107 protein-coding genes, 1 tRNA gene and 3 rRNA genes (1 of these 111 running past the window's edge) are annotated in these 115,343 nt (G+C 54.5%); 48 read left to right on the forward strand and 63 right to left on the reverse strand.

Annotated features, from left to right (window positions below):
* Positions 1-32: 32 nt before the first annotated feature.
* From mioC to ravA, 5 genes are all read right to left on the reverse strand, one after another.
* Positions 33-473, reverse strand: coding sequence for an FMN-binding protein MioC (gene mioC / locus EM595_RS00005; protein ID WP_067426475.1), 441 nt, complete (start codon positions 471-473; stop codon positions 33-35).
* A gap of 146 nt (positions 474-619) precedes the next feature.
* A complete protein-coding gene (gene asnC, locus EM595_RS00010; protein ID WP_067426480.1) occupies positions 620-1,081 on the reverse strand; it encodes a transcriptional regulator AsnC in 462 nt (153 codons plus the stop codon).
* Between the two features lie 98 nt (positions 1,082-1,179).
* Positions 1,180-3,324: a 5-histidylcysteine sulfoxide synthase gene (gene ovoA / locus EM595_RS00015; RefSeq protein WP_067426482.1), complete on the reverse strand. Its 2,145-nt coding sequence runs from the start codon at positions 3,322-3,324 to the stop codon at positions 1,180-1,182.
* A gap of 73 nt (positions 3,325-3,397) precedes the next feature.
* Positions 3,398-4,858 (reverse strand): ATPase RavA stimulator ViaA, encoded by a 1,461-nt coding sequence (viaA, locus tag EM595_RS00020; protein WP_067426485.1) that lies wholly within the window; start codon positions 4,856-4,858, stop codon positions 3,398-3,400.
* A complete protein-coding gene (gene ravA, locus EM595_RS00025) occupies positions 4,855-6,351 on the reverse strand; it encodes an ATPase RavA (RefSeq protein ID WP_067435009.1) in 1,497 nt (498 codons plus the stop codon). Before ravA ends, viaA begins: the two co-directional genes overlap by 4 nt.
* Positions 6,352-6,560: 209 nt before the next feature.
* Between ravA and kup the strand changes: the two genes are divergently transcribed.
* Complete coding sequence (kup, locus tag EM595_RS00030; RefSeq protein WP_067426488.1) at positions 6,561-8,429, forward strand: low affinity potassium transporter Kup; 1,869 nt, start codon at positions 6,561-6,563, stop codon at positions 8,427-8,429.
* A 31-nt stretch (positions 8,430-8,460) separates the two neighbouring features.
* Here the strand turns inward: kup and qseC are convergent, their stop codons facing one another.
* The gene (gene qseC / locus EM595_RS00035; RefSeq protein ID WP_272868033.1) at positions 8,461-9,798 is read right to left on the reverse strand and encodes a quorum sensing histidine kinase QseC; all 1,338 of its coding nucleotides are present in this window, start codon (positions 9,796-9,798) and stop codon (positions 8,461-8,463) included.
* Entirely contained in the window at positions 9,795-10,457 is a 663-nt protein-coding gene (gene qseB, locus EM595_RS00040; protein ID WP_067426492.1) for a quorum sensing response regulator transcription factor QseB, read from the reverse strand. The genes qseC and qseB overlap by 4 nt, the downstream gene beginning before the upstream one ends.
* 192 nt (positions 10,458-10,649) lie before the next feature.
* Here qseB and EM595_RS00045 point away from each other — a divergent pair, with 192 nt between their 5' ends.
* From EM595_RS00045 to rbsR, 7 genes are all read left to right on the forward strand, one after another.
* Complete coding sequence (locus tag EM595_RS00045) at positions 10,650-11,045, forward strand: YgiW/YdeI family stress tolerance OB fold protein (RefSeq protein WP_067426495.1); 396 nt, start codon at positions 10,650-10,652, stop codon at positions 11,043-11,045.
* 171 nt (positions 11,046-11,216) lie between these two features.
* A complete protein-coding gene (gene rbsD, locus EM595_RS00050; protein ID WP_067426498.1) occupies positions 11,217-11,636 on the forward strand; it encodes a D-ribose pyranase in 420 nt (139 codons plus the stop codon).
* A 7-nt stretch (positions 11,637-11,643) separates the two neighbouring features.
* Positions 11,644-13,152: a ribose ABC transporter ATP-binding protein RbsA gene (gene rbsA / locus EM595_RS00055; RefSeq protein WP_067435013.1), complete on the forward strand. Its 1,509-nt coding sequence runs from the start codon at positions 11,644-11,646 to the stop codon at positions 13,150-13,152.
* Positions 13,149-14,120, forward strand: a complete 972-nt coding sequence (gene rbsC / locus EM595_RS00060) for a ribose ABC transporter permease (RefSeq protein WP_067426501.1) — start codon at positions 13,149-13,151, stop codon at positions 14,118-14,120. The genes rbsA and rbsC overlap by 4 nt, the downstream gene beginning before the upstream one ends.
* Positions 14,121-14,149: 29 nt before the next feature.
* Positions 14,150-15,025 carry a ribose ABC transporter substrate-binding protein RbsB gene (gene rbsB / locus EM595_RS00065; RefSeq protein ID WP_067426504.1) on the forward strand — a complete coding sequence of 292 codons (876 nt, stop codon included), beginning with the start codon at positions 14,150-14,152 and terminating at the stop codon, positions 15,023-15,025.
* A 65-nt stretch (positions 15,026-15,090) separates the two neighbouring features.
* Positions 15,091-16,020, forward strand: a complete 930-nt coding sequence (rbsK, locus tag EM595_RS00070; RefSeq protein WP_067426507.1) for a ribokinase — start codon at positions 15,091-15,093, stop codon at positions 16,018-16,020.
* A gap of 3 nt (positions 16,021-16,023) precedes the next feature.
* Positions 16,024-17,025: a ribose operon transcriptional repressor RbsR gene (gene rbsR, locus EM595_RS00075; RefSeq protein ID WP_419190140.1), complete on the forward strand. Its 1,002-nt coding sequence runs from the start codon at positions 16,024-16,026 to the stop codon at positions 17,023-17,025.
* Here the strand turns inward: rbsR and mdtD are convergent.
* The gene (gene mdtD, locus EM595_RS00080; protein WP_067426512.1) at positions 17,012-18,427 is read right to left on the reverse strand and encodes a multidrug transporter subunit MdtD; all 1,416 of its coding nucleotides are present in this window, start codon (positions 18,425-18,427) and stop codon (positions 17,012-17,014) included. The genes rbsR and mdtD overlap by 14 nt on opposite strands.
* 519 nt (positions 18,428-18,946) lie before the next feature.
* On the opposite strand from mdtD, the gene EM595_RS00085 reads away from it, so the two are divergent.
* The 4 genes from EM595_RS00085 to rrf all read left to right on the forward strand — a co-directional run bounded on the left by EM595_RS00085 (position 18,947) and on the right by rrf (position 23,971).
* A 16S ribosomal RNA gene (locus tag EM595_RS00085) occupies positions 18,947-20,488 on the forward strand.
* 70 nt (positions 20,489-20,558) lie between these two features.
* Positions 20,559-20,634: transfer RNA gene (locus EM595_RS00090), tRNA-Glu, on the forward strand.
* A gap of 218 nt (positions 20,635-20,852) precedes the next feature.
* Positions 20,853-23,757 (forward strand): 23S ribosomal RNA (locus EM595_RS00095).
* A gap of 98 nt (positions 23,758-23,855) precedes the next feature.
* Positions 23,856-23,971 (forward strand): 5S ribosomal RNA (rrf, locus tag EM595_RS00100).
* Together the 16S, 23S and 5S rRNA genes with 1 tRNA gene alongside form the textbook arrangement of a ribosomal RNA operon.
* 285 nt (positions 23,972-24,256) lie before the next feature.
* Here rrf and mobB read toward each other — a convergent pair.
* Together mobB and mobA are read right to left on the reverse strand one after the other, a co-directional pair.
* A complete protein-coding gene (gene mobB, locus EM595_RS00105; protein ID WP_067426515.1) occupies positions 24,257-24,769 on the reverse strand; it encodes a molybdopterin-guanine dinucleotide biosynthesis protein MobB in 513 nt (170 codons plus the stop codon).
* On the reverse strand, positions 24,769-25,344 hold the full coding sequence (gene mobA / locus EM595_RS00110; RefSeq protein ID WP_067426517.1) for a molybdenum cofactor guanylyltransferase MobA: 576 nt from the start codon (positions 25,342-25,344) through the stop codon (positions 24,769-24,771). Before mobA ends, mobB begins: the two co-directional genes overlap by 1 nt.
* A gap of 70 nt (positions 25,345-25,414) precedes the next feature.
* Here mobA and EM595_RS00115 point away from each other — a divergent pair, with 70 nt between their 5' ends.
* From EM595_RS00115 to spfP, 5 genes are all read left to right on the forward strand, one after another.
* Positions 25,415-25,684, forward strand: coding sequence for a YihD family protein (locus tag EM595_RS00115; RefSeq protein ID WP_067426520.1), 270 nt, complete (start codon positions 25,415-25,417; stop codon positions 25,682-25,684).
* 51 nt (positions 25,685-25,735) lie between these two features.
* Complete coding sequence (locus EM595_RS00120) at positions 25,736-26,722, forward strand: serine/threonine protein kinase (RefSeq protein ID WP_067426522.1); 987 nt, start codon at positions 25,736-25,738, stop codon at positions 26,720-26,722.
* Between the two features lie 25 nt (positions 26,723-26,747).
* Complete coding sequence (gene dsbA / locus EM595_RS00125) at positions 26,748-27,377, forward strand: thiol:disulfide interchange protein DsbA (protein WP_067435017.1); 630 nt, start codon at positions 26,748-26,750, stop codon at positions 27,375-27,377.
* 411 nt (positions 27,378-27,788) lie between these two features.
* Positions 27,789-30,569, forward strand: coding sequence for a DNA polymerase I (gene polA / locus EM595_RS00130; RefSeq protein WP_067426524.1), 2,781 nt, complete (start codon positions 27,789-27,791; stop codon positions 30,567-30,569).
* Between the two features lie 249 nt (positions 30,570-30,818).
* On the forward strand, positions 30,819-30,866 hold the full coding sequence (gene spfP, locus EM595_RS21570) for a small protein SpfP (RefSeq protein WP_071892919.1): 48 nt from the start codon (positions 30,819-30,821) through the stop codon (positions 30,864-30,866).
* A gap of 70 nt (positions 30,867-30,936) precedes the next feature.
* On the opposite strand, the gene yihA is transcribed toward spfP, so the two are convergent.
* Positions 30,937-31,563, reverse strand: a complete 627-nt coding sequence (gene yihA / locus EM595_RS00135) for a ribosome biogenesis GTP-binding protein YihA/YsxC (protein WP_067426527.1) — start codon at positions 31,561-31,563, stop codon at positions 30,937-30,939.
* A gap of 554 nt (positions 31,564-32,117) precedes the next feature.
* Between yihA and yihI the strand changes: the two genes are divergently transcribed.
* On the forward strand, positions 32,118-32,642 hold the full coding sequence (yihI, locus tag EM595_RS00140; protein WP_067426528.1) for a Der GTPase-activating protein YihI: 525 nt from the start codon (positions 32,118-32,120) through the stop codon (positions 32,640-32,642).
* Between the two features lie 242 nt (positions 32,643-32,884).
* Positions 32,885-34,258: an oxygen-independent coproporphyrinogen III oxidase gene (hemN, locus tag EM595_RS00145; protein WP_067435019.1), complete on the forward strand. Its 1,374-nt coding sequence runs from the start codon at positions 32,885-32,887 to the stop codon at positions 34,256-34,258.
* A 38-nt stretch (positions 34,259-34,296) separates the two neighbouring features.
* Here the strand turns inward: hemN and EM595_RS20990 are convergent, their stop codons facing one another.
* From EM595_RS20990 to glnA, 4 genes are all read right to left on the reverse strand, one after another.
* Complete coding sequence (locus EM595_RS20990; protein WP_157883828.1) at positions 34,297-34,407, reverse strand: YshB family small membrane protein; 111 nt, start codon at positions 34,405-34,407, stop codon at positions 34,297-34,299.
* 121 nt (positions 34,408-34,528) lie between these two features.
* Positions 34,529-35,938 carry a nitrogen regulation protein NR(I) gene (gene glnG, locus EM595_RS00150; protein WP_067426529.1) on the reverse strand — a complete coding sequence of 470 codons (1,410 nt, stop codon included), beginning with the start codon at positions 35,936-35,938 and terminating at the stop codon, positions 34,529-34,531.
* Positions 35,939-35,945: 7 nt separating this feature from the next.
* Entirely contained in the window at positions 35,946-36,995 is a 1,050-nt protein-coding gene (glnL, locus tag EM595_RS00155) for a nitrogen regulation protein NR(II) (protein WP_067426532.1), read from the reverse strand.
* Between the two features lie 207 nt (positions 36,996-37,202).
* A complete protein-coding gene (gene glnA, locus EM595_RS00160; protein ID WP_067426535.1) occupies positions 37,203-38,612 on the reverse strand; it encodes a glutamate--ammonia ligase in 1,410 nt (469 codons plus the stop codon).
* Between the two features lie 432 nt (positions 38,613-39,044).
* Between glnA and typA the strand changes: the two genes are divergently transcribed.
* The 5 genes from typA to fabY all read left to right on the forward strand — a co-directional run bounded on the left by typA (position 39,045) and on the right by fabY (position 43,995).
* A complete protein-coding gene (typA, locus tag EM595_RS00165) occupies positions 39,045-40,865 on the forward strand; it encodes a ribosome-dependent GTPase TypA (RefSeq protein ID WP_067426537.1) in 1,821 nt (606 codons plus the stop codon).
* 220 nt (positions 40,866-41,085) lie between these two features.
* Complete coding sequence (gene yihX / locus EM595_RS00170) at positions 41,086-41,682, forward strand: glucose-1-phosphatase (RefSeq protein ID WP_067426539.1); 597 nt, start codon at positions 41,086-41,088, stop codon at positions 41,680-41,682.
* Between the two features lie 4 nt (positions 41,683-41,686).
* Positions 41,687-42,556: a virulence factor BrkB family protein gene (locus EM595_RS00175; protein ID WP_067426542.1), complete on the forward strand. Its 870-nt coding sequence runs from the start codon at positions 41,687-41,689 to the stop codon at positions 42,554-42,556.
* The gene (gene dtd / locus EM595_RS00180) at positions 42,553-42,990 is read left to right on the forward strand and encodes a D-aminoacyl-tRNA deacylase (protein ID WP_067426545.1); all 438 of its coding nucleotides are present in this window, start codon (positions 42,553-42,555) and stop codon (positions 42,988-42,990) included. The genes EM595_RS00175 and dtd overlap by 4 nt, the downstream gene beginning before the upstream one ends.
* A gap of 57 nt (positions 42,991-43,047) precedes the next feature.
* Entirely contained in the window at positions 43,048-43,995 is a 948-nt protein-coding gene (fabY, locus tag EM595_RS00185) for a fatty acid biosynthesis protein FabY (RefSeq protein WP_067426548.1), read from the forward strand.
* Positions 43,996-44,024: 29 nt separating this feature from the next.
* Here fabY and EM595_RS00190 read toward each other — a convergent pair whose 3' ends face one another.
* The 7 genes from EM595_RS00190 to gmk all read right to left on the reverse strand — a co-directional run bounded on the left by EM595_RS00190 (position 44,025) and on the right by gmk (position 53,179).
* On the reverse strand, positions 44,025-45,704 hold the full coding sequence (locus EM595_RS00190; protein WP_067426550.1) for an AsmA family protein: 1,680 nt from the start codon (positions 45,702-45,704) through the stop codon (positions 44,025-44,027).
* A gap of 138 nt (positions 45,705-45,842) precedes the next feature.
* A complete protein-coding gene (locus EM595_RS00195) occupies positions 45,843-47,219 on the reverse strand; it encodes a nucleobase:cation symporter-2 family protein (RefSeq protein WP_067426552.1) in 1,377 nt (458 codons plus the stop codon).
* An 88-nt stretch (positions 47,220-47,307) separates the two neighbouring features.
* Positions 47,308-49,386, reverse strand: coding sequence for an ATP-dependent DNA helicase RecG (gene recG, locus EM595_RS00200; protein WP_067426555.1), 2,079 nt, complete (start codon positions 49,384-49,386; stop codon positions 47,308-47,310).
* Positions 49,383-50,081: a tRNA (guanosine(18)-2'-O)-methyltransferase TrmH gene (gene trmH / locus EM595_RS00205; protein ID WP_067426558.1), complete on the reverse strand. Its 699-nt coding sequence runs from the start codon at positions 50,079-50,081 to the stop codon at positions 49,383-49,385. Before trmH ends, recG begins: the two co-directional genes overlap by 4 nt.
* A 4-nt stretch (positions 50,082-50,085) precedes the next feature.
* Positions 50,086-52,203 (reverse strand): bifunctional GTP diphosphokinase/guanosine-3',5'-bis pyrophosphate 3'-pyrophosphohydrolase, encoded by a 2,118-nt coding sequence (spoT, locus tag EM595_RS00210; RefSeq protein ID WP_067426561.1) that lies wholly within the window; start codon positions 52,201-52,203, stop codon positions 50,086-50,088.
* Positions 52,204-52,225: 22 nt separating this feature from the next.
* Entirely contained in the window at positions 52,226-52,501 is a 276-nt protein-coding gene (gene rpoZ / locus EM595_RS00215; protein ID WP_067426563.1) for a DNA-directed RNA polymerase subunit omega, read from the reverse strand.
* 54 nt (positions 52,502-52,555) lie between these two features.
* Complete coding sequence (gene gmk / locus EM595_RS00220; protein ID WP_067426565.1) at positions 52,556-53,179, reverse strand: guanylate kinase; 624 nt, start codon at positions 53,177-53,179, stop codon at positions 52,556-52,558.
* A 250-nt stretch (positions 53,180-53,429) separates the two neighbouring features.
* Between gmk and ligB the strand changes: the two genes are divergently transcribed.
* Positions 53,430-55,136: an NAD-dependent DNA ligase LigB gene (gene ligB, locus EM595_RS00225; RefSeq protein ID WP_067426567.1), complete on the forward strand. Its 1,707-nt coding sequence runs from the start codon at positions 53,430-53,432 to the stop codon at positions 55,134-55,136.
* Here the strand turns inward: ligB and EM595_RS21325 are convergent.
* From EM595_RS21325 to EM595_RS00255, 6 genes are all read right to left on the reverse strand, one after another.
* Complete coding sequence (locus tag EM595_RS21325; RefSeq protein WP_067426569.1) at positions 55,111-55,728, reverse strand: trimeric intracellular cation channel family protein; 618 nt, start codon at positions 55,726-55,728, stop codon at positions 55,111-55,113. The genes ligB and EM595_RS21325 overlap by 26 nt on opposite strands.
* 198 nt (positions 55,729-55,926) lie before the next feature.
* The gene (locus tag EM595_RS00235; protein ID WP_067426571.1) at positions 55,927-57,267 is read right to left on the reverse strand and encodes an enolase C-terminal domain-like protein; all 1,341 of its coding nucleotides are present in this window, start codon (positions 57,265-57,267) and stop codon (positions 55,927-55,929) included.
* A complete protein-coding gene (locus tag EM595_RS00240; protein ID WP_067426573.1) occupies positions 57,260-58,573 on the reverse strand; it encodes an MFS transporter in 1,314 nt (437 codons plus the stop codon). Before EM595_RS00240 ends, EM595_RS00235 begins: the two co-directional genes overlap by 8 nt.
* A 276-nt stretch (positions 58,574-58,849) precedes the next feature.
* Positions 58,850-59,491 carry an oligosaccharide flippase family protein gene (locus EM595_RS00245; RefSeq protein ID WP_067426575.1) on the reverse strand — a complete coding sequence of 214 codons (642 nt, stop codon included), beginning with the start codon at positions 59,489-59,491 and terminating at the stop codon, positions 58,850-58,852.
* Positions 59,492-60,097: 606 nt separating this feature from the next.
* The gene (locus EM595_RS00250; RefSeq protein WP_067426581.1) at positions 60,098-60,493 is read right to left on the reverse strand and encodes a polyketide cyclase; all 396 of its coding nucleotides are present in this window, start codon (positions 60,491-60,493) and stop codon (positions 60,098-60,100) included.
* An 87-nt stretch (positions 60,494-60,580) separates the two neighbouring features.
* Positions 60,581-61,720: an alanine racemase gene (locus tag EM595_RS00255; protein ID WP_157883901.1), complete on the reverse strand. Its 1,140-nt coding sequence runs from the start codon at positions 61,718-61,720 to the stop codon at positions 60,581-60,583.
* A 243-nt stretch (positions 61,721-61,963) separates the two neighbouring features.
* Here EM595_RS00255 and EM595_RS00260 point away from each other — a divergent pair, with 243 nt between their 5' ends.
* Positions 61,964-62,635 carry a YecA/YgfB family protein gene (locus tag EM595_RS00260; RefSeq protein ID WP_067426585.1) on the forward strand — a complete coding sequence of 224 codons (672 nt, stop codon included), beginning with the start codon at positions 61,964-61,966 and terminating at the stop codon, positions 62,633-62,635.
* Between the two features lie 67 nt (positions 62,636-62,702).
* Here the strand turns inward: EM595_RS00260 and EM595_RS00265 are convergent, their stop codons facing one another.
* The gene (locus tag EM595_RS00265) at positions 62,703-63,566 is read right to left on the reverse strand and encodes a YicC/YloC family endoribonuclease (RefSeq protein WP_067426587.1); all 864 of its coding nucleotides are present in this window, start codon (positions 63,564-63,566) and stop codon (positions 62,703-62,705) included.
* 124 nt (positions 63,567-63,690) lie between these two features.
* Between EM595_RS00265 and EM595_RS00270 the strand changes: the two genes are divergently transcribed.
* The gene (locus EM595_RS00270) at positions 63,691-64,134 is read left to right on the forward strand and encodes a DUF3574 domain-containing protein (RefSeq protein WP_067426590.1); all 444 of its coding nucleotides are present in this window, start codon (positions 63,691-63,693) and stop codon (positions 64,132-64,134) included.
* 21 nt (positions 64,135-64,155) lie between these two features.
* Here the strand turns inward: EM595_RS00270 and EM595_RS00275 are convergent, their stop codons facing one another.
* Positions 64,156-65,340, reverse strand: coding sequence for a NupC/NupG family nucleoside CNT transporter (locus tag EM595_RS00275; RefSeq protein WP_067426593.1), 1,185 nt, complete (start codon positions 65,338-65,340; stop codon positions 64,156-64,158).
* A gap of 156 nt (positions 65,341-65,496) precedes the next feature.
* Between EM595_RS00275 and rph the strand changes: the two genes are divergently transcribed.
* Positions 65,497-66,213 carry a ribonuclease PH gene (gene rph / locus EM595_RS00280; RefSeq protein WP_067426597.1) on the forward strand — a complete coding sequence of 239 codons (717 nt, stop codon included), beginning with the start codon at positions 65,497-65,499 and terminating at the stop codon, positions 66,211-66,213.
* A 54-nt stretch (positions 66,214-66,267) separates the two neighbouring features.
* The gene (gene pyrE, locus EM595_RS00285; RefSeq protein WP_067426602.1) at positions 66,268-66,909 is read left to right on the forward strand and encodes an orotate phosphoribosyltransferase; all 642 of its coding nucleotides are present in this window, start codon (positions 66,268-66,270) and stop codon (positions 66,907-66,909) included.
* A gap of 34 nt (positions 66,910-66,943) precedes the next feature.
* On the opposite strand, the gene slmA is transcribed toward pyrE, so the two are convergent.
* The 3 genes from slmA to coaBC form a co-directional block, all read right to left on the reverse strand.
* Positions 66,944-67,540, reverse strand: a complete 597-nt coding sequence (slmA, locus tag EM595_RS00290) for a nucleoid occlusion factor SlmA (RefSeq protein WP_067426605.1) — start codon at positions 67,538-67,540, stop codon at positions 66,944-66,946.
* 123 nt (positions 67,541-67,663) lie between these two features.
* Positions 67,664-68,122 carry a dUTP diphosphatase gene (dut, locus tag EM595_RS00295; protein WP_067426609.1) on the reverse strand — a complete coding sequence of 153 codons (459 nt, stop codon included), beginning with the start codon at positions 68,120-68,122 and terminating at the stop codon, positions 67,664-67,666.
* Positions 68,100-69,314 carry a bifunctional phosphopantothenoylcysteine decarboxylase/phosphopantothenate--cysteine ligase CoaBC gene (gene coaBC / locus EM595_RS00300; protein WP_067426612.1) on the reverse strand — a complete coding sequence of 405 codons (1,215 nt, stop codon included), beginning with the start codon at positions 69,312-69,314 and terminating at the stop codon, positions 68,100-68,102. Before coaBC ends, dut begins: the two co-directional genes overlap by 23 nt.
* A 188-nt stretch (positions 69,315-69,502) precedes the next feature.
* Here coaBC and radC point away from each other — a divergent pair, with 188 nt between their 5' ends.
* The 4 genes from radC (at position 69,503) to mutM (ending at position 71,717) form a co-directional block, all read left to right on the forward strand.
* Positions 69,503-70,171: a RadC family protein gene (radC, locus tag EM595_RS00305; protein WP_067426615.1), complete on the forward strand. Its 669-nt coding sequence runs from the start codon at positions 69,503-69,505 to the stop codon at positions 70,169-70,171.
* Positions 70,172-70,418: 247 nt separating this feature from the next.
* The gene (gene rpmB, locus EM595_RS00310) at positions 70,419-70,655 is read left to right on the forward strand and encodes a 50S ribosomal protein L28 (protein ID WP_067426617.1); all 237 of its coding nucleotides are present in this window, start codon (positions 70,419-70,421) and stop codon (positions 70,653-70,655) included.
* A gap of 11 nt (positions 70,656-70,666) precedes the next feature.
* Positions 70,667-70,834: a 50S ribosomal protein L33 gene (rpmG, locus tag EM595_RS00315; protein WP_013094893.1), complete on the forward strand. Its 168-nt coding sequence runs from the start codon at positions 70,667-70,669 to the stop codon at positions 70,832-70,834.
* Between the two features lie 73 nt (positions 70,835-70,907).
* Positions 70,908-71,717 carry a bifunctional DNA-formamidopyrimidine glycosylase/DNA-(apurinic or apyrimidinic site) lyase gene (gene mutM / locus EM595_RS00320; protein ID WP_067426621.1) on the forward strand — a complete coding sequence of 270 codons (810 nt, stop codon included), beginning with the start codon at positions 70,908-70,910 and terminating at the stop codon, positions 71,715-71,717.
* Here mutM and coaD read toward each other — a convergent pair.
* The 8 genes from coaD to EM595_RS00360 all read right to left on the reverse strand — a co-directional run bounded on the left by coaD (position 71,714) and on the right by EM595_RS00360 (position 79,876).
* Positions 71,714-72,202, reverse strand: a complete 489-nt coding sequence (coaD, locus tag EM595_RS00325; protein ID WP_067426624.1) for a pantetheine-phosphate adenylyltransferase — start codon at positions 72,200-72,202, stop codon at positions 71,714-71,716. The two genes, mutM and coaD, sit on opposite strands and share 4 nt — an antisense overlap.
* Positions 72,203-72,205: 3 nt before the next feature.
* On the reverse strand, positions 72,206-72,976 hold the full coding sequence (locus tag EM595_RS00330) for a glycosyltransferase family 2 protein (protein WP_067426628.1): 771 nt from the start codon (positions 72,974-72,976) through the stop codon (positions 72,206-72,208).
* A complete protein-coding gene (gene waaA, locus EM595_RS00335; protein ID WP_067426631.1) occupies positions 72,977-74,251 on the reverse strand; it encodes a lipid IV(A) 3-deoxy-D-manno-octulosonic acid transferase in 1,275 nt (424 codons plus the stop codon).
* Positions 74,252-74,340: 89 nt separating this feature from the next.
* Complete coding sequence (locus EM595_RS00340) at positions 74,341-75,477, reverse strand: glycosyltransferase family 4 protein (RefSeq protein ID WP_067426634.1); 1,137 nt, start codon at positions 75,475-75,477, stop codon at positions 74,341-74,343.
* The gene (gene rfaQ / locus EM595_RS00345; protein ID WP_067426638.1) at positions 75,470-76,546 is read right to left on the reverse strand and encodes a putative lipopolysaccharide heptosyltransferase III; all 1,077 of its coding nucleotides are present in this window, start codon (positions 76,544-76,546) and stop codon (positions 75,470-75,472) included. The genes EM595_RS00340 and rfaQ overlap by 8 nt, the downstream gene beginning before the upstream one ends.
* Positions 76,547-76,618: 72 nt before the next feature.
* Complete coding sequence (locus EM595_RS00350) at positions 76,619-77,620, reverse strand: glycosyltransferase (RefSeq protein ID WP_071852463.1); 1,002 nt, start codon at positions 77,618-77,620, stop codon at positions 76,619-76,621.
* Between the two features lie 3 nt (positions 77,621-77,623).
* On the reverse strand, positions 77,624-78,718 hold the full coding sequence (locus EM595_RS00355; RefSeq protein ID WP_067426641.1) for a glycosyltransferase family 9 protein: 1,095 nt from the start codon (positions 78,716-78,718) through the stop codon (positions 77,624-77,626).
* A 57-nt stretch (positions 78,719-78,775) separates the two neighbouring features.
* Entirely contained in the window at positions 78,776-79,876 is a 1,101-nt protein-coding gene (locus tag EM595_RS00360; protein WP_067435025.1) for a glycosyltransferase, read from the reverse strand.
* 321 nt (positions 79,877-80,197) lie between these two features.
* Between EM595_RS00360 and EM595_RS00365 the strand changes: the two genes are divergently transcribed.
* Positions 80,198-81,154 carry a polysaccharide deacetylase family protein gene (locus tag EM595_RS00365; RefSeq protein WP_067426644.1) on the forward strand — a complete coding sequence of 319 codons (957 nt, stop codon included), beginning with the start codon at positions 80,198-80,200 and terminating at the stop codon, positions 81,152-81,154.
* A 45-nt stretch (positions 81,155-81,199) separates the two neighbouring features.
* Entirely contained in the window at positions 81,200-82,435 is a 1,236-nt protein-coding gene (locus EM595_RS00370; protein ID WP_157883829.1) for an O-antigen ligase family protein, read from the forward strand.
* Between the two features lie 15 nt (positions 82,436-82,450).
* Here EM595_RS00370 and EM595_RS00375 read toward each other — a convergent pair whose 3' ends face one another.
* From EM595_RS00375 to envC, 8 genes are all read right to left on the reverse strand, one after another.
* Positions 82,451-83,371, reverse strand: a complete 921-nt coding sequence (locus EM595_RS00375) for a glycosyltransferase family 2 protein (RefSeq protein WP_067426649.1) — start codon at positions 83,369-83,371, stop codon at positions 82,451-82,453.
* A 2-nt stretch (positions 83,372-83,373) separates the two neighbouring features.
* Complete coding sequence (gene rfaC, locus EM595_RS00380) at positions 83,374-84,342, reverse strand: lipopolysaccharide heptosyltransferase RfaC (RefSeq protein WP_067426651.1); 969 nt, start codon at positions 84,340-84,342, stop codon at positions 83,374-83,376.
* Positions 84,339-85,394 carry an ADP-heptose--LPS heptosyltransferase RfaF gene (rfaF, locus tag EM595_RS00385; protein ID WP_067426654.1) on the reverse strand — a complete coding sequence of 352 codons (1,056 nt, stop codon included), beginning with the start codon at positions 85,392-85,394 and terminating at the stop codon, positions 84,339-84,341. The genes rfaC and rfaF overlap by 4 nt, the downstream gene beginning before the upstream one ends.
* Before the next feature lie 16 nt (positions 85,395-85,410).
* On the reverse strand, positions 85,411-86,343 hold the full coding sequence (gene rfaD / locus EM595_RS00390) for an ADP-glyceromanno-heptose 6-epimerase (protein ID WP_067426657.1): 933 nt from the start codon (positions 86,341-86,343) through the stop codon (positions 85,411-85,413).
* 197 nt (positions 86,344-86,540) lie between these two features.
* On the reverse strand, positions 86,541-87,449 hold the full coding sequence (locus EM595_RS00395) for a hypothetical protein (protein ID WP_067426660.1): 909 nt from the start codon (positions 87,447-87,449) through the stop codon (positions 86,541-86,543).
* Entirely contained in the window at positions 87,442-88,671 is a 1,230-nt protein-coding gene (locus EM595_RS00400; RefSeq protein WP_067426664.1) for a glycosyltransferase, read from the reverse strand. The genes EM595_RS00395 and EM595_RS00400 overlap by 8 nt, the downstream gene beginning before the upstream one ends.
* Before the next feature lie 82 nt (positions 88,672-88,753).
* On the reverse strand, positions 88,754-89,659 hold the full coding sequence (locus EM595_RS00405; protein ID WP_067435028.1) for a divergent polysaccharide deacetylase family protein: 906 nt from the start codon (positions 89,657-89,659) through the stop codon (positions 88,754-88,756).
* Positions 89,660-89,665: 6 nt separating this feature from the next.
* Positions 89,666-90,934, reverse strand: a complete 1,269-nt coding sequence (gene envC, locus EM595_RS00410; RefSeq protein WP_231938711.1) for a murein hydrolase activator EnvC — start codon at positions 90,932-90,934, stop codon at positions 89,666-89,668.
* A gap of 387 nt (positions 90,935-91,321) precedes the next feature.
* Between envC and EM595_RS00415 the strand changes: the two genes are divergently transcribed.
* The 5 genes from EM595_RS00415 (at position 91,322) to cysE (ending at position 94,439) form a co-directional block, all read left to right on the forward strand.
* Positions 91,322-91,753 (forward strand): rhodanese-like domain-containing protein, encoded by a 432-nt coding sequence (locus EM595_RS00415; RefSeq protein ID WP_067426670.1) that lies wholly within the window; start codon positions 91,322-91,324, stop codon positions 91,751-91,753.
* Between the two features lie 19 nt (positions 91,754-91,772).
* Positions 91,773-92,024: a glutaredoxin 3 gene (grxC, locus tag EM595_RS00420; protein WP_067426673.1), complete on the forward strand. Its 252-nt coding sequence runs from the start codon at positions 91,773-91,775 to the stop codon at positions 92,022-92,024.
* 40 nt (positions 92,025-92,064) lie between these two features.
* Positions 92,065-92,529, forward strand: coding sequence for a protein-export chaperone SecB (secB, locus tag EM595_RS00425; protein WP_067426676.1), 465 nt, complete (start codon positions 92,065-92,067; stop codon positions 92,527-92,529).
* Entirely contained in the window at positions 92,529-93,548 is a 1,020-nt protein-coding gene (gene gpsA / locus EM595_RS00430; protein WP_067426679.1) for an NAD(P)H-dependent glycerol-3-phosphate dehydrogenase, read from the forward strand. The genes secB and gpsA overlap by 1 nt, the downstream gene beginning before the upstream one ends.
* A gap of 69 nt (positions 93,549-93,617) precedes the next feature.
* A complete protein-coding gene (cysE, locus tag EM595_RS00435) occupies positions 93,618-94,439 on the forward strand; it encodes a serine O-acetyltransferase (RefSeq protein ID WP_067426682.1) in 822 nt (273 codons plus the stop codon).
* 1 nt (position 94,440) lies between these two features.
* Here the strand turns inward: cysE and trmL are convergent, their stop codons facing one another.
* The 3 genes from trmL to cpxR are packed head-to-tail and all read right to left on the reverse strand — an operon-like array spanning position 94,441 to position 97,012.
* Positions 94,441-94,911: a tRNA (uridine(34)/cytosine(34)/5-carboxymethylaminomethyluridine(34)-2'-O)-methyltransferase TrmL gene (gene trmL, locus EM595_RS00440; RefSeq protein WP_067426684.1), complete on the reverse strand. Its 471-nt coding sequence runs from the start codon at positions 94,909-94,911 to the stop codon at positions 94,441-94,443.
* A gap of 35 nt (positions 94,912-94,946) precedes the next feature.
* Positions 94,947-96,320, reverse strand: coding sequence for an envelope stress sensor histidine kinase CpxA (gene cpxA / locus EM595_RS00445; RefSeq protein WP_067426687.1), 1,374 nt, complete (start codon positions 96,318-96,320; stop codon positions 94,947-94,949).
* Positions 96,317-97,012: an envelope stress response regulator transcription factor CpxR gene (gene cpxR, locus EM595_RS00450; protein ID WP_067426689.1), complete on the reverse strand. Its 696-nt coding sequence runs from the start codon at positions 97,010-97,012 to the stop codon at positions 96,317-96,319. The genes cpxA and cpxR overlap by 4 nt, the downstream gene beginning before the upstream one ends.
* A 150-nt stretch (positions 97,013-97,162) precedes the next feature.
* Here cpxR and cpxP point away from each other — a divergent pair, with 150 nt between their 5' ends.
* The 5 genes from cpxP to EM595_RS00475 all read left to right on the forward strand — a co-directional run bounded on the left by cpxP (position 97,163) and on the right by EM595_RS00475 (position 102,169).
* The gene (cpxP, locus tag EM595_RS00455) at positions 97,163-97,672 is read left to right on the forward strand and encodes a cell-envelope stress modulator CpxP (protein ID WP_067426695.1); all 510 of its coding nucleotides are present in this window, start codon (positions 97,163-97,165) and stop codon (positions 97,670-97,672) included.
* 365 nt (positions 97,673-98,037) lie between these two features.
* On the forward strand, positions 98,038-98,940 hold the full coding sequence (fieF, locus tag EM595_RS00460) for a CDF family cation-efflux transporter FieF (RefSeq protein ID WP_067426696.1): 903 nt from the start codon (positions 98,038-98,040) through the stop codon (positions 98,938-98,940).
* A gap of 208 nt (positions 98,941-99,148) precedes the next feature.
* The gene (gene pfkA / locus EM595_RS00465) at positions 99,149-100,111 is read left to right on the forward strand and encodes a 6-phosphofructokinase (RefSeq protein ID WP_067426698.1); all 963 of its coding nucleotides are present in this window, start codon (positions 99,149-99,151) and stop codon (positions 100,109-100,111) included.
* A gap of 147 nt (positions 100,112-100,258) precedes the next feature.
* The gene (locus tag EM595_RS00470; protein ID WP_067426701.1) at positions 100,259-101,248 is read left to right on the forward strand and encodes a sulfate ABC transporter substrate-binding protein; all 990 of its coding nucleotides are present in this window, start codon (positions 100,259-100,261) and stop codon (positions 101,246-101,248) included.
* Between the two features lie 141 nt (positions 101,249-101,389).
* Complete coding sequence (locus EM595_RS00475; RefSeq protein ID WP_067426703.1) at positions 101,390-102,169, forward strand: CDP-diacylglycerol diphosphatase; 780 nt, start codon at positions 101,390-101,392, stop codon at positions 102,167-102,169.
* Here EM595_RS00475 and tpiA read toward each other — a convergent pair whose 3' ends face one another.
* Together tpiA and EM595_RS00485 are read right to left on the reverse strand one after the other, a co-directional pair.
* Complete coding sequence (gene tpiA / locus EM595_RS00480; RefSeq protein WP_067426706.1) at positions 102,170-102,937, reverse strand: triose-phosphate isomerase; 768 nt, start codon at positions 102,935-102,937, stop codon at positions 102,170-102,172.
* Between the two features lie 112 nt (positions 102,938-103,049).
* A complete protein-coding gene (locus tag EM595_RS00485; RefSeq protein WP_067426709.1) occupies positions 103,050-103,640 on the reverse strand; it encodes a YiiQ family protein in 591 nt (196 codons plus the stop codon).
* A gap of 96 nt (positions 103,641-103,736) precedes the next feature.
* Here EM595_RS00485 and EM595_RS00490 point away from each other — a divergent pair, with 96 nt between their 5' ends.
* Positions 103,737-104,177: a DUF805 domain-containing protein gene (locus EM595_RS00490; RefSeq protein ID WP_067426712.1), complete on the forward strand. Its 441-nt coding sequence runs from the start codon at positions 103,737-103,739 to the stop codon at positions 104,175-104,177.
* Here EM595_RS00490 and fpr read toward each other — a convergent pair.
* Positions 104,168-104,914 (reverse strand): ferredoxin--NADP(+) reductase, encoded by a 747-nt coding sequence (fpr, locus tag EM595_RS00495; RefSeq protein ID WP_067426715.1) that lies wholly within the window; start codon positions 104,912-104,914, stop codon positions 104,168-104,170. The two genes, EM595_RS00490 and fpr, sit on opposite strands and share 10 nt — an antisense overlap.
* 301 nt (positions 104,915-105,215) lie before the next feature.
* On the opposite strand from fpr, the gene emrD reads away from it, so the two are divergent.
* On the forward strand, positions 105,216-106,400 hold the full coding sequence (emrD, locus tag EM595_RS00500; protein WP_067426718.1) for a multidrug efflux MFS transporter EmrD: 1,185 nt from the start codon (positions 105,216-105,218) through the stop codon (positions 106,398-106,400).
* On the opposite strand, the gene glpX is transcribed toward emrD, so the two are convergent.
* The 3 genes from glpX to EM595_RS00515 form a co-directional block, all read right to left on the reverse strand.
* Positions 106,397-107,407, reverse strand: a complete 1,011-nt coding sequence (gene glpX, locus EM595_RS00505; protein ID WP_067426721.1) for a class II fructose-bisphosphatase — start codon at positions 107,405-107,407, stop codon at positions 106,397-106,399. The genes emrD and glpX overlap by 4 nt on opposite strands.
* 104 nt (positions 107,408-107,511) lie before the next feature.
* Positions 107,512-109,002: a glycerol kinase GlpK gene (glpK, locus tag EM595_RS00510; protein ID WP_067426723.1), complete on the reverse strand. Its 1,491-nt coding sequence runs from the start codon at positions 109,000-109,002 to the stop codon at positions 107,512-107,514.
* Positions 109,003-109,056: 54 nt separating this feature from the next.
* Entirely contained in the window at positions 109,057-109,917 is an 861-nt protein-coding gene (locus EM595_RS00515; protein ID WP_067426726.1) for an MIP/aquaporin family protein, read from the reverse strand.
* Positions 109,918-110,361: 444 nt separating this feature from the next.
* Between EM595_RS00515 and zapB the strand changes: the two genes are divergently transcribed.
* A complete protein-coding gene (zapB, locus tag EM595_RS00520) occupies positions 110,362-110,601 on the forward strand; it encodes a cell division protein ZapB (protein WP_067426728.1) in 240 nt (79 codons plus the stop codon).
* 51 nt (positions 110,602-110,652) lie between these two features.
* On the opposite strand, the gene rraA is transcribed toward zapB, so the two are convergent.
* From rraA to cytR, 5 genes are all read right to left on the reverse strand, one after another.
* Positions 110,653-111,138, reverse strand: a complete 486-nt coding sequence (gene rraA, locus EM595_RS00525) for a ribonuclease E activity regulator RraA (RefSeq protein ID WP_067426731.1) — start codon at positions 111,136-111,138, stop codon at positions 110,653-110,655.
* A gap of 191 nt (positions 111,139-111,329) precedes the next feature.
* Complete coding sequence (gene hslU, locus EM595_RS00530; RefSeq protein ID WP_067426733.1) at positions 111,330-112,664, reverse strand: ATP-dependent protease ATPase subunit HslU; 1,335 nt, start codon at positions 112,662-112,664, stop codon at positions 111,330-111,332.
* An 11-nt stretch (positions 112,665-112,675) separates the two neighbouring features.
* Positions 112,676-113,206 carry an ATP-dependent protease subunit HslV gene (hslV, locus tag EM595_RS00535; RefSeq protein WP_067426735.1) on the reverse strand — a complete coding sequence of 177 codons (531 nt, stop codon included), beginning with the start codon at positions 113,204-113,206 and terminating at the stop codon, positions 112,676-112,678.
* Positions 113,207-113,297: 91 nt separating this feature from the next.
* On the reverse strand, positions 113,298-114,317 hold the full coding sequence (ftsN, locus tag EM595_RS00540; RefSeq protein WP_067426737.1) for a cell division protein FtsN: 1,020 nt from the start codon (positions 114,315-114,317) through the stop codon (positions 113,298-113,300).
* A gap of 166 nt (positions 114,318-114,483) precedes the next feature.
* Positions 114,484-115,343: the 3' portion of a DNA-binding transcriptional regulator CytR gene (gene cytR, locus EM595_RS00545; protein ID WP_067426739.1), read on the reverse strand. The gene runs 178 nt beyond the window's last position; the window shows 860 of its 1,038 coding nt (coding positions 179-1,038); its start codon lies beyond the right edge, outside the window — the gene reads right to left on this strand; it ends in the stop codon at positions 114,484-114,486.

Raw genomic sequence — 115,343 nt, forward strand, 5'->3', positions numbered from 1 at the left:
AATAACGATCGTTTTGACGCAGGATCGTCTCCTTATAGCTGCTCGATCCAACTTTCCAGCCAGACTTCCGCAGGATCTTCAGGAATCTCATGCTCCAGCATATCGATTTCCAGGCGATCGCCGATGCGTTGCGCACCACGATTTTGCAATAGCGCATCAAACTGCTTAATCGCGCCGCAAAAAAGATCGTATTCACGGTTGCCAATACCAATTGCACCATAGCGTACCGCTGACAGATCGGGTTGCCGCTCGGTGATCTCATCAAACAGCACCTGCAAATTGTCCGGCAGGTCGCCTGCGCCATGCGTCGACGTCACCACCAGCCAAATTCCGGATAACGTCAGTTCATCCAGCGCCGGTCCGTGCAACAGTTCGCTGGACTTGCCCACTTCCTCAAGCTTTTCAGCCAGATGTTCAGCAACGTATTCCGCGCTGCCCAGCGTGCTACCGGTAATAAAGGTAATGTCAGCCATGAAGATCCCCCGTTAAAGAGGCGCATTGTACGCTGTGATTAACGTCTGATCCACCTGTGGAAAACAAGGTTATGGTTGATCGGCGATCCGCTGCTGGCAGTGCTGCCGAGCGGATCCGGGCAGGGATAACTTTGTGCACAACTTGATCAGGGTTTGATGGTTCGCATGATGGGGTTTTGCAGGGAGATCAGCGTTTCAGTGGACTGGATCTCATCGATAGTCTGAATCTTATTGATCAGCACCTGCTGCAGTGCGTCGATTGAGCGGCACATGACCTTAATGAAAATGCTGTAGTGGCCGGTGGTGTACCAGGCTTCCACTACTTCGTCGAGCGCGTTCAGGCGCGCCAGTGCGGCAGGATAGTCTCGGGCGCTTTTCAGGATGATGCCGATGAAGCAGCAGACGTCGAAGCCGAGGCGGCGCGGATCGATCTCAACGCGCGTGCCAAGAATGATACCCGCCTGCTTCATCTTTTCTACCCGTACGTGAATGGTGCCCGGGCTGACATTAAACTGTTTGGCCAGCTCTGCGTACGCTGTGCGGGCGTTCTCCAGCAGCGCATTAAGGATGCCGCGATCAAGATTATCGAGTTGAATATTGTCTGTCATAGAGCGGGTTTCCAGAGGAAAAGGCATGCGGCAGAATGTGCAGGAAAACAGCGGGGATGGCAACAGTCAGGCAGCGGTTTCCCGCTGCCTGATGGGGATTAACGCTTACGCCACAGCGTGACCTGGGCAACGCTGTGCTGGAACTTACGCGCGGTCTCACGAATAACGAATGGCACATCACGCGGCGCCGCCAGCTGTTCAAAATCTTCAGCCAACATTCTTTGTAGCGCCTGCAGCGTGGTCAGCGCTTCGCCGTTCTCGCGGATACCGCCCAGCCAGTTCTCTTTTGGCGTGTAGTCTTCCAGCCAGGTATAAGGCGAGGCGATCACCAGTAGCCCGCCTGAGGCGATCATTGGCGTAACATCCTGCAAAAAGCGCGCGGGCTGGCGCAGGCGATCGATCAGGTTAGCCGCCAGCACCAGATCATAGAGATCCATCTGCGGTTTCAGATTACAGGCGTCGCCCTGTAAAAAGCTGATGCGCCGCGCTTGCTCCACATTCAGATCGAGTGCTTTCAGGCTGACCTGACGGTACTCCACCAAATCGCCCTCTTCCGGCACCACATAACGAAACTCATCGCCGCTGGTTAGCTGCAACGCGACATCAATAAAGCGCGCCGAGTAATCCATGCCGACAACCCGATCGAAATGGCGAGCAAGCTCAAAACTGGCCCGACCGGTGGCGCAGCCAATGTCGAGGGCGCGGCCGCGTTTTTTGCTGTGTTGTAAGGCAATATCTACCAGCGCGGTGGCATAGTTGTCGACGCCGAAGTAGCCCGGACCATACTGAAAATCGAGATACTGCGACACCATGCTGTCGGTTTCATACGGATTAAGCTTTGCCGCTTCTTTATGCTGCGAAACGACGTATCGGAAGCCCGCATGCTGAAAGAAGTGGCGGCGGAATGCGTAGCGCGCGGATTTCAGGGCTTCATTACCGGTGGAAATCCAGCTGCCGCCTTTGATGATGTTGTGCTGACCATCAAAGGTCGGCGTGGAAAAATCATCATAGAGCGGATGAACACGAAAGCCCTCAAAGCCGCTGATGGGCGTTGTGGTCCACTGCCAGACATTTCCGATCACATCGTACAGTTCACCCTGCTGAAAACGGTCAACCGCACAGGATGAAGCCCAGTATTCCAGATTGATATTGCCTGGTGCCCGTGACCAGTTGGTCTGATCGCTGTCGAGGCTGTCGCGAAGAAAAGTCCATTCTGCTTCGCTCGGCAACTGCACCGGCTCACCGGTCACTTCAGCTTTCCAGCGGCAGAAAGCGGCGGCTTCCAGTTGATTTACCTCGGCAGGCCAGTCCCACGGCATTGTGACCTCTTCGGTCAGCAGGCGTAAACGCAGCGCGTCAGGATGGGCGATATCACCGACCCAAAATGTTGGCTTGTCGGCTTTAGCGAACTGACACCAGCGCCAGCCTTCGCCATCCCACCACGTTTCATTTTGATAGCCGCCAGCGGTAACAAACTCAAAAAACTCAGCGTTGCTGACCAGCATTTTACTGGCACTGAAGGGCGCGACGTCGCTGTGCAGTGTGCCGTATTCATTATCCCAGCCGTAGGTGTCATCGGTTTTACCCTGACTTACGCGGCCACCGGCCTGCGCTACCAAACTGTTGTGCGGCACGGCCTCGCGCTGATGGCGCGCTTGCGGGCAGGCGGGCCAGTGTGATTGCGGTTTTACCCAGTCGATGGGCAACTGACGTATTAATACGCTGGAGGTCTCCAGGTGAATACGCTCATGCTCAATGCCCATCAGGATCACCCATGCCGGGCTCTGCCAGTCAATTGGCAACGTTAACGGTAGGGTACGAATCACCTCGCTCACTAACGCAAACACTTTGTTACGATAGTCACGGACTTCGGCCACGCTCGGCCAGCTGTAATGGCTGTCGTTCAAATCATCCCAGCTCATCTCATCCACGCCGATCGCCATAATGGCTTCGATGCGATCGTCAATGCGCTGATCGATATAGCGCCCCGCCATCAGCTTGTTGATATAGAAGGTAGCGGTATGGCCGTAATAGAAGATTAGCGGATGGCGCAGCGAAATCGCCTTGTTGAAATAGGCTTGTTCGTCCGCCAGGCAATCAAACAGGCTCTCGTACAGCGTCCATGTTTGCGTGAAGTAATCGAGCAACTGTTGGCGTTTTTGTTCCGGGTCAGTGCCGCTCAATAAAAGCGTGCGGGTGGGTGCAGGTAAAGCGTTATCAGAATGGTGCTGTAGTGACGTCACGTTATGCTCCTGGTGCCAAATGGCTACAAGCGTAACGTAAGACTGTAGCAAAGAAGCGTTAAGTGCGTATGACTCAACGTTTCCAGCGGCGGAGCAGGCGGCTCTTCAGACCGGTATCAAAGCGCCAGATATGATCGAAAATACGCATAATGCCCGGCTTGCCATGGGCTGACATCGCCACCGCATGAAAGCGCTGCTGCTGCTGTTGCTGACTGGATTTAACCGCGGCGATGACGCTGTCCGGCAGGCGCTGCGCAATAAAATCAGACAGAATGACCGCATCGGCATCGTGCCAGGCAGGTTCGGCCAGCCGGCGGAGAATGGCTTCCAGGCAGGCCGCCAGGTTAGTGCCGCCGCGAAAGCGCTGACTGAGAAAACGGATCGCCTGTTCCATGCCGTTGTCGCCGGTCAGCTCGTAGCCAATCACATCCTGCGCGAACAGCATAATGTAGCAGCGTCGTTTGTCGGCCAGCGCCACCTTGAGCAGCGCCAGACAAAAGGCTTTGGCACAGCGTTCGTTAAAGCCGCCCATGGAGCCTGAAGTATCGACACAAACGATAAAAGGCCCGCGCGGCTGCTCTTCGTGCTGCTGGTGGCTAACTGGGCGCAGGGAAACATGATCGTGCCAGGCATCACCTTGCAAGCGATAGGTGAGCAGGCGTTTCTCCACCAGCCGCCGATAAAACTCCAGCTCAAGATCGCTGATGCCCAGCGTGGCCAGTTCAGGCGGCAACAGCCGCATAACATCAGCGCTTTGATGGATGCCGTTGACCTCTTCTGGCACCGATTCCGGCTCGCGCACCCAAGCATGATGCTCTTCCAGCGGCGCATCCGGCGTCGGCACGGATTTGGCTTCACGGCTGCGACCCAGCTGCTGCGCCAGCTTCATCAGCTCCGGCTGTTGCGCCAGGAAATCGCCATATTGCACGATGAGCTGATAATCGCCGCGTTGTAAGGTTGAGCTGCTCATATCCCACAGCCGGCCCGCAGCGGCTTCGTCATCGTCCGCCAGCACGGGTGACAATTGGCCGCTCATGGCCAGCCGCTGCTGCAGTTCCGCCAGCAGCTTTTCACGCTCTGCTTCCAACAGCTGCTGATTCAGCGTCAGCGTCTGCAACGTCAGGCTCAGTCGCCAGCGCTGCAGAAATAAGGTGTGTTGTGCATGACTCAGCAGCAGTGCATCGCTATGGCCAATCAGCTGTGAGGCCTGATCATAAAAAGGCGACGGCAACGCTGCCAGCTGCTTCAACAGCATGGGCAACTGCTGGCAGAACTGCTCGCTACTCAGCAGCTGAGCATGCTGGAACAGGCTGAACTCCTGCTCCAGCGTAGGCGGCACCGGCGTGCTTTTCAGATGCTCAAGAATTTCGCTTTTCCAACGTGGCACATCGCGCAGCATGGCCTGCTTCATGCGGGGAAACTTTTCAAAAAACAGCGCCAGCTGCGGCGAGGCCAATAACGCAATAATCAACTCTTCGATAAGCTCGCCTTCACCAATTGCCAACAGCGCGCTGAGCGTATCGAGCGAGATCACTGGCGCGCCTTTTTCAGCTGTTCTGCCACGTCCTGCAAGCTGTTTTCAATGCGTGCCAGCCAGTCATCACTGATAAACAAACAACGCTGATGCTGACTGAACTGCGCGCGCTGCATACGTAGCTGACTTTCCAGCTCTTCCAGCGCCGTGACGATCTCTTCCGGCAGATCGCGATTATCGGCCGCGCCGGGGAGCGTCAGCCGTGAAGCCTGCAGGCTGAGATCCCGAATAACCAGATAATCCTGGCTATCGACCTGCATATCCAGCACCTGCGCAAAACCGATGCCGTTAAGCTTGCCGCGAATGTCGCCGTGCTTTTGCAGCCAGTGCGTCAGCGCGTCCTGACTGAGCTGAATATGGCTCACCTGCATATCATGTAGCGTCAACGGCTGTTGCAGCATCAGCGTAATCTGTTCGCCAGCCAGGGCGGCAGGCAGGTCGTAATGCGGTTTACGGCTGAACATGCCGCCATGTTTTTCCAGGCGAATCGCCAGTTCGCTGTTCTTTTGCTGCTGCAGGCTCAGCCGACGCGCGGTGATCTGCTGAATTTTCAGCAGCATCGCCTGCTGCTGCCACGCCTGCTGGCAGATCAACGCATCGATTTCGCGATCCAGCATTTTCATCGAGGCGAGATCGTGCCACAGGCAATCTTTCAACAGGATCAGATCGACCGGCGCAATCGCCTGACGTCCGCTATAAAATGCACAGGCCTGCAGCAGATGGATCGCTTTTTTCCAGCGGCGGTCAGAAATGTAGGGAGCGTCGGGCTGCTTTTCGAGCTGCTGGCGTAGCTGATAAATCAACTCGAAAACGTTATCAGGCAGCGCCACTTTGGCAATGCCCAGCTGCCATTCATGGTATTCCTCATCGCTGATGCAGAGCGAATCGGCCACCGGATTGCTGTTTTCATCCTGCTGATGCGTCAACATACTGCGGAAATTCTGCTTTTCGTGCACGTTATCGAGCCAGAGCCGAATCAGCATGCGATCGTAAAGCGCTTCCAGGCCGCTGTCTGCCTCGGGCAGCTCGTTTGATGCGGTAACCAGCAGGCGCATTGGGATGCGCTCTTCGCAGTCGCCGTTGCGAAAGCGGCGTTCGTTAATGGCGGTCAGCAAGGTGTTAAGAATCGCTGGCCCGGCTTTCCAAATCTCATCCAAAAAGACGATCTCTGCGTCGGGCAAATAGCCTTTGGTCAGCCGCTGATAACGCCCTTCGTCTTTTAACGCCTGAATCGACAGTGGACCAAACACCTCTTCTGGCGTGGAAAAGCGCGTCATTAAATATTCAAACGCCCGCGCATGCTGAAAGGCATATTTTAGGCGGCGCGCGATGAGGCTTTTGGCAATGCCTGGCGGGCCAAGCAGAAAGACGCTTTCGCCACTCAGGGCGGCCAGCAGGCAGAGACGTATCGCATGATGACGCTCATACAATCCTTTCTCTAACGCATTGCTGAGGCGCGAAATTCGTTCAGCCAGTAAATGAGGTTGGGCCATAATCACAAATCATCCTGTAAACCGATTTAAGCTGCTTTTCGCTAGCGCACACACTATCGGCTATCATGCTTGAAAGAGTTGATTGCAGTCAGCTTTTTTATCCTGAAAGGGTGAGCCGACGCGATGCAGCCTCGTTGCAGAGATAGGCTTTTCATGTAAATCGTGCATACTGTGCTCTTTTTGGCGCCGCCCAACACAAGACAAATCCTATGAGCTCGGATAAAAAACAGCCCCTTGCAGCCGTCACTCTGGCTGCCATCGGCGTGGTATATGGTGACATTGGCACCAGCCCGCTTTACACCTTACGTGAATGTCTCTCCGGCCAGTTTGGTTTCGGGGTTGAGCACGATGCCATTCTGGGCTTTCTGTCGCTGATTAGCTGGCTGTTGATCATCGTGGTGTCGCTGAAATACATCAGTTATGTGATGCGTGCCGATAACGCCGGTGAAGGCGGTATTTTGACGCTGATGTCGCTGGCGGGACGCCACACCGGTGCTCGTACCACCGCGCTGCTGGTGATTATGGGACTGATCGGCGGCAGCTTCTTCTATGGTGAAGTGGTGATCACCCCGGCAATTTCGGTGATGTCCGCCATGGAAGGGCTGGAAATTGCTGCGCCTTCGCTGGATGCCTGGATTGTACCGCTCTCGGTAGCCGTACTGACCTTTCTGTTTATGATTCAGAAGCAGGGCACCGGGCTGGTGGGCAAGCTGTTTGCCCCGGTAATGTTGATCTGGTTTCTGGTGCTGGCGGTGTTGGGTATTCGCGGCATTATGGATAACCCAACGGTGCTGCAGGCGCTCAATCCGTGGTGGGCGTTCCATTTCTTTGTCGAATATAAGACCGTCTCCTTCTTTGCGCTGGGCGCGGTGGTGCTGTCGATTACCGGTGTTGAGGCGCTTTATGCCGATATGGGCCACTTCGGCAAATTGCCCATCCGCGTCGCCTGGTTTAGCGTGGTACTGCCTTCGCTGATACTGAATTACTTTGGTCAGGGCGCGCTGCTGCTTACCCATCCTGAAGCGATCAAAAACCCCTTCTTTCTGTTGGCGCCTGACTGGGCGTTGATTCCGATGCTGATTCTTGCCACGCTGGCCACGGTAATCGCCTCGCAGGCGGTGATTTCAGGTGTGTTTTCCCTGACCCGCCAGGCGGTGCGTCTCGGCTATCTGCCGCCGATGCGCATTATTTACACGTCGGAAAAAGAGGCCGGACAGATTTACATCCCGATCATCAATTGGGTGCTCTATTTTGCCGTGCTTATCGTCATTATCAGTTTCGAGCACTCCAGCAACCTGGCTGCCGCTTACGGTATTGCCGTGACCGGTACCATGGTGCTGACCACCATGCTCTCCTGCACGGTGGCGGTGAAAAACTGGCACTGGAATCGGGCGGCCGTGGGGCTGATTCTGGTGGTGCTGCTCTGTATCGATGTGCCGCTGTTCTCCGCTAACCTGGTGAAGATTTTCTCCGGTGGCTGGCTGCCGCTCTGTCTGGGACTGGTGATGTTTATCATTATGACCACCTGGAAAAGCGAGCGTTTCCGCCTGCTGCGCCGTATGCATGAACACGGCAACTCGCTGGATGCGATGATCACCTCACTGGAGAAATCGCCGCCGGTACGCGTGCCCGGCACCGCGGTGTATATGTCGCGTGCGCTAAACGTTATCCCGTTTGCCATGCTGCACAACCTCAAACATAACAAGGTGCTGCACGAGCGCGTGGTGCTGTTGACCCTGCGCACGGAAGATGCGCCTTACGTGCATAATTTACGTCGCGTAGCGATTGAGCAGCTCTCCCCAACGTTCTGGCGGGTGGTGGCAAGTTATGGCTGGCGCGAAACGCCCAATATGGAAGAGATTTTTCATCGCTGCGGGCTGGAAGGATTGAACTGCCGGATGATGGAAACGTCGTTCTTTATGTCGCACGAATCGCTGATCATCGGCAAACGGCCGTGGTATTTACGGCTGCGCGGCAAGCTTTTCATGGCGCTGCAGCGCAATGCCCTGCGCGCGCCGGATCAGTTTGAGATCCCGCCAAATCGCGTGATTGAGCTGGGCACGCAGGTAGAGATTTAAAAACAAGGGCGACGCAATGTCGCCCTTTTTATTACCAGCTCAGCGTGACCACAAAACCGCCGCTGGCCGCATTGGCACACTGCATCCGCATGCCGTGGAGCTGTGCAATATGATGAACGATCGATAACCCCAGCCCACTGCCTGATTTAACCTGACCCGGTGGACGGTAAAACCGCTCGCCCAGACGCGTCAGTGCCTCCGCATCCACGCCCGGTCCATTATCCGCCACCTGAAGATGCCGACTGCCCAAAGTAAGCGTAATACGATCGGCGGGGTGTGCGTAACGAATGGCATTATCGATGAGATTGCGCAGCAGTAATGCCAGCAACAACGGCTGTCCTGACATCGTTACCGCCACCGGAGCTTCAACAGCAAGCGCCATGCCCGCCTGGTAAGCCTTCGCATCGTGATCCATCACCGCCTGTTGCAACAGCAGGCGCAAATCGATCGCTTCGCATTCTGGCAGGCCGCTCTCGTCGTCCAGACGGGAAAGTGTGAGCAGCTGATCCACCAGCCGGGTGGCGCGATCGATACCGCTGGTCAGGTTATGCAGGGCATGTTCACGCATCGCCGGATCGTCATGCGCCAGCTGAACCACTTCCGTCTGCACTTTCAGCGCGGCCAGCGGGCTGCGTAGTTCGTGGGCTGCATCGGCGGTAAAACGGCGTTCGCGGGTTAACAGCGCATTGATACGGGCAAACAGCTGATTGAGTGCGTTGACCATCGGCCTGACTTCGGCTGGCAGCTCTGGTGTTGCCAGCGGCGTACTGTCATCCGGTGCGCGCTGTACCAGCTGAGCGGTAATGCGCTTCAGCGGTGCCAGTTCGCGGGTAATCAGCCACAGCAACAACGCAATTAACACCGGCAACACCACCAGCCACGGCGTAATATTGCTCTGAACCAGATCGCGGCTCATGTCCTGGCGATATTCCCACTCCTGGCCCACGGCGACGACCGTGCGTTTATCGGGCGATGTCAGCCACAGCAGCCGCCAGCGATCGTCATCGCCGCGCAGTTTGCCGTCGGTAAAGCCATCGCGTGAATAATTGAAAATGATATCTTTGCCATTCTCACCGTCATTGAGCACCATCCTGCCGTCGCGGCTGAAGATGGCAAAAGCCAGCGCATCGTCTTCCTGTGCGCCGCGATGATCGTGCAGCAGCGTTTTGGTTTTTGGCAGTCGCGTGGTTTGCGGATCGAGACTATCGGGATTAAGGGCGATCAGCCGTTTGGCGAACAGCATCTGTTGCGTATCAAACAGTTCATTGATGGTATGACGCGTCTGTTGCCAGGCGAGCAGGCTGGCGGCACCCCAGCCCAGTAGCGTAAGCAGAATAAAGCCGGCCATTAAGCGCGTGCGTAAACTCACGGCGCTTCTCCCAGCGTGTAGCCGACGCCATGTACGGTGCGGATAAAGGTGCTGCCAATCTTTTTCCGCAGATGATGGATGTGCACTTCAACGGCATTGCTGGAGAGATCCTGCTCCCAGCTGTAGAGCTTCTCCTCCAGCTGCGCCCGCGTTAACACCCGTCCCGCATTCAGCAGAAACAGCTCCAGGAGGGCGAGTTCCCGACTTTTCAGTGTCAACGGCTCGCCGTTCAGCGTGGCGGTATGGGTGCCGGGTTCGAGCGTCACTGCGCCGTGTGTAAGCGTGGGTTGCAGCTGACCATGACGGCGGCGAATCAGCGCCTGCAAACGCGCAGCCACTTCCGCCAGCGCAAAAGGCTTACAGAGATAGTCATCGGCACCGCGCTGCAGGCCAGTAACCCGATCTTCCAGCGCATCGCGCGCGGTGAGAATCAGCACCGGTACGTCAGCGCCCTGCTGGCGCCAGTGGCGCAAAATATCCAGACCGTCGGTTTCCGGCAGGCTGAGATCCAAAATCACTGCATCATAGGGTGCCGCCGCCAACGCCTGCTGACCCGCTTTGCCGCCGGTAAACCAGTCGATGCTGAAACCCAGCTTTGCCAGCCCTGCCCGTAATCCGTCGCCAATCAGCGGATCATCTTCAATTAATAATATGCGCATGCTTTCCTCCTGCATGGAGCGAGTTATACGCAAGCGCGTCCGCGCTTGTACAGGCAGTTGCGCTAAAAAACGGCATTTTTCGCGTTTTCACAAAAAAATTTACCGCGACTTTAATCCTTAAGAAGCTGTTAAGAACTGCATGCTTTACTTAGCTCTGTAACGCAAACACATTCACGGACAAGAGGTGACACAATGAAAAAGCATGCAGCCCTTCTCGCTATTGTTGCTCTGGCTTCGACGCCAGTATTAGCCGCACAACAGGGCGGTTTTGTTGACCCAAGCCAGCCAGCCGCCAGCGCGCAAAAAGGCGGTTTTAGTGGCCCAAGCGGTAGCGTAGTGACGGTAAAACAGGCACAGGACATGAAGGATGACAGCTGGGTTATCCTGCGCGGTAACATCGTTGAGCGCGTCGGTGAGGATGATTACACCTTCCGCGATGCCACCGGTTCACTGAAAGTCGAGATCGACAACAAGCACTGGAACGGCCAGAACGTGGCGCCCGGCGACAAAGTCGAGATTCAGGGCGAGCTGGATAAAGATTTCAACAACGTTGAGATGGACGTTAAACAGGTCCGTAAAATCCAGTAATCCTTCCCAGCGGGCTGCTGCCAGGCAGCCCGTTTTAACCCCTAAAACAAATTTCCTCCGCCGTGAGCGAAACGTTTCGATAGCGATCACATTTCCATCATCTCCTCGTTGTCTTCCCGTCGCATTTTTTCCACACTGCCGCCAGCGAAACGTTTCGCTTGGGAGTGAAACATGAAAAAAGGCCCGTTACTTAACTCTGTGGTGTCAGCAGTTATCGCACAGCTCGGTCATACCGATACGGTGACCATCGGCGATGCCGGCTTGCCCATTCCACAGGGGCCGCTACGCATCGACTTAGCCCTGACGCACGGTATTCCGTCGTTTATGCAGGTGCTGGAAACGGTCAGCGAAGAGATGCAGGTTGAGCACGCGGTGCTGGCCGAAGAGGTGAAACAGCATAACGCAGCGCTTCATCAGGCTATGCTGGCGCAGCTGGAAAAACTGCAACAGCGCCAGGGCAATATCATCGCCATTGAATACATTCCGCATGATGCGTTTAAGCAACGCACCCGACAGAGCCAGGCGGTCATTCGCAGCGGAGAATGTTCTCCTTATGCCAATGTCATTCTCGGCGCTGGCGTCACCTTTTGAGGCAGCTATGCAACCTTTACTGCAACTGACCGGCATCGAAAAAGCCTTTCCTGGCGTGAAGGCGCTTAACGGCGCCTCGCTTTCCGTCTATGGCGGCCGGGTGATGGCGCTGGTGGGCGAAAACGGCGCCGGCAAATCCACCATGATGAAGGTGCTGACCGGCATTTATAGCCGTGATGCCGGATCGCTGAAGTGGTTGGGTGATGAAGTAAGCTTCAGCGGGCCAAAAGCGTCTCAGGAAGCAGGTATCGGCATTATTCATCAGGAACTGAACCTGATTCCTCAACTGACCATCGCCGAGAATATTTTTCTTGGCCGCGAATTCACCGGGCATTTTGGTCGCATCGACTGGAAAAAAATGTACGCCGAGGCGGATAAGCTGCTGCAACGCCTGAACCTGCGTTTCAACAGCCACCGGCTGGTGGGCGATTTGTCGATTGGCGATCAGCAAATGGTTGAGATTGCCAAGGTGCTCAGCTTCGAGTCGAAAGTGATCATCATGGATGAGCCGACCGATGCGCTGACCGATACCGAAACGGTTTCCCTGTTTCGCGTCATCAATGAACTGAAAGCGCAGGGCTGCGGCATCGTTTATATCTCGCATCGCATGAAAGAAATTTTTGAAATTTGCGATGACGTTACCGTGTTCCGCGACGGTCAGTTTATTGCTGAGCGCGCAGTGAGCGACATGACGGAAGCGTCGCTAATTGAAATGATGGTGGGCCGTAAGCTGGAAGATCAGTATCCACGGCTTAACCAGGCACCGGGCGACGTCCGTCTGCGGGTTAAAAACCTCAGCGGTTCTGGCGTGGAGAACGTCAGCTTCGAGCTACGCAAAGGGGAAATCCTCGGCGTTGCCGGACTGATGGGCGCTGGCCGAACCGAACTGATGAAAGTGCTGTACGGCGCCTTGCCACGCACGCAGGGCGAAGTCACGCTCGACGGCCGCGTTGTGCAGGTGCGCGCGCCGCAGGATGGCCTGGCAAACGGCATCGTTTACATCTCTGAAGATCGTAAACGCGACGGGCTGGTGCTCGGTATGTCAGTCAAAGAGAACATGTCCCTCACCGCGCTGCGCTATTTCAGCCATGGACGCGGATTAAAGCACGCGGCTGAACAGTTGGCAGTGGGCGATTTTATTCGTTTGTTCAACGTTAAAACGCCGTCAATGGATCAGCCCATTGGTCTGTTATCCGGCGGTAATCAGCAGAAAGTTGCCATTGCCCGTGGCTTAATGACCCGGCCAAAAGTGCTGATTCTTGATGAACCGACGCGTGGCGTCGATGTTGGCGCGAAAAAAGAGATCTATCAGCTGATTAACCAGTTCAAGCAGGAAGGACTGAGCATCATTCTGGTCTCATCCGAAATGCCGGAAGTGCTCGGCATGAGCGATCGTATTCTGGTGATGCACGAAGGTCATCTGAGCGGTGAATTCACAATTGAGCAGGCCACGCAGGAAGCCTTGATGGCGGCGGCGGTCGGTAAGCAATCCAGCGAGGAGTTGGCGCATTTATGAGTACTCAAACCTTACCGGCCAGCCGTCGCTGGTTCAGCAAAGCCTGGCTGCTGGAGCAGAAATCGCTGATTGCGCTGCTGATTCTTATTGCCGTGGTCGCCAGTCAGAGCCCGAATTTTTTTACTCTGCCAAACCTGTTCAACATTCTGCAGCAGACGTCGGTAAACGCCATTATGGCGGTCGGCATGACGCTGGTGATCCTGACATCCGGCATCGATCTTTCAGTAGGGTCGCTGCTGGCGCTGACCGGTGCGGTTGCGGCGTCGATTGTGGGTCTTGAAGTGAATGCGCTGGTGGCCGTGGTGGCTTCTCTGGCGCTTGGCGCGGCCATCGGGGCGCTGACCGGCACCATTGTCGCCAAAGGCAAAGTGCAGGCTTTTATCGCTACGCTGGTGATGATGCTGTTGCTGCGCGGTGTGACCATGGTTTACACCGACGGTAGCCCGGTCAATACCGGCTTCAACGACAATGCCGATCTGTTTGGCTGGTTTGGTATCGGTCGTCCACTGGGTATTCCTACACCAGTATGGTTGATGGCGATCGTGTTTTTGCTGGCCTGGTACATGTTGCACCATACGCGCCTTGGCCGTTACATCTATGCTTTAGGCGGCAACGAGGCGGCAACCCGCCTTTCCGGGATTAATGTCAGCCGTATCAAAATTATCGTCTATTCGCTGTCGGGCATGCTGGCGGCGCTGGCAGGCACCATTGAAGTGGCGCGTCTCTCTTCTGCGCAGCCGACCGCGGGAACGGGTTACGAGCTGGATGCAATTGCTGCCGTGGTACTGGGCGGAACCAGCCTCGCGGGTGGTAAAGGTCGCATCATGGGCACGTTGATTGGCGCACTGATTCTGGGCTTCCTGAACAATGGTCTGAATCTGATAGGCGTCTCTTCCTACTACCAGATGATCGTCAAAGCAGCCGTAATTCTGCTGGCGGTGCTGGTGGATAATAAAAGCAGTAAATAACCTCTTACCTTATCTACACAGGACAGAACATGAAAAAGCTGACGGCTCTGGCAGTAATTCTTGGCGCAACCCTGAGCGCGGGTGCGATGGCAAAAGATACCATCGCGCTGGTGGTTTCCACGCTGAACAACCCGTTCTTTGTCTCACTGAAAGATGGCGCACAGAAAGAAGCGGACAAGCTGGGTTATAACCTGGTGGTGCTCGATTCACAGAATAACCCGGCTAAAGAGCTGGCCAACGTGCAGGACCTTACCGTGCGCGGCGCTAAGCTGGTGCTGATCAACCCGACCGACTCCGATGCCGTTGGCAACGCCGTGAAGATGGCTAATCAGGCTAAAATCCCGGTTATCACCCTCGACCGCGTAGCGGCAAAAGGCGAAGTGGTTAGCCACGTAGCTTCCGATAACCGTTTCGGTGGCAAAATGGCTGGCGACTTTATTGCCAAAAAAATTGGCGAAAACGCCAAAATCATTGAGCTGCAGGGCATCGCCGGTACATCAGCAGCCCGTGAGCGTGGCGAAGGCTTCAAACAAGCAGCCGATGCGCACAAATTCCAGATCCTTGCCAGCCAGCCTGCTGACTTCGATCGCACCAAAGGCCTGAACGTCATGCAGAACCTGCTGCAGGCGCATCCTGATGTGCAGGCGGTATTTGCGCAGAATGATGAAATGGCGCTGGGCGCGCTGCGTGCATTGCAAACCGCCGGTAAATCTGATGTCGTGGTGGTCGGTTTTGACGGCACCGCCGATGGCGTGAAAGCGGTTGAAGCAGGCAAGCTGGCAGCAACCGTTGCGCAGATGCCGGAAAAAATTGGCATGATCGGCGTGCAGACCGCTGATAAAGTGCTTAAAGGTGAAAAAGTGCAGGCGATCATTCCGGTCGACCTGAAGCTGGACACCAAATAAAACAAAGAAAAGTATGGCACCGCGCCACCAGTTAATGGTGGCGCACTTTTTTGGAAAACCCTCCCATGATTAAAACCGGTAAACTGGCCGTGCTCGGCAGCATCAATGCAGATCATATTCTCAATCTGGCGCACTTTCCGCGTCCGGGTGAAACGGTGATCGGTAAGCAGTATCAGATCGCTTTTGGCGGTAAAGGGGCGAATCAGGCGGTGGCCGCAGGTCGGGCAGGTGCGGATATCGCGTTTATCGCCTGTGTTGGCGAAGATGATACCGGCGAGCGGGTGCGTCAGCAGCTTGCGGTCGATCGCATTGATGTGGCCCCGGTGGCGGTGGTGCCTGCGATGGCAACCGGCGTGGCGATGATTTTCGTCAATGGCGAGGGTGAAAATGTTATCGGCATTTATGCCGGCGCTAATGCGGCGCTGACCCCGCAGCGCGTGGAGCAACACCAACAGGTGATCGGCGAAGCCTCGGCGCTGTTGATGCAGCTGGAGTCTCCGCTGGAGAGCGTGCTGGCCGCTGCGCAGATCGCTCGTCAGCATGATACGCACGTTATTCTGAATCCGGCGCCCGCCGCCGCGCTCAGCGACGAACTGTTGTCACTGATCGATATCATTACGCCTAATGAAACCGAAGCGGAAATTCTGACCGGCATTCCGGTTAAAAACGATGATGACGCTGCTCGCGCCGCTAGCTGGCTACATAATAAAGGTATTGCGACCGTATTGATTACGCTGGGCAGCCGTGGCGTCTGGCTCAGTGAGCAGGGACAAGGGCAGCGCATTGCGGGCTTCAGGGTGACCGCCGTCGATACTATCGCCGCGGGCGATACCTTTAACGGCGCGCTTATTACCGCCCTGCTTGAAGGCCAGCCGATGACACAGGCGGTGCGTTTTGCTCACGCCGCAGCGGCCATCGCCGTGACCCGTGCTGGCGCGCAACCGTCGGTGCCGTGGCGGGAAGAGATCGATCATTTCCTGGCCGAGCGGGTTTAATCCGTGGCGACCATGAAGGATGTGGCTCGGATGGCTGGCGTTTCAACCTCAACGGTGTCGCACGTCATTAATAACAACCGCTTCGTCAGTGAAGGCGTTCGGGAAAAAGTGCAGTCGGCGATCGGCCAACTTAACTATGCACCTTCCGCTCTGGCGCGCAGCCTGAAGATGAACCAGACGCGCACCATCGGCATGCTGCTAACCGCCAGCAGCAACCCGTTTTATGCGGAAGTGGTGCGCGGCGTGGAAAACAGCTGTTACGAGCGCGGCTACAGTCTGGTGCTGTGCAATACCGCTGGTGACGAAGAACGCATGAATCGTAGCCTGGAAACCCTGCTGCAAAAACGGGTGGATGGGCTGCTGATCATGTGTACCGAAAGTCATCTACCGTCAGCCGACATCCTGAATCGTTATCCTTCTATTCCCACGGTGATGATGGACTGGGCGCCTTTCGAGGCAAACAGCGACATCATTCAGGACAATTCGCTGCTTGGCGGCGAGATGGCGACCGATTACCTGATCTCACGCGGCTTTACGCGTATCGCCTGCATTGCGGGTCCGCAGGACAAAACGCCGGCTCGCCTTCGCCTGCAGGGTTACCGTAATGCGATGGCCGCCGCCGGGCTGGATGTGCCGTCTGATTATATAGTGGAAAAGAACTTCGAGTTTCAGGGTGGTTTTGATGGCATGAGCGAACTGTTGTCGCTGGAACAACCGCCACAGGCGGTCTTTACCAGTAACGATGCAATGGCGGTGGGGGTTTATCATGCCCTGTATCAGGCGGGGCTCAGCATTCCGCAGGACATGGCGGTGATCGGCTACGATGATATTGAACTGGCGCGCTACATGACGCCGCCGTTAACCACCATTCACCAGCCTAAAGATGAACTGGGCGAACTGGCGATTGATACGCTAATTCATCGTCTGCGTGAACCCGGCGCCAGTCAGCAAACGCTGGTGCTGACGCCGGAGCTGGTGGAACGCCATTCGGTTAACGTTTTTTAGCCCGCTTTGTCGACGATTTATCGCGATTCGCAACAAGGTGTCGTCCATCGCCAGGTTTGAGCAGCATGAACACTGCGGCTGAGAATACTGACAGCACGCCCATGGTCAGGAACGTGGCATGAAAGTGATCAACCGTAGTGCTTTCAAAACTCTCATAAAAGCGCAGCACCGCGGCGCTTACCGCCACACCAAAACTGATCGATAGCTGTTGTGTTACCGCCAGCACGCTGTTGCCGCTGCTGGCATTCTCATCCGTTACATCAGCCAGCGTAATAGTGTTCATCGCGGTGAACTGTGTTGACATCGCCATACCCAGAATAAAAAGCGGTGCGACCATCAGTGCAATACTGGCGCCGGGAGACTGCAGCGCAAAACTCATAATCATCACGCCAATGAAGATGGTGATGCCAACCAGCGTTTTACGGTAGCCAAACCAGCGCAGCACCTGCGTAACCGTAGACTTGGCCAGAATAGAACCCACCGCCGTGGGTGCCATCATGCAGCCTGCAATGATCGCGGAATACCCAAATCCTACCTGTAACATCAGCGGCATTAAGAACGGCACGCAGCCGGTACCGAGACGGGAGGCAATGTTACCGATGATACCGACCGAAAAGGTGCGGGTTCTGAAAATGGGCAGGCCAATCAGCGGAAAAGGATGGCGCCGGGCGTGCTGTATATAAAGAAGCAATAAAACAACGCCGCCGGCTAAAACGGCTGATGCCAGCCAGCCTGACACAATGCGCTCACCAAACAGTTCGATCCCCACAGAAATCATCACCAGGCTGATGCCAAACATCAAAAAGCCCGCCAGGTCGAAACGTCGCTTTGGCGTGGTGAAATCCGGCATATATTTGCGCGCATAGATAATCCCAAGAATACCGATCGGGATATTAATGAGGAAAATCCAGTGCCAGGTCAGATAGGTCACCATCACGCCACCCAACAAAGGTCCCAGAATCGGACCGACCAGACCTGGCATGGTGACAAAGTTCAGTACTGGTAGTAGTTCACTACGAGGATAGGCACGTAACAGTGCAAGGCGAGCAACCGGCATCATCATCGCGCCGCCCACGCCCTGAATAATACGTGATGCCACTAACAGACCCAGCGTGCCGGACAGTGCGCACAGCAGTGAGCCCAGCGTGAACAGTGTGACCGCGATAATGAATATCTTACGTGTACCGAAGCGATCGGCGAGCCAGCCACTCACCGGAATCAGCATGGCGACGGTCAGGGTGTAACTGATGATGGCGGATTGCATCGCCAGTGGCGAGCGATCCAGGCTTACGGCAATCGCGGGTAAAGCAGTGTTGAGAATGGTGGCATCGAGCGCCTGCATAAAGAAGGCCATCGCAGCTATCCATGGCAATCCGGACATACTGCGTGCAGATTTGATCATTAACGTTCCTTTTTGTCTTCCGGAAGCAATAAATTGCGCCCTGCCGGTGATGTGCGTAAAAGCATAGCACCGGCATCTGCGTGAAGAGTAAGGTTTGTCTGGTGCAAAAAAGGCGTTTTGCCGATATTTCAGCCATGTTTTGCTGTTTTTTAATACGTTCGTTTAAAAAAAACGCGCTTGGAAAAATAATTCAAATAAACACTTGTCACCCGTCAGGAACTCCCTATAATGCGCCTCCACTGACACGGAACAACGGCTTACACAGCGGCGTGTCAGGAAGAGATAAGTGAGAAAATCCTTGACTCTTCAGCGGGAAAGCGTAGTATACGCAACCCGCGCTACTGAGAATGTAGCGCCGCTCTTTAACAATTTATCAGACAATCTGTGTGGGCACTCGCAGGATTGATATCAGCGTCTCCGGACGCAAAAAATATCAAGTCTTAAGAGTGAACACGTATTGAAATTCATTACGACGTTTTCCTTGAGCATCGCTTCACGAGTTGAAGCAAATCGAACTTTTAATTGAAGAGTTTGATCATGGCTCAGATTGAACGCTGGCGGCAGGCCTAACACATGCAAGTCGAACGGTAGCACAGAGGAGCTTGCTCCTTGGGTGACGAGTGGCGGACGGGTGAGTAATGTCTGGGGATCTGCCCGATGGAGGGGGATAACCACTGGAAACGGTGGCTAATACCGCATAACGTCGCAAGACCAAAGTGGGGGACCTTCGGGCCTCACACCATCGGATGAACCCAGATGGGATTAGCTAGTAGGTGGGGTAACGGCTCACCTAGGCGACGATCCCTAGCTGGTCTGAGAGGATGACCAGCCACACTGGAACTGAGACACGGTCCAGACTCCTACGGGAGGCAGCAGTGGGGAATATTGCACAATGGGCGCAAGCCTGATGCAGCCATGCCGCGTGTATGAAGAAGGCCTTCGGGTTGTAAAGTACTTTCAGCGGGGAGGAAGGGGACGAGGTTAATAACCTCGTTCATTGACGTTACCCGCAGAAGAAGCACCGGCTAACTCCGTGCCAGCAGCCGCGGTAATACGGAGGGTGCAAGCGTTAATCGGAATTACTGGGCGTAAAGCGCACGCAGGCGGTCTGTTAAGTCAGATGTGAAATCCCCGGGCTTAACCTGGGAACTGCATTTGAAACTGGCAGGCTTGAGTCTTGTAGAGGGGGGTAGAATTCCAGGTGTAGCGGTGAAATGCGTAGAGATCTGGAGGAATACCGGTGGCGAAGGCGGCCCCCTGGACAAAGACTGACGCTCAGGTGCGAAAGCGTGGGGAGCAAACAGGATTAGATACCCTGGTAGTCCACGCCGTAAACGATGTCGACTTGGAGGCTGTGAGCATGACTCGTGGCTTCCGGAGCTAACGCGTTAAGTCGACCGCCTGGGGAGTACGGCCGCAAGGTTAAAACTCAAATGAATTGACGGGGGCCCGCACAAGCGGTGGAGCATGTGGTTTAATTCGATGCAACGCGAAGAACCTTACCTGCTCTTGACATCCACGGAATTCGGCAGAGATGCCTTAGTGCCTTCGGGAACCGTGAGACAGGTGCTGCATGGCTGTCGTCAGCTCGTGTTGTGAAATGTTGGGTTAAGTCCCGCAACGAGCGCAACCCTTATCCTTTGTTGCCAGCGATTCGGTCGGGAACTCAAAGGAGACTGCCGGTGATAAACCGGAGGAAGGTGGGGATGACGTCAAGTCATCATGGCCCTTACGAGCAGGGCTACACACGTGCTACAATGGCGCATACAAAGAGAAGCGACCTCGCGAGAGCAAGCGGACCTCACAAAGTGCGTCGTAGTCCGGATCGGAGTCTGCAACTCGACTCCGTGAAGTCGGAATCGCTAGTAATCGTGGATCAGAATGCCACGGTGAATACGTTCCCGGGCCTTGTACACACCGCCCGTCACACCATGGGAGTGGGTTGCAAAAGAAGTAGGTAGCTTAACCTTCGGGAGGGCGCTTACCACTTTGTGATTCATGACTGGGGTGAAGTCGTAACAAGGTAACCGTAGGGGAACCTGCGGTTGGATCACCTCCTTACCTGAAGATACCTTCCCGCGCAGTGTCCACACAGATTGTCTGATAGAAAGTAACGAGCAACAGTAACAGAGTCCCCATCGTCTAGAGGCCCAGGACACTGCCCTTTCACGGCTGTAACAGGGGTTCGAATCCCCTTGGGGACGCCATACCCGATAATGAGTGAAAGACATTATCACCAGTATCTCAAAACTGATTCAGCTGCAAGGCGAGTCACGTTTGAGATATTTGCTCTTTAACAATCCGGAACAAGCTGAAAATTGAAACGACACGCCGCCGCGTCCCTCCGTAATAAGGGGCGCAGAGCGCGGCGTGTTCGCGTCACGCTTATGACCGCAGCGTCTCACGAGACGCCTGTGGGTTGTGAGGTTAAGTGACGAAGCGTACACGGTGGATGCCCAGGCAGTCAGAGGCGATGAAGGGCGTGCTAATCTGCGATAAGCGTCGGTAAGGTGATATGAACCGCAACAGCCGACGATACCCGAATGGGGAAACCCGGTGCACCCAGGTGCATCATTGCAGCATGAATACATAGTGCTGCAAGGCGAACCGGGGGAACTGAAACATCTAAGTACCCCGAGGAAAAGAAATCAACCGAGATTCCCCCAGTAGCGGCGAGCGAACGGGGAGGAGCCCGGAACCATCATCAGCTTGTGCATTAGTGGAAGCGTCTGGAAAGTCGCACGGTACAGGGTGACAGTCCCGTACACAAAAATGCACCTGCTGTGAGTTCGAAGAGTAGGGCGGGACACGTGGTATCCTGTCTGAATATGGGGGGACCATCCTCCAAGGCTAAATACTCCTGACTGACCGATAGTGAACCAGTACCGTGAGGGAAAGGCGAAAAGAACCCCGGCGAGGGGAGTGAAACAGAACCTGAAACCGTGTACGTACAAGCAGTGGGAGCACCTTCGTGGTGTGACTGCGTACCTTTTGTATAATGGGTCAGCGACTTATATTCTGTAGCAAGGTTAACCGTATAGGGGAGCCGCAGGGAAACCGAGTCTTAACTGGGCGTTAAGTTGCAGGGTATAGACCCGAAACCCGGTGATCTAGCCATGGGCAGGTTGAAGGTTGGGTAACACTAACTGGAGGACCGAACCGACTAATGTTGAAAAATTAGCGGATGACCTGTGGCTGGGGGTGAAAGGCCAATCAAACCGGGAGATAGCTGGTTCTCCCCGAAAGCTATTTAGGTAGCGCCTCGTGAACTCATCTTCGGGGGTAGAGCACTGTTTCGGCTAGGGGGCCATCCCGGCTTACCAACCCGATGCAAACTGCGAATACCGAAGAATGTTATCACGGGAGACACACGGCGGGTGCTAACGTCCGTCGTGAAGAGGGAAACAACCCAGACCGCCAGCTAAGGTCCCAAAGTCATGGTTAAGTGGGAAACGATGTGGGAAGGCCCAGACAGCCAGGATGTTGGCTTAGAAGCAGCCATCATTTAAAGAAAGCGTAATAGCTCACTGGTCGAGTCGGCCTGCGCGGAAGATGTAACGGGGCTAAACCATGCACCGAAGCTGCGGCAGCGGCGCGCAAGCGTTGTTGGGTAGGGGAGCGTTCTGTAAGCCGTCGAAGGTGGACTGTGAGGTCTGCTGGAGGTATCAGAAGTGCGAATGCTGACATAAGTAACGATAAAGCGGGTGAAAAGCCCGCTCGCCGGAAGACCAAGGGTTCCTGTTCAACGTTAATCGGAGCAGGGTGAGTCGACCCCTAAGGCGAGGCCGAAAGGCGTAGTCGATGGGAAACAGGTTAATATTCCTGTACTCGGTGTTGCTGCGAAGGGGGGACGGAGAAGGTTAGGTTGGCCGGGCGACGGTTGTCCCGGTTTAAGCGTGTAGGTGTGTGTTCCAGGCAAATCCGGTTCACTTTAACACTGAGGCGTGACGACGAGGCACTACGGTGCTGAAGCAACTGATACCCTGCTTCCAGGAAAAGCCTCTAAGCATCAGGCAGCATCAAATCGTACCCCAAACCGACACAGGTGGTCAGGTAGAGAATACCAAGGCGCTTGAGAGAACTCGGGTGAAGGAACTAGGCAAAATGGTGCCGTAACTTCGGGAGAAGGCACGCTGGCGCGTAGGTGGAGGGACTTGCTCCCCGAGCCGAAGCCAGTCGAAGATACCAGCTGGCTGCAACTGTTTATTAAAAACACAGCACTGTGCAAACACGAAAGTGGACGTATACGGTGTGACGCCTGCCCGGTGCCGGAAGGTTAATTGATGGGGTTATCGCAAGAGAAGCTCCTGATCGAAGCCCCGGTAAACGGCGGCCGTAACTATAACGGTCCTAAGGTAGCGAAATTCCTTGTCGGGTAAGTTCCGACCTGCACGAATGGCGTAATGATGGCCAGGCTGTCTCCACCCGAGACTCAGTGAAATTGAACTCGCTGTGAAGATGCAGTGTACCCGCGGCAAGACGGAAAGACCCCGTGAACCTTTACTACAGCTTGACACTGAACATTGAGCCTTGATGTGTAGGATAGGTGGGAGGCTTTGAAGCGCGGACGCCAGTCCGCGTGGAGCCAACCTTGAAATACCACCCTTTAACGTTTGATGTTCTAACGTGGCCCCGTGATCCGGGGTGCGGACAGTGTCTGGTGGGTAGTTTGACTGGGGCGGTCTCCTCCCAAAGCGTAACGGAGGAGCACGAAGGTCAGCTAATCACGGTCGGACATCGTGAGGTTAGTGCAATGGCATAAGCTGGCTTGACTGCGAGAGTGACGGCTCGAGCAGGTGCGAAAGCAGGTCATAGTGATCCGGTGGTTCTGAATGGAAGGGCCATCGCTCAACGGATAAAAGGTACTCCGGGGATAACAGGCTGATACCGCCCAAGAGTTCATATCGACGGCGGTGTTTGGCACCTCGATGTCGGCTCATCACATCCTGGGGCTGAAGTAGGTCCCAAGGGTACGGCTGTTCGCCGTTTAAAGTGGTACGCGAGCTGGGTTTAGAACGTCGTGAGACAGTTCGGTCCCTATCTGCCGTGGGCGCTGGAGAACTGAGGGGGGCTGCTCCTAGTACGAGAGGACCGGAGTGGACGCATCACTGGTGTTCGGGTTGTCATGCCAATGGCACTGCCCGGTAGCTAAATGCGGAAAAGATAAGCGCTGAAAGCATCTAAGCGCGAAACTTGCCCCGAGATGAGTTCTCCCTGAGACTATAAGTCTCCTGAAGGGACGTTGAAGACTACGACGTTGATAGGCCGGGTGTGTAAGCGCAGCGATGCGTTGAGCTAACCGGTACTAATGACCCGTGAGGCTTAACCTTACAACGCCACAGGCGTTTTGCAGTGACGCGGTTTCAATTTTCAGCACGTACCGGATTATCGGGCCCGCCTTTTTTGGGGGGGTCCGGAACAGAATTTGCCTGGCGGCACTAGCGCGGTGGTCCCACCTGACCCCATGCCGAACTCAGAAGTGAAACGCCGTAGCGCCGATGGTAGTGTGGGGTCTCCCCATGCGAGAGTAGGGAACTGCCAGGCATCAAACCAGAAGGGCCCCGCGCGAAAGCGCGGGGCCCTTTCCCATGGAAAAAATCTACCTTAACGGAAAAGATTAGCGCGGAAAGCGTTATCCAGGCCGTGAAATATGCCTGAAATGAATTTTCTTTGATGCTATAGGTTTTTGAAGAGAAGCTAAAAACTTTAGTTATACAGATCGGATGCACAACCGCAGCGTTAAGTTGACGGAAGCAAAGACCGCTCTGGCCGCAGTAAGATAGGGATAATATGTCTTCCGCACGGCAGCAGAAATGCCCCTTCAGAGCGCTACTTATTACTGCATTCCGCCAGCCATTCCACAATAAACTGAGCAATTTCGTCAACGTTGTTAACATCCAGTCGCGGCATATTCACCTCAATAGCAATGTCGCTGGCCACAGCAATCACTTTTTTATCCAGCAAGTCACTTAGCTCGCCCTTAACTTCCTCTCGCCACAGCACAATTTTTGGCACATCCTCGCCTTTAAAACCTTCGACCAGAATCAGATCTGTAATATTTTCATCAAATTGTGCAGCCAGGTCCCGCAACTCCAGTTTTATCGCGGCAGGCGTTTCGGTCATTAATGCCCAGCGCTGACTGCTGGCGACCATCACCTGATCGGCACCTGCTTTCCGTAATAGATAACTGTCTTTGCCTGGCGTATCGACATCCATTTCATGATGAGTATGCTTAATCAGACCCGGCCGTATTCCTTTCGCTTTCAGGCATGGGATGAGCTTAGTGAGAAGCGTCGTTTTGCCGGTGTCACTCCAGGCGACAACTGCCAATAATGGAAGCATTAAAGTTCCCCTGCCATACGTAACTCTTCAGCGGTATTCACATTCATAAAAACCAGCTCTTCCTCAGTGAACTCAACGATATGTCCACCTTGCTGACGCATAAAATGCATGACCTTACGCTCGCCCTGTTGCAAAAAATGCAGGAGTTCATCAACACAGCGTCGATTGATCAGTGACAACATCGGATGGTCACGCTGGGTTGATTTTACCCACACAATAGGTGCCTCAGCTTTAGCCTGCCAAAGGCGTGCAACATAGTTTGCGGGGATAAAAGGTGTATCACAGGCGGTAAAAGCCGCCCATTCGGTTTCAATATTCTGCAATGCTGCGAGCATGCCCGCCAGCGGCCCCGGATAATCGTCCAGCGAATCGCCGATTACCTGACAGCCGCTGCGCTGATAACGATCCTGATGGCGATTTGCGCTAATGATCACCGTGCTCACCTGTGGCTGCAGACGCTTTAACACATGCTGATACAGCGGTTCGCCATTGAGCAGCATCAAACCTTTGTCCTGCCCGCCCATACGCGAACTGCGACCACCTGACAAAATAACGCCTGTAACATTAGCCTTCATGACCTACCTCAATGATGTTGGCGCAACGATTCGGGTAACGTAATGCTACCTTCTGCATGTGGAGATCATAATGAAATACCAACGCCATAACGAGCTTATTGAATTGCTTTCAGCTGCCTGGCTCACTGCGCCCGATCTCAACCTGCTCCAGTTTATTCAGCAGATAGCCTGTGAGGCGGGATACAACGAAAATCTTGCAGACCTTACGGATGACGCGTTGATTTACCAGCTCAAAATGCGGGATGCTGCCAGCGACGCAGCCATCCCCGGCCTGAAAAAAGATTATGAAAATGATTTCAAAACGGCGTTGCTGCGTGCGCGTGGCGTGATCAAAGAGTGATATCAGTGCTATCCTTGCCCGCTCCGACAGCTAAACGAGCAGGCAATTATCATGAACGATGCCGCATTTAATTTCCATACGCTGGATCCTGAGACCATCGTTGATGCGCTCTGGGATACCGGTATTCGTGTGGAATCAGGGCTGACGGCACTTAATAGCTACGAAAATCGCGTTTATCAGTTTACCGATGAGGATAAGCGTCGTTATGTGGCGAAATTCTATCGGCCGCAGCGTTGGTCAGCTGAGCAGATCCTTGAAGAGCATACCTTTGCGCTGGATTTAAAAACGGATGAAGTGCCCCTTGCCGCACCGCTTTTATTGCAGGGCAAAACGCTGCATCAACACGCTGGCTTTTGGTTTGCCATCTTCCCCAGCCTTGGGGGACGACAATATGAATCTGATAATGAAGATCAGATGGAAGCGGTTGGCCGTTTTATCGGACGCATTCATCAAACCGCCGCTAAAGGCGCCTTTCATTCCCGTCCGACCATGGGTCTTGAGGAATATATTCTTCAGCCTCTTCAGCTGTTGGAAAACAGCCCGCTGATTCCGGTTAAGCTGAAGCCGCTTTTACTGGCGGCGCTGGAGCGGCTTGGCAAAACTTTACAACAATGCTGGCATACTGACTGGCGCCCTCTACGGCTGCACGGCGACTGCCATGCAGGTAATATCCTCTGGCGCGATGGTCCATCCTTTGTGGATTTAGATGATGCCCGAACGGGTCCTGCCATTCAGGATTTATGGATGCTGATTAATGGCGACCGTCAGGAGCAGCGTATCCAGTGGGATATTCTGCTGGAAGCCTACGGCGAGTTCAGCGACTTCGATCTACATGAATTGTCACTGATTGAGCCTTTACGGGCCATGCGCATGGTTTATTATCTGGCGTGGGTTGTTCGCCGCTGGCAGGATCCCGCTTTTCCACGCAGTTTCCCGTGGATGACCGATGAGGATTTTTGGCGCAGGCAAATTGGCTTATTTACCGAGCAGGAAAAGCTGCTGCATGAGCCGCCAATTCAACTGGCCCCTGTATTTTAATATGATGAATGGAGAGTTTGAACAGATGAAAAAGATTTGGTTGGCGCTGGTTGGCCTGATGCTGGCATTCAGCGCCTCAGCGGCGCAGTTCACCGATGGTCAGCAATATATCACCCTGGATAAACCTGCCACTGGCGAGCCGCAGGTTGTGGAATTCTTCTCATTCTTTTGCCCTCATTGCTATCAGTTCGAGCGTGTTTATCACGTCAGCGAGACGGTGAAGAAAAATCTGCCGGAAAACGTTAAGGTGACGAAATACCACGTTGAGTTTTTAGGCGGCGAAATGGGCAAAACCGTTACTCAGGCCTGGGCTGTTGCCATGGCGCTGGGTGTGGAAGATAAAGTCGCGGCGCCCATTTTTGACGGTATTCAGAAAACCCAGACCATTACTGATGCTGACAGCCTGAAAGATACCTTTGTTAAAGCTGCAGGCATCACGCCAGCCGAGTATGATGGTGCCTTCAACAGCTTTGCGGTTAAAGCATTGGTCGCACAGCAGGAAAAGGCCGCGGTAGATGTCAATCTGCAGGGCGTGCCGGCGATGTTTGTTAATGGCAAATATATGGTGAATAACGGTGGTCTTGATACCAGCTCAATGGATACCGTAGCACTGCAATACGCTGACGTAGTAAAATTCCTCGTCGCGAAAAAGTAATATTTTTATCATCAAACGCATCAGTTTTACTGGTGCGTTTTTTTATGCCGGCATTTTGCCGCTGGGTAAATAAATAGCCCTAATGCGAAAATTTTTTTGCCGAATACGGCATTAAAAATTAACTGTGCAAATTTAATATCCACATTGAAGTAAATCACGATTTATGCTCGCACCAGTCAATATATTTGTACAGGCTATTGATTTTAATCAGTTATATGTTTTAGTAAAATCTATATTATTGTAAGTCACAACAGGCTTGCAAATTTACGCACAAACTTATCCACAGGATGATCCAAAGGATCATCTCTTTCCTCGCTGCCCGTTCGCACTCTTTTATGCCGGTTGTTTTATCTTTTCTTGTCAGCTGTGGCATGCTTGTCACAAACATTGGCAACGAAGACGTAATGACTTATGGCTCAAATAGCAGAAAACCCACTGATTCTGGTCGATGGATCATCTTATCTTTATCGTGCTTATCACGCTTTTCCCCCGCTGACTAACAGCGCAGGCGAACCAACGGGTGCGATGTATGGCGTCCTGAATATGCTGCGCAGCATGCTGCTGCAATATAAGCCGAGCCACGTTGCAGTGGTTTTTGATGCCAAAGGAAAAACGTTTCGCGATGAGCTGTTCGAGCATTACAAATCGCATCGTCCACCCATGCCGGACGATCTGCGTGCGCAAATCGAACCTTTGCATCAGATGGTAAAAGCGATGGGCCTGCCGTTGTTGGCCGTTTCCGGTGTCGAAGCTGATGACGTCATCGGTACGCTGGCCTTGCAGGCAGATAAAGCGGGTCGATCGGTGCTGATCAGCACCGGTGACAAAGATATGGCGCAGTTAGTTACGCCGAACATCACGCTAATTAATACCATGAGCAACAGCATTCTTGGCCCGGAAGAGGTCAATGACAAATATGGCGTGCCGCCAGAGTTGATCATCGATTACCTCGCACTGATGGGCGATGCCTCCGATAACATTCCGGGCGTGCCGGGTGTCGGTGAGAAAACCGCGCAGGCGTTGCTGCAGGGATTAGGCAAAATGACTGCGCTCTATGAGAATCTGGATAAGGTGGCCGCACTTGGCTTCCGCGGTTCCAAAACCATGGCGGCCAAGCTTGAACAGAATAAAGAGCTCGCGTTTCTTTCTTATCAATTGGCCACCATTAAAACCGATGTGCCGCTGGATCTGAGTTACGAGCAGCTGAACGTAGCTGAGCCGGAAGTCGATTCACTGCTTGCGCTGTTCCGTCATTATGAGTTCAAACGGTGGTGCAGCGATCTTGAAGAAGGGAAATGGCTGCAGGGTAAACGAGGCGGCGGTTTTACTGCGTCTGCTTCCGCTGTCGAAGCCGCGCCCGTCGTTGAGGCGACCAGCGTGCTCTCTGCTGACGGTTACGTCACCATTCTTGATGAAGAAACCTTCGATCAATGGCTGAAAAAAATCGCAGCCTGCGACGTATTTGCTTTCGATCTGGAAACGGATTCGCTGGACACGCTGACCGCTACTATTGTTGGCATCAGCGTAGCCGTTGCGCCGGGCGAAGCAGCCTATTTGCCGGTTGCTCATGATTATATTGATGCGCCACCGCAGCTCGATCGCGACTGGGTGCTGTCGCGCCTGAAGCCAATCCTTGAAGACAGCTCTGCCAGTAAAGTCGGGCAAAATCTCAAATACGATCGTGGCGTGCTGAAAAATTACGATATCGAATTACAGGGCATTAAATTCGATACCATGCTCGAATCCTACTTGCTGAACAGCGTTGTGGGCAAACATGACATGGATACGCTCTCAGCACGCTGGCTAAACCACAAAACCGTTACCTTCGTAGAGATTGCCGGTAAGGGCAAAAACCAGCTTACCTTTAACCAGATAGCGCTGGAGCAGGCTGCGCATTATGCCGCAGAAGATGCCGACGTCACGCTGCAGCTGCATCTGAAAATGTGGCCGGAACTGGAAAAGCAGACTGGACCGTTACGCGTTTTCAATGAGATTGAAATGCCGCTGGTCCCGGTGATTTCGCGTATTGAGCGAAACGGCGTGCTGATCGATCAGCATATTCTGGCCAGACATTCGCAGGAGCTAACGCTGCGCCTTGATGAGCTGGAGAAACAGGCGCACGAGCTGGCTGGCGAGCCGTTTAATCTCTCTTCTACTAAGCAGCTGCAAACTATTCTGTTTGAGAAGCAGGGCATTAAGCCAACTAAAAAAACGCCGGGCGGGGCACCATCAACCAGCGAAGAGGTGCTCGCTGAGCTGGCACTTGATTATCCGCTGCCTAAAGTGATCCTTGAACATCGCGGCTTATCGAAGCTGAAGTCGACCTATACCGACAAACTGCCGCAGATGATGAATCCGTTTACCGGACGCGTACATACCTCTTATCACCAGGCGGTAACGGCGACCGGCAGGCTCTCTTCAACCGAGCCAAACCTGCAAAATATTCCGGTGCGTAACGATGAAGGGCGTCGCATTCGCCAGGCATTTATCGCTTCGCCAGGCTGTCGCATTGTGGCAGCTGACTATTCGCAAATTGAGCTGCGCATTATGGCGCACCTGTCGCAGGACAAAGGTCTGCTACAGGCGTTTGCTGAAGGCGAAGATATTCACCGTGCTACCGCGGCTGAAGTATTTGGCAGCCCGCTGGACAAGGTCAGTGGTGAGCAGCGTCGCAGCGCCAAAGCGATCAACTTTGGCCTGATTTACGGCATGAGCGCTTTTGGTCTTTCTCGTCAGCTCAATATCGGTGCCGGCGAGGCGCGGAAATATATGGACCTTTACTTCGAGCGTTATCCTGGCGTGTTGCAGTATATGGAAAATACGCGCAAATTCGCCGCAGAAAAAGGGTATGTGGAGACACTGGATGGCCGTCGTCTGTATCTGCCGGACATCAAATCCAGCAATGCGATTCGTCGCAAAGCCGCCGAGCGTGCAGCGATCAATGCGCCAATGCAGGGTACCGCAGCAGACATTATCAAACGCGCCATGATCGAAGTTGATCGGTGGCTCCAGCAGCAGCCGGATGTGAAAATGATCATGCAGGTTCACGATGAGCTGGTGTTTGAAGTGAAAGAGTCCCTGCTGGATGAAGCCTGTGAGAAAATTCGCCAGCTGATGGAAAGCAGCATGCAGCTTGATGTGCCATTGCAGGTAGAAGTGGGCATTGGTGATAACTGGGATGAAGCGCACTGATTCCGTTATCGCGTTAGACCAGCAATAAGAAAACGCTCTGGTGATACGGTTTAGCCATGCCAATGCGCCATGGCCGATCGCTAACCGGCTAAAGCAGAAGCACTTTTCTAAAGTAAGCGCTACTGGCTGAATGTGTTTTTGTGATGAAGATTACAGAAACAGGCTTTTTTAATCTGGGCTAAATGCAAAAAATGCTTTTTCGCTCACAAAAAATCGGGTAAAGTTCGCGGCGTAGGGTACAGAGGTAAGATGTTCTATCTTTCAGACCTTTTACTTCACGTAATCGGATTTGGCTGAATATTTAGCCGCCCCAGTCACTTTTGTGACTGGGGCGTTTTTTATGGCTGCGCGGCAGGAAAGCGGTCGTTTATTCGCCCGTTTCCTCTTCCTGCGGCGGCTGGCTGAACCAGCTGTCGAGCTTCAGACGCAATTTATCAACGCCGATTTTCTTCAGGGATGAGAACATTTCCACCTGAATGTCGCCAACATAGGCTGCCGTTGCTTCCTGCACCACCTTCAGCTGCGCTTTGCGTGCGCCAGAAGCCAGCTTGTCCGCTTTAGTCAGCAGAACCAGCACGGAAATCCCGCTGGACACGGCCCACTGAATCATCTGTTGGTCGAGATCTTTCATGGGATGACGAATATCCATCAGCACCACCAATCCTTTCAGGCACTGGCGCATCTGCAAATATTCACCCAGCGCGCGCTGCCACTTTTTCTTCATCTCTTCCGGGACTTCGGCGTAGCCATAACCGGGCAAATCCACCAGGCGCACGCCTTCAACGACCTCAAACAGGTTAATGAGCTGCGTACGTCCCGGCGTTTTACTGGTGCGCGCCAGACTCTTCTGATTGGTCAGCGTATTCAGTGCGCTGGACTTACCGGCGTTTGAACGGCCTGCAAACGCCACTTCGATGCCGGTGTCGGCCGGTAAATGGCGGATGTCGGGCGCACTGGTTACGAAATGGGTTATATGATAATTCCAGGACAAAATGGCACTCCAGCTTAAGTCATAACAATTTGGCGGTGATTATACCTTGATTGGCGGAAAAGCGCCCGATGGGTTCCGATCGCATTACGTTGTGAGAGATTGGCTATGGTTTCTGTCAGTGATTAATATAATTATAAAAAAATTTGAAAAATAATTACTTAATTTTCAATTGATTGTGATTATTTTCGCTAGAGAAAATGTAATATTCGCTGGCGCTACCTTGTGAGTTGAACCAGATGGTCTACATTATTCACAGCGTCAGGTAGACGAGCTTCCTCAGGAAGCGCTCAGGGATAGCCCGGAAGGCAGCAGAGCAGGGAAAAAGGATGGGGTCTGAAGGAGAGACCGTCAGGGATAAGGAAGCGCTCGGGATGAGTGGACAGCAGACGGGATAAACCGGGATGTTGATTGCATAAAGGGATGTAAAGGATGACTGTCCTTCTACGGAAGGTACGAAAAAAGGCGACAGATTGCTCTGTCGCCTTTTTTCTTTGTCCGCTTTCTGCTAGATTCCGCCGCAATTCTATACTGAATTATCATTGCCGAGAGCCAACATCATGAAGCAACCTGCACGCGCGCCGCAGGGTAAGACCGCAGCGCCAAAAGCCAAGCGTAAATCGCGCGAAGAAATGAACGTTGAAGCACGCGATCGCAAGCGTGATAAAAAACACCGTGGCCATGCAGCGGGCAGCCGGGCTAATCCTGTTACCGAAGCCCAGAAGAAAGGCAACGGCAACAAAAAAGCCGATCCCCGTATCGGCAGCAAGAAGCCGATTCCGTTAATCGCAGAGGGCCAGCAAGCTGCGGTTAAAGCCAAACCGGTTGCAGAGAAAAAAGCCGCCGCCAAGCCGCGTCTGAGTCCGCAGGAAGAGCTGCAGATGCTCGAGAATGACGAGCGTCTGGATGCCTTGCTGAATCGTCTGGAAAGCGGTGAGAAACTCTCTGCTGAAGATCAGGCATGGCTCGATCAGACACTGGATCGTATCGACGTCCTGATGGAACAGCTTGGCATTGAGCTGGACGAAGAAGAAGAAGATGAAGCGGACGAAGATATGTATCGCCTGCTGAAAGGTAAAGATTAATTCAGCCTGATCATGATCGCGGCGGTGTTTTGACGCGGCGATCAGGAATCGCTTAATGATAATGATTTGGCCTGGATCAATTTTAGCGCTACTTCTTGCATGTTATCTGCTCTGGCTATTGTTTACACTACGGCGCCTGTCGCAGCTTAAGGTTTTGCTGCGACGGAGAGCCGTCAGACAAGCGCCTTCTTTACCCCCGCGTGTGCGACGGTCATCCAGACGACGCAACGGGAGAGAAGATGATGGCGGCACCGCAGATAGAGTGGGATCAGGCGCTGATAGAGAAATATAATCACGCCGGACCGCGTTATACCTCTTATCCCACCGCGCTGGAATTTAGCGAACAGTTTACCGACGCTGATTTTACCGCCGCGGCCAGCCGTTATCCTCAACGGCCACTTTCGCTCTACCTTCACATCCCTTTTTGTCACCGTCTCTGCTATTTCTGCGGTTGCAATAAAATTGTGACGCGACACCAGCACAAGGCCGATCGCTACCTTGATGTGCTGGAAAAAGAGATTCAGGCGCGTGCTCCTCTGTTCAGCCAGCGTACCGTGAGCCAGATGCATTGGGGCGGCGGCACGCCTACGTTCTTAACCACAACGCAGATATCGCGGCTGATGGCGATGCTACAGCAGCATTTTACCTTCGCGGCTACGCCGGAAATTTCCATTGAGATTGACCCGCGCGAAATTGAGCTCGATGTACTCGATCACCTGCGGGCTGCAGGATTTAACCGTCTGAGCATGGGCGTGCAGGATTTCAATAAAACGGTGCAGGAGAAGGTCAATCGCGTTCAGGATGAGAACGTGATTTTTGCGTTAATGGCACGGGCTCGTGCACTCGGCTTTGCCTCCAGCAATATCGATCTGATTTACGGCCTGCCAAAACAGACGCCCGAAAGCTTTGCCTACACGTTGCAAAAAGTGGCGGCACTCAATCCCGATCGCCTCAGCATCTTTAACTACGCGCATTTGCCAGCCATGTTTGCCGCTCAACGCAAAATTAAAGAGGCCGATCTGCCGGATGCACAGCAGAAGCTCGCCATCCTGCAGCAATCGATCGCCTCGCTCAGCGCAGCGGGCTATCAGTTTATCGGTATGGATCATTTTGCTCGTCCACAGGATGAGCTGGCCATTGCGCAGCGGGCAGGCAAGCTGCATCGCAATTTTCAGGGCTACACCACGCAGGGCGACAGCGATCTGCTGGGGCTTGGCGTTTCGGCCATCAGCATGTTGGGCGACAGCTACGCGCAAAATCATAAAGAACTTAACAGCTGGTACGATCGGGTTGAACAGCAGGGCAGCGGGTTATGGCGGGGCGTGATGCTGAATGAAGATGACTGCCTGCGCCGCGAGGTGATCAAATCGCTGATTTGCCATTTCACTCTTGATATCCGGGCGCTTGAACAGCACTGGTCCCTGAACTTCGCTGACTATTTTGCTCAGGATCTCGATTTGCTGACGCCGCTGGCAGAAGATGGGCTGGTGGAGATCGACGCAGAGCGCATCAACGTCACCACACGCGGACGATTGCTGATCAGGAATATCTGCATGTGCTTCGATCGCTATCTGCGCCACAAGGCACATTTGCAGTCGTTCTCGCGGGTCATCTAATAAAAAAGCGCCGGTGGGCAAACCCCGCCGGCGCTTTATTAATTGAAGAAACCGATAAGTGCAGCACAGAGCAGGGCGGCAACGGCTGCCTGAGGCGTATGGCTGATGCCGGGGCTCTGCGAAATGAGATGAATGAAGTAATCAAACATGTCAGTTCTCCCGTGTTCGTTCAGCATAATACTGAATGGCATCAGCCTGTAAAGATGCAATCGCGAAGAAAAAATGCGATCGCTTTTACCACCGAAGCAGGATTTTTTTAGCCTTCCCCGTTTACTCCATACCTAACTCTTTTAGCTTCCGCGTCAGCGTATTACGCCCCCAGCCCAGCAGACGCGCCGCCTCCTGTTTATGTCCCTGAGTATGGCGCAGCGCCGTGGTCAACAAGGTGCGTTCCATCTCGGGCTGAGCCTCGGAAAGCAGGTTTTGATGACCGGATCGCAGCGCGCGATCGGCCCACTGCGCCAGCAGCGTTGCCCAGTTATCCGGTAATGACTGCGAAGGGCTTTCCGTGGCCGAAGACTCAAACAATTCGCCGGGCAAATCCTGCGTCAACACTTCCTGACCGGCAGCCATCACCGTCAACCAGCGACAGGTGTTTTCAAGCTGACGAACGTTGCCTGACCAGTGCAGTCGCGTCAGGGCGGTTTCGGTATCCGGATGCAGAATCTTCGCCTCAACGCCCAGTTCACGCGCGGCAACCTGCAAGAAATAGCGTGCCAGGCGCGGGATATCTTCCCGGCGTTCTCTCAACGGCGGCAAATGAACGCGAATCACATTCAGACGGTGAAACAGATCTTCACGAAACTTACCTTCCTGTACGCGCATCTCCAAGTTCTGGTGGGTTGCCGCAATAATACGCACGTCAACTTTCACCGGTGCGTAACCGCCAACCCGATAAAACTGCCCGTCTGCCAACACGCGTAGCAGGCGTGTTTGTACGTCCATTGGCATATCGCCAATCTCATCAAGAAACAACGTGCCGCCATCGGCCTGTTCAAAGCGTCCCTGACGAATCTGATTAGCGCCGGTAAATGCCCCTTTTTCATGACCAAACAGCTCTGACTCAATCAGATCTTTGGGAATCGCCGCCATGTTCAGGGCGATAAAGGGCGCTTTCGCTCGCGGGCTGTGGCGATGCAACGCATGCGCAACCAGCTCTTTACCGGTACCCGATTCGCCGTTGATCAAAACGCTGATCGAAGAGCGCGACAGGCGGCCGATGATACGAAACACATCCTGCATCGCCGGTGCTTCACCGATAATGTCGGTGGTTGGCCCGCTTACTGGTTGATTACGCGGCTGCTGCTGTTCCTGATAATGGCTGATAGCACGTTCAACCAGCGCCACCGCCTCATCGATATCAAACGGCTTTGGCAGATAGTCAAAGGCACCCTGCTGATAGGCACTCACCGCCGCATCCAGATCGGAGTGTGCGGTCATGATAATCACCGGTAACATCGGATGCCGCTGCTTGATTTGCTTTAGCAGCGCCAAACCATCCATGCCGGGCATGCGGATATCGGACAGTAAAACATCGGGTGTTTTGGTGGCGAGCGCGTCCAGCACTTCATTGCCACTTTCGAACGTCGCGCAGGTCAAACCGGCTCCAGTAAGTGCACGTTCGAGCACCCAGCGGATGGAGCTATCGTCATCGACGATCCAGACTATCCCTCGTTGCATAGAAACCTCACTGGCGAATGGGCAGGAAAACCGAGAATTCGGTATGACCAGGCCAACTGTTAAATTCTATTTTTCCTGAATGCTGGTCAATCAGGCTGCGGGCGATAGAGAGGCCTAAACCGGTGCCTCCTTCGCGGCCGCTGACCATGGGATAGAACAGCGTATCTTGTAGTTGCGTCGGAATTCCCGGGCCATCGTCTTGAACATCAATACGCGCTGCCAGACGATAGCGAACGCCATGCAGGGTCAGCTGAAAAGCGGTGCGGGTACGCAGTGTAATCGTGCCGCCTTCGCTTCCCAGCGCCTGCAGCGCATTGCGCACCACGTTAAGTAGCACCTGTTCAATCTGGTCCGGATCGTGGGGCAGCTCTGGCAGGCTCGGATCGTAATCACGCACCAGCGACACATTCTCCGGTAGCTCCATCGACACCAGATTCACCACGCGCTCGGCAACCTGATGAATGCTTTGCGTAATATGCATGCCCGGCTGCTGCGGGCCTAACAGGCGATCGACCAGATTACGCAGGCGATCGGCCTGTTCGATGATCACTTTGGTATATTCAGTTAACGACGGATCGGGCAACGCTTTAGCCAGCAGCTGCGCTGCGCCGCGTAATCCACCGAGCGGATTTTTAATCTCGTGCGCCAGTCCGCGCACCAGGTCACGCGCCGCCACCTGTTGAGCGTGTTGAATCTGTTCCTGGCTGAGGCGACGCTGGTTATCCATCGGCGCCATTTCCATAAGGATAAAGCCGTCCGGCAGACGCTGCGCCGTAAGTGACATGATGTGCGCCCGGCTGTCGACCACCAGCGTCACTTCGCTGTCGGTGAAGCCCTGGCCTGCCTGTAAACTCTCATTCATAACATCAACGTTGAGCGAAAAATAACCCATCAGCTCAGGCAGCGGCGTGCCAAATAATTTACGTGAGCTTTGCGCCAGCAATTGCTGGGCCGCCGGGTTGGCGTAATGAATGACCAGTTCGTCATCGACCAATAAAATACTGTTGATCAATGAGTTAAGAATCTGCCCGGCATCGGGCAGGATGGATGTTGCCATACAGCGATCCTCTGCACTTTATTGGTGCATTATAGTCACAGCCTGATTTACCTGAGTTAACGCGGCAAATTTGTGGAGAAAAAAGCCCATCCGGAGATGGGCTGAATATTTCCACGGCAACAAGCGTCCTGACGTTTGCTGTGTCTGCCGCAGCGCCGGTAATGATTACCGTGCTGCGGCATGGCATCCGCCAGGCTTACTTCCGAATTACACGCTGTAGTACAGCTCAAATTCAACCGGATGCGGCGTCATGCGAACACGATCCATCTCTGCTTTACGCAGTTCGATGTAAGCATCGATAGATTCGTCGGTGAATACGCCACCGCGGGTCAGGAACTCGCGGTCCTCGTTCAGCGCATTCAGCGCTTCTTCCAGTGAACCCGCTACTTTTGGAATCTCAGCTTCTTCTTCCGGTGGCAGGTCATACAGGTTTTTGTCCATCGCATCGCCAGGATGGATTTTGTTGATGATGCCGTCCAGGCCAGCCATCAGCAGTGCAGTAAACGCCAGGTATGGGTTAGCCGCTGGGTCCGGGAAGCGCGCTTCGATACGACGCGCTTTCGGGCTGGCAACGACTGGAATACGAATAGATGCAGAACGGTTACGCGCTGAGTAAGCCAGCATAACCGGTGCTTCATAACCCGGGACCAGACGCTTGTAAGAGTTGGTGGTCGGGTTCGCCAGGGCATTAATCGCTTTAGCGTGCTTAATGATGCCGCCAATGTAGAACAGCGCCATTTCAGACAGGCCGCCATATTTATCGCCGGCAAACAGGTTGGTGCCGCCTTTTGACAGGGACATATGGCAGTGCATGCCTGAGCCGTTGTCACCAAACATTGGCTTAGGCATAAAGGTCGCGGTTTTGCCGTAGGCATGCGCCACGTTGTGCACGACATATTTGTAGATCTGAATTTCGTCTGCTTTCTTGGTCATGGTGTTGAAGCGGGTTGCCACTTCGTTCTGACCTGCAGTTGCCACTTCGTGGTGATGCGCTTCAACAACCAGACCCATCTCTTCCATGGTCAGACACATGGCAGAACGGATATCCTGAGAGGAATCGACCGGTGGCACCGGGAAGTAACCGCCTTTCAGACCTGGACGGTGGCCTTTGTTGCCGCCTTCATATTCTTTACCGGTGTTCCAGGCCGCTTCGATATCATCGATAGCCACGTGTGAACCGGAGGTTGAGGAGCCGAAACGGATATCATCAAACAGGAAGAATTCTGGCTCTGGCCCAAACAGCACGGTATCGGCGATGCCGGAAGAGCGCAGGTAATCTTCTGCACGCTTGGCGATAGAACGTGGATCGCGATCGTAGCCCTGCATAGTGCCCGGCTCAAGAATGTCACAACGGATGATCAGCGTAGGATCTTCAAAGAAAGGATCCATTACCGCCGTGGTCGCGTCAGGCATCAGCACCATGTCGGATTCGTTGATACCTTTCCAGCCACCGATGGAGGAGCCATCGAACATCTTGCCTTCTTCGAAGAAATCAGCGTTAACCTGGTGCGCCGGAATCGTAACGTGCTGTTCTTTACCTTTAGTATCGGTAAAACGCAGGTCAACAAACTTCACTTCGTTTTCGTTCATCATCGACAGAACGTGTTCAGCGGACATACTCAACTCTCCTGGAAATTGTATTGTTGTCGTGGTGTGAGAACTTTTTGGCGTTGAGGCGTAAAGCTGCGCATACATCCACCATAAATATCTCAGACAAGCTGTCAACCGTTGTGGAAACTGCTGTTTTCGCTTAATCCAAACAAAGCGAATTCTATGCCAACTTTCTTATTTGCTGAAAAAAGCGCTATTATGCGCCCTCAAGTGAAACGAATAATGCACCATGATGGAAGTCGCGCACCATCTTGGTGCCTCTGGGTGATTGATGGGCACCATTTTGGTGCAATCATGCTTTAAAGTGCAATTCTTGCACTGTAAAAGGTGCTGATGGCTAGTCCGAACGCAAATTTTTATTCAAATTTGTGATCCTGTTCAGTCCTTCGATTAATCCGTGTACAATAGCGCGCTATTTCTAATGCCTGAGGCAAAGCTGTGATCGAAAATTTGCGTAACATCGCCATCATCGCGCACGTTGACCATGGAAAAACAACCCTGGTCGACAAACTGCTGCAACAATCCGGTACCTTTGACGCGCGTACCGAAGCGACCGAGCGTGTGATGGACTCCAATGACCTGGAGAAAGAGCGTGGGATTACCATCCTCGCAAAAAATACCGCCATTAAATGGAATGACTACCGCATCAACATCGTTGATACCCCAGGACACGCCGACTTCGGCGGTGAGGTAGAGCGCGTAATGTCAATGGTGGACTCCGTGCTGCTGGTCGTCGATGCGATGGACGGCCCGATGCCGCAAACGCGTTTCGTGACCAAGAAAGCTTTTGCCCATGGTCTGAAACCTATTGTTGTTATCAACAAAGTTGACCGTCCAGGCGCCCGTCCGGATTGGGTTGTTGACCAGGTATTTGACCTGTTCGTAAACCTTGATGCTACTGACGAGCAGCTGGACTTCCCGATCATCTTCGCTTCGGCGCTGAATGGTATCGCGGGTCTGGAACACACCGACATGGCTGACGACATGACCCCGCTGTATCAGGCGATCGTCGACCACGTTTCTCCACCACAGGTTGAGGCTGATGCGCCGCTGCAGATGCAGATTTCGCAGCTGGACTACAACAACTACCTGGGTGTGATCGGCATCGGCCGTATCAAACGCGGCAAAGTGAAGCCAAACCAGCAGGTCACTATCATTGATAGCGAAGGCAAAACCCGCAACGGTAAAGTTGGCAAAGTGTTGGGTCACCTCGGTCTGGAGCGTATTGAAAGCGACATGGCTGAAGCGGGCGACATCATTGCGATCACCGGTCTGGGCGAGCTGAACATCTCTGACACCATTTGCGATACGCAAAATGTGGAAGCGCTGCCAGCCCTGAGCGTTGATGAGCCAACCGTAACCATGTTCTTTAACGTCAACACCTCACCGTTCTGTGGTAAAGAGGGTAAATACGTTACCTCTCGCCAGATCCTTGAGCGTCTGAACAAAGAGCTGGTCCACAACGTTGCGCTGCGCGTTGAAGAAACTGAAGATTCTGACGCCTTCCGCGTATCAGGCCGTGGTGAACTTCACCTGTCCGTTCTGATCGAAAACATGCGTCGTGAAGGTTTCGAACTGGCGGTATCCCGTCCGAAAGTTATCTTCCGTGAGTTCGAAGGCCGCAAACAAGAGCCATTCGAAAACGTGACCCTCGACATCGAAGAAACCCATCAGGGTTCTGTGATGCAGGCGATGGGTGAGCGTAAAGGCGACCTGAAAAACATGGATCCGGATGGCAAAGGCCGCGTACGTCTCGACTACGTGATCCCAAGCCGTGGCCTGATTGGCTTCCGTAACGAATTCATGACCATGACTTCCGGTACCGGTCTGCTCTATTCCACCTTCAGCCATTACGACGATGTTCGTCCAGGCGAAGTGGGCCAGCGTCAGAACGGCGTGCTGATCTCTAACGGCCAGGGCAAAGCGGTTGCGTTTGCGCTGTACGGTCTGCAGGATCGCGGCAAACTGTTCCTCGGTCACGGTGCAGAAGTCTATGAAGGCCAGATCATCGGCATTCACAGCCGTTCTAACGACCTGACCGTAAACTGTCTGACCGGTAAGAAGCTGACCAACATGCGTGCTTCCGGTACTGACGAAGCCACGACGCTGGTTCCGCCAATCAAGATGACCCTTGAGCAGGCGATCGAGTTTATCGATGATGACGAGCTGGTAGAAGTAACGCCACAGTCTGTGCGTATTCGTAAGCGCCACCTGAGCGAAAACGATCGTAAACGCGCATCGCGCGGCAGCAAAGAGTAATCTTGCGCTGACTGCTAAACCCCGGCCATGCCGGGGTTTTTTTTCGCCTGTTATCCGCTACGGGTAACGGTTTATTTCCTGCCACCGCGCTTTTTCCTCGCCTTCTTTTTGCCGTCCTGCACGCCACGCTCGCCTAAATTTTTCGCTTCAATTGTGACGACCTGTTCAGGGTCTGTTTTTACCGCTAGAGTGAAGAGTCACCGAAACAGGAGAGCGGGCCATGTTATACATTTTTGATTTAGGTAACGTCATTGTTGATATTGATTTCAACCGTGCGCTGGGCGTCTGGAGCGACCTCGGCCGTGTGCCTTTGGCCCTGTTACAGAAAGAGTTTCAGATGGGTGAGGCATTTGAACAGCACGAGCGTGGCGAAATCAGCGATGAAGCCTTTGCCGCCGCACTGTGCGATGAGCTCGGCATGGCGCTGAGCTTCGAGCAGTTTACCGCCGGCTGGCAGGCTATTTTCGTCGGCGTGCGCCCGGATGCGCTGCTGATAATGCAAAAACTGCGCGCGCAGGGCGATCGGGTAGTTATTTTATCGAATACCAACCGTCTGCACTGTGAGTTCTGGCCAACCCAGTATCCGGAGGTGCAGAAAGCCGCCGATGCGATTTATCTTTCGCAGGAGATGGGCATGCGTAAACCGGAACCGGACATCTTCCTCAAGGTGTTACAGCAGGAAGGCTTCAGCGCCGATCAGGCGGTATTTTTCGATGATAACCAGGCCAATATCGACGCGGCCACAGCGCTGGGCATCAACAGTGTGCTGGTAACGGATGCGAAGGTCATTCCTGGCTGGTTCGCAGGCCGACTGTAATCCAATGAAAATGCATGCTAGCCGGTCCATGAAAGCCGCTGTCACCTGGATTAAGTTGCTGTGGCGGCGAATAGACGAAGACAATATGACGGTGCAGGCGGGCAATTTGGCCTATGTCTCACTGCTGGCACTGGTGCCGCTGGTGGCGGTGGTGTTTGCGCTTTTTGCCGCTTTTCCGGAGTTCTCCGACATCAGCCACCAGCTGAAAAACTTCATTTTTACCAACTTCGTACCGGCTGCGGGCAACACCATTCAGCACTACCTTGAGCAGTTTGTGGCGAATGTCGACAAGATGACCGCCGTCGGTGCGGTGGGGTTAATTGTCACCGCGCTGCTGCTGATGCACGCCGTTGATTGCGCGTTGAATGCTATCTGGCGCAGCAAAAAGAAACGCCCGCTGGTGTTCTCATTTGCTGTTTACTGGATGATTTTAACCCTGGGCCCGCTGCTGGCGGGCGCCAGTCTGGCGATCAGCTCTTACCTGCTCTCGCTGCGCTGGGTCAACGCTACGGGCGTCACCAGCCTGGTCGATCACATGCTGCGCCTGTTCCCATTGCTGCTCTCCTGCCTGGCGTTCTGGCTGCTGTACAGCGTGGTACCAACGGTCCGCGTGCCGCCGCGCGATGCCCTGATTGGTGCGCTGGTGGCGGGGCTGCTGTTTGAGCTGGGTAAAAAGGGCTTTGCACTCTATGTTACGATGTTTCCTTCTTACCAACTCATTTATGGCGTATTGGCGGTAGTGCCTATTCTCTTCCTGTGGGTGTTCTGGACGTGGTGCATTGTCCTGCTCGGTGCAGAAATCACTGCCACCGTGGGAGATTACCGCCAGCTAAAGCAGCAGGAGCAGGATGAAAAATCCGCTGGAGAACTATGATTGCACTGATTCAACGGGTACTGAAAGCCAGCGTGACCGTTAGCGACAAGACCATCGGCGAAATTGGGCCCGGTTTGCTGGTGCTGTTAGGCGTCGAAAAAGAGGACGATGACAGCAAAGCGAGCCGGTTGCTGGATCGCGTGGCGGGATACCGCATCTTCGGCGATGAAAATGACAAAATGAATCTGAGCCTACAACAGACAGGCGGCAGCCTGCTGGTGGTATCGCAATTTACCCTGGCGGCTGATACGAACAAAGGCATGCGCCCGTCGTTCTCTGGCGGCGCCTCGCCTGCTGAAGCGGAGCGTCTCTATGAGCATTTTATTCAGCTGAGCCGCGACAAAGGTATTGTGACAGAAACGGGGCGTTTTGCCGCCGATATGCAGGTTGCTTTGGTGAACGATGGCCCGGTAACGTTCTGGTTGCAGGTGTAAAACCACGCATCACCGGCGTTTGAACTGGCGTCCGGGTGGCGAAAGAGAGATCCATTTATGTACCATCTTCGAGTGCCAGAAACAGAAGAGGAACTGGAAACCTATTATCAGTTCCGTTGGGAAATGTTGCGCAAACCGCTACGGCAGCCACAGGGCTCCGAGCGCGATGCCTGGGATGCGCTTGCCCATCATCAGATGGTGGTGGATGAGCACGGTAAACCGGTCGCCATTGGCCGCCTTTATATTAATGCTGACAATGAAGCCGCTATCCGCTTTCTTGCCGTGCATCCTTCCGTGCAGGGCAAAGGGTTGGGAACGCTGGTGGCCATGACGCTGGAATCCGTTGCTCGTCAGGAAGGCGCCAAGCGCGTGGTGTGTAGCGCGCGCGAAGATGCGATCGCTTTCTTCGCCAAGCTGGGCTACATCAATCAGGGTGAAATCACCGCGCCGCAGACCACACCGCTGCGCCACTTTCTGATGATTAAACCGGTCATCACCCTTGATGATATTCTGCATCGCGCAGACTGGTGCGGCCAGCTACAACAGGCCTGGTACGATCACATCCCGCTCAGCGAAAAAATGGGCGTACGCATCCTGCAATATACCGGGCAGAAATTTGTAACCACCATGCCGGAAACCGGCAATCAGAACCCACATCAGACCTTGTTTGCTGGCAGCCTGTTTTCGCTCGCCACGCTGACCGGGTGGGGGCTGATCTGGCTGCTGCTGCGTGAACGCCATCTTGGCGGTACCATCATTCTGGCCGATGCGCACATTCGTTACAGCCATCCGATTAAAGGCCGTCCGGGTGCCACTGCCGATCTCGGTTCGCTCAGCGGCGATCTGGATCGCCTGGCGCGTGGTCGCAAGGCCCGTGTTCAGTTAGAAGTTGAACTGTTTGGCAATGATGAGTGCGGTGCGGTGTTTGAAGGTGTGTATCTGGTACTGCCTGCCGATCCGGATGGGCCGCTGGAAGAGGGTGGCTCTGGCGCCCGCATCAATTAACAACGGGCCGCGCTGAGGCGGCCCGCGGTTTATTTTACCTCGCCGGCGGTCATGCTTTGCTGAATCTCATTGTTATCGGTAGTCACGCGCAGCTCGCCGTTGCTGCTGGCTTTCAGCGTGTTGCTGGCGGCAAGGCTGCTGTTCAGTTTCAGCGTCAGATTGCTGTTACCAGTTAACGGCAGCGCTGGCCAACCCCAGTTCTGCAGAACGTTAGCGGGCACCGCGCGACCGTTAAGATTAAGCATCAGCGCACGCGCCGCGTTTTGATCCACTACCGCCAACCCTTCCAGCATACCTTCACCCACAAATGCGCTCATTTCTGTCACCTTGATGCGCTGATCGTCAGCAGTCAGCGCCAGCGACGGATGACGCAGATCGGTGCGGTTAAAGGTCGCCTGCGCTGCGTTCAGGCTTAGCGTCCCGCGCCAGATGCCCCATTGCTGGTGACGCGCGAGCGTCAACTCACTGCCGGTGCCGTCCAGCGCGGTGAGCTGGAACGGAAAGTCAGGATTCACATCAATCAGCAGATTGCGATTGGCGCTGAGTTTTTTCACCTCAACGCCCTGTAACCAGCCAGGCAAGGTTTGCTGCCAGCGCGCGCGCCAGTTCTGCGGCAGGGTATATTCCAGACCGGCAATCACCAGCTCATCCAGCACCAGCGTTTTGTCGTTACGCGTCCAGCTGCCATTGGTACGAATCAGCCCATTAACGAAGCGGGTGCTGAACTGATCGAGATCGATGCCCTGCGCAGTGAAGTGCATATTGGCAATCGGATCGATAAATTCGAGGCTGCCATTAATGAAGTTGCTGGCATTCATCTCCAGCGAGCCATCATCACTTTCCCAGTCATTGCCGTGCAGGCGAATGTTTTTCAGCGACAGATCGAGGTCGGTAATCGCCCATTCCGGGCCCTGCAGGCGCGCATCGGTGATATCCAGTCGGTCAATTTGCACCGAGGGCACCTGCGTCAGCGGCCGCAGAAAATCTTGTAAAGACTCGCTGGTTTGCAGACGAATATCGTTCAGACGCAGATTATTGATCCGCCAGTTGCCCACGGCGTCGCGTCCGGCGTTGCCGGTTAGCGATCCGCGTGCCAGATCGGCGCCAATGTTGTTGAGCTGCAGCTGACCGTGATCCATGCGGCCCTGAATCAGCACGTTTTTGCCCGCCACGCCGTACAGTGTGAGATCGCCCGCGCTCATCTGGAAGTTCGCGCTGTCGCCCAGCAGATCGCCTTTTTTCGGCTGCCACGGCAGAACGCCACCGTTTACCGCACTGGCGCTCAGAGGCAATACATTATCGGGGCTGCGGATCACCATATTGCTCAGCTGTAATCGGTTGGCCGCCAGCGGCAGCGCTTCATTACCGTTGAGGTTTGCCAGATCGAGCGTCCCGTCTTTTAACAGCAGCGTATCAAAGTGGCCGGGCTGGCTGAACTGTGCCAGTGCAAAGCCGAGATCGACGCTTTTCGCTACCAGCACCGCGGGTTCGCCATCGTGGCCGAAGGTGAAATCATCGAGGGTTAAATGACCAGGCGAAGAGAAATTGTGTTCGATTTTGCTGACGGAAAGGTGCCAGTCGGTATTGTCGCTGATCCAGCGGCTGGCCCAGCCTGCGCCCCAGCGCGTTTGCAGTGATACATAGGCGATCACCAGCAGCAATAACACCAGCAGCAGCAGCGTCAGTAAAAATTTTCCGACAAATTTCATTGCACCTTTCCCTAAGAGTTTCCGCCAGAGGTTGTTATGCCTGAATTACCGTTCTGGCTCAACCGCCTGAAGAGAAAGTCACAACAATTGAGAGGATGCCGCCGGTGAACGGACGGGCAGGCGCCCGTCCTTTGTGCTCTATTTCTCCAGCGGGAAAATCAGATTGAGTACGATAGCGGTAATGCCGCCCGCAGCGATGCCCGATGACAGCAGGGTTTTCAGCCAGTCAGGCGCAAACTGCAGGATCAGCGGCTGTTGCGAGACGCCAAGACCGACGGCCAGCGACAACGCGATAATCATGATGGCGCGACGGTTCAGCGGCTCGCGTGACACGATGCGCACGCCGGAGGCCGCAATGGTGCCGAACATCACCAGCGTGGCACCGCCGAGTACCGGTTCAGGAATGTGCTGCACAAAACCACTCACCGCGGGAAACAGGCCCAGCACGATCAGCATCAGCGCCACGACAAAACCAACGTAGCGGCTGGCCACGCCGGTTAGCTGGATCACGCCGTTGTTCTGGCCGAAGCAGGAATTGGGAAAGGTGTTGAGCAGGGCGGAAACGCAGGAGTTCAGGCCGTTAGCCAGCACGCCACCTTTCAGGCGCTGCATATAAAGCGGTCCGCTAACCGGCTGCTCAGAAACATCAGAAGTGGCGGTGATATCCCCGATGGTTTCCAGCGACGTCACCATAAATACCAGCATCAGCGGAATCAGCAGGTTCCAGTCGAAACCAAGGCCGTAGTAAAGCGGCGTTGGCACGGCAATCAAGGCGTTGGTGGCGGGAGCGGTTTGCTGCGGCAGCATATCCATCGCCCAGGCCAACAGATACCCTACCGCCATGGCGATCACCAGCGATGCGACGCGCAGGTAGGGATTACGCTGGCGATTGAGCAGGATAATTACCAACAATACCGCACCTGCCAGCATCAGATTCTTCGGCGCACCAAAGGTGTGATCGTTCATCGCGGCAAAGCCGCCGCCAATCGAAGTCAGGCCAACCTGAATCAGCGACAGGCCGATAATCATCACCACAATGCCGGAGACCAGCGGCGTAATAATGCGCCGTGCCAGATGCAGCACGCGGGATAGCACCATCTCGGTACAGGAAGCGACCATCAGCGTGCCGAACAGCGCTGCCATCATGGTGGGCACATCCGCACCGCCATTTTTCAGCGCCATGCCGCCCATAATCAGCGGCGTAACGAAGTTAAAGCTGGTGCCCTGAATGGACAACAATCCTGAACCGACCGGCCCCCAGGTTTTGATCTGTAAAACAGAGGCGATACCGGAAGCGAACAGCGACATGCTGATAATGTGCTGCGTGTCCTGCGCGGGCAGGCCAAGCGCCTGGCAAATCAGCAGCGCGGGCGTGATCACCGCAACGAACATCGCCAGCAGATGTTGGCAGGCAGCAAACAGCGTTTGTGGCAGCGGCGGGCGGTCATCAAGGCGATAAATCAGTTCACTTTTTGCCGGATTGGCAGCAGTCGAGTCGGTGGGATTGGCGGACATTTTTTCTGTTCCTGATCACAAAATGGCGATTGTAAACAGAAGTCCGCTAAAAGCAATCGTTTGCTAATGCAGGATAATAAAGAGCGCCTCAGGCGTTGGTATAACGCTCGGTTTCAGGCAGCCAGCGCTCTATCAGCGCCTGCGCCTGCTGCGGATAGTGCTGATGAATATGGCGCGCAACGCGCTGCACTTCCGGAATCATCGCCTGATCGCGCAGCAGATCGGCAACCCTGAAGGCAGCATTACCGGTTTGACGGGTACCCAGAAGCTCACCGGGACCGCGGATTTCCAGATCGCACTGGGCGATAACAAAGCCGTCGTTGCTGTCGCGCAGCACCTGCAGACGTTTCTGGGCGGTTTTGCTCAGAGGCGCCTTGTAGAGCAATACGCAATGCGACGCGATGGCACCACGGCCTACGCGTCCGCGCAGCTGATGCAGCTGGGCGAGGCCCAGACGTTCGGGATTTTCAATGATCATCAGGCTGGCATTGGGCACGTCCACGCCCACTTCAATTACTGTGGTAGCCACCAGCAGCTGCAGTTCGCCGAGTTTAAAGGCCTGCATCACCGCCTGTTTTTCGGCTGGCTTCATACGGCCATGCACCAGGCCAACGGCAATCTCCGGCAGCGCCAGCTTCAGCTCTTCCCAGGTGGCTTCTGCCGCCTGCGCTTCCAGCAGATCGGACTCTTCAATCAGCGTGCAAACCCAGTAAGCCTGGCGGCCTTCACCGCAGGCGCTCTGCACGCGAGTAATGATTTCAGCGCGTCGGCTATCGGGAATCGCTACCGTGGTAACCGGCATGCGTCCCGGCGGCAGCTCATCAATGGTGGAGGTATCGAGATCGGCATAGGCCGTCATCGCCAGCGTGCGCGGAATGGGCGTGGCGGTCATGATCAGCTGATGAGGATGAAAGCCCTGCTCTTCGCCTTTTTCCCACAGTGCCAGCCGCTGATGCACGCCAAAACGGTGCTGTTCATCAATGATTACCAGCGCCAGGCCGTTGAACTGCACCTGTTCCTGGAAAATGGCGTGGGTGCCGACGATCATATTGACCTGGCCGCTGGCGATCAGCTCCTGCTGCGCCAGCCGCGCTTTGCCCTTTTGCTTACCGGCCAGCCAGCCCACTTCGAGACCAAGCGGGCTGAACCACTGGCGAAAGTTATTGGCATGCTGCTCAGCCAGCAGTTCGGTCGGAGCCATCAGCGCAACCTGTTTGCCCCAGGCGATCACGTGCAGCGCGGCTAACGCTGCAACCAGCGTTTTGCCTGAGCCAACATCGCCCTGTACCAGGCGCATCATCGGATAATCGAGCGCTAAATCCTGTTCAATCTCTTTTACCACGCGCTTCTGCGCCTGCGTTGGCGTGAAAGGCAGCGCCGCCAGCAGTTTGTCGCTAAGCTGGTGGCGCGCCGTCATTGGCAGCGCATGGTAACGCTGTGCGCCTGCCCGCACCGCCAGCATGCTCAGGTTATGCGCCAGCAGTTCTTCAAGGATTAGCCGCCGCTGTGCCGGATGTTTACCGCTTTCCAGATCGGCAAGCTGCATATCAGGCGGCGGACGATGCAGCATTTGCAGTGCATCCTGCAGGCTTATCATGCCGTGGCTCAGTTCTGGCGGTAGTAATTCGGCAATGGCGCAGGTTTCCAGCAGTTTGAGCGCCTGATCGGTGAGATTGCGCAGCGTTGCCTGACGAATGCCTTCGGTGGTGGAATAGACCGGCGTCAGCGTCTCCTGCAGTTCCGTGACGCTGTTTTCGCCCTGAATACGGTACTCAGGATGAATAATTTCTGCGCCGCGCTGGCCACGCTTGATCTCGCCGTACGCGGTAACGCGCTTGCCCGGCGCAAGGCTGTTTTTCATGCCTGCGTTGAAATTGAAGAAACGCATAGTAAGCACGCCGCTACCGTCGCTGATCTGACACACCATCATGCGGCGTCGGCCAAAAGTAATGTCGCTGTGCAGCACTTCGCCTTCCACCGTGGCCCAAATGCCCGGCAGCAGATCGTTAATGGCGTAGAGTTGGGTGCGATCTTCGTAGCGCAGCGGCAGGTGCAGCAGTAAATCCTGAACGGTGAGCAGGCCGAGCTTAGCCAGCTTGCCTGCCTGACTGGCACCGACGCCGGTCAGGGAATTAAGCGGAATGGCGTCCAGCAGGCGGCCTGTCATCTTTTACGGGCCGTGGATTGCATGGTTGCCCACCATTCGTCATCGGCGATCACTTCACCGGCATCGTTAATGTAGGGATAGGGCAAACGCTTGTGTTTAGCCACGCGTGCCAGCACCGGATAACCGCCTTCAAACAGCAGGCGCTGCTGTTCACTTTCGCTCAGCGGGCTTTCACTGCGCTGGTACATGCCGGCATTTTGCCGCTGACGCTGCGCTTCATACAGAATCAACGCCGAGGCCACCGAGACGTTCAATGACTGCACCATACCGATCATCGGAATGATGATCTGCCGATCGGCCAGCGCCAGCGCTTCTGCGGTGATGCCGGTTTTTTCCTGTCCCATCAAAATACAGGTTGGCCGGGTGTAATCAATGTAACGGAAATCCACCGCCTGCGGAGAGAGGTGCGTCGCCAGAATTTGCATATTCTGGCCTTTGAGATGAGTTACTGCGTCTGCGATGGTGGGATGGGTTTTCACCTGCACCCAGCTGTTACTGCCTGCGGCGGATGAGACCACGGTGCGCATGCGGTTGCCCGGCCAGACAGCGTGAACCTCATGAACGCCTACGGCATCGGCCGTACGAATCACGGCAGAGACGTTGTGCGGCTTATGCACCTGTTCCATGCAGACGGTGAGATCGTGCTGGCGTGCAGCCAGCATTTCTCTGATACGGGTAAAGCGTTGTTCATTCATCGGGTTAGTTACGGTTGCGGTGCACTTTGATCACATCCGGCATCACACGGATTTTGCGCATGATATTTGCCAGCTGGATGCGATCGCGCGCGGTCAGACGAATAAACGCGCTGTAAACACGGCCGTCTCGCTCTTCCGTATTCAGACTCTGAATATTGGATCCGGCGGTATTAATGGCCGCGGTCAGGTTGGCCAGCGCGCCCTGATGATTAAACATATCGACTTTGATCTCAGCGACAAATTCCTGCTCGGTGACCTTATCCCATTCCACCGCCATAAATTTCTCAGGCTCTTTCTGATAGCCACGGATATTACGGCAGGATTCATGGTGCACCACCAGGCCTTTGCCCGGACTAACGTGCGCGACAATCGGATCGCCCGGAATAGGGCGGCAGCATTTCGCAAAGGTGATCAGCACGCCATCGGCGCCTTTGATCGGCAATTTGCCCTGCGAATCTTCTTGACCCGACGTATCGGCCACCAGTTGATTACCCTGCATCAGGTTTTTCGCTACCACCACGCTCATGGCGTTGCCAAGGCCGATTTCGGCCAGCAAATCGTCCATTGATGCCAGCTTCATGCGCGCCAGTTCATGCTGGATATTTTCCGGCGGAATCTCAGCCAGTTTACGGCTGCCACCCAGCGCATGATTCAGCAGGCGACGACCAAGGCTGACCGAATCGTCACGCTTGAGATTTTTCAGCAGCTGACGAATTTTGGCGCGCGCTTTGGAGCTGACGACAAAATTAAGCCAGGCGGCGTTGGGGCGTGCGCCCGGCGCGGTAATGATTTCGATGGTCTGGCCGCTGGTCAACGGCTGCGACAGCGGGTAAGGCTGGCGATCAACGCGCGCACCCACGCAGGCATGACCGATATCGGTATGCACGGCATAGGCGAAATCCACCGGCGTGGCGCCAGCGGGCAATTCGACAATGCGGCCTTCCGGCGTGAAAACGTAAATCTCATCGGGAAAGAGATCGGATTTAACGCTTTCAATAAATTCAAACGAGCTGCCGGCGCTTTGCTGCAGTTCCAGCAGGCTTTGTAGCCAGCGCTGCGCACGGATTTGCGCGGTAGTGCTGCTTTCGCCCTGTTCTTTATAAGCCCAGTGCGCAGCGACACCCATCTCGGCCATCTGATCCATATCTTCGGTACGGATCTGCACCTCAACCGGTACGCCATGCGGCCCGATCATTGAGGTATGCAGTGATTGATAGCCGTTGGCTTTAGGAATGGCGATGTAATCTTTGACCCTGCCCGGGCGCGGCTTATACAAGCTGTGCATCTGGCCCAGTACGCGGTAACAGGTATCAACATCGCGGACAATCACGCGAAACGCGTAAATATCCATAATGGAGTGGAAACGCTGCTCTTTCAGCTGCATTTTGCAGTAGATCGAGTAAAGGTGCTTTTCCCGACCGCTGACGCGACAGGGAATGCCCGCTTCCTGCAAACGACCATCGATCTCAGAGAGAATTTTTTGAATCATCTCTTTGCGATTGCCGCGTGCCGCTTTCACCACCTCTTTGATCACCCGATAACGATTAGGATAGAGCGCTTCAAAACCCAGCTCTTCCAGTTCGGTTTTCAGATGATGGATACCAAGGCGGTGCGCCAGCGGGCTATAGATTTCCAGCGTTTCCAGTGCAATGCGGCGACGCTTATCGGGGCGTAATGACCCTAGCGTGCGCATGTTGTGCGTGCGGTCGGCCAGCTTGATCAAAATGACGCGGATATCCTGCACCATCGCCATGATCATTTTACGGAAGTTCTCAGCCTGCGCTTCTTTCTTGTCGCGGAATTTCAGCTTATCCAGCTTGGATACGCCCTCCACCAGTTCGGCAACGCTTTTGCCAAATAACTGTTCCATATCCTGGTAGGTGGCGGCGGTATCTTCGATAACGTCATGTAGTAGCGCAGCCATGAGGGTTTCATGGTCGAGCTTCATTTCCGCGAGAATACAGGCGACCGCAACCGGATGGGTGATATAAGGCTCACCGCTGGAGCGTGTCTGTCCCTCGTGAGCATCACGTGCGACAAGGTAAGCTTGCTTGAGGCGTTTAATCTGATCCTCAGGCAAGTATTTTTCAATCAGCTGATTGAGGCTTTCAAACAGATACAAGGCGAGGCCTTCCGGCAGCTAATTAACGACGACCTTCAGCGATAGCGGTAACAGCCTGCAGTTCTGCGGCTTCCTGCTCTTGCTGCTCCTGACGATCACGGACATCCAGAATCTTGTTGGTGATCAGACCTTCTTCGATTTCGCGCAGGGCGATAACGGTGGTCTTATCATTTTCTTCCGGAACCAGTGGATCTTTACCGCCGATCTGCATCTGACGTGCGCGACGAGCCGCGACGAGAACCAGGTCAAAACGGTTACCAATTTTCTCTACTGCGTCCTGAACGGTTACGCGTGCCATAAGTGTGCTACTCCACAGGTGAAGAAATGACTGGGCATAATACTGAAACTCAATTCAGTCTGCCATTAGTTTGCTGATTAAAGCATCATGCCGGGCTTTTTGACGGCCCATGCGCAAGCGCTCAGCGCGAATGATGGTTTTGAGATCGGACAATGCCAGATCAAAATCATCATTAACAATCAGATAATCGTACTCCGCATAATGGCTCATCTCGGCGACGGCCTGCGCCATGCGCCGGGCAATCACCTCTTCGCTGTCCTGACCACGGCCACGCAAACGGCGATCCAGCTCATCTTTCGACGGCGGTAACACGAAAATGCTGCGCGATTGCGGCATCTTCTCGCGAATCTGCTTGGCGCCCTGCCAGTCGATATCGAGGAAAACGTCTACGCCGGTAGACAGAATCTGTTCAATCGCCTTGCGGGAGGTACCGTAATAGTTGCCAAACACTTCGGCATGCTCAAGAAAGGCATCTTCCGCAATCATTGCCTCAAATTCGTTCTTCGAGACAAAAAAGTAGTGTTCGCCATGATTCTCGCCAGGCCGCACGTTGCGGGTGGTGTGAGAGATCGAAACCTGCGTGTCATACAGCGGCTGCGTTTTTAACAGCGCCTGAATCAAACTGGATTTTCCCGCGCCGCTAGGGGCGGAAACAATAAAAAGCGTGCCTTGAGCCATGATTCATCTTGAAGTGAGTAAAATGCGGAGTGTGTTTCCTGCACAGTATACACAGCTTCCCCCTGCCATGCAGCGTTTGTGATTTATGCCCGCCTTTTTTCTTTGCTTTTCCGTAATGACTCGCAGCTTGTTTGTCCTTTTGAGTAACGCCGGAATGTTTCTTGCGGCACGTTTTCCGGATAGCGCAAAGTGCGCTGGCATCGATAGCTGAATCACCGTTTACTGCTGGCAGCGTACAAAAGGAGCACTTATGAAGGGACTGTTTGCATTACTGCTGTTGCTTGTCGCGGGCCCGCTACAGGCTCTCTGTCCGGTCTGGACGCCAGCGCGTGCCGCAACGGAGATAGCCACCTTGCACCAGCAGCTTAGCCTGTGGGATCGGGCATATTATCAACAGGGACAAAGCCTGGTGGATGATACGCTTTATGACAGCCTGCAACGGCGTTTACAGCAGTGGCAAGGCTGCTTCCAGCCGGATGTGTTGCCTCATCAGTCGCAGTGGGCAGAAGGCGGCAACCTCACCCACCCGGTAGCGCATACCGGCGTCAAAAAGCTGGCGGATAAGTCTGCAGTGGCCTGGTGGATGCAGTCGCGCAGCGACATATGGGTACAGCCTAAAGTGGACGGCGTTGCCATTACGCTGGTTTACCGCGAGGGAAAGCTGACTGCAGCGATCAGTCGGGGTGACGGCCTGCGCGGCGAAAGCTGGCTGCAAAAAGTCGAGAATATTCCTGCCATTCCTAAAACTCTTCCCGTTTCATTACCTGCCGTGGTGCTACAGGGAGAGCTGTTTTTACGGCGGCCCGATCATCAGCAGGCAAAAGATGGCGGCATGAATGCACGGTCGCAGGTTGCGGGGGCATTAATGCGTACAGAAAACAGTGACCTGCTCGATCAGCTCGACGTTTTTATCTGGGCATGGCCGGATGGACCGGTTGAGATGCAGCAGCGTCTGAACACGCTGCGTGACTGGGGATTTCCGCTCGCTGCCGCGTGGACGAAGCCGGTTAGCGATGAATATGAAGCAGAAGCCTGGCGCGAGCACTGGTTTCGTCAGGCGCTGCCTTTTGCGACCGATGGTATTGTGCTGCAGCAGACGCGCCGTGCACAGGGTAAGCAGTGGTTACCGGGGCAGGGATCGGAGGTGGCAGCATGGAAATATCAGCCGCCCAGCGTGAGCAGTGAAGTCACGCGCGTGAGCTTTTCCGTGGGCCGCACCGGCAAAATCGCGGTGGTGCTTGAGTTGTTGCCGGTGCAACTGGATGACAAAACGGTGCGCCGGGTCAATGTGGGATCGATAAAGCGCTGGCGTGAATGGGATGTCATTGCAGGCGACCAGATTGCGATTAGCCTGGCCGGGCAGGGGATTCCGCGACTGGATGAGGTGATTTGGCGGGTAGCACAGCGTGATTACCCGGTGGAACCAGATGCCGGTCGCTATCACCCGTTAAGCTGCCTGTTACCTGCAACGGAATGCCGTGAACAGTTTTTGGCACGGCTTAGCAACCTGAGCCAGAAATCGGTTCTCGATCTGGCGGGCATTCAGCGCAGCAGCTGGCAGCGTTTGATGGCACATGACGATTTCACGCAGCTTTTTGCCTGGCTCGGTTTAAGCGTTGAAGAGATGGCGCGCCTGCCTGGCATCAGCAACGCACGGGCAGAACAGCTCTGGCATCGTTTTCAGTTCAGCCGCCAGCAGCCGTTCAAGCGCTGGCTTAAAGCGCTGGGTGTGCCATTGCCGGCCGCGGCCCTTGATGCAATGGCCAGCGAGAACTGGCAGAGCATTCAGGCGCGTGGTCCTGAAGCATGGCAGCAATTGCCGGGTATCGGGCCAAAAACCGCCCGGCAAATAACGGACTTTCTCGCTGACCGCACCGTCAATGAGCTGGCTGCCTTTCTCCAGCGCCAGCGCATTCCCGGTTTTGCAGATCTTAATGTTCCGGGTGTGGATAATTGAAGATCGGCAGGCCGAGCTTGAAGCGCAGCGCCAGCAGGCGGGCAATAAAACCAAACAGCAAGGTGAGAATAATCACCAGCTCGTGCGAAAGGTCAGTTTTCAGCAGCAGGATGTAGATCCAGCCGGAGGCGAAGGCGATGCCAGCGTACAGCTCTTTCTGGAAGACCAGCGGAATGCGATTGCAAAACATATCGCGCAGAACGCCACCGAATACGCCGGTAATGACCGCGGCAATGGCGGCAATCAGCGAGGCATGGCCGCTGTCCAGCGCCACCTGTGCGCCGATAATTGAAAAAACTACCAGGCCTAGCGCATCAAGTACCAGAAATACTTTACGCAGGTGGTTCATTAACGGGGCGACCAGCGTGGTTACCACGGCGGCGGCGGCAACAATGACGATGTACTCAGGATGCTTAACCCAGCCGAGTGGGTAATGTCCAAGCAGGATATCGCGCACCGAGCCGCCACCAATGGCGGTCACCGAGGCAATAATAATGACGCCAAACATATCCATTTTGCGACGTCCGGCCGCCAGCGCGCCGGTCATGGCTTCGGCGGTAATCCCGATGAGGTAAAGCACAGTGAGTAACATAGACAGCTCCTGAAAGTTGGCGCAAGCCTAAGCGTTACGCCAGTTTCAGGCGACTGAAATTTTCTAACGTTGGCTTATTCGCATTAGATGATTTTATGCGATTTTGTCAACAATACCTTTTATTATCGCGGATTAAGGCTACCTGTCATGTCAGCAAGCATGCCGGGCTGATTGAAAAAAGTAATTTCAACCGCAGCGTTAGCGCATCAGCGTAGGCTGTTTGCCGCTGAAGGCCCAGCCAGGTATTAACTGTTGCATCACCAGCGCGTCGTTGCGGTCTTTAACGCTCAGGCTGTTGTATAAACGGTTAGCCGCTTCCACCGCTGACATATCCAGCTCAACGCCTAATCCCGGCTTGTCCGGCAACGTGATTTTGCCGTCGCGGATGTGCAGTGGCTCTTTGGTCAACGCCTGGCCATCCTGCCAGATCCAGTGCGTATCGAACGGGGTAATCTCTCCCGGTGAGGCGGCACCAAGATGGGCCAGCATCGCGAGGGAAATATCAAAATGATTATTCGAATGACATCCCATGGTCAGATGCCACTCGTTGCACAGCTGCGCGATAGTGGCGGCGCTACGCAGCGTCCAGAAATGTGGGTCGGCCAACGGAATATCGATAGCGTTGAGCTGAAGCGCATGATTCAACTGGCGCCAGTCGTTGGCAATCATGTTGGTGGCCACCCGCAGGCCGGTCGCGCGCTTGAACTCTGCCAGCGTTTCCCGGCCAGAATAGCCCTGTTCGGCACCGCAGGGATCCTCAACGTAGGCCAGCACATCGTCCAGCCCTTTACACAGGCGAATGGCATCATCCAATTGCCATGAGGCGTTCGGATCCACCGTGATGCGCGCCTGTGGAAAGCGTTTCTTCAATGCCTGTGCGGTCTCGATTTCTACCTCGCCAGCATGAACGCCGCCTTTGAGTTTGAAATCCTTGAAGCCATAGCGATCGTGCGCCGCTTCTGCCAGCCTTACCACGTCCGCTGGCGTCAGCGCGGTCTGATGTCGTAGCTGATACCATTCGTGTTCCCGGCTGCTGCCTTCGCGATAGGGCAGATCGCTTTTATGGCGATCGGCGATATAAAACAGGTAGCCCAACACCGGAATTTCATCGCGCACTTTACCGGCGCCAAGCAGTTGAGCAACCGGCTCATCAAGAAACTGGCCCATCAGATCGAGCAAGGCCGTTTCAATGACCGCCAGCGCATTGTTGTGTTTCTCCAGGCTCCACGGATGTTCATCTACCCGCTCACTTTGCAGCGGATGTTTCGCCGCTAAATCCTGCTCATGCAGCGTAGTGAGCATGGCGTTCAGCTGAGAGATTTTCTTGCCAATAATGAAAGGCGCGGCGTCGCGCAGGATTCTTTGCAAGATCAGAGAAGCTGGCGCTTCGCCGACGCCGGTGTGTCCGGCGCTGTCGGTCAGCAAAACCAGCACGCGGGCGAAATAGCTGCTGTGCGCGCCGGCAATATTCAGCAGCATGCTGTCATAACCGGCGACTGGAATGATCTGCATATCCGTAATAACGGGCGTATCAGACATTGGGTGACTTCTCCATATCAGAATGATCGGTATGCGGCTTACGCAGCAGCAGCGTGATCGCGGCAAAAATCGAGCAGGCACTGAGCGCAATCAGGCCACCGGTAGTGCTGCCGGTTTTCATCTCCATATAGCCAAACACCGTGGGCGCAAAAAAACCGCCAAGGTTGCCCAGCGAGTTAATCAGGGCAATGCCCGGCGCAACGATGCTGGAAGGCAGGCTGGCCTGCGGAATCGGCCAGAACAGGACCGCACTCGATTTGGTGCCGACGCAGACGATACACAGCGCGAACAGTCCCATCAGCGGATTGCCGATTGCGCAGAGGAAGGTTCCGGCTGCCGAAACCAGCAGCGCAACGGCTAGCATCATTTCGCGGCGGTGATGAAAACGGTCAGCCAGCCGACCCAGAATGTTGATAGCGATAATGGCGCACAGCCAGGGAATTGCGGTAAGCAGGCCGATTTCAAAGGGCGACAGTCCCTGAATGCGGCTGATGATTTGCGGCTGCCAGAACACCAGCGTGTAACCGGTCATGCACATAATAAAAAACAGGAAACAGAGATAAGGCATCCGGCCTTCAAACAGCAGTTTCCATTTTGATGTCTGCTGTGAGTGACCATCACGCGTAGCCGATTCCTCAGCCAGTGCCTGATGCAGCGCCTGCTTTTCTCCGGCAGTTAGCCAGGCTGCGCGGTCTGGCGTGGATACCAGCCAGCCAATCGCAAAAATACCCACCAGTACTGAGATGGCACCTTCAACAAATAACACCCATTTCCAGCCAGCAATGCCCATAAAATCATGCATCTCCAGCAAACCGCCGGTAATGGGGCCAGACAGTAAATAAGCAGCGGCGGAGCTACTGAGGATCAAGGCAGTGGCGCGCCCGCGATAGACGTTGGGCACCCATTTGCGAAAGTAGAACAGCAAGCCGGGAAAGAAGCCCGCTTCGGCGATGCCGAGTAAAAAGCGCAGCAAATAGAACTGGGTTGGCGAGGTAATAAAGCCGGTGGCAAAAACCACCGCGCCCCAGGTAATCATAATGCGCGTCAACCAGGTGCGGGCCCCAAGACGATCGAGCATGATATTGCTCGGCACTTCAAACAGCGCATAGCCGACAAAAAACAGCCCGGCACCAAAGCCAAAAGCGGCAGAGCTGATGCCTACGTCCAACTCCAGCGCATGCTTGATGAAGCCGACATTAGAGCGATCGATCTGATTGATAATTAACATCAGCATCAACAACGGAATGATGCGAGCAAAAAATTTCCGGTTCGCGCTGCGAACCTCTTTGTTTTCATGCCCTGTCATGATGGCCTCAGTTTTCTTTAAATGAGACGATCAGCATTACCAGAGTGGGGCACGATTACCTGAGGCGTTTGCACAAAGCGTGTTGCCGGTTTGTAAATTCAACGGCCAGTAAGCAGCAATAATCGGTGGTTTTTCAGGCGGATTAACATTTGGGGATTTGCCCAGCACAGGCTTAAGACAAGCGTAAACTTTTGTATAAAAGAGTGAAGTGGCTCACGAGTGGGTAAAACGAAGATGGCAGGAAAAGTCAGGCGCGCCGGAAGCGCGCCAAAGAAATTAGCGGGTACGGCGCAGCGAGGAGAGGCTCTTCATATTGAACACGAACTCAGCCTGAAAATACTCACGTCCATAACAGCAGAACATCAGCGTACGCACAGAGACCATTGCCAGATAACCCCAGACGGCACACAGAATCGACGGCGACAACCAGACGGTAATCAGAGTGGCGGTCATGCCGGTAATTACCGCTGCGGTTTCAGTCAGGGCAATACGAGTAAAATGACGCTCTTTTTGTAATATAGCGCGATAATGTTGACCCTGCGGAATAATAATAAAAACCAGTGACAGCATTTCAATCATTAAACCCAGTTCAGGCTGGCCGGAAAAACGGCTGATGACATCGCTGCCAATAAACAGCACTGCAAAGAAAGCCAGTCCACTAATAATATTAAACCAGTACAGCGTCGACAGCTGATTGTTATTTAAAATGTGGCGACGAATGATCTTATTCGAAAAACCTCTATCGCACAGCGTGTCGAGGATCAACAGCATTATGATTGAGGTTGCCAGCATATCGAACTCGCCTTCGCCCAGTACCTGGGCCAGCAGCGAGAGCTGTAGCGCACCAATCGCAACGATTTTGACCGCGGAAAGTAAAGACCAGCGGATATCACTTATGGCTCTTTGTTTGGTTGTCATAGTACGCTCTTGAAAAGGTTTGCTGTAATCCGGTATATGCCTGAAGAACTAATAATAAAGGTGCTGGTGTAGAAAAATTAAATCGCTGTGCTTACGTCCCGTTTATTTTAAATAACGGATTTCAATGGCACTCAGCGTTCAAAAGTTATAATAAGCGAAACCCGGCTGTTTTCTCTGGCGGAAAGCATCTTTGCCGGGGCGGCTAAAATTTCATTTTTATATGTAACGTTTTAATTATAGGTGTTGCTGTGTGTGGAGTAATTTATACGCTGCTTTAGCTAATTAAGCACCATAAGAAAACTCTTATAAATTAGTTTGATTAAAAAATGGTTTTGTATATTGCAAGTAATTCCACTTATGCGTAAATCCAATTGTTAAGTGATCGTAGAGTAAGATAGCAGGCTACCGAATGCTAAATTGATAATCTCTTTTTATATCAAACGTCTGTGTTTGGTTTGGTGCGGATTTCCAGGAATTTTTCAGGATTTAATAGTTAAGTAAGTCTTACTTCAGGCTGTTTTTTACAGCCTGAATCGTTAACGTCGCTCAGCTAAAAAAATGGTGGCTATACCAACAGTTAATGCGATTTTTTTACTGATGACGCTTTCAGGTCGTCATCAGGGTATGTAACGCCTGCAAATCACGCTCGACGCAGGCGATATCTTCTGCAAAACGCGCATCGCCGGTAAATGGCTGGCGATAAACGGTGATCACCACGTCGGCACCTTCCTGATTGGCGATAACGCGCATGGGCATATAGATCTCGCGGCCCAGGCCGGTATCCACCCAGTGATCCATAATGCCGAAAGGGTTGTAGTCGCTAAACCGTACTTTTACCGTGCCCTTTGGTCCTTTCGCAACCCAATGATTGCCTTCTGCTTCCAGCGGCGTCTGGCTTAGTCCGGATGCCCACTGCGGAAAATAGTCCGGCTTCCAAATCGTTTCATACAGGTCGACCCAGTTACGGGGAATGGTCAGGCTTAACGTTTTCGACGGCAGCATAGTGTCTCCAGCTCGCGGGGGAATGAAATGATTTAACCATTGCCTCCGCGGGATGGGAATCGCTTTGTGTTAAATCACTGGTATGGCTCAACAAAATTTGCCACGCGCATCAATCGGAATGATTTCTGCCTGGCCGTCTTCATCCCGCAAAACGGCGCGATCAAACTGCGCCATCACCGCACAGGCGTGGTTGGGGAAAATGCGCATCAGGCTGCCCAGCGTAGGAATGACGCCCTGGTGCGGCACAAAAGCGTGCTCTTCTGACAGCTTCTCGATCCAGAAACCCTGCGTGGCATTTACCGCAAGGCCAAAACCCGCGGCGTTAGTGCCGTGCGGCCCGCGATCGGAACTCAATGCTTTTGAGCCGGCATCCAGAATGGCGTAGCGCGCATTAGTGGCAACTACTCGCGCCACCACGGTCATCGCCAGCGCATCGGCGTCGCATAACCCAAGCCGAAGCGCGGTGAGATCGAGCAGCGCATAGTTGCCCGGCCGCAGTTCGTCGGTGGCAGCAGCGATCGGTGCGCCCAGTGCGGTGGGTGTGGCGCCCACTGACAGCGGACAATAGTTAAAGCCCGCTGTTGCAAGCCGTTGCTGCAACAGGCGCAGCTGCTGCATTTCATGCGCGGCGATGGCGGTAATAGCGGAAAGATTCTCTGCGCCATAAGCATGGCCAGCGTGCGCCACCAGCCCGGCAAAGCGCAGCTGATGCTGGGCAATGCTGGCGGCAAGATGAAGCCCGTCATCGGATTCAGCCTGCACGCCAACGCGACCAAGCCCGACATCCACCTTAATGGCTACCGCCAGCTGACAATCGGGCTGCGCCTGGGCCGCCGTCGCGATCGCCTCAACGCCCATCAGCGACGCGGCAATCAGCGTCAGACGCGCCTGATGTTCGGCTGCCAGCGCCAGCAACGGCGCAAGCGTACCCGGCGTCACCACCGGATAGGCCAGCATCAGATCGCGCACGCCGCCCTGAATAAACACCATCGCCTCTTCCGGTTTCGCCACGGTAATACCCACCGCGCCCAATGCCAGCTGGCGTTGAGCAATGGCGATGCTTTTATGCGTTTTGACGTGTGGCCGCAGTCGGGCACCTGCTCGCTCGGCTTTATGCTGCATCGTCATCAAATTACGATCGAGGCGCTGTTTATCAATTTCCAGCCACGGCGTCGGACGGTCGTCATATAAAGGACGGGAAAAATCGGTGAGATCGGGCAGTTCCATCATTGGGCTCCGCATAAGAGAGAGACTCTCATCATGGTCCGCTGCGTAGCAGAGATCAATCAGCCGGTGGGCGGCGGTGGCTCCCGCAGTGAAAGATTTTATCTGATCGCCGGGCTTACGTTACCATAGTGATAAGCCCTGGTATTTCCGCGCTGAGAAGCGCACCATCGCGCCATTAATCCCGTTCGGGCGTGCATTCGCTGACTGCGTTGGCAATGCCGAATCATCTCAAGAGGAAACAGCATGAAAGAAGGCCCACTGAATGAAAAAGAGCTGGAGTGGCTTGAGGACACCTTAATCAAATATGGCAATGAAGATTCCGTGATGGACGTGGCCGAGCTGGATGGCCTGCTCACCGCGGTGCTTTCTGGCCCGACGATGATTGAGCCGGAAGTCTGGATGGTGGCGCTGTGGGGCGGCGAGAAAAACGTGCCACGCTGGACCAACGAGCGCGAGCTGCAGCGCTTTATGGATCTGACTTTCCGTCACATGAATGATATCGCCGATCGTCTGCACGATTATCCCGATCAGTTCGAGCCGCTGTTTGGCGTCAACACCGTTGAAGATCAGGATTTCACCGTAGTGGAAGAGTGGTGCTTCGGCTATATGCGCGGCGTGGCGCTGGATGACTGGTCATCACTGCCGGCAAATTTGCAGCCTGCACTGGAAGCGATAAAGCTGCACGGCACCGAAGAGAATTTTCCGCGGGTTGAAAAACTCACGCCGGAAGCGTTTGAGCAGAGCATCGCGGCGATTGGCCCGGCCGCACTGGAGCTGCACGGCCACTGGCTTTCGCAGCCGATTGCCCCCAGCGCACCGGTGCAGATGCCTTACGTAGCCGAACAGCAGGTTGGCCGCAACGATCCCTGCCCCTGTGGCAGCGGCAAGAAATACAAAAACTGCTGCCTGCACTGATCGTTCTGCTGCCGTGTATGATGCAAAAAGCCCGCATAATGCGGGCTTTTTTACGGGCTGATCGGGGTTATTCGATGTTCTGAATCTGCTCGCGCATCTGTTCAATCAGCACTTTCAGCTCGATGGCTGAGGTGGTGATCTCTGCATTGATAGACTTAGAAGCCAGCGTGTTCGATTCACGGTTGAACTCCTGCATCATAAAGTCGAGGCGACGGCCAACGGCTTCTTTCTTTTTCAGGATGTTGTAGGTCTCTTTAACGTGCGCGTCGAGGCGATCCAGCTCTTCCGCTACGTCGATACGCTGCGCCATCATCACCAGTTCCTGTTCAAGGCGGGTGTTTTCCAGCTGCACTTCCGCCTCTTCCAGTTTGCTGATCAGGCGTTCGCGCTGCCATTTCACCACATCTGGCATCTGGCTACGGACTTTGGCCACTTCCACATTAACGCCTTCCAGACGCTGCTCAATCATGGTTTTCAGCGCTGCGCCTTCGCTTTCGCGTGCGGCAATAAAGTCATCAATAGCCAGATCCAGCGTGCTCAGCAGTTCAGCGGCAATCGCATCCAGATCCTGTTCCTGAGCAGACATCACGCCCGGCCAGCGCAGAATATCCAGCGGATTAATTTCACCTTCATCGCTCTGCATTTTTACCCAGTTCGCCGCTTTTACCAGCTGTTTGGCCAGCTTTTCATTCAGCATCAGCTCGCTTTGCGCGCTGGCGTCGCTGTCGAAACGCAGGTTGCATTCGATTTTGCCACGCGTCAGACGGTTACGGATCCGCTCGCGGATAACCGGCTCCAGGCTGCGGAACTGCTCCGGCAGGCGGATGTAGGTCTCAAGGTAACGTTGGTTCACGGAGCGAAGCTCCCATGCCGCGCTGCCCCATTCGCCTTTGGTTTCACGTCGTGCGTAGGCCGTCATACTGCGGATCATTTTTGCATACCTGTTTCAAGAAAAGATGCAGGAATTATAGCGGTGCAAGCCGGAGCATGATAGGACTAAGCCCCTATGCTGACAAATCCCCCGACGCACATTCATCATCAACATAGGGAAGACAATGAAGAGAAAATTTTGCGCCGCCGCGATGTTAACGCTGTTATTAAGTGGCTGCGCCATGCCGCCACCGCCGCCACAACCTCTGCCACACGGCACCCGACCGCAGCCGATCTGCGCAGCGGGCGAGATGATGGTGCAAACGACCTTATGGTTTGGTTTAAACCGGCCGCACGGCGCGCCGATTTCAGCCGCAGAGTGGCAAAACTTTGTCGATAAAGAGGTCACGCCACGCTTCTCCGATGGTCTGTCGGTGATTGAGGGCAACGGGCAATGGATGGGCAAAGATGGCACGCTGGCGCGTGAGAAAAGCAGGGCGCTGCTGCTGATTCATGGCATGGGCGCAGAGAATCACGAAAAAATTGAAGCGCTGCGCACGATTTATAAGCAGCGCTTCCAGCAGGAATCGGTGATGCGGGTGGATCAGCCCGCCTGCGTCGGTTTTTGAACCGCGCCGCGGGCCGTCAGATTACAGAAACAGGCCGGCGAAAGCGGCAGACAGCAGGCTAACCAGCGTTGAGCCGTACACCAGTTTCAGGCCAAAGCGTGACACTACGTTGCCCTGCTGCTCGTTCAGGCCCTTGATGGCACCGGCGACAATGCCTATCGAGGCGAAGTTGGCGAAAGAGACCAGGAACACTGACAGAATGCCGAGTCCGCGCGGCGTCATTTCAGCTGCAATCTTTTTCAACTCGATCATCGCCACAAACTCGTTGGCCACCAGCTTGGTGGCCATAATGCTCGCCGCCCGCAATGCATCTGACGCCGGAATGCCAATCAGCCAGGCGAAAGGATAAAAAAGGTAGCCAAGAATTTGCTGAAAGCTGATGCCAAACAGCGCGCTAAACAGGGCGTTGACGGCAGCTATCAGCGCAATAAAGCCGATCAGCATCGCCAAAATAATCATCGCTACCTTGAAGCCCGCGAGAATGTATTCCCCCAGCATCTCAAAAAAGCTCTGATCTTCGTGCAGCCTTTCCAGGCTGATCTCAGCCTCAGCGCCACGCGGCGTTGGGTTGATGATCGACAGAATAATAAAGGTGCTGCACATGTTTAGCAGCAGCGCGGCAACCACATATTTGGGCTCAATCATCGACATATAGGCACCGACGATCGAAAGCGAAACGGTTGACATCGCCGCGGCGGCCATCGAGTAGAGTCGACGCGGCGGAATATCGGCCAGTATGCCTTTATAGGCGATGAAGTTTTCCGACTGGCCGAGGATCAATGAGCTGACCGCGTTAAACGATTCCAGTTTGCCCATGCCGTTGATTTTCGATAAGCCGGTGCCGACCAGACGAATCAGCAGCGGCAAAATGCGCCAGTGCTGCAAAATGCCGATCAGCGCCGAGATAAAGACGATTGGGCAGAGCACGCCCAAAAAGATAAAGGCGAGTCCCTGCTCGCTCATGCCGCCAAACACAAATTCCGTTCCCTTCGCGGCGAAACCGAGTAAAGCCTCGAAGAACGCCGAAACATAGTTTATCAGCGTCAAGCCGCTGGCGGCATGCAGGAAGAAATAGCCCAGCGCCGCTTCAATCACCAGCAGCTGAATGATGTAACGCGGTCGGATAGTTTTGCGGTCGTTACTGACCAGCAGCGCAAGGGCAAAAATCACCGCCAGCGCCAGCAGAAAATGCAGCAGGGTTAACATAAGATATCTTTTCAGGAGGAGGAAAAGCGCATTTAGCCACAATCGGCTGGCCGTTTCATCCCTTCTCTGCGGCAACCTTGATGATGAGCGGCGGTATGCATCGGCGGTCGAAGCCCGTATAATGCGCAGCCAATCATAGCAAGCCGGAGAAAAACCATGCGTCCAGCAGGCCGTAGCGCACAGCAGGTGCGTCCCGTCACACTGACCCGTCATTACACGAAACATGCAGAAGGTTCTGTGTTGGTTGAATTCGGTGATACCAAAGTGCTTTGCACCGCCACGATTGAAGAAGGCGTGCCGCGTTTTCTGAAAGGCCAGGGACAAGGCTGGGTAACCGCTGAATATGGCATGCTGCCACGTGCGACCCACAGCCGTAACGCCCGCGAAGCCGCAAAAGGCAAGCAGGGTGGCCGTACGCTGGAAATCCAGCGTCTGATCGCCCGTTCCCTGCGCGCTGCGCTGGATCTGAAGGCGCTGGGCGAATTCACCATCACGCTGGATTGTGATGTGCTGCAGGCCGACGGCGGTACGCGTACCGCATCAATCACCGGTGCCTGCGTAGCGCTGGCCGATGCGCTGAATCATCTGGTGGCAAAAGGTAAACTGAAAGCCAATCCGATGAAAGGCATGGTCGCGGCAATCTCCGTGGGCATCGTTAACGGCGAAGCGCTGTGCGATCTGGAGTACGTTGAAGATTCTGCCGCCGAAACCGACATGAACGTCGTGATGACGGAAGATGGCCGGATGATCGAAGTGCAGGGCACCGCAGAAGGCGAGCCGTTCAGCCATGAAGAGCTGCTGGCGTTACTGGCGCTGGCCCGCGGCGGCATTGACGAGTTAATTGCGGCGCAGAAGGCGGCGCTGGAAAACTGATAATGACAGGCGACCAATGAGTCGCCTTTTTTTCGCATTGTTGAGGAGAGAAATATGAAAGCCTGGCAGCGCCAGTTTATAGAATTTGCCCTGAACAAGCAGGTGCTGAAATTTGGTGAATTCACCCTGAAATCGGGCCGCATCAGCCCCTATTTCTTCAACGCTGGCCTGTTCAACAGCGGCCGCGATTTAGCGCTGCTGGGCCGTTTTTATGCGCAGGCGTTGGTGGATGCGGCTATCGATTTCGATCTGCTGTTTGGCCCGGCTTATAAAGGCATTCCCATTGCCACCACCACCGCCGTAGCGCTGGCCGATCATCATGACCGCGATGTGCCTTATTGTTTTAATCGCAAAGAGGCCAAGGATCATGGCGAAGGCGGTTTGCTGGTTGGCAGCCCGCTGCAGGGCAAAATCATGCTGGTGGACGATGTGATCACCGCCGGCACTGCTATTCGTGAATCGATGGAGATCATTGCGGCCAACGGCGCTACGCTGGCGGGCGTGTTGATTTCGCTGGATCGTCAGGAGCGTGGCCGCGGCGATATTTCAGCGATTCAGGAAGTTGAGCGCGACTATAAATGCAAAGTTACCGCGCTGATTACCCTGACCGACCTGATTGATTATCTGCAGGAAAAGCCGGAGATGGCCGACCATCTGGCGGCGGTGCGTCGCTATCAGCAAGAGTACGGCATCTGATTAACGGGTGAGCGGGCATTGCGCCCGCATCGCCTTAGACTAACTGCATGGCTAACAGCGGCCAGCGCGCCTCAAACTCCGCCGTTGGGCGATAGCGAAACTCTGAACGGACAAAGCGCGACAACATTCCCTCGCAAAATGCCAGCAACTGGCTGGCCAACAGCGTTTCATCGATCTGAAAACCTTCGCCTTCCCGCATTTTGCGTTCGCGCATTACCTGACGTAACTGTACTTCAATACGCTCAAACAGCTGGTTAATACGGTCCTGTAGCCGATCCTGCTCAAACATCAGCGCATGGCCGGTAAGAATGCGCGTTAAGCCTGGGTTCTTCTCGCCGAAGCCCAGAATCAGCTGCACAATCAGGCGCAGCCGCGTCAGCGTCTCTTTTTCATCTTTCAGGATGAGATTAATGCGGGTAATCAGGCTGTCTTCGATAAATTCGATCAGGCTGTCGAACATACGCGTTTTGCTGGGAAAGTGACGATAGAGTGCGGCTTCCGATACGCCCACATTGGCCGCCAGTTTGGCGGTGGTAATGCGCTGACTGCCATCGCTGGATTCCAGCATCTGCGCCAGTGCCTGCAAAATCTCTTCGCGACGATTCCGTTTCGCGCTTTTCTTCTCTGCCATGATGTAAAAGACCCCTGAAATTTACCTTATGCGGGCGAATACCCACGCAGCGGCCGCAAGCACAAGGCTTACGGCACAACGGCGTTAATTAAATGTCCTGGATATGGTACGTACTGCGGGATATTACTGGCGGCCGGAGTGGCCAAAACCACCTTCACCGCGCGCGCTGGCGTCAAAATCGTTAACCAGATTGAACTCAGCCTGGACAACCGGCACGAAAACCAACTGCGCAATGCGTTCGCCCGGCTGGATGGTAAAGCTGGTCTGGCTGCGGTTCCACACCGAAACCATGAGCTGCCCCTGATAATCGGAATCGATCAGTCCTACCAGGTTGCCCAGCACTACGCCATGTTTATGGCCCAGCCCGGAGCGCGGCAGGATTACCGCCGCCAGCGATGGGTCAGCAATATGGATTGCCAGACCGGTTGGCACCAGCGTGGTGGCGCCTGGTGCCAGCTCAACGCTCTCATCAAGGCAGGCGCGCAGGTCGAGGCCAGCAGAGCCCGAGGTGGCATACGCTGGCAGAGGAAATTCATTACCCACGCGTGGATCGATAATTTTAACGTCGATTTTTTTCATCATAAAGGCGGACTATCTCGTCTAATAACTGTTGGCCAAGGAGTTTCTTATCGCTGAGCGGTAAGACTTTTTCTCCCTCCTGCCAAAAAAGGTGAAGAGCGTTGGTATCACTGTTGAAACCATGCCCGGTTTTGGAGACATCATTGGCGCAGATGAGATCCAGATTTTTCCGCACCCGTTTTTGTTGCGCGTATTCTTCCACACTCCGGGTTTCTGCGGCAAATCCGACGACATACGGGCGGTTCGACTGAAGCGCGCCGACGCCTGCCACGATGTCAGGGTTTTTAACCATGGTCAGGGAAAGCACATCGCCCTGTTTTTTGATTTTTTGCTCGGCAATCTCTGCCGCGCGGTAGTCTGCCACGGCTGCGCTGGCAATGAAAATATGTTGTTGTGATATGTGCGCCATCACCGTCTGCTCCATCTCCAGTGCGGTAGTGACATCCAGCCGCGTAACGCCGCGCGGTGTCGGCAGCGTTACCGGCCCGGCAACCAGCGTCACCTGCGCCCCGCGCGCCGCCGCCGCCTCTGCGATAGCAAATCCCATTTTACCGGAGCTGTGATTGCTGATGTAACGCACCGGATCAAGCGCTTCACGGGTCGGTCCAGCGGTAATCATAATCTGCAGATGTTGCAGATCGTTGACGGGCTGCGCCCATTGCACCGCATGGTCGACAATCTCCAGCGGATCGAGCATGCGGCCTGGGCCAACGTCGCCACAGGCCTGGCTGCCGCTGTCGGGGCCCCAAATCATGACGTTACGCACCGCCAGCCGTTGCAGGTTGTCCTGGGTCGGTAGCGCGCGGTACATCTGTTGATTCATCGCGGGCACCACGGCAATCGGCGCGGGCGTGGCCAGGCACACGGTGGTGACCAGATCGTTGGCCATTCCGGCGGCAACACGCGCAATCAGGTCAGCGGTGGCCGGTGCGAGAATCACCAGATCGGCCCATTTCCCCAGTTCGATATGGCCCATTGCGGCTTCGGCTGCCGGGTCGAGCAGATCGTCATACACCGGATAGCCCGACACCGCCTGTAAAGTCAGCGGCGTAATAAATGCCTTTGCGCCTTCTGTCATCACCACGCGCACATCCGCGCCACGATCGCGCAGCCGTCGCACCAGTTCAGGTGTTTTATAGGCGGCAATCCCGCCGCTGATACCAAGAAGCACTTTTTTACCGGCTAATCCGAACATAATTTGCCTGCCTGTGAAATACGGGAAGTTACGCCTGATGCGTCACAATAGCGTTATTTTATCACAGCTCATGCCGCGCAACGTGGCACAGGCGGCTGCATTTGCGAGACGTCTCGTAAAGCGGATGAGTGCGGCTGGCTGGCGGTGAAGGGGACGCGCATACTCGGTGCCGAACACAGGAGTGGACGATGGAAAAGGTATCCGGCAGCCTGCCGCCAAGAGAAAAGTTACAGCAACAGGGCGCAAGCGCATTAAGCGATGCCGAGCTGTTGGCGATATTTTTGCGCACTGGGGCGTCGGGCGTGCCGGTGCTGATGCTGGCACAACGCATGCTGAATGAGTTCGGTTCACTTTATAACATCATGACCGCCGGACAAGCTGACTTTAGTCATATTAAAGGCGTCGGCGAGGCCAAGCTGGCGCAGCTGCATGCCATTGCCGAACTGGGAAAGCGCTTTTTTAGCACGCAGTTACTCAGTGAGAACGTGCTGGAAAATCCGCAGGCAACCTATCACTACCTGCAAAGCGTGCTGGCGCATCAGGAGCGTGAGATCTTTATGGCGCTGTTTCTTGATAACCGCCATCGCGTGTTGCTGGCGCAGACGATGTTCAGCGGCAGCATTAATAGTGTGGAAGTGCATCCGCGGGAAATTATCCGCGAGGCGCTTAAAATAAACGCGGCGTCGCTGATCCTGGCGCACAATCATCCCTCCGGCTTCGCGGAACCCAGCCAGGCCGACCGTTTTATCACCGATAAGATAAAAGATGCCTGTATATTATTAAATATCAGATTGTTAGATCATATCGTGATTGGCCGCGGTGAGTTTGTCTCGTTTGCAGAGCGCGGGTGGCTTTGATTATTTTCCGCAGCAATGTGGCGATAATGCGGTAATTTTAGGCGATCCTGAGGGATCTTTATCTGTTCGGGACTTGAGCACTTGCCCGGCAGAGCGTATACTACGCCACCTTTGAGAATCTCGGGTTTGGCGTTTGGGCCAACTCAGCGGGTTCACATTGAACTCGCCTGGATGGACTCAGAGCCTGACGAGGCGGCCAACACCTGGTTTTTTAAGCTCGAGCTGATTTGATTTTTGGAGAATAGACATGTCACGAGTCTGCCAAGTAACTGGCAAGCGTCCGGTGAGCGGTAACAATCGTTCCCACGCAATGAACGCGACGAAACGCCGTTTCCTGCCTAACCTGCACTCACACCGTTTTTGGGTTGAGGGTGAAAAGCGCTTTGTTACGCTGCGTGTATCTGCTAAAGGTATGCGCGTTATTGATAAAAAGGGCATTGAGACGGTTTTGGCCGATCTGCGCGCCCGTGGTGAGAAGTACTAAGGAACTGAATCATGGCTAAAGGTATTCGTGAGAAAATCAAGCTTGTTTCTTCTGCTGGTACAGGGCACTTCTATACCACCACGAAGAACAAACGTACTAAGCCGGAAAAATTGGAACTGAAGAAATTCGATCCAGTTGTCCGTCAGCACGTGATGTACAAAGAAGCCAAAATTAAGTAATTTTTGCTTCTGATAAAAAACCCGGCTCCGGCCGGGTTTTTTGTTTGTATGAAACGCACAGTAAGGAGTGGGCATGCCTGAATTACCTGAAGTCGAAACCAGTCGGCGCGGTATTGAGCCGCATCTGGTCGGTGAAACCATCGTGCATGCGGTGGTGCGTAATCCGCGTTTGCGCTGGCCGGTTTCCAGCGAAATTCATGCCCTGAGCGATCGGCCGGTGCTGAGCGTTCAGCGGCGTGCCAAATACCTGCTGCTTGAGCTGCCGGAAGGGTGGATTATCATTCATCTTGGCATGTCCGGCAGTCTGCGCATTTTGCCGCATGATATGCCAGCGGCCAAACATGACCATGTCGATTTAGTGATGAGCAACGGCAAGGTGCTGCGCTATACCGATCCGCGCCGCTTTGGTGCCTGGCTTTGGAGCACCGATTTAGCTGCCAGCAACGTGTTGGCACATCTGGGGCCGGAACCGCTGAGCGATGACTTTACCAGCGACTATCTGTGGCAGAAGTCACGTAGCAAAAAAAGCGCCATCAAGCCGTGGCTGATGGACAATAAGCTGGTGGTGGGCGTCGGGAATATCTATGCCAGCGAATCGCTGTTTGCTGCGGGGATCCTGCCCGATCGTGCGGCCAATGCCATCACGCCGGAAGAGGCGGAACTGCTGGTGCGCACCATCAAGGCTGTGCTGCTGCGTTCAATTGAACAGGGCGGTACGACGCTGCGCGATTTCCTGCAAACCGATGGCAAGCCGGGCTATTTTGCTCAGCAGTTGCAGGTTTATGGTCGAGCAGGTGAACCCTGTCGGGTCTGCGGCACGCCAATCCTCAGCGCCAAACATGCGCAGCGATCAACCTTCTGGTGCCCGCTCTGCCAGCATTAAGCTGGCGCGTTGAGGCGGTTTAACAACGCCTGATGAATCGACGGTGGCAGAAAAGCCTCCACGTCACCGTGATGCCGCGCCACCTCTTTGACCAGCGAAGAGGAGACAAAGGAATATTTCTCCGACGGCATCAGAAACACGCTTTCCAGGCTGGCCAGCAGATGACGATTCATCCGTGCCAGCTGCATCTCATATTCAAAATCTGATACCGCACGCAGGCCGCGTACCAGCACGTTTGCGCCCTGCGCTCTGGCGAAGTCAGCCATCAACTCGCTAAAGCCCAGCACCTCGACATTGCCCAAAGGCTCTACCGCTTCGCGCGCCATCGCCACCCGCTCATCCAGCGAGAACAGCGGTTTTTTGCTCGGGCTGGCCGCAATAGCGAGCACAACCTGATCGAACATCAGGGCTGCCCGGCTGACAATATCAAGATGACCGTTTGTCAGCGGATCGAACGTACCGGGATAAATTGCTTTGGTGCCCATAAGCTATTTTCTCTGGTTGGCCTGATTCAGCGCCCACAGCGCCGCGTATTTATTAAAAGTATATTGCGCGTTGACCATTGCTAACAGCCAGCCCTGTTTACCATCAAGGAATCCGGCGCGGAGCAGCAGCGTTTTCAAAAAAGCGCCGGTGGTATGGCTGAAGACGGAATAGATGCTGCAGCTTTTACCCTGCTGATGGCGCTGCTGCGCCCAGGCTTCGGCATAGGCCAGCTGTTTACGCTGGAAGGTAGAGAAGTCACGACAGGTCAGATGCAGCAAATCGCCCTGCAACGGCACGACGCGTGCGCCGGCAGTCTCAAGCGACTCATGAACCTGGTTATCGTTGTAGCGCCATGCGCGCGGATAGAGACGTAGCACGCGATCGGGATACCAGCCGCTGTGACGCATAAAACGACCGAGAAACAGATTGCGTCGCGCAATGCTATAAATGACGTCCGGCTGCGGCTGCATCAGCGCCTGTTCGATGGCCGCGCGCAGTTCGGGCGTCACGCGCTCGTCGGCATCGATCATCAAAATCATCTCATGGCTGGCGTGCTGCTGCGCCTGCTGGCGCTGTTTGCCATAGCCCTGCCACGGACCGGCGGTAAAGACTTTTGCGCCATGCTGACGGGCAATCTCCGGCGTGTTATCGCTACTGCCCGCATCCAGCACCACGATCTCATCGGCCCAGCTTACTGAGATCAATGCATCCGCCAGCAACGCCGACTCGTTTTTAGCGATCATCACAACAGAGAGTGGTTGGCGCGGGTGCATTTAGTGATTCCGTGGCGGTAAGTAAGGTTCCAGCAGCTGCAATACGCGCTGAAGCGCGCCCTGATTCTGATGCAGCACTTCCACGGCGTGACGGCCGTAGTAGCGGCGATAATCATCGTCGCTGAGCAGATTACCGATCTCTTTATCGAGTGAGATAACGTCGGTAACGGTGATCAGCGCATCTGATTCCTGCAGCTTGGCGCAGATATCTTTGAAGTTAAAGGTGTGCGGGCCCATCAGCACCGGAATGGCGTGCGCCGCTGCTTCCAGTGGATTATGGCCGCCGCGCTCCACCAGGCTGCCGCCGACAAAGGCGAGATCGGCAATGCCATACAGCAGCATCAGTTCGCCCATGGTGTCGCCAATTACGACCTGCGTGCTGCCGGAAGGAATTTCACCGCTGCTGCGCAGAATGTAACTGAAGCCGCGTTTTTGCGTCATGTCACGCGCCACGTCGAAACGTTCAGGATGCCGCGGCACCAGAATCAACAGCAGGTCTGGGAAGCGCGCCAGCAGGCGGCGATGCGCATCAAGGATCAGGCTCTCTTCGCCTTCGTGCGTGCTGGTGGCGATCCACACTGGCCGACGCGAAGCCCACTGGCGACGCAGGGTCAGCGCACGTGCTGCCAGTTCCGGCGTCACCGAAATATCAAATTTCAGGCTGCCGGTGATGGTCAGCTGGGTGCGTTTCAGGCCAAGGTCAACAAACCGTTCGCCATCTTCCTCGTTCTGCGCGGCAATCAGCGTAATGCGTTGCAGCAGCTGCGCCATAAATTTGCCCAGCTTTTTATAGCCTTTGGCAGAGCGGGCCGAGAGGCGCGCATTGGCAATCACCAGCGGAATATGGCGCTGATGCAGCGCGGTGATGATGTTTGGCCACAGCTCGGTTTCCATGATGATCACCAGCTTAGGATCGACCACGTTCAGAAAACGGTTAATGGCGCCCGGCAAATCATAAGGCAGATAGACATGATGAACATCTTTGCCAAAGGCAGACTGCGCACGTTCTGAGCCGGTCGGGGTCATGGTTGTCACGGTGATCGGCAGCGTAGGATAGCGATGCCGCAAAGCGCGAACCAGCGGAACGGCCGCCAGCGTTTCGCCTACCGAAACAGAGTGCAGCAGAATACCGCCGGGTTTGACCTTGCCCGTACAGTAACCGTAACGTTCTGCCCAGCGCTGGCGATAGGCAGGCGCTTTGCGACCGCGCAGCCACAGGCGCAGCCAGATCAGGGGCTGAATGAGATAGAGCAGGGCGGTATAAATTGTCGTCATAGCCTTCTTTACGACACGATCGCGTCAAACATAACCAAAAAGTGAGAATGCGGCATGTTAGCAGATAACTTGCGCACTCTCACCCTACTTCACTGGCCGGTTTGCAATACCTTTTGGTACAAAGAAGTGAGCTCTGAAGCCAGACGCTGCGGCGTATAAGGCAGAATTCTGTCGCGTGCGGCGTCACCCATGGCAGAATTTTGCGATTTTGAGGGTATTGCCTTTACTGCTTCGCTTAACGCGTTGATATCTAATGCATCGCAGACAAAACCCTGCTTGCCATTTTCGATAAACTCCGCGCCGCCGCAGCCGGTGCTGGTGATAACCGGCAGCCCGCATGCCATCGCTTCCAGTACCACGTTGGGAAATGGATCGTAGAGCGTGGGCAAAATCAGGCCATCCGCGGCGTGGTAGAAGGATTGCACATCCTGTTGCATGCCAACAAAGCGCAGTCGGTCAAGGCAATTCAGACGATTGGCAAGCTGCTGATAGCGTTTTAGCTGTTTATCCTGGCCCACGATAATCAGATAACGATCGCTGCGCGCCACCGCCTGAATGGCCGCCTTCAATCCTTTGCGCTCAAAGCCTGAACCAACATAAATCAGCGCGGTTGCCTCGCCAGGAATATGCAGCTGCTGCCGTACCGCGGCGCGGCTTTCTTCGCTGGCAGGCTGAAAGCGCTGGCTGTCGATGGCGTTGTAAATGACATGGATCCTGGCGGCATCAAGCTGAAAACAGCGAATAATATCCCGTTTCACCATCTCGGAATTGCAGATCACCGCTTTCAGCTCGGGCGAATGAAACATCTCTTTTTCCGCCTGCAGCACGTAACGATGATAAGGACTGATCGCCGCGCTCAGGCGCTGCCATGGCGTCACAATGCGGGCACGCTGTTCCAGCCAGACGCGATGTACACCGTCGCCCGCACGAAAGATGTCGCAACCGGCGATGCGCTCATGGCTCTGCACAATATCAAATTTCTGCTGCTGCCAGCAGGCGCGTGCCGCAACCGCGAAGCCGCGTTCGCGGGAAACGCGGCCCAGCTTCGACGGATTGCAGATATGCAGATGCCAGTCGGGATGCGGCGTGCCTTGCCAGCTGCGGGTAATGATGTTCAGCTCCAGCTGCTCGCTGCCAAGGGCTTCCAGCGCGCGCGAAATAAAGCGCTCAGCGCCGCCGTCGGGCCGATATTTCTGCCGCACAATCGCCAGACGTAATTTATTCATTGAGCAGTTTCCTTGCAGCCACCACCACATCCTCTACCGGAATGGTGGTCAGATAGCGCTGTTGCGTTTTGGTGTCAATCGAATCGGGCGCGGGCAATGGGCCATAATCACCGGCCCAGATGACCCGGTTATTAAATCCCCATGGTCGCCAGTGCTGCAGCTTTGTTGGCCCAAACAGCGCCAGGCAGGGCGTATCCAGCGCGGCGGCCATGTGCATTGGTGCTGAATCGACGCCGATAAACAGCACTGCATGGTCGATCAGCGCCGCCAGTTTGGTCAGTGATAATTTCCCGGCTACGGAGACCACATGCGGTGTTTTACAGTGGGCGAGGATATTATCGATCATCGCCAGCTCGTTTTTATCCGGCGCCGCGGTGAGCACGATTTTGCGATCGGCACGCGCCAGGCGATCGATAACCGCTGCGACTTTTTCATCATCCCAACATTTGAATATCCAGCGCGATGTCGGCTGAATAACGATAAAAGAGTCACTGACATCCAGCCCGGCCAGCAACGCGGCGGTTTGCGGCCAGTCATCCGCTTCATAATGCATTGAGGCGACGGTATCGCGGGCCAGAATACCCAGCGGTGCCAGCGCCGACAGATTCTGTTCCACGGTATGCAGCTTGCCGTGTTCGGCGGTGGAAACGCGATGGGTATGACAGAGGCGCCAGAAGGCGTTATCGCGCTTTTTGTAGTCGAAACCGATGCGCACCGGCGCGCCTGAAAACAGTGTGATAATGGCGCTGCGCCACTGATCGGCAAGGTTGATCACCACATCATATCGGCTGGCGCGAACGCGTTTGAGCAGTGCCCATTCATGCGCCAGTTTTTTTCTGGCGCCTTCCTGCTTCCACTTGCGATCGATCACATGTAGCTGACGAATATCGGGATTAGCCTGCAGCATGGGGCGCGTTTCCTGATAAAGCAGCACATCAATATTGGCCTGCGGATAGCGTTGTCGCAGCGCGTTGATCACCGGCGTGGTCAGCAACATATCGCCATGATGGCGCAGTTTTATCAGCAGAATATTGTCAGGCGTAAAGTTTGCAGGAATTGAGCTTGCCATACTCACCAGTCTCAAAGTTAGGTGGCCCGATTGTAGGGCAAAGTATTAACAGGGAAAAGGTGCCGCAGGCACTCATTTGTTACGCCATTTATAAATACGACTGAGCCAGAGCAGCAATTGATACCACTGTTTGAGGCCGCGTGCGTTGCGTAACATCCGGCGATGCGTCTGTGTAGCAAAAATATCGGCAATGATTGCCCGGCGCGCATCTGCATCCGGCTCACGACGCACGGCGTGACATACGCTCAGCGCTTCGTAGGTGATCTGCCGATGGAAGGCGGGATAAATGGTGACCTTGTGCCGATAGCGCTGGTTAATCTCTTCAAGCATGCGCGCAATTTTGAGGTAGTGGCGCTGATATTCCACGTTGCGCTGCCCGGTACGCTTGCGATTGCTGATCGACTGGTCGTGCATGTAGTAACGATAGAGCGGCGTGTCGGTGTAGCGCGCACGTGATGCGTTCATCATGAACTCGGTGGTCCAGGGAATATCCTGATGATGCAGGCCAGGTTCAAACCACAGTTGCTGCGTTTCAATCAGCTCACGACGATAAATTCCGAGCCAGACAACGTGCAGATAACGCCGCGTGTTCAGCGCGGTGTTCAGCCATTCTGCGCCGCTGAGGACCGGCGTTGAGCGCAGGCGCTCGGTGGGAATCAGCGCCTTCACGCGATCGCTGCCCTTGAAACAGACTTCGGCGTTGCACTGAGCAACATCAAGATTGTCTGTTTCCGCCATGGTGACCAGTTGCTGATACATAGCAGGCATCATCTGATCGTCAGCATCAGGAAACGTGACATATTTGCCACGGGCGACGGCCAGGCCCGCATTGCGTGCGCGCGATACGCCGCCATTCTCCTGATGAATAACCGAAACATGAGCATGCTGCGTTGCGTACTCGTCTGCCAACTCGCCGCTGCCGTCGGTAGAGCCATCATCAACGATGATGATTTCCAGCGACGTCAGCGTTTGCGCCAGCAGCGATTGCATAAAAGGCGCGAACAGGTCGCCAGCGTTGAACATTGGCACAATAATGCTGAGCTGGGGTGCAGCAGGAGATGAGAACTCGGTCATAATTTAATCATCGTGGCGCAGGCGCGCAGGAAGGCGTGCCGAAATAAAGTGGTAAATGTCATCCAGCTTGCGCTGGTCAAGGCCAAACAGCTGCTCCGCTGAATAACGGTAGGCAGGCGGCGTGTCGAAGACAAAGGATGACGGCGCAATGTGGTCCGGGCCAATCAACAACACGTCGCCAAGCGGACGCTGTTCTTCAACACAGCACGGGCCATAAATCAACACCACCGGCACCTGCATGGCATCGGCGATATAGACATTGCCGGAATCTGAAGCGATATACACATCCATCGCGCCAATCGCCTGCGGCACCGCCTGCAGTGGAAGCTGGCCGATCATATTAATGATATTGCTGCGCTTGCCGGTGAGCTTTAGCAGTTCATCCAGCCGTGATTGCTCATTCGGTGCACCAAAAATATAAAACAGGCAGGGTAAATCGCTCAGCCGCTCAAACAGCGCTTTCCACACCGCAGGCGGAATGGTTTTTGCCTGGTTGCCCGCAGAGATGCTGATACCGATTTTCATGCCGTCTTCGCGCAACAAATCCGCTGGTAGCGGCTGCTGTTGCCACAGAGGATGCGTAGCATGCTTGGGATAGCTCGCTTTAGTGAAGCTGCGATCCGCCAGCTTGAGATAGCTTTCCACCGTTAACTGTGTGGTGGTGTGCTCTACAATGCCGTTTGCGGTGGCATAAAACAGCGACTGATAGGCTTTGCGCCGATAGTTGGCGATAAACTGCTTGTTGCTGGCGTTGCAGCAAGCGGCGTAAAACAGATTGGCGTTGTTGGGGTGCAGCAGGTAAACCGTGTCATAACGATTCATCAGTTGTAGCGCCAGGCGAAATTTTTCAATCAGCGTGGTTTTATAGTTTTCGATGTACCAGATATGTTCAATGTGATCGTCGTTTTCCGCCAGCGGAGCCACCGAGCGGCTGAGCAGCGCATCGCATTTTTGCAGATGCGTTAACAGCGGCGTGATATTCACAAAGTCGCCGATTTTCGCGGTTTGAATCACCAATGTTTTGCCGCTGCTTTTATGCAGCAGCTTCATGACCCACTTAACGGGCAAGAGCAGCAGAAAGAAAAAAATATAATTCACGCCGTTTCCTTCACGAGAGAGGCAAGTGCGCTGCGTGTTTCACCGGGCATATGCGTATTAAGATCCATTTTTTCCGGATGTAGCGAGCGACAGATAGTGCTGGCAGATGGTGTCGAGACTGTAACGAGAGAGATCGATGCTGCGCAAATCGGGTGGATTGCGATAGATCTCAATCATTTTTTCAGCCAGCGACTCCGCATTCAGCTCTGCCAGTCCGCGCGCTAAATCCCCTTCCATAATTGATACCGTGCCGCCAGGCGAGCGCGTGCTCACCACCGGCGTATGACAAATCAGGGCCTCGACCAGCACGTTACCGAAGCCTTCGCTATCTGAACTGGCGACCAGCATACGAGCATGCTTAATCCACGCGTAAGGATTTTGTGTGAATCCCTGGAAAATGATGCGCTCACTGACGTTGAGTTTCTCCGCCAGCTGCTTAAGGCGTTCGGTGCGCAATTTATCGCCCTGGCCAATGATCACCAGCGGCGCCTCAATTTTGCTCAGCGCATAGGCGTGTATCAGTCGATCCTGGCGTTTGGTTTCATGAATACGGCCAACGTGCAGCAGATAATCGGTTCCTGCCATCGGACAGGGTTCGTCGGCACGCTGACGAATAGCCTCAATGTCGAAGGGATTCGCGATGACACGCGCTTGCGCAGGTCGTACGCCATAATGGCGTTCCATATCTTTCAGCACGTAGTCTGACACCGCAATCAGATTACGCTGGTGGTAAACCTGCCAGGTTTTCAGCCGTTTCAGCCAGCGTGACAGGCCTTTACGCCGCGACAGATAGGAAACGGAAAAGACTCCGTGCAGGCAAAACCAGACCTTGTGCGCATCCAACTGAGGGCAGCGTCTGACAATGCGGTCGGTTTTATGCAGGTGAGAAAGTACCAGATCGAAAGCGCCATCCGCCTGCTCAGCCGCCGCAATGGCGTCGTCCAGCTGGTTGGCTCGACGCTGTAGTTCGGTGAGTTTGCGCCAGGGTTTATCGCAGTGATCTTTGACTATCTGGTAGTCGAGCCCGACAGGAATGGCGTAATCGCAGACACTGCGCAGCGAAAACAGCGAGACGCGATGCCCTCTCGCCAAAAAACCTTCCGCCAGCGTCAACACGACCTTTTCCGCGCCACCGCCCGGTAAACCGTCAATGATCATCAAAATGCGCTTGGACACGTTAATTACCCTTCAAAAGAAAAGCCGCCAGGCTAAAATACGCAAGCTTCGTCCGCTGCAGGCACAGGGCAGAACGTTGCGGCTGTTGGAAAAGAGTACGCTAAGCTTTCCAAACCGGCGAAAAACAAACTGTTCATCCATGGATGCATAAACTGCTCTTTTTTATCGATCCTCATTGAGCGCAGTCTACTGCGCTACGCGTGCATGGCAAAGGGGATCGATGAGAATTGATGGATTTCTTTTGCGCTGATCATAGCCCCTGCGTAACATGATCACCGTTTTCTTTCCCCTGATGGATACGGAATGACAAAGCCCGCTTTTTTAATCACCATCGACACTGAAGGCGACAATCTCTGGCGCAATCACCGGCACATCACCACGGAAAATGCGCGCTTTCTGCCGCGTTTCCAGCAGCTGTGCGAAAAATATGCGTTTAAGCCAACCTGGCTGACCAACTATGAGATGGCAACCGATCCGGTTTATATCGCCTTTGCCCGCGATGTACTGGCGCGGCAACAGGGGGAAATCGGCATGCACCTGCACGCCTGGCACAGCCCACCCACGCTGCCGCTTACCGACGATGACTGGCGCTATCAGCCCTACCTGATTGAGTTCCCTGAACCGGTATTGCGCGATAAGGTGACGTACATGACCCGTTTGCTGGAAGAGACCTTCCAGACCAAAATGGTCAGTCACCGCGCCGGTCGCTGGGCTTTTGATGCCCGCTATGCACGTATCCTGACCGAACTGGGCTACCGCGTTGACTGTTCGGTGACGCCGGGCGTCGACTGGCGTACCGCACCGGGTGCACCGCAAGGCACTGGCGGCACCGACTATCGTCATTTTCCTCGGGAAGCCTATTTCCTCGATGAGAAAGACATTTCGCGGCCCGGTAACAGCGGGCTGCTGGAAGTGCCGATGACGATTCATCCCAAGCATCCGCCGCTGCTGAATGCACTGAAGCAGGGGTACGATCGGCTGCGCGGCAAACGGCGCAACCCGTCCATGAACTGGTTGCGGCCTGGCCGCAATAATCTGGCGTTGATGAAGCGCGCGGTCGAGCAAAGCCTGCAGCAGGGCGCCGACTACGTCGAGTTCATGCTGCATTCGTCAGAATTTATGCCCGATGGCAGTCCGACATTTAAAAACGAAGCGGATATTGAGCAGCTGTATCAACATCTCGATGCGCTGTTTGCCTGGCTACAGCCACAAACTCAGGGCATGACGCTCGCTGAATATTACGATCGGCGAATGGGATAATATCGCGCATAGCGATTGCAGGAGAAGAGCGTAAAAATGGAAGTAATGTCTAAGGCAAAGCAGTGGCGCAGTGCGATTTACTATTTGGCGTTATGCGCCGTTGTGCTCTCGGTAATGTTCACCTTTATCGACGAGAAAACGGCTAAGGTGACTTTTTACTGGGCGTTCTATTTTTCACTGGCTGGCGTTTTGGGTTCTGTCCGGACGTTCAATCGCCAGTTGCTGTGGCTGCCGGGAATGCTGCTGCTGCTGGGGTTAAGCAAAGTGATCTGGTTTTATCTGGCTTACACTGGCAGCGCCGATTATTCGCCTTATAACGATTATCTTAACGCGGGCAAGCGCATGCTGATTGGCGGCGTCATTGGCTATTACCTGCTGGCCCATTTCCAGACTTACGCACAACAAAGCCTGCGGCTGATCCGTTATGGCCTTATTGCCGCTTTTGTCGGTGCCAGCCTGTTTGGCTTCTGGCAGTACGCGGGGGCCATGGGCCGCGTGGAGTTTGCGCTCGATCGCGCGACTATCTCCGCGTACGGCTATGCCATGCTCTCTGCGGCACTGTTGTTTATGTTGGCCAGCGAAAGCCACCGTGTGTCCCGGCTGCTGATCTGCCTGGCTATTTTTGCCGTCTCGTTTTTCATTATTGTGCAGACCGGCACGCGCAATATGATTGCCGCCTATCCGCTGATCATTATGCTGGTGGGTTTGTTTCATTTTCGCCATCTCGGGGCGAAAGCGATGCTTTGGGTGCTGGGTGCGGTAGTGTTATTGGGTGCGCTGAGTTACAAGCCGGTGATTGAGCCAAGGCTGGATGCCACCATCGCCGAATATCAACTGTACAACAATGCCAACGGCAATCAGCTTGGCTCGCTCACCAGCCGCCTGGCAATGTGGCGCGTCGGTGTAGCCTGTCTGGCTGAAAATCCGATGGGCATGCGCACTGAGCAGCGTACGGCATGGTTTCAACATTACGTAGACACCACGCATAAGGACACTACCGCAATGGTGTATGCGCCGGTGCACCTGCATAATGAGTTGCTGGATAGCGCGACGCTGCAGGGCATTCCCGGCGCGCTGGTGGTGGTGCTATTTTATATTGTTCTGCTCGGCTGGGCCCTGCGTAATAAAAATGCGCCACTGTTTGGCATTATGCTTTGCATCATTGTGAGTGGTTTGACGGATGTGGTGTTTATCAGTCGTGAAATGACCATCTGCATTGTGCTGATTATTATCATGAGTGTGATGTGGCAGCGGCTTGAGGCGGGGAAAAAGCGAGTCTGAGTAGCCGGAAAGGGATCAGCGGATCCCTTTCCGAAAGGCCAGCATTTTGCGTTTGTAGCTGGTGCGAACCGCGCCGTTTAACATGAAACGCATCAGCCTGGTGGTCAGAATCCGCTCCACAACTTCTTGCCAGTGTCCGGTACGTTGCAACACGTCCCGATGGCGGTGCGCCACGTCCAGCCAGTGGCACACGATTAATGGCTGAAATTCCACAGGCAACACCTCATCCAGATGGCGCGTCGCCGCCACCATACAATCCACCTTCTCGTCGTTCATGACCGTCGACAGGCTGTTGCTGTGTTTACGATAAAGATAAAATCCGGCATCGGTATAAAGAATCTTCTCTGCCTGAGTTAACAGCAACGGAAAAAGCCAGGTATCTTCATAGCAAACAAAAGGTGGAAAAGGATTTGCCAGCAACAGCGTGCGGCGGAAATACTGCCCGATAACGTGTGCCTGAAATTCACGATGAATGAGAAATTTTTGGATAGCGCTGTGGGTTGTCAGTTGGTTCGGCGATGAAAACTGCCAGTTTGCCGCTGGCGTTTCCGTGCGGCATTCAATGATTTTGCTCAGATAGAGAGCAGGCTGCTGCTGTGTAAGCACCTTCAGGTGGTCCGCAATAGCACCAGGCAATAAACGATCGTCACCATCCACCATCAGCACATAGTCACCTTGCGCCAGGTTAATGGCATGATTCCGCACCTTGCCAATATTGCGCAGCGCCGTATTGTCGCTGATCAGCCGCGGATAGCGGACAGTGAACGCATCGATAATCTGCTGAGTTTCATCCTCAGAGGCATCGTTAATGATGATGACTTCGCACTGATCGTCTGCGCCTGCAATAGCGGCGATCACGCTTTCCAGCGTGGCGTCCAGCCAGGTAGCACAATTGTGGGCAGTGATCAGAACGCTCAGAACGGCAGAATCGCGCATGCTTATTTACCCGTCAATGGCAGCAAAGACATTACCTGCTCAGGCGTGATATCCGCCATGCTGTTGCCCTGCGGTGGCCGCAGTGCTATCTGATTTTCACCGTAGCCGCCAATCAGACCCGGATCGGTTGGGCCATATAAGGTGATATTAGGCCGATCCAAAGCGGCTGCCAGATGACTTAAACCGGTATCTACTGATACTACCGCCTGTGCACTGGCGAGCGTGCGAGCGACCTGTTCCAGCGTAAGTTTAGGCAGGACGTCAACATGATCAAAGCCTTCCGCCAGGCGCTGAGCGCGCTGATGTTCGTGCTCTGCGCCCCACGGCAGCTTGATCTGCAAACCGCTGTCTGCCAGCAGACCAATCAATTCGCGCCAGTGTGCTTCCGGCCAGTGTTTATTGTCACGCGTGGTAGCGTGCAGAAACACCAGATAGGGCGTCGCCTGTTGCGCGGCGTTCGTCAGGAAGTGGGCAGCAATAGCGTAATCACCTTTTTGGGCCGGCAGTTCATAGCCGAGGCTTTTCGCGAACAGCTCCCGCGTGCGCTCTACCGCGTGCTGACGTTTATCGATCTCATGGCGTTTGTCGTACCACCAACTGGCAAAGGGCTCACGTGCGCTGCGGCTGTCCTGACCATGCTTGACGCCTTTCGCCAGGCGCGTTACCAGCGCGGCGCTTTTGATCAGCCCCTGTGCATCAATCACCACGTCATAGGTGCAGGACTGCAGTTCACGCTTGAAAGCCACGCGCTCTTCACGCTGTTGGCTACCAAACCAGTGTTTGCGCCAGCGACGAATGGCAACCGGAATAACCCGATCGACCGCCGGATGCCAGCCGGGAATTTGGGCAAAATTCTCTTCAACTACCCAGTCGAAGCGGATGCCTTCAATCGCGCGCATTGCGTCGGTGAGCGCCGGCAGCGTGTGCAGTACGTCGCCCATCGACGAGGTTTTAATAATTAACACCTTCATGCGCTATGCTCCTGGCCGGCGGCCAGCAGCGGACGCAGCGTTTCCAGCACCCGGGCGGGCTGAATATCGATCAGGCTTTGATGATAACCCTGTGCGGCATCGCCTTTACGCACCTTGTGATAACCGCTGATAAGACGAATCACCTGCGCCTGCTTCGACAGCGGCGGCGTAAAATCCGGGCTGCTTGGGCCATAGAGTGCCACCAGCGGCCGGTTCAGCGCCGCGGCAATGTGCATCAGACCAGAATCGTTGCTGACCACGGCGGCACACTGCGCCAGCAGGATAACCGCCTGCTCCAGTTCAGTCTCGCCTGCCAGATTGCGACACCAGCGCCGATCGTTAGCCTCGAGCGTGGCAACAATCTCCTCGCCGGTTTCGCGATCTTTGGCTGAGCCAAACAGCAGAATCTGGTAACCGTCATTGATTAACTGCTGTGCCAGTGCGGCATAATGATAATGCGGCCAGCGCTTGGCAGGACCAAACTCAGCGCCGGGACAGAAACCGATAACCGGCCGCTCGGTATCAAGGCCGAACAGCGCTGCCGTTTGCTGTTTTTCCTGCGGCGTGACCTGTAGCTGAGGCCAGAGCAGCGGCTGTGGCAGATCGCGGGCGCTATGAATTTGGCCTTTTTCAAAGGCCAGTGCGACGTAGCGTTCTACCATCAGGGGAAATGCCGCTTTATCCAGCACACGCAGATCGTTAAGCAGGCCATAGCGCATTTCACCACGCCAGCCGGTGCGCTGTGGAATATCAGCAAAAAAGGGTACCAGCGCAGATTTGAATGAGCCGGGCAGTACGTAAGCGCGATCGTAACCGTGCTGGCGCAAACTTTTGCCCAGGCGGCGCCGTTCGCCGAGTGCCAGCGCACCGTGGCCCAGCGGCATGGCCAGCGCCTGATTGACTTCCGGCATACGCGACAGTAAAGGACGGCACCAGGCGGGTGCCATCACGTCGATTACCGCATCGGGATGGTTCGCCTTGAGGGTGCGATAGAGACTTTGGGACATCATCATATCGCCGACCCATGACGGGCCAATCACCAATATTTTCATGCCGGTATCGCCTTCCTTATGCGTTGCGGTTGAGCCAGGCCATATATTCTGCCACGCCTTCCGCGACCGTTTTAAACGGTTTATCGTAGCCAGCCGCGCGCAGTTTGGTCAGGTCAGCTTTGGTATAAGCCTGATAACGCCCTTTGAGTTTTTCCGGGAAAGGGATGTACTCAATTTCGCCTTTGTTATGGAATTTCAGCGCCGCATCGGCCACTTCCTGGAAGGATTCTGCCCGACCGGTTCCGCAGTTGAAAATGCCGGATACGCCATTTTTCCAGCACCACAGATTAACGGACGCGACATCATCAACGTGGATAAAGTCGCGTTTGAAGCCGTCGCTGCCTTCAAACAGTTTCGGGTTCTCACCGTTGCTCAGCTGCGTATTGAGATGGAAAGCGACGCTGGCCATGCTGCCTTTGTGGCCTTCGCGTGGACCGTAAACGTTGAAGTAGCGGAAGCCACAAATCTGCGAATCGGCCTCTGGCAGAATTTGACGCACGTAGTGGTCGAACAACATTTTGGAGTAGCCGTAAACGTTCAACGGCTGCTCATATTCGCGCTCTTCGATGAAATTATCGTTGCGTCCGCCGTAGGTCGCCGCGGAAGAGGCGTAAAGGAAAGGGATTTCACGCTCAAGGCAGAAATGCAGCAGCTCTTTGGAGTACTGATAGTTGTTATCCATCATGTACTTGCCATCCCATTCGGTGGTCGCTGAGCAGGCACCTTCATGGAATACGGCTTCAATCGGGCCAAAGTCATCACCGGCTAGCACGCTGACCTGGAATTCTTCTTTATCCATGTAGTCAGTGATATCAAGATCGGCCAGATTGATAAACTTGGTGCCATCTTTGAGGTTATCTACCACGAGAATGTCGTTAAAACCGTCGTTATTGAGAGCCTTAACAATGTTGCTGCCGATCATGCCGGCGCCGCCAGTGACGATAATCATACGTTTGACCTTAATTAATGGTGGGAGAAACGGAAAGTTTCATCCGCTAATGTCTTTTATCATAACATTTCAGCAGGCTATCAACAGCCAGATGACTCTGTAAACCCGATGCATCGCGGGCAATGATAGTTGAACCACTCAGCAGGAAGAGACGCGGGAAAGGGCGACGGACCACCAAAAGCGGTCCGTCTGCAGGGCTATTTGGCTTTTTCAGCGTCGGTCAGATAACGCACTTTACGCGTGTAGTCCTGGCCTTTAAACAGCAGCGGCGTGGCGGGAGAATGCAGATATTTTTGCCATTCACTCAGCGGGAAACCGCCGTGAGCACCAATCACTTCGCTGGGAATCACCGCTTCGGTGCCGCCGATGCGTTTTGAAACCGGCCAGTTCATCCAGTCACCGAGATTTATCGTCCGGATATCCAGCATATCAAGCAGTGCCGCTAACGGGAGTTGGTCCGTGGGTGGCTGCGAGTCATCCATCAGTTCCCAGGTATCCTGAAATAATGTCAGCCACAAAGCACAAATGCGTTTCCAGGTGTCACGCGTGGCGGCCAGGAAAGCCCCGTTAACGTGATCGACAATAAACGGGCGCACGCAGTGCTGATAATAAGCCGGAATATTTTCTGTCGGGGCGCCGCTGAGTTTCGCGATCATTTTGCCCTGACGAAAACTGGAGTAAAGGTGGCCTTTATGCATGTTAATTACCGGCATTTTCAGCAAATTGAGATCGGAATCGATCATCAAAATACCGTCGGTGCGCGCCTGCAGCGGTGCCTGAAGTTTGATCAAACGGCTGCGATAGATCTGCTTGTAGCGGTAATCGCCGTCGCGCAGCGGTACCTCCAGCGTCACTACCCGTGTTTTAGCGGGCAGGGTGCCAAAGCTGGCGGCAGGCTGATCGCTAACGATGACAATTTCTTGCAGATCGGGCGCATAGCGTTCGGCGAACAGCGCGCACAGCTGTGCTTCTTCAATAAAATCGGCGCCGGTGCAGGGAATCACCACCGACGTGACCGGCACGTTGCCCTGAGCATCAGGCTGCGTGTAAGGAATGTTGTGGCGCGAGCGGATATGGCGATAGTGAGAATTTAAAAATTTAAACATGCGGCTTTCCCTTCATGACGCTTTGCAGGCGCTGTTCCACGCCGGCAACATAGTTTTCAATCGCATAATGTTCACGCACGCTACGGCCTGCGGCCTCAACTAACGCTTTGCGCAAGGGCGCATCCTGCCAGAGCTGTTGCATCTGTGCACCGAGCGTGGCGGTGTCGCCGTAGTCAAAAAGCAGGCCGGTGCGCTGATGGGTAATCAACTCTGCGGTGCCGGTAACACGCGAACCTATCACTGCCGTATTCACCAGCATCGCTTCCAGTACCACGCGCGGCAGGCCTTCACTTTTCGACGCCAGAATAAATGCATCAAACGCAGCAAGATAATCCAGGGCGTTGTTTTGAAAGCCGGTAAATATCACGCGATCCTGAATATGCAGACTGGCTGCCTGCTGCTGCAATTTTTGCTGTTCCGGCCCGCTGCCGACAATCATCAGCTTCCATTCTGCCTGCGGACAGGCGGCGCTAAAGGTGGCCAGCGCCTGCAGCACGTGATGATTGGCTTTGCGCAATATCAGCGAGCCGATGGTGCCAAATAAAAAGGTGTGCGGCGGAAGCGCATACTGCTGACGAATTTTTTGCGGATCGGGCAACGGCTGGTGAATATCAATGGCGTTAGCCACGACGGCACATTTTTCCGCGGCCACGCCGCTTTCGCACAGAGCGCGGTGGACGCCGTGGGAAACGGCAATAATCAGATCGCCGGTGCGGTTCACCATCCTGACCAGTGGTGGTGTCATCTGCGGTTCAATACGGCAGTGCTGCACCACGGCGATCGGCACTGATTCAGCGGCCAGATAGCCTTCAACGTTGGTGCTGGGCTGATTGTTCATATAAAGCGTGTCATAACCGCCCGAACGCAGCAGGTCGGCTATCGCCTGTGCATTGGGCCGAACACGCCAGCGCAGATCGACCGCGCGTGCCGCAGCGCCTTTCAATGGACGACTGAAGAATAGCAGCCCGCGTAACAGCTCTTTGCTTAGCTTGGCCCAGCGCGGCTGGCGGAATTGCGCAATAAAACACACGTCGATGCCGATAGCCTGCAGCGCCTGCGCAATGGTTTCGCCTTCGCCACGGCTGTAGTTATGGTAGAAGCAGCAGGTGATATCGAACCGATGTCGATCAATACGCTTCAGGAGTTCCAGCATGCTGTTCGTGCCGCCGCCCCATTCGCGGCCGGTGTCCAGCAGCAGAATTTTTTGCCTTCTGCCTGTCATCGTTTGGCTGTCCTGTGTCTAAAGGAATCGGCGGCATTATAGTGGCTTTCTGCCGCCGAACCCGTTTTTTCAGCGTTTGCGTTTAAAACAGCGCGTTGATCACTTTGGCCAGCGGACCCTCGGCCACACTGTCGGCAATGATACCCAGCGCGCGGGTAGCAGGAACTGGCGCAAGAGGTTTGGGCACCTTACAGGTTTCGATGCCGCGGAAAGGATTTTTCGGCTTCGAGGTCAGCGGTGGCGTGTTTGGTGTCGTGGAAGGACCACGGCTGTAAGATTCGTTCAGCAGCTGGCTTGGGCGAACCAGCGTAATGTCAGCGGGCAAGGTTGGCAGCATTTGCTGCAGCACACGCACGGTAGTGGGATGCGGGTGGCCAATCGCAATGGCAAAACCGTCGCGCTGTGCCAGGTGCACGGCACGCGTAAATTGTTTGCGAATATCCGCTTCGTTCTGGCTGTCATCAAGGAACACGCGCCGTTTGATCACTTTAACGTTAGTGCCGGCTGCTGCATTGGTTGACTGACTGTTGGCGATGGTCATGCTGTCGAGAAAGTAGAAATTGTAGTGATTCAGCACCTGCATCACTTTTTGCATGCCGGGCAAGCTGGACGTCATTTTGCTGCCCATATGATTATTAAGCCCCACAGCATAAGGCACATTGCTTACCGCGTTGCGAATAATGCGTTCAATCTCCGCGACGGGCATTTCCGGCTGTAGCGTATCTTTCTCCAGCGGCTGCTTGCTCAACGGGGCCATCGGCAGATGAATAAGTACCTCATGGCCGCGCTGGTGCGCTTTGGTGGCCATTTCGCGGGCGTGTGGCGCAGTGGGCAACACCGCGACAGAAAGCGCAGCGGGCATTTGCAGAACCTGATTTTCCTGCGTCGGGCGGTAGCCAAAATCATCAATAACGATGGCCAGTTTTCCCGCCTGAGCAGCGCTGCTGAGCAAAAGGGCGCCGAGCAGCAGAACGCGTTTGGATAACAACAAAACTTATTTTCCTAACCACGGAAGTGGGTTGACGGCCTGACCCTGCCGGCGGATTTCAAAATAGAGTGACGGCGTACCGCGGCCGCCGCTGGTGCCCACCAGAGCGATAGGCTCGCCGGCTTTAACCTGCGTGCCCACGCTGACCAGCGCGCTCTGGTTATAGCCATACAGGCTCATATCACCTTTGCCGTGCTCAACCACCACAACCAGACCATAGCCCTGCAGCCAGTCAGCCATTAAGACGCGGCCATCGGCAATGGCACGAACTTCACTGCCTTCCGGTGCATCAATCACCAGACCTTTCCAGCGCAGTTCGCCCTGCATCTGCTCGCCGAAACGATGTTCAATACGGCCCTGAACTGGCCAGCGCGCCTGGCCACCGGAGCGGCCGAGACCGCCGGTTCGCGCCATCAGCGAGCGTTCGCTTTCACTCGGTTTGTAAGTCGAGCCTTTGGCTTTCGCCTGCGCCTGACGCTGACGAACCTTTTCAGCTTCGCGCGCTTCACGCTCGGCACGTGCTTTTGCTTCCCGTTCGGCACGGGCAATTTTATCCTGCAGGCGGCTCTCGTTCTGACGCATCTCGGTGAGATCGGCCTGATCTTTTTGCAGCGACGATTCCAGCGTGGTCAGCGTTGCTTTACGTGCTGCCCGCGCCTGTTCCAGTTTCGCCTGCTGCGTTTGTTGCTGATCGGCTAACGCCTTTTGCTGCGACTTTTTCGCCTCCAGCGATGCTTTCTGCGTGGTTAGCTCGCGACGAGTCTGCTGCAGGTCATTAATGTTTTTTTGCCGGGCCTCATTGATGTAGCTGAAGTAAGCAAGAATGCGTTCGCTTCGCTTGCTCTCTTCGCCACCAAACATGAGCTGTACGCCGCTATGCTGGCCCTGACGAAAAGCGGCATCCAGCTGCTGTGCTAACAGGCTTTCCTGTTGTTTTTGCTGCTGTTCAAGCCTGGCAATGGAGGCGGTAAGCGAGGCGATATCTTTATTCAGTGCGGCCAGCGTCAGGCGGGTTTCACGCAGCTGCCGGCTGGCCTGGGCCACAGTTTTTTCCTGGCTCTGCAGTTGTTCAAGCAGTTTGCTGCGTTGCAGCTTCTGCTGCTTAACGCTTTTTTCTTTTTCAGCAATATCCTGCTGGATCGATTTCAGCTGCGATTTGTTGTCGTCAGCGGCCTGGCTGGGGAGAGACCACAGCAGTGCGCCTGCACATACCAGGCTGGCACACAGGAGTGAAAGGGGGGTCGACAATGGCGATATAACGGTGCCATTGGTCATCGTCCCTGGATGTGAAACTGCTGCTTTTTCCCTCATAGGAGGCAGATTATTCCACGATGAACAGCGGCTTACCAGACATCTCTGACAGGATTTCCGTTTCCAATAGTGACAGCGCATCATTTTTATTTATCCTTGCGTTAAGCGCTTATTTTAGACGCTGTGGATGATTTCCGATGGCGTAATGTTTTTTAGGGCGCGGGTTAATTGTGCCGTTTCGTTGCCTGACTGCGTGCGGTAATGTCGGGAATCATGGCGTTGCACTTTTTTTTGGAATCTAAGGCATAAAACGTCACTCTGGCCGCTTCACGACTGTACATGCGAGATGCCACAGGTATACTCAGAACCCTTGTTTTCGCTTATTAACCCGGTTGGGAGTTGTTACCCCTCATGCAAGAAATTATGCAATTCGCAGGCAATCACACCATTTTGAGTTTGGCATGGGTTGTTTTGTTGGTTTTAGTGATCGTGACGACCGTTAAAGGCATGTTCTCTAAAGTAAAAACTATCAGCCGTGGCGAAGCTACTCGTCTGATAAACAAAGAAGATGCTGTTGTTGTCGACGTTCGCAACCGCGACGAATACCGTAAAGGGCATATCTCTGGCGCAATGAACGTTGCCGCTGCTGATATTAAGAAAGGCAGCGTTGGCGAACTGGAAAAGCATAAAGCACAGCCCATAATTGTTGTTTGTGCTAACGGTACCAGTGCAGCTGAACCCGCTGCACAGCTGAGCGCGTTAGATTTTGCACAGGTTTACGTACTGAAAGATGGCGTATCGGGCTGGAGCGGAGAAAATCTGCCGCTGGTGCGTGGTAAATAATTCTTAAGAGGTGATGAGCATGGCCAATATTGAGATCTATACCAAAGCGACCTGCCCTTTTTGCCATCGGGCAAAAGCGCTGTTGGAACAGAAAGGCGCAGCATTTCAGGAAATCCCCATTGATGGTGATGCCGATAAGCGCGAAGAGATGATCAAACGTAGCGGCCGTACAACCGTTCCTCAAATTTTTATCGATGCGCAGCACATTGGTGGCTGTGACGATTTATATGCGCTCGACGGACGAAACGGACTTGATTCCCTTTTGCAGTAATCTCAGCGCGCGGCTGGTTATTAACCGATAGGATTGCAAGATGTCAGAACAAAGTAACAGCGAAATGCAGTTCCAGATTCAACGCATTTACACCAAAGATATCTCTTTCGAAGCGCCGAATGCGCCACAAGTTTTCCAGAAAGAGTGGGAACCAGACGTTAAACTGGATCTTGATACCGCATCAACGCAGTTGGCTGATGAAGTGTATGAAGTCGTTCTGCGCGTTACGGTAACGGCTACCGTTGAAACCGAAACCGCTTTCCTGTGTGAAGTTCAACAGGGCGGTATCTTCACCGTTTCCGGTATTGATGGTAATCAGCTGGCGCATTGCCTTGGCGCGTATTGCCCAAATATTCTGTTCCCGTATGCACGTGAATGCATCACCAGCCTGGTTTCGCGTGGTACCTTCCCGCAGTTAAACCTTGCGCCGGTCAACTTCGATGCGCTGTTTATGAATTACCTGCAGCAGCAGAATGAAGGCGCAGAACCACATCAGGATGCCTGATGAACAAACTGAACGCGTCTATGACCGTCATCGGTGCCGGATCTTACGGCACCGCACTGGCTATTACTCTCGCTCGTAACGGCCATGATGTGCTGTTATGGGGCCATAATCCGCAACATCTGGCACAGCTTGAGGCCGAACGTTGCAACAGCGCTTTTCTGCCCGATGTTACCTTCCCGGATACCCTGCGTCTCGAACCCGAGCTTGCCCGCGCCGTAGCGGCCACGCGCGACCTGTTGGTTGTGGTGCCCAGCCATGTGTTTGGCGATGTGTTGCAACAAATCAAACCGCATCTGCGTAGTGACTCGCGTCTTGTCTGGGCTACCAAAGGCCTGGAAAAAGAGACCGGGCGACTGTTGCAGGACGTTGCCAGAGAGATCCTTGGCGATACCATGCCGCTGGCGGTGATCTCCGGACCTACCTTTGCTAAAGAACTGGCCGCTGGTATGCCAACGGCTATCGCTCTGGCTGCAACCGACGACCAGTTTGCTGACGATCTGCAGCAGTTACTGCACTGTGGAAAAAGCTTTCGTGTTTACAGTAATCCCGATTTTATCGGTGTGCAGCTGGGCGGCGCGGTGAAAAACGTGATTGCGATTGGTGCAGGCATGTCGGACGGCATCGGCTTTGGTGCCAATGCGCGCACGGCGCTGATTACCCGTGGTCTGGCTGAAATGAGCCGACTTGGTGCTGCGTTGGGCGCTGATGCTACCACCTTTATGGGCATGGCTGGCTTGGGTGATTTGGTACTGACCTGTACTGATAACCAGTCCCGAAACCGCCGTTTTGGCATGATGTTAGGGCAGGATATCAGTGTTGAGCAGGCACAGCACAATATCGGACAAGTTGTAGAGGGCTACAGAAATACCAAAGAAGTCAGGGCGTTAGCCAGCAGATTTGGTGTGGAAATGCCGATAACCGAGCAGATTTATCAGGTGCTGTATTGCGAAAAATCAGCGCGAGAGGCAGCATTGACGTTACTGGGTCGTACCAGGAAGGATGAAAACGACCAGCGCTAAGAGAGGATACAAAGCGCGTTAACCTGCAGCGCCACGGATAAGCGGGCGCTTTTTCTTCGGGAGAAAGTAATGTCGTGTGATGAATTAGGGTTGGTCTGGAAAAATATCAAAGCTGAAGCTCGCGCCCTCGCGGATTGTGAGCCGATGCTGGCCAGCTTTTATCACGCCACGTTGCTGAAGCATGAGAATTTAGGCAGTGCGCTGAGTTACATGCTGGCCAACAAGCTGGCCAATCCGATTATGCCTGCTATCGCTATCCGCGAAATCGTTGAAGAAGCTTACCGTAACGATCCAACGATGATTGCCTCTGCTGCACGCGATATCGAAGCCGTTCGTTTACGCGATCCCGCTATCGACAAATACTCGACGCCGTTACTCTATCTGAAGGGCTTCCACGCTTTGCAGGCCTATCGCATCGGTCACTGGTTATGGAATGAAGGGCGGCGTGCGCTGGCGGTTTACCTGCAAAATGAAATTTCGGTGTCGTTTGCGGTGGATATTCATCCGGCAGCGAAAATCGGCCACGGCATTATGCTGGATCACGCGACCGGTATTGTGATTGGCGAAACGGCAGTGGTAGAAAACGACGTCTCTATTTTGCAGTCGGTGACGCTCGGCGGGACCGGCAAAACCAGCGGCGATCGCCATCCTAAAATTCGTGAAGGCGTGATGATCGGCGCCGGTGCCAAGGTGCTGGGGAATATCGAAGTAGGGCGCGGCGCTAAAATTGGCGCCGGTTCGGTGGTATTACAACCGGTGCCTCCGCATACCACCGCGGCTGGCGTGCCTGCGCGCATCGTCGGCAAGCCTGGCAGCGAAAAGCCCTCCATGGATATGGATCAGCACTTCAACGGTACGCTGGCAGGCTTTGAATTTGGCGACGGGATTTAACTCAGCGTATTAGCGCGCCGGCATAATCGAGCTGGCGCCAGGCTTCATACACCACTACTGAAACCGCATTGGAAAGATTCATACTGCGGCTTTCCGGCATCATCGGAATGCGAATTTTCTGCTCGGCAGGCAATGCCGCCAGTATTTCTGCGGGCAAGCCGCGACTCTCCGGACCAAACAGCAAATAATCTCCTGCTTGCCACGCTACCGCGCTGTGGGCAGGTGTGCCTTTGGTGGTAAGGGCAAACAGGCGCGCAGGCTGCTCGCTGTTCAGAAACGCGTCATAATTTGCGTGGTGCTTGATTGAGGTGAACTCGTGATAGTCGAGCCCGGCACGACGCAGGCGCTTGTCATCCCAGGCAAAGCCCATCGGTTCGATTAAATGCAGTTGAAAGCCCGTGTTGGCACACAGACGAATGATGTTTCCGGTGTTTGGCGGAATCTCAGGTTCAAATAAAACAATGTTTAGCATACGGCCCCCCAAAGCGAGGGCCGCAGAATAGCAAATTACCGTGCTGAATACAGCGGCAACCACAGCGTCAGACGCAGACCGCCGTGTGGACTGTCGTCCGCCTTTACCCAGCCGCGATGCTGCTGAATGGCGGTTTCAACAATAGCCAGACCAAGGCCGGTACCGCCAGATTCACGATCGCGCGCTTCATCCGTACGATAAAATGGCCGGAAGATCTGCTCGCGATCCTCAGCGCTGACGCCCGGACCGTCATCATCGACATGTACGGTAATGCCCTGATTATCGACCGAGAAGCTGACGCTGATAAAACTGTGTGAGTAGCGAAGCGCATTGCGAACAATGTTCTCCAGCGCACTCTCCAGCGCATGTGGATTGCCATACAGCGGCCACGGGCCGGGCGGATAAGGTATCTCCAGCTTTTTCCCCATCTGCTCAGCTTCGAAGCGCGCATCTTCCAGCACGCCGTTCCACAACTGATTGGCCTTCATCGCCTCACTGACCAGCGCATTTTTATGCTGCGTACGCGACAGCACCAGCAAATCGTTAATCATGCCATCCAGGCGCTGTGCTTCCGTTTCGATGCGCTGAAGCTCTTTGCCTTCACCATGACGACGACGCAGCAGCGCGGTAGCCAGTTGCAGACGCGTCAACGGCGTACGCAGCTCATGGCTGATATCGGACAGCAGCCGCTGCTGCGCGGTCATCATACGCTCCAGCGCGCTAACCATCTGATTAAAACTGGATCCGGCGGCTAAGAACTCCTGTGGTCCAGATTCCAGTTCCGGATGCTGTCGCAGGTTGCCACTGGCCACTTCGTCCGCCGCATATTTCAATTTGCGAGCCGGTTTTGCCAGGCTCCACGCCAGCCAGAGCAGCAGCGGTGAACTGATCAACATGGTGACAATCAGCAGTAGCAGCGGCCGATCAAACAGCAGGTTGATAAAGTCGAGCTGTGAGCTTGGCGCCGGACGAATCAGATAAAGTTGGTAATTATCTTCACCATCACGAATGGCAAAAGGCCCAACCAGCTCAACGCGCCCATACTTTTTCTTCTGCGGATGATCGGCATTATCAGACTGGCCAATAAAGTTGCGAATAACCTGCATCTCATTGTGCTGTGCGCCGATAACGCGACCTTCACTGGTTACCAGCAACAGACGCTGACCGGGCGGTGCCCATTTGTCGATGGCGCGCAACAGCCTGCGCCACCACATCAAATCATTGGGCGGATCCTGGGATAGTTCCGCCTCAACGTGCTGCTCGATCATGGTTCCCTGGCGCTGCTCATTTTCAAGCAGCGCCGTCATTTGCCTGGAATCCAGTTTGGGAACCATCAATACCAACATCAACACCAGCGCCAGCGTGAGCCAGAAAATAGCGAAAATGCGCGTAGTCAAACTGCTTATCATGTTGCGGAGACCATCAGATAACCGCGGCCACGCAGGGTTTTAAACCATGGATGTCCATCACGGCGTTCCGGCAATTTCCGGCGCAGATTAGAGATATGCATATCGATGGCACGATCAAAAGGCGTCAGGCGTTTGCCCAGCACTTCCTGACTAAGATGCTCACGTGATACCACCTGACCTAAATGCTGAGCCAGCAAATAGAGCAGCGTGAACTCGGTGCCGGTAAGATCTAACGTAACGTTATCAAAGCTGGCTTCCTGACGGCCCGGATTGAGACGGAGGTGGTCGACCTCCAGCGTTGGCGAACTGCTGTCGTGCTGTTGCTGCTCGCTCCAGTTGGAACGCCGCAGGATGGCGCGTATGCGTGCAACCAACTCACGGTCGTTGAAGGGTTTAGGTAAGTAGTCATCGGCACCGAGCTCAAGGCCGAGCACGCGATCGAGCTCGCTGCCGCGTGCGGTCAGCATAATTACCGGTGTCTGGTGCTGTTGGCGTAGTTCTTTCAGCGTATCAATGCCGTTTTTCTTCGGCATCATTACGTCAAGCAATAACAGATCGATAGAGTTGTCTAAAAGATTAAGTGCCTGCTCACCGTCGCCAGCCACCACAATTTCAAACCCTTCCATTTCTAACAGTTCTTTCAAAAGCGAAGTCAATTCGCGGTCATCGTCAACCAATAGGATTTTATTCATTTTTTATTGCCCTCCGCAGGCAAAATAACGTGATCCCAGCATGCCAATCCATCGCTTTACGTAGTTTTACACCCCCTGACGCTTGTTTGCAGCCATCGCCGTAGACTGAATCTCGTTGAATCGCAATACGAAACAAACTGGGAGTAAACGATGCGCAAATTGACCGCCGTCGTCTTTGCCTCAGCGTTGGCACTAAACAGTACCGCACAGGCAGAAGGCGCTACGACGATTGACGAGATGCATCATGATGGTGGATTAGCGACAGGCAGTATGACGCAAAATCCGCAAAGTCACATGTTTGATGGCATCCAGTTAACAGAACAACAACGCCAGCAAATGCGCGATTTAATGCAACAAGCGAGACATGAGCGTCTCCCAGTCAGTATTGATGATTATAAAGATATGCATGACCTGGTCATTGCAGACAATTTTAACGAAACAGCCATTCGTCAGCAGGCGGAAAAGATGGCACAGGCGGAAGCCCAGCGACAGGTTGAAATGGCGCGTGTGCGCAATCAGATGTATCACCTGTTAACACCGTCTCAGCAGGCTGTTTTGAAGCGGAATCACCAGCAGCGTATGGATCAACTACGTAAGCTGGCGAACATGCAGCGAGATTCTTCGCTGCAGCATGTGAGCAGTACCAGTAATGCCCCGTAATACCAGTAACATAGTATCCCTGTTTTCCTTGCCATAGACACCATCCCTGTCTTCCCCGCCATGATGGCGGGGTTTTTTTGTCTAAAAAATCGCTTTTTAGTTCAACTTAATCAATCATTTATCTGCGATATTTAAGCGGCGTGAAGGCTTTTTAACGGCCCATTTTGTGGTCAATTTAAAGCGTTTTTGGCTGCGTGTGGACACAATGTGGACACTTTCACGAGGATGTTTTTGCTTACAGTGGACGTAATAATTCCTTTCAGATCGCTACCTGACTTAAGCAGCTCTTACACCGCAATGTGCTATTCCCGTCTGTTTTTGCCATAATTTCAATCATCTTACGGCAGAATGATGGAGCCACATGCATGAATGCCTCTTACGCCCGGCTGGTGAATGCTGCAGCCATCGCCGCTACTGCGCTTGCTGGTTCACTGCTGATCGTCAAAATTTTTGCCTGGTGGTATACCGGCTCCGTCAGTATTCTCGCCGCGCTGGTGGATTCGCTGGTTGATATTGCCGCGTCGCTGACGAATCTTTTGGTGGTGCGTTACGCTTTACAGCCGGCCGATGCGGAACACACCTTTGGCCATGGCAAGGCAGAATCGCTGGCGGCGCTAGCGCAAAGTATGTTTATTTCTGGCTCGGCGCTGTTTTTGTTCCTGACCGGTATTCAGGCGCTGGCCCGGCCGCAGGTTTTGCATGCGCCTGTTGTCGGAATCGTGGTAACGATCATTGCGCTTATTTCCACGCTGATCCTGGTCGCCTTCCAGCGCTGGGTAGTAAGAAAAACACGCAGCCAGGCGATTCGCGCAGATATGTTGCACTATCAGTCTGATGTCATCATGAATGGTGCTATTTTAGTGGCACTGGTGCTGGGCTGGTACGGATTTCATCGTGCCGATGCGCTGTTCGCGTTGGGTATTGGCATATGGATTCTTTTCAATGCGTTGCGCATGGGATATGAAGCGGTGCAAGGTTTACTGGATCGCGCGTTGCCCGAAAATGAGCGCCAGATGATTGTCACCTTGTTAAGCAGTTGGCCGGGTATTCGTGGCGCGCACGAGTTGCGCACGCGTCAGGCAGGTCCGACGCGTTTTATTCAGCTGCATCTCGAACTCGATGACACTTTGCCGCTGTTTCAGGCACATCAGATTGCCGACGATATTGAACAGGCGCTGTTAAAAAAATTTCCAGGCTCCGATGTGATTATTCATCAGGATCCCTGTTCAACGGTTGCAGTAGAAAAACAAGGTTTTTTTGACCTGTAGCAGGTAAAACGCGGCATTTTTGCCATTAAGTTGCCACGCTACGCAAATAGTATAATTTTTAGCGAAAACTTGTCTGACCTGAATCAATTCAGCTTTCAGGCTTTGATATACTATTTGCCATTATGAACTTTAGTATCACACACTTAACCATGTCTGATTTATAAGGCATGCTGAATTCACCTTAGTTTTGACCAATCCAGAGGTTGTCATGATCAAAAAAATCGGTGTACTGACAAGCGGCGGTGATGCGCCCGGCATGAATGCAGCCATTCGTGGTGTGGTTCGCGCCGCACTGAGTGAAGGGCTTGAAGTTTGTGGTATCTATGACGGCTATCTGGGCCTGTATGAAGATCGCATGGCCAACCTGGACCGCTACAGCGTATCAGACATGATTAACCGCGGCGGCACCTTCCTCGGGTCAGCGCGTTTTCCTGAATTCCGCAACGATGAAGTGCGCGCGGTCGCGATTGATAACATGAAGAAGCGCGGTATCGATGCGCTGGTGGTTATTGGTGGTGACGGTTCTTATATGGGTGCGAAGCGCTTAACGGAGATGGGCTTTCCCTGCATCGGTCTGCCGGGCACCATCGACAATGACGTAGCGGGCACCGATTACACCATCGGTTACTTCACCGCCCTTGAAACCGTGGTAGAAGCTATCGACCGTCTGCGCGATACCTCCTCTTCTCACCAGCGTATTTCTATCGTTGAAGTAATGGGTCGCTATTGTGGTGATTTAACCCTGGCGGCTGCAATTGCCGGCGGATGCGAATTCATCGTGCTACCTGAAATCCCGTACACGCGCGAAGAGCTGGTTTCAGAAATTAAAGCGGGGATTGCCAAGGGCAAGAAGCACGCCATCGTGGCCATCACCGAGCACATTTGTGATATCGACGATTTAGCCCGCTATATCGAATCGGAAACCAAGCGTGAAACGCGTGCGACCGTGCTGGGCCATATTCAGCGTGGTGGCGCCCCAGTTGCCTACGATCGCATTCTTGCCTCACGCATGGGGGCTTACTCGATTGAGCTGCTGCTGCAGGGCTACGGCGGCCGTTGCGTAGGCATTCAGAATGAGAAGATGGTGCATCATGACATTATCGACGCCATTGAAAATATGAAGCGGCCTTTCAAAGGCGACTGGCTCGATACCGCTAAGAAACTTTACTAAGTTAGTTGTTCAACAGGCGCTGCGCGGTCAGCGCCTTTTTTGTCTCTGCGTATATTCCATAAAAGTATATTAGCTAATTTTTAATTCTTTAATTCATGCTTCGCTTTATGTCACGCTTTTGGGACATCAACCCCGGGAGTCAGCATTGTGAACAAGTGGAGCATCGGTTTTACCCTGTTAATGGCATCAACCAGCGTGCTGGCGAAGGATGTTCAGCTGCTGAACGTATCCTACGACCCTACGCGTGAGTTGTATGAGCAATACAACAAAGCGTTCAGCGCTCACTACAAGCAGGAAACCGGGGATAATGTGGTGGTACGCCAGTCGCACGGCGGCTCAGGTAAGCAGGCCACCTCGGTGATTAACGGTATTCGCGCTGATGTGGTCACGCTGGCGCTGCAGTCCGATGTCGATGCGATTGCCGAACGCGGGCGCATTGATAAAAACTGGGTAAAGCGTTTACCTGATAACTCTGCACCTTACACTTCGACCATCGTTTTCCTGGTGCGTAAAGGTAACCCCAAAAATATTCACGACTGGCAGGATCTGACTAAGCCAGGCGTCTCAGTGATTACACCGAATCCAAAAACCTCCGGTGGTGCGCGCTGGAACTATCTGGCTGCCTGGGGCTGGGCGCTGGACCACAACAACGGCGATGCCGCCAAAGCGCAGGCGTATGTTCGCGCGCTGTTTAAAAATGTGGAAGTTCAGGATTCCGGCGCGCGCGGCGCGACCAATACCTTTGTTGAGCGCGGCCTGGGCGACGTACTGATTGCCTGGGAAAACGAAGCCTATCTGGCGGTAAACAAGCTGGGCAAAGATAAATTTGAGATCGTTACGCCGAGTGAATCCATTCTGGCTGAGCCGACCGTTTCGGTGGTTGACCGCGTGGTAGACGAGCGCGGCACACGTAGCGTTGCCGATGCCTATCTGAAGTATCTCTATTCCACCGAAGGGCAGGAGATCGCCGCGCAAAATTACTACCGCCCGCGTGATGCGGCGGTGGCGAAGAAATACGCCAGCACTTTTGCGCCGGTCAAGCTGTTCACCATCGACAACAAATTCGGTGGCTGGGCTGCCGCGCAGAAAACACACTTTGCCGACGGCGGTACCTACGATCAGGTTATGAAGCCCTAATGGCTGACGGGGCGAATCTCGCCCCGTTTTACTTTTCTGCTGTCATTCCCATCTGCTTTTCCTTTCTTGCGCACGCTCTCATCGTAAAATAGTCATCTTTCTCCGCGAGAATGCGTTTTTACACGCTGACGGACTCATCTGATGAAAGCGAAAAACCCGGCGCTGCTGCGCGTGCTAATGCTGATATTACTGCTGTTCATTGTGGCACTGCTCGCGAGCGCCTTTTATCGCCACAAAAACGCTGATGCGCTGTGGGAAATTGTTCATGAGCGCTGCGTGCCGGCGGCGAAAAGTGGTAATCCTGCGCCCTGTCAGCAGGTTAACGTCAGCCAGGGTTATGCAACCTTAAAGGATCGCAACGGGCCGCTGCAGTATCTGCTGCTGCCGCTGGAAAAGATAAGCGGCGTCGAAAGCCCGGTGCTGTTGAAATCCAGCACGCCTAACTTCTTCGCGCTGGCATGGCAGCAACGCAGCCTGCTGGCACAACGGCTGGGCGCGCCCGTTGCGGATAGCGTCATTTCTCTGACGATAAACTCTCATTACGGCCGCTCGCAAAACCAGCTGCATATCCACATCTCCTGCCTGCGACCCGATGTGCGTCAGCGGCTTGATGCGCTGAGCGATCGGCTTGGGCCACGGTGGCAAGTCGAACCGCTGCTCGACCATCCTTATCTGATCAGAACCCTAAGTGAAGCTGAGCTGATGCAACAGAGCGTGTTTATCCGGCTGGCAACAGAACGTCCTGAACGGCGCGACAGCATGGGTAAGCAGGGCATGGCGTTAGCGAAGCTGAAAGATGGGCGATTAGCGTTAATGGCAGTGGAACAGAACTGGCTGCGATTGAATTACGGTTCAGCGGAGGAGTTGCAGGATCATCAATGTGCTTTATTGAAGGGCGGCACTGCTGCCGCCCAAGGATAATTACGCTTTTTTCGCCGCGGCTGCTGCCTTAACGATCACGGCAAACGCATCCGCTTTCAATGACGCGCCACCGACCAGTGCACCGTCGATATCAGGCTGAGTGAAGAGTTCAGCTGCATTTTTATCGTTGACGGAACCGCCGTACTGGATGATGACCTGCTCAGCAACCGCCGCATCTTTTTTGGCGATGTGCGAGCGAATAAATTTATGTACTGCTTGTGCCTGTGCTGGCGTAGCGGATTTGCCAGTGCCAATCGCCCAGACAGGTTCATAAGCGATAACCACGCCGTTGAACGCTTCAGCGCCCTGGGTTTCCAGCACGGCATCGAGCTGGCGTGCACACACTTCTTCTGTTTTGCCCGCTTCGTTTTCCGCTTCGGTTTCACCGATGCACAGTACTGGCACCAGACCTGCTTCTTTCAGCACGGCAAATTTTTTGGCGATGAACTCATCACTCTCTTTGTGATAAGTGCGACGCTCAGAGTGGCCGATGATGATATATTTCGCGCCGATATCTTTCAGCATTTCAGCCGAGATTTCGCCGGTGTACGCGCCGGAAAGGTTCACATCGACGTTTTGTGCGCCGAGAACGATGTGGCTGCCTGCGATAGCGTGCTTCGCCTGATCAAGGTAAAGCGCAGAAGGCGCGATGGCAACGCCACAGCCTTCCACACCGCTCAGCTCTTTGCGCAAACCTTCAATCAACTCACCCGTCTGCTTTTTGCTGCCGTTAAGTTTCCAGTTACCCATAACTAATGGATGTCGCATGATACCCTCCGCGATACGTTAAATAGCACTGCCAACGGCAGTGATGGCTGCCAGACAGTATAGAGATCAAAAGAGGTGAAGGCTTTGCTTTTCGTCATTTTTGCCACGATGCTCAAGGCGTTGCCAGAGCCAGTTTGATCGGCTCGATGGCAAAGGTCAGCCCTTTTTCGCCATTATCTGCGACCACAAAGCGTAGCGCGCCTTCGGTCTGCGTAAAGTAGCGAGAACCCTTGCCCTGAGCGAGCAGTTTGGTAATGCGCTGCGTCGCCTCTTCCGGCGAAAGGGTGGGAGAGAAAAAGCGCAGCAGGGCCGCCATATAGGCGATCGCTTTCTGCTGTGCAGCGTCTTCATCCGGGCCGGGGATCGGCAACCAGGTAATCTGCAGCGTCTTTATTTTTCCGGTGCCGTGCTCAAGCGCGGTAGAGGCATAGAGATTTTCGTTAATCTTACTGGCGGCGCGCGTCAGGTTACTTTTATCGTCGCGGCTGTCGATAGCACGATATTCGCTCAGCGGCAGGGCGGGATTTGCCGCGTTATATTTTTCACGAAACTGTGCGATGGTCATATCGAAGGTCGGTGCGCCAGCCAGCAGATAGGGCGCTGCGGGCATATGCTCAGCACGATCCAGCGGCCGATCGTCAGCGCTCGCCGAGCCAAAAGCCAGGATACTCAGCAGCAATGCCGCACGCGGCGCAATCTTCATTTTGTCAGCCCTAACCAGTAAACTCAGCCCCAGATTAAAACGGTTTTTACCTGCCAAAGTCAAAATGACCGCAGGAAATTTTCAGAGGCGTGCAGCATGACCTTACAACAGTGGCTTTTCTCTTATCGTGGACGGCTCGGACGACGCGACTTCTGGATTTGGCAGGCGCTGTGGCTGGTGCTAATGATCGCGCTTTTCAGTCTGGCAGGCGTAGGCTGGCTGGATACGCAAATGGCAGCGTTTATGGTGGTCTGCCTGCTGTGGCCGACCAGCGCCACGGTGGTGAAGCGATTACACGATCGCAACAGGCGCGGCTATTGGGCGCTGTTGCTGGTGGTGGCGTGGATGCTGCTGGCAGGCAACTGGTCGATGCTGGATGGCACCCTGCAATGGCTATTGGGGCGATTGCTGCCCACCGTTATTTTTCTGATAACGATGCTGGAGCTGGGCGTGTTTACCGGCACGCAGGGCGCCAATCGTTATGGCACCGCCGCAAAGCCGGTGCTGTTCTTACCGGAAAAATCGGCTCACCAGTAATGTTCGCTGGTGATATGACCCGGTTTACGCTTCAGGTGCTTACGCATCTCGCGTGATGTCATTAATACCTGCTGCGTATCGCGCACCATCTGCGGGTTGCCGCACAGCATAACGTGGCTACTTTCTGCATCGATTGTCAGGCCGACACGACTTTCCAGCTCGCCGCTCTCAATCAGGGCGGGCACACGGCCGGTCAGTGACTCCGCCACTTGCTCACGGCTGACCACGGTTTGAATGCGCAGCTTATCGCTATAGCTTTGCTGCAATTGCTGCATCAGCGGCAGATAACTCAGGTCGGCGGCATAGCGCGTGGCATGCACCAACACGATATGCTGAAAGCGCGCGAGGTTTTCTCCCTGCTGCAGGATAGAAAGATAGGGGCCAATGGCGGTGCCGGTCGCGAGCATCCACAACGTATCGCATTCCGGTACTTCATCGACCACGAAAAAACCTGCCGCCTCTTTGGTCACCATCAGGCTGTCCCCGGCTTGTAGCGCGTGCAGACGTGGGCTGAGTTTGCCATCAGGTACATCGACCAGATAAAACTCCAGATCGGGATTGTTGGGTGCATTGACGTAGGAATACGCCCGCTGCACGCGTTGTCCGTCAATCTCCAGCCCCAGTTTGGCAAATTGCCCGGCAATAAAAGGGTCTACCGGCGCGTTAACCACGAGGCTGAACAGGCTGTCGGTCCAGTTTTTCACTTCCTTTACGGTGGCGTTAACCCATTCTGCCATCGGATCGTCCTCTTCTGTTTATGCTGGCTCTGCACATTATCCTGGCGGCAGATGAGCAGGATTTCTACTCCGCTAATTCTCAAAGGCTCTTATCAACAAACTTTACTGCCGCATTACGCGGGCTTAGCGTACAAATTTGCTTACGGCACTGCGCCAAATTGCTTACGCTGCATCGCCATCTCTTTCCGCTGATTTTGCCGTATTGAAGACAATACCTGATATTTTCTCCGCCACAGGCTGACCGCCAGCACAGTACGCTGAAAAAAGCGGCAGCTATCATGACGATATTGTGGCAGGGAAAATGAAACCTATTAAAAATCAGTATGTTTTACTGATGTTGATTGTGCTGGTCGCCGTTGGGCAGATGGCACAGACGATATACGTTCCGGCGATGGCCGAAATGGCAGAGAATCTGAACGTGCACGCAGGCGTGCTGCAGCGCGTAATGGCCGCGTATCTGATCACCTATGGCGGCTCACAGCTGCTGTACGGTCCGCTTTCAGACAGCATTGGCCGTCGCCCGGTTATCTTCACCGGCATGGCCATTTTTATCCTCGGTGCAGTTACCGCTATTTTCGCCACCTCGCTCTCGGTGCTGGTGGCGGCCAGCGCCATTCAGGGCATGGGCACCGGCGTAGCGGGCGTGATGGCACGTACCATGCCGCGCGATCTCTATTCCGGTGTGGCATTACGACAGGCAAATAGCCTGTTAAATATGGGGATTCTGGTAAGCCCGTTGCTGGCGCCGGTCACCGGGGCGTTGTTGACGCATCTGTTCGGCTGGCACGCCTGCTTTGCGTTTCTGCTGCTGCTGTGCCTGGCGGTAACGGCGGCGATGGCGCGCTATCTGCCGGAAACGCGGCCACCGATCGCCGCGCCGCTGTCGATCGTGGCGCGCTATAAGCCGCTGTTAAAAGATACGCAGTTTGCTCGTTATCTGGTGATTCTGATTGGCGCGCTGGCCGGTATCGCGGTGTTTGAAGCGAGCTGCGGCATTTTGCTGGGCGGCGTGCTGGGACTCAATGCGTTTACCGTCAGCATTCTGTTTATCCTGCCGATTCCGGCGGCGTTTTTCGGTGCCTGGTTTGCCGGCCGCGACAGCAAACCGTTCTCCACGCTGGTGTGGTACGGCGTCAACAGCTGCCTGCTGGCGGGAATCATGATGTGGATCCCTGCCTGGTTTGGCGTGATGAATATCTGGACGTTGCTGGTGCCCGCATCGCTGTTTTTCTTTGGTGCGGGCATGCTGTTTCCACTGGCTACGTCAGGGGCGATGGAGCCTTACGCCTGGCTGGCGGGCACCACCGGTGCGCTGATTGGCGGCATGCAAAATCTGGGTTCCGGGGTGATCGCCTGGCTCTCGGCGTTTTTACCGCAGCATGACCAGTTTAATCTTGGCATGCTGATGTTTATTACCGCCTTGCTGATGCTGTTTTGCTGGTGGCCGCTTTCGAAGCGGCCGGTCTACGCGGCCGAGGGCGCTTAGATAATGTAAGGATGCAGCTGTGCATCCTTACGGTCCAGATAGTGCACCGACTGAATACGGCGGATGGTGCGTGATTTGCCACGGATCAGCAGTGTTTCACTGGTCGCCATATTGCCCTGGCGGGTAATGCCTTTCAGCAGGTCGCCGCTGGTAATGCCGGTGGCAGCGAAAATCACGTTATCGTTACGCGCCATCTCATCAAGCTGCAATACGCTGTTGGCCTGAATACCCATTTGCTCACAGCGTTGCAGCTCCTGTTCGCCAAGCTGGCGATTTTCCGCCGAGTCGCCTTTAACCTGATGACGAGGCAGCAGGCGGCCCTGCATATCACCATCCAGCGCGCGAATCACCGCTGCCGAAATGACGCCTTCTGGCGCACCGCCGATGCCATAAAGCACGTCCACTTCACTGTCCGGCATACAGGTCAGAATGGATGCCGCCACATCGCCATCGGGAAACGCAAAGATTCTTACGCCAAGCTGCTGCAACTGCTTGATAACGCTGTCATGGCGAGGTTTCGCCAGAATGGTCACGGTGAGCTGGCTCAGCGGTTTGTTGAGTGCGGCTGCGACACGGCGGATATTCTCTTCCAGCGGCAGATTAAGATCGATATGACCTTTGGCACCAGGGCCGACAATCAGCTTTTCCATATACATATCAGGCGCGTGCAAGAATGAGCCTTTGTCACCGACCGCCAGCACCGCCAGTGCGTTTGCCTGACCCATTGCCGTCATGCGCGTGCCTTCAATCGGATCCACCGCAATGTCCACCGCATCGCCGTTGCCGGTACCGACTTTTTCGCCAATATAGAGCATCGGCGCTTCGTCAATTTCGCCTTCGCCGATGACAATCTGGCCATCAATATCGACCCGATTAAGCATAATTCGCATGGCATTGACCGCCGCGCCGTCAGCTGCGTTTTTGTCTCCGCGGCCTAACCAGTTATAGCCAGCCAGCGCAGCGGCTTCGGTAACGCGGGAAAATTCAATGGCGAGTTCTCGTTTCATGGCATGCCTCGGAAAGGGAAAAATTGAGGCAGGAAGTGTATCACAGCGGGAAAAGGGGAGAGAATGAGCCTGCGGAGAGGGCCTCCGCAGGCTGACGGACGGGCTTACTCTTCGTGTTCTTCCCACGCTTGTGCACGGGCAACCGCACGTTTCCAGCCAGCATAACGGTGGTTACGTTCGGTGGTTTCGATGCTTGGGCGGAATTCGCGCTCAATCACCGCTTTCGCGCGCACTTCATCCAGATCGTTCCAGAAGCCTACTGCCAGGCCGGCAAGGTAAGCGGAACCCAGCGCGGTAACTTCGCGCACTTCCGGACGTTCTACGCGTGTGCCGAGAATGTCTGACTGGAACTGCATCAGGAAGTTATTGGAAACGGCACCGCCGTCCACGCGCAGTGACTGCAGGCGGGTGTTGGCATCATTCTGCATCGCTTCCAGTACATCGCGCGTTTGATAGGCGATAGATTCCAACGTGGCGCGGATAATGTGGTTGGCATTGGCACCACGCGTCAGGCCGAACAGGGCGCCGCGTGCATACGGGTCCCAATATGGCGCGCCGAGGCCGGTAAAGGCAGGCACCATATACACGCCGTTGGCATCTTTAACTTTCATGGCAAAGTATTCAGAATCCGCTGCGTCGCTGATCAGCTTCATCTCATCACGCAGCCACTGAATCGCTGCACCACCGATAAATACCGCACCTTCCAGCGCATAGTTAACTTCACCGCGTGGGCCGCAGGCGATGGTAGTCAGCAGGCCGTGCGTCGATGTGACCGCTTCGGTGCCGGTGTTCATCAGCATAAAGCAGCCGGTGCCGTAGGTGTTTTTCGCCATGCCGGGCTGGACGCAAAGCTGGCCGTAAAGCGCAGCCTGCTGGTCACCAGCGATACCGGCGATAGGAATACGCGTACCGCCTTTACCACCGATGTTGGTCTGGCCATATACTTCAGAAGAAGATTTCACTTCTGGCAGCATTTCACGCGGAATATCAAGGATATCCAGCAGGCGCTGATCCCATTCCAGTTTGTGAATGTTGAACATCATGGTACGTGAGGCGTTGGTGTAATCGGTGATGTGCACCCGTCCCTGGGTCATTTTCCAGACCAACCAGGAATCAACGGTACCGAACAGCAGCTCGCCGCGTTTTGCGCGATCGCGCGATCCTTCTACGTGATCCAGAATCCACTTCACTTTGGTGCCGGAGAAGTACGGGTTAATTACCAGGCCGGTGGTGTGCTGGATATACTCTTCCAGACCCTCTTTTTTCAGCTTGTGGCAATAATCGGCGGTGCGCGGATCCTGCCAAACAATGGCGTTGTAGATCGGCTTGCCGGTCTCTTTGTCCCAGATGATGGTGGTTTCACGCTGGTTGGTGATACCGATTGCCGCGATTTCATCGGAGCTGATATCAGCATGCGCCAGCACTTCTACCAGCGTAGAGCTCTGCGATGCCCAGATGTCCATTGGGTCATGTTCAACCCAGCCAGCTTTCGGATAGATTTGGGTAAATTCGCGCTGTGATACGGCAACAATGTTGGCGTCATGGTCGAGCACGACGGCACGTGAACTGGTCGTGCCCTGGTCGAGTGCGACGATATATTTTTTTCTTTAGTAGTCATGTTCAGTTCCTGATGAAATAAAGGTTAAACATTACGCTTTACGCTGTTCGGTACGCGCAACCGGCTTGTCCGCTTTGTGGGGCTCTTCAATCACGCTGACGTTAACCGGCAGATGACGCGCAATCAACGAGCGATAGCCCCACGCGCCTAAACATGCGCCTACTAACGGTCCGAAGATCGGCACCAGGAAGTAAGGAATGTCACGGCCACCGGTAAAGGCCACGTTGCCCCAGCCAGCCAGCCAGGCAAACACTTTTGGTCCGAAATCACGCGCCGGGTTAAGGGCGAAGCCGGTCAGTGGACCCATCGCGCCGCCAATAATGGCAACCAGCAGACCGATCAACAGCGGTGCCAGCGGGCCACGGGGAATACCGTTGCCATCATCTGTCAGCGCCATGATCACGCCCATCAACATTGCCGTGATAACAGCTTCAATTAAGAAGGCCTGGCCAACGCTGATTTTAGGGTTAGGATAAGTAGAGAAAATACCTGCTAAATCAAGGCTTTCAACTGTACCACGAATCATGTGGTGGCTCTGTTCGTAATCAAGGAACAGGTTGTAGTAGAGTCCATAAACCAGAGCAGCGGCGCAGAATGCACCGGCCACCTGCGCGATGATATAAGGGACAACTTTGCGAGCTTCAAAATTGGCGAAGAGACATAACGCAACGGTGACCGCTGGGTTAAGGTGCGCGCCTGAAACACCGGCAGTCATATAGGCGGCCATGGAAACGGCCAGGCCCCAGATGATGCAGATTTCCCACTGCCCGAAACTGGCGCCGGCTACCTTTAGCGCCGCCACACAGCCTGCGCCAAAGAAAATAATCATTCCGGTGCCGATAAATTCGGCTATGCACTGACCTTTAAGCGTAGGTGTACCTGTCTGGCTCATAATGAAATTCCTGAAGGGGGAGGTTAAATTTTATCAATAATTGTTCTCATTCCTTGAGTCACCCAAATCTAATGTAGGGCTGTTGTAAATTTATCGTTAACGAGCATAAACGAGAAATAGCGAAATTGAAAATTGTGTCCTCTGTCATAAAAATGTTCGTTTTCGCGTCTGGTTGTGTTCTTTATGCATCATATCTTGCTGATCTTTGACTTTCGCAAACGAAACGCAACGGCCAGAGAAGGTGAAAAAGCGCCTGCCAAACGAGATAAAATTCGGCATATGCTGAAAATTGTTACAGACTACGCCCTGTAATGGATAGCTGCTGGACTTGCACTCTCGCGCTACTTACAATCGTTGCATCGTTGTTATCCGCAGAGTTTTTGTGAAATCCTGACATCTGCGGCTACCATCATCAGCGCCTTGCGATTTAGGAGAATTCATAAGATGTCATTTGAAGTGTTTGAGAAACTGGAAGCGAAAGTACAGCAGGCGATTGATACCATCACCCTGCTGCAGATGGAAATTGAAGAGCTGAAAGAGCAGAACAACACGCTGAAGCATGAAGTTCATCAGTCAGCGGGCAACAGTGAGAATCTGGTGCGTGAGAATCAGCATCTGCGTGAAGAGCAGCATGTATGGCAAGAACGCCTGCGAGCGCTGTTGGGAAAGATGGAAGAGGTTTAAGTCCTCTGAATGCATGAACGGGTGCCACGGCACCCGTTTTGCGATCGGCACTTACTCGATATCGAGCGCATCCTCAGAAAGAATAATGCCGGTGTTGTCTGCATAAAGGTGATCGCCAGAGAAAAAGGTCACGCCGCCGAAGTTAACCCGCACGTCGCTCTCGCCAATCCCTTCACCCGCCGCACCGGCAGGAATCGCAGCAATCGCCTGAATACCAATATCCAGTTCTTCCAGATCATCGACCTGACGAACGGAGCCATAAACAACCAGGCCTTCCCATTCGTTTTGCGTTGCCAGCTGAGCCAGCGCCGCATCGACCAGCGCGCGTCGCACCGAGCCGCCGCCGTCTACCAGCAGAACCCGGCCGCGGCCGTTCTCTTCCAGCAGCTCATACAACAGGCCGTTGTCCTCGAAACATTTCACTGTAGTGATCTGTCCACCGAAAGAGGTGCGGCCACCAAAGTTGGAAAAAAGCGGTTCCACCACATTCACATCTTCATGATAGATATCGCAGAGTTCGGAAGTATCATATTTCATAGGATTTTCGTCTGTTTGCCACAGGAGCGCTAAGTATATCGCTTTCGCGGAGATGTTGGCAAAATCATCAATTGTTAAATCGTTGCGGCAGGTCAATAAAGCGGACAACTTTCGCGGCGATGGAAAGCAGGGCACGCCTGCCGTACCAATAAAAAAGGAGGCCGAAGCCTCCTTTCATCATGAACAGCGTGTTACAGAATAAAGCGGCTGAGATCTTCATCAGCCACCAGCTGATCAAGATGCTTGCCGACATATTCCGCATCGATGGTCACGGAATCGCCGCTGCGATCGCTGGCGTTGTAAGAAATCTCTTCCATCAAACGCTCAAGAACGGTATGCAGGCGACGCGCACCGATGTTCTCGGTGGTTTCATTAACCTGCCATGCGGCTTCAGCGATGCGACGAATGCCGTCGTCAGTGAAGTCGATGTTAACGCCTTCGGTCGCCATCAGCGCTTTATACTGCACGGTAACCGACGCGTTTGGCTCGGTCAGGATGCGCTCGAAGTCATTGACTGTCAGCGCCTGCAGTTCAACGCGAATGGGCAGACGACCCTGCAACTCCGGGATCAGATCGGACGGGCTGGCTACCTGGAACGCACCGGAAGCGATAAACAGAATGTGATCGGTTTTTACCATGCCGTGCTTGGTAGAAACGGTACAACCTTCCACCAGCGGCAGCAGATCGCGCTGCACGCCTTCACGGGAAACATCCGGGCCTGAAGACTGGCCGCCGCGCTTACAGATCTTATCAATTTCGTCGACGAAAACGATGCCATGCTGCTCGACGGCATCGATCGCTTCCTGCTTCAGCTCTTCTGGATTAACCAGCTTGGCTGCTTCCTCTTCGATAAGCAGCTTCATCGCCTCTTTGATCTTCAGCTTGCGCGCATTCTGCTTCTGCCCACCAAGGTTCTGGAACATTGACTGCAGCTGGCTGGTCATCTCTTCCATGCCCGGCGGCGACATGATTTCGACACCCATCGGCGCAGCGGCCAGATTGATTTCGATCTCTTTGTCATCCAGCTGGCCTTCGCGTAGCTTTTTACGGAATGACTGACGCGCGGCGGATGGCTCTGCACTCGCTTCTGGCTGGCCCCAGTTATTCTTGGCCGGTGGAATCAGCGCATCAAGGATGCGCTCTTCTGCCATCTCTTCCGCACGGTATTTGTTCTTCTCAATCGCCTGCATGCGCACCATTTTGATGGCGGCATCGGTCAAATCGCGAATAATCGAATCCACTTCTTTACCGACGTAACCGACTTCGGTGAACTTCGTGGCTTCGACTTTGATGAACGGCGCATGGGCTAACTTCGCCAGGCGGCGGGCAATTTCTGTCTTACCGACGCCGGTTGGGCCGATCATCAGGATATTTTTAGGCGTCACTTCATGGCGCAGCTCTTCATCAAGCTGCATGCGGCGCCAGCGGTTACGCAGTGCAATGGCAACGGCGCGTTTGGCGCCATCCTGACCGATGATGAAACGGTTGAGTTCACTGACGATTTCGCGTGGAGTCATTTCAGACATAGTTAATATCCTTACGCCTTAGACGATAATTCTTCGATGGTGTGATTGTGGTTGGTGTAGATGCAGATATCGCCTGCAATACCCAACGCTTTTTCAACGATGTCGCGTGCGCCCAGCTCGCTGTTTTCCAGCAGAGCGCGAGCCGCTGCCTGTGCGTAAGGACCACCAGAGCCGATCGCGATAAGATCGTTTTCGGGCTGAATGACATCACCATTACCGGTAATAATTAACGATGCGTTCTCGTCCGCCACCGCCAGCAGGGCTTCCAGCTTGCGTAACATACGATCGGTACGCCAGTCTTTTGCCAGCTCAACGGCTGCTTTAACCAGATGCCCCTGATGCATTTCCAGTTTACGTTCGAAAAGTTCAAAGAGCGTGAAGGCATCTGCGGTGCCGCCTGCGAAGCCTGCGATCACCTTATCGTTATAGAGACGACGCACTTTTTTGACGTTGCCTTTCATGACGGTATTGCCGAGAGTAGCCTGGCCATCTCCGCCAATCACTACCTGGCCGTTGCGTCGTACACTTACTATTGTTGTCACGGGCAGACCCCTTGTTACAGTGGGAAAAGCGCTTCGCGCCAGCAGGGCGCGAAGCATAATGCAACAAGATATGGGGTAGGTTTATCGGGTTTCAACCCCCGAGGGAGAGAGGAATGCAGTTCGAGTGGCCAGAGGCGCGCAGACGTTTCAGCGTACTGTCAGCGGCGGCACGGCTGCTGTAAGGACCGATCACCACGCGATTCCAGCCACCGCCATTGGTAATCCGGCTTTCAAAACCTTCAAAGGCCAGCTGTGCGCGGCTTGATTCAGCCTGATCGGTACCTTTGAACGATCCACACTGCACCATCCAGCGCTGAGACGTCGCGGCTTTTGGTTTAGCGGCTGCCGTCTCTTCGCTACGCGAAGGTTGGGCTGCGGTAGGTTTCGCTGCCGTCACCGGCGCAGGCTGATTGACGCTGCTGTTTTGCTGCTGAGCCTGGCGCTGTTGTTGCTGTTGTTGCTGGCGCTGCTGCGCTTGTTGCTGCTGCTGCTGTTGCAACTGTTGTTGATGCTGTTGCTGACGTTGCTGGGCCTGCTGCTGTTGCTGTTGTAGCTGCTGCTGGCGCTGCTGCTGTTGCTGCTGCAACTGTTGTTGTTGCAACTGCTGCTGCTGACGTTGTTGCACCTGCTGATGCTGCAACGTTTGTTGGCGCTGCGCGGGCGTTTGCTCATTCCACGGCACTTCATTCAGCTGCGTAGGCTGCTGGCGCATGTCGGCCTGCATTTGATCCAGCAGCTGGCGCTGCTCGTCGGTCAGTTGGGTTGGGGATTGCACCTCACCACCTGCAGACGGCTCGGTGGGAACCGGAACGGTAATCTGGCGATTTTCCAGCTCTTTGATATATTTCCAGCGCTCTTCCGGCTTTGGCGGTAAACCATTGCCTGGGGTTTTATGATCGGAAATGATCGGCGTGTCATCTTTTTTGTGGTGAGCGAGAAACCACAGACCACCGGCGAACGTTACCAGAACGGCAGCGGCCAATACTATCATCAGTTTTGAGACGCCAGATCCGCCTGCGCTTTTCTTGCCGCCCTTGCTACTGCGGGTGCTTCCCTTTTTACGACGCGTCGCCGTTGAACGGCCACGGCCGACATAATCTTTTTGTGCCACTCTCGTTCCGTTACTTTTAATAAAACGTTAGCCGGGGACAACGGCGTGAGATCACGCAAAAGACCCATCTGAATGCCCGGCAATAAGTCCGCCATGTTACTCAAGGGCTGGAAGTTTGACCAGAAGAGTGTGCACCAGGAATCGACTGAATATCGCTTGCCCGGGCTTATTTCCCCCGCGCGGTCGCTCGGGTGGTGCTGCCGCGTACTTTTAGCTCGGAATCGAGCAGGCGTGAGCCGTTGCTGACACGTCTGCCTTGCAGCTGCTCCAGTAATAGCAGCATCGCCTCGCGGCCTATCGCATAACGCGGTTGCGCCACCGTGGTCAATTGCGGATCGCTGTAACGTGACAGCTCAATATCATCAAATCCCACCAGCGAGAGATCCTGCGGAATACGCAGGCCCAGGGTTTTTGCCTGTGCCATCGCCCCGAGCGCCATAATATCGCTGTGACAGAACAGGGCCTGCGGGGGTTGTGGCAGTAGCATCAGCTGTTTCAGGGCGGCAGCACCCGCTTCAAAGGTAAAGTCGCCGCGAACAATATAGCGCGGGTCGACCGTCATGCCATGACGGCGCAGCGCCTGCACATACCCCTGCAGACGATAGTGGCACAGCGGCATCGCTTCCGGCCCCGCAACGCAGGCGATGCGCCGGTGGCCCAGCTCCCACAGATGATTAACCGCCTCAAAGGCTGCGGTCAGGTTATCGATGTGCACCGTTGGCAGCGACATCTCTGGCGCAAACTCGTTGGCCATTACCATTGGCGGCAGGTTGCGTTGCTCTTCCACGCTGGCATCAAAAGGCAGCTGCGAGCCGAGCAGCACCATGCCATCAATCTGCCGGGTGAGCATCAGGTTTAAAAAGGTGGTTTCCTGCTGATTCTGGTGCGCGCAGTCGCCGATTAACACCAAATAACCCTCTCCGGCAGCGGTCACTTCGATGCCGCGGATGATTTCGCTGAAGAAGGGATCGCAAATGTCCGGGACGATAACCAGAATGGTGCGCGATTCGCCGCGCCGGGCGTTGC

The sequence above is a fragment of the Duffyella gerundensis genome (assembly GCF_001517405.1).
In the GTDB taxonomy this organism is placed as follows: domain Bacteria; phylum Pseudomonadota; class Gammaproteobacteria; order Enterobacterales; family Enterobacteriaceae; genus Duffyella; species Duffyella gerundensis.

Excerpts from the sequence above, each read along its gene's own strand:
- EM595_RS00370 (WP_157883829.1), top strand. The coding sequence starts at position 81,200 with ATGTCTAAGGCAAAGCAGTGGCGCAGTGCGATTTACTATTTGGCGTTA.
- glnG (WP_067426529.1), bottom strand. The coding sequence starts at position 35,938 with ATGCAACGAGGGATAGTCTGGATCGTCGATGACGATAGCTCCATCCGC.
- gpsA (WP_067426679.1), top strand. The coding sequence starts at position 92,529 with ATGAACAAACTGAACGCGTCTATGACCGTCATCGGTGCCGGATCTTAC.
- slmA (WP_067426605.1), bottom strand. The coding sequence starts at position 67,540 with ATGGCAGAGAAGAAAAGCGCGAAACGGAATCGTCGCGAAGAGATTTTG.
- EM595_RS00270 (WP_067426590.1), top strand. The coding sequence starts at position 63,691 with ATGAAGAGAAAATTTTGCGCCGCCGCGATGTTAACGCTGTTATTAAGT.
- rraA (WP_067426731.1), bottom strand. The coding sequence starts at position 111,138 with ATGAAATATGATACTTCCGAACTCTGCGATATCTATCATGAAGATGTG.
- cpxA (WP_067426687.1), bottom strand. The coding sequence starts at position 96,320 with ATGATAAGCAGTTTGACTACGCGCATTTTCGCTATTTTCTGGCTCACG.
- hslU (WP_067426733.1), bottom strand. The coding sequence starts at position 112,664 with ATGTCTGAAATGACTCCACGCGAAATCGTCAGTGAACTCAACCGTTTC.
- gmk (WP_067426565.1), bottom strand. The coding sequence starts at position 53,179 with ATGGCTCAAGGCACGCTTTTTATTGTTTCCGCCCCTAGCGGCGCGGGA.
- EM595_RS00490 (WP_067426712.1), top strand. The coding sequence starts at position 103,737 with ATGACCTTACAACAGTGGCTTTTCTCTTATCGTGGACGGCTCGGACGA.
- EM595_RS00045 (WP_067426495.1), top strand. The coding sequence starts at position 10,650 with ATGAAAAAGCATGCAGCCCTTCTCGCTATTGTTGCTCTGGCTTCGACG.
- EM595_RS20990 (WP_157883828.1), bottom strand. The coding sequence starts at position 34,407 with ATGTTTGATTACTTCATTCATCTCATTTCGCAGAGCCCCGGCATCAGC.
- rpmB (WP_067426617.1), top strand. The coding sequence starts at position 70,419 with ATGTCACGAGTCTGCCAAGTAACTGGCAAGCGTCCGGTGAGCGGTAAC.
- pfkA (WP_067426698.1), top strand. The coding sequence starts at position 99,149 with ATGATCAAAAAAATCGGTGTACTGACAAGCGGCGGTGATGCGCCCGGC.
- rfaC (WP_067426651.1), bottom strand. The coding sequence starts at position 84,342 with ATGAAGGTGTTAATTATTAAAACCTCGTCGATGGGCGACGTACTGCAC.
- EM595_RS00515 (WP_067426726.1), bottom strand. The coding sequence starts at position 109,917 with ATGAGCCAGACAGGTACACCTACGCTTAAAGGTCAGTGCATAGCCGAA.
- hemN (WP_067435019.1), top strand. The coding sequence starts at position 32,885 with ATGGCGGCACCGCAGATAGAGTGGGATCAGGCGCTGATAGAGAAATAT.
- EM595_RS00250 (WP_067426581.1), bottom strand. The coding sequence starts at position 60,493 with ATGCTGCCGTCGAAAACGTTAAGCCTGACCATTCCCCGTAACTGGGTC.
- EM595_RS00120 (WP_067426522.1), top strand. The coding sequence starts at position 25,736 with ATGAACGATGCCGCATTTAATTTCCATACGCTGGATCCTGAGACCATC.
- mdtD (WP_067426512.1), bottom strand. The coding sequence starts at position 18,427 with ATGATCAAATCTGCACGCAGTATGTCCGGATTGCCATGGATAGCTGCG.
- rfaQ (WP_067426638.1), bottom strand. The coding sequence starts at position 76,546 with ATGGCAAGCTCAATTCCTGCAAACTTTACGCCTGACAATATTCTGCTG.
- EM595_RS00330 (WP_067426628.1), bottom strand. The coding sequence starts at position 72,976 with ATGCACCCGCGCCAACCACTCTCTGTTGTGATGATCGCTAAAAACGAG.
- EM595_RS00485 (WP_067426709.1), bottom strand. The coding sequence starts at position 103,640 with ATGAAGATTGCGCCGCGTGCGGCATTGCTGCTGAGTATCCTGGCTTTT.
- glnL (WP_067426532.1), bottom strand. The coding sequence starts at position 36,995 with ATGGCAACATCCATCCTGCCCGATGCCGGGCAGATTCTTAACTCATTG.
- rbsK (WP_067426507.1), top strand. The coding sequence starts at position 15,091 with ATGATTAAAACCGGTAAACTGGCCGTGCTCGGCAGCATCAATGCAGAT.
- EM595_RS00475 (WP_067426703.1), top strand. The coding sequence starts at position 101,390 with ATGAAAGCGAAAAACCCGGCGCTGCTGCGCGTGCTAATGCTGATATTA.
- EM595_RS00235 (WP_067426571.1), bottom strand. The coding sequence starts at position 57,267 with ATGTCTGATACGCCCGTTATTACGGATATGCAGATCATTCCAGTCGCC.
- mobB (WP_067426515.1), bottom strand. The coding sequence starts at position 24,769 with ATGCTTCCATTATTGGCAGTTGTCGCCTGGAGTGACACCGGCAAAACG.
- emrD (WP_067426718.1), top strand. The coding sequence starts at position 105,216 with ATGAAACCTATTAAAAATCAGTATGTTTTACTGATGTTGATTGTGCTG.
- glnA (WP_067426535.1), bottom strand. The coding sequence starts at position 38,612 with ATGTCCGCTGAACACGTTCTGTCGATGATGAACGAAAACGAAGTGAAG.
- EM595_RS00240 (WP_067426573.1), bottom strand. The coding sequence starts at position 58,573 with ATGACAGGGCATGAAAACAAAGAGGTTCGCAGCGCGAACCGGAAATTT.
- rbsB (WP_067426504.1), top strand. The coding sequence starts at position 14,150 with ATGAAAAAGCTGACGGCTCTGGCAGTAATTCTTGGCGCAACCCTGAGC.
- yihX (WP_067426539.1), top strand. The coding sequence starts at position 41,086 with ATGTTATACATTTTTGATTTAGGTAACGTCATTGTTGATATTGATTTC.
- EM595_RS00395 (WP_067426660.1), bottom strand. The coding sequence starts at position 87,449 with ATGTTTAAATTTTTAAATTCTCACTATCGCCATATCCGCTCGCGCCAC.
- waaA (WP_067426631.1), bottom strand. The coding sequence starts at position 74,251 with ATGACGACAATTTATACCGCCCTGCTCTATCTCATTCAGCCCCTGATC.
- envC (WP_231938711.1), bottom strand. The coding sequence starts at position 90,934 with ATGACCAATGGCACCGTTATATCGCCATTGTCGACCCCCCTTTCACTC.
- EM595_RS00190 (WP_067426550.1), bottom strand. The coding sequence starts at position 45,704 with ATGAAATTTGTCGGAAAATTTTTACTGACGCTGCTGCTGCTGGTGTTA.
- rfaF (WP_067426654.1), bottom strand. The coding sequence starts at position 85,394 with ATGAAAATATTGGTGATTGGCCCGTCATGGGTCGGCGATATGATGATG.
- trmL (WP_067426684.1), bottom strand. The coding sequence starts at position 94,911 with ATGCTAAACATTGTTTTATTTGAACCTGAGATTCCGCCAAACACCGGA.
- mutM (WP_067426621.1), top strand. The coding sequence starts at position 70,908 with ATGCCTGAATTACCTGAAGTCGAAACCAGTCGGCGCGGTATTGAGCCG.
- dut (WP_067426609.1), bottom strand. The coding sequence starts at position 68,122 with ATGATGAAAAAAATCGACGTTAAAATTATCGATCCACGCGTGGGTAAT.
- radC (WP_067426615.1), top strand. The coding sequence starts at position 69,503 with ATGGAAAAGGTATCCGGCAGCCTGCCGCCAAGAGAAAAGTTACAGCAA.
- EM595_RS00365 (WP_067426644.1), top strand. The coding sequence starts at position 80,198 with ATGACAAAGCCCGCTTTTTTAATCACCATCGACACTGAAGGCGACAAT.
- dsbA (WP_067435017.1), top strand. The coding sequence starts at position 26,748 with ATGAAAAAGATTTGGTTGGCGCTGGTTGGCCTGATGCTGGCATTCAGC.
- coaD (WP_067426624.1), bottom strand. The coding sequence starts at position 72,202 with ATGGGCACCAAAGCAATTTATCCCGGTACGTTCGATCCGCTGACAAAC.
- tpiA (WP_067426706.1), bottom strand. The coding sequence starts at position 102,937 with ATGCGACATCCATTAGTTATGGGTAACTGGAAACTTAACGGCAGCAAA.
- EM595_RS00275 (WP_067426593.1), bottom strand. The coding sequence starts at position 65,340 with ATGTTAACCCTGCTGCATTTTCTGCTGGCGCTGGCGGTGATTTTTGCC.
- coaBC (WP_067426612.1), bottom strand. The coding sequence starts at position 69,314 with ATGTTCGGATTAGCCGGTAAAAAAGTGCTTCTTGGTATCAGCGGCGGG.
- dtd (WP_067426545.1), top strand. The coding sequence starts at position 42,553 with ATGATTGCACTGATTCAACGGGTACTGAAAGCCAGCGTGACCGTTAGC.
- mobA (WP_067426517.1), bottom strand. The coding sequence starts at position 25,344 with ATGAAGGCTAATGTTACAGGCGTTATTTTGTCAGGTGGTCGCAGTTCG.
- ravA (WP_067435009.1), bottom strand. The coding sequence starts at position 6,351 with ATGGCCCAACCTCATTTACTGGCTGAACGAATTTCGCGCCTCAGCAAT.
- rbsA (WP_067435013.1), top strand. The coding sequence starts at position 11,644 with ATGCAACCTTTACTGCAACTGACCGGCATCGAAAAAGCCTTTCCTGGC.
- EM595_RS00175 (WP_067426542.1), top strand. The coding sequence starts at position 41,687 with ATGAAAATGCATGCTAGCCGGTCCATGAAAGCCGCTGTCACCTGGATT.
- EM595_RS00255 (WP_157883901.1), bottom strand. The coding sequence starts at position 61,720 with ATGGAACTGCCCGATCTCACCGATTTTTCCCGTCCTTTATATGACGAC.
- trmH (WP_067426558.1), bottom strand. The coding sequence starts at position 50,081 with ATGAATGAACAACGCTTTACCCGTATCAGAGAAATGCTGGCTGCACGC.
- EM595_RS00375 (WP_067426649.1), bottom strand. The coding sequence starts at position 83,371 with ATGCGCGATTCTGCCGTTCTGAGCGTTCTGATCACTGCCCACAATTGT.
- rpoZ (WP_067426563.1), bottom strand. The coding sequence starts at position 52,501 with ATGGCACGCGTAACCGTTCAGGACGCAGTAGAGAAAATTGGTAACCGT.
- rbsD (WP_067426498.1), top strand. The coding sequence starts at position 11,217 with ATGAAAAAAGGCCCGTTACTTAACTCTGTGGTGTCAGCAGTTATCGCA.
- EM595_RS21325 (WP_067426569.1), bottom strand. The coding sequence starts at position 55,728 with ATGTTACTCACTGTGCTTTACCTCATCGGGATTACCGCCGAAGCCATG.
- rph (WP_067426597.1), top strand. The coding sequence starts at position 65,497 with ATGCGTCCAGCAGGCCGTAGCGCACAGCAGGTGCGTCCCGTCACACTG.
- ligB (WP_067426567.1), top strand. The coding sequence starts at position 53,430 with ATGAAGGGACTGTTTGCATTACTGCTGTTGCTTGTCGCGGGCCCGCTA.
- EM595_RS00360 (WP_067435025.1), bottom strand. The coding sequence starts at position 79,876 with ATGATCATTGACGGTTTACCGGGCGGTGGCGCGGAAAAGGTCGTGTTG.
- EM595_RS00115 (WP_067426520.1), top strand. The coding sequence starts at position 25,415 with ATGAAATACCAACGCCATAACGAGCTTATTGAATTGCTTTCAGCTGCC.
- EM595_RS00350 (WP_071852463.1), bottom strand. The coding sequence starts at position 77,620 with ATGACCGAGTTCTCATCTCCTGCTGCACCCCAGCTCAGCATTATTGTG.
- EM595_RS00260 (WP_067426585.1), top strand. The coding sequence starts at position 61,964 with ATGAAAGAAGGCCCACTGAATGAAAAAGAGCTGGAGTGGCTTGAGGAC.
- fabY (WP_067426548.1), top strand. The coding sequence starts at position 43,048 with ATGTACCATCTTCGAGTGCCAGAAACAGAAGAGGAACTGGAAACCTAT.
- recG (WP_067426555.1), bottom strand. The coding sequence starts at position 49,386 with ATGACAGGCCGCCTGCTGGACGCCATTCCGCTTAATTCCCTGACCGGC.
- EM595_RS00340 (WP_067426634.1), bottom strand. The coding sequence starts at position 75,477 with ATGAATAAATTACGTCTGGCGATTGTGCGGCAGAAATATCGGCCCGAC.
- kup (WP_067426488.1), top strand. The coding sequence starts at position 6,561 with ATGAGCTCGGATAAAAAACAGCCCCTTGCAGCCGTCACTCTGGCTGCC.
- glpX (WP_067426721.1), bottom strand. The coding sequence starts at position 107,407 with ATGAAACGAGAACTCGCCATTGAATTTTCCCGCGTTACCGAAGCCGCT.
- cpxP (WP_067426695.1), top strand. The coding sequence starts at position 97,163 with ATGCGCAAATTGACCGCCGTCGTCTTTGCCTCAGCGTTGGCACTAAAC.
- asnC (WP_067426480.1), bottom strand. The coding sequence starts at position 1,081 with ATGACAGACAATATTCAACTCGATAATCTTGATCGCGGCATCCTTAAT.
- yihI (WP_067426528.1), top strand. The coding sequence starts at position 32,118 with ATGAAGCAACCTGCACGCGCGCCGCAGGGTAAGACCGCAGCGCCAAAA.
- pyrE (WP_067426602.1), top strand. The coding sequence starts at position 66,268 with ATGAAAGCCTGGCAGCGCCAGTTTATAGAATTTGCCCTGAACAAGCAG.
- cpxR (WP_067426689.1), bottom strand. The coding sequence starts at position 97,012 with ATGAATAAAATCCTATTGGTTGACGATGACCGCGAATTGACTTCGCTT.
- rfaD (WP_067426657.1), bottom strand. The coding sequence starts at position 86,343 with ATGATTATCGTCACTGGCGGCGCCGGCATGATCGGCAGCAACATTGTT.
- qseB (WP_067426492.1), bottom strand. The coding sequence starts at position 10,457 with ATGCGCATATTATTAATTGAAGATGATCCGCTGATTGGCGACGGATTA.
- EM595_RS00400 (WP_067426664.1), bottom strand. The coding sequence starts at position 88,671 with ATGACAGGCAGAAGGCAAAAAATTCTGCTGCTGGACACCGGCCGCGAA.
- mioC (WP_067426475.1), bottom strand. The coding sequence starts at position 473 with ATGGCTGACATTACCTTTATTACCGGTAGCACGCTGGGCAGCGCGGAA.
- rpmG (WP_013094893.1), top strand. The coding sequence starts at position 70,667 with ATGGCTAAAGGTATTCGTGAGAAAATCAAGCTTGTTTCTTCTGCTGGT.
- cysE (WP_067426682.1), top strand. The coding sequence starts at position 93,618 with ATGTCGTGTGATGAATTAGGGTTGGTCTGGAAAAATATCAAAGCTGAA.
- zapB (WP_067426728.1), top strand. The coding sequence starts at position 110,362 with ATGTCATTTGAAGTGTTTGAGAAACTGGAAGCGAAAGTACAGCAGGCG.
- EM595_RS00245 (WP_067426575.1), bottom strand. The coding sequence starts at position 59,491 with ATGACAACCAAACAAAGAGCCATAAGTGATATCCGCTGGTCTTTACTT.
- fpr (WP_067426715.1), bottom strand. The coding sequence starts at position 104,914 with ATGGCAGAATGGGTTAACGCCACCGTAAAGGAAGTGAAAAACTGGACC.
- EM595_RS00195 (WP_067426552.1), bottom strand. The coding sequence starts at position 47,219 with ATGTCCGCCAATCCCACCGACTCGACTGCTGCCAATCCGGCAAAAAGT.
- secB (WP_067426676.1), top strand. The coding sequence starts at position 92,065 with ATGTCAGAACAAAGTAACAGCGAAATGCAGTTCCAGATTCAACGCATT.
- fieF (WP_067426696.1), top strand. The coding sequence starts at position 98,038 with ATGAATGCCTCTTACGCCCGGCTGGTGAATGCTGCAGCCATCGCCGCT.
- EM595_RS00415 (WP_067426670.1), top strand. The coding sequence starts at position 91,322 with ATGCAAGAAATTATGCAATTCGCAGGCAATCACACCATTTTGAGTTTG.
- rbsC (WP_067426501.1), top strand. The coding sequence starts at position 13,149 with ATGAGTACTCAAACCTTACCGGCCAGCCGTCGCTGGTTCAGCAAAGCC.
- polA (WP_067426524.1), top strand. The coding sequence starts at position 27,789 with ATGGCTCAAATAGCAGAAAACCCACTGATTCTGGTCGATGGATCATCT.
- grxC (WP_067426673.1), top strand. The coding sequence starts at position 91,773 with ATGGCCAATATTGAGATCTATACCAAAGCGACCTGCCCTTTTTGCCAT.
- EM595_RS00265 (WP_067426587.1), bottom strand. The coding sequence starts at position 63,566 with ATGATCCGCAGTATGACGGCCTACGCACGACGTGAAACCAAAGGCGAA.